The sequence below is a fragment of the Amycolatopsis sp. NPDC058340 genome (assembly GCF_042723975.1).
Classification (GTDB): domain Bacteria; phylum Actinomycetota; class Actinomycetes; order Mycobacteriales; family Pseudonocardiaceae; genus Amycolatopsis.
Genome location: NZ_JBHXIB010000031.1, coordinates 1 through 89,760, shown reverse-complemented (window position 1 = coordinate 89,760; position 89,760 = coordinate 1). Strand labels below are relative to the sequence as shown.

General features: G+C 66.7%; 63 protein-coding genes, 2 tRNA genes and 1 pseudogene. 37 read left to right on the top strand and 29 right to left on the bottom strand.

The window, feature by feature from the left end:
• Nucleotides 1-276 precede the first annotated feature (276 nt).
• Nucleotides 277-1,902 carry a citramalate synthase gene (cimA, locus tag ACFWIW_RS28275; protein WP_378371274.1) on the top strand — a complete coding sequence of 542 codons (1,626 nt, stop codon included), beginning with the start codon at nucleotides 277-279 and terminating at the stop codon, nucleotides 1,900-1,902.
• A 19-nt stretch (nucleotides 1,903-1,921) separates the two neighbouring features.
• The gene (locus ACFWIW_RS28270; RefSeq protein ID WP_037341952.1) at nucleotides 1,922-2,692 is read left to right on the top strand and encodes a fumarylacetoacetate hydrolase family protein; all 771 of its coding nucleotides are present in this window, start codon (nucleotides 1,922-1,924) and stop codon (nucleotides 2,690-2,692) included.
• Nucleotides 2,693-2,742: 50 nt separating this feature from the next.
• On the opposite strand, the gene ACFWIW_RS28265 is transcribed toward ACFWIW_RS28270, so the two are convergent.
• A complete protein-coding gene (locus ACFWIW_RS28265) occupies nucleotides 2,743-3,981 on the bottom strand; it encodes an FAD-dependent oxidoreductase (protein ID WP_378371273.1) in 1,239 nt (412 codons plus the stop codon).
• A 555-nt stretch (nucleotides 3,982-4,536) separates the two neighbouring features.
• Here ACFWIW_RS28265 and ACFWIW_RS28260 point away from each other — a divergent pair.
• The 3 genes from ACFWIW_RS28260 (at nucleotide 4,537) to ACFWIW_RS28250 (ending at nucleotide 5,597) form a co-directional block, all read left to right on the top strand.
• Nucleotides 4,537-5,271 (top strand): HAD family hydrolase, encoded by a 735-nt coding sequence (locus ACFWIW_RS28260; protein WP_378371278.1) that lies wholly within the window; start codon nucleotides 4,537-4,539, stop codon nucleotides 5,269-5,271.
• Between the two features lie 51 nt (nucleotides 5,272-5,322).
• A tRNA-Gln gene (locus ACFWIW_RS28255) sits at nucleotides 5,323-5,394 on the top strand.
• 130 nt (nucleotides 5,395-5,524) lie between these two features.
• A tRNA-Glu gene (locus tag ACFWIW_RS28250) sits at nucleotides 5,525-5,597 on the top strand.
• A gap of 719 nt (nucleotides 5,598-6,316) precedes the next feature.
• Here ACFWIW_RS28250 and ACFWIW_RS28245 read toward each other — a convergent pair.
• The gene (locus ACFWIW_RS28245; protein WP_378371272.1) at nucleotides 6,317-7,477 is read right to left on the bottom strand and encodes a recombinase family protein; all 1,161 of its coding nucleotides are present in this window, start codon (nucleotides 7,475-7,477) and stop codon (nucleotides 6,317-6,319) included.
• A gap of 677 nt (nucleotides 7,478-8,154) precedes the next feature.
• Between ACFWIW_RS28245 and ACFWIW_RS28240 the strand changes: the two genes are divergently transcribed.
• The 3 genes from ACFWIW_RS28240 to ACFWIW_RS28230 all read left to right on the top strand — a co-directional run bounded on the left by ACFWIW_RS28240 (nucleotide 8,155) and on the right by ACFWIW_RS28230 (nucleotide 10,864).
• A complete protein-coding gene (locus ACFWIW_RS28240) occupies nucleotides 8,155-8,733 on the top strand; it encodes a hypothetical protein (RefSeq protein ID WP_378371271.1) in 579 nt (192 codons plus the stop codon).
• Nucleotides 8,730-9,512 (top strand): hypothetical protein, encoded by a 783-nt coding sequence (locus ACFWIW_RS28235; RefSeq protein ID WP_378371270.1) that lies wholly within the window; start codon nucleotides 8,730-8,732, stop codon nucleotides 9,510-9,512. Before ACFWIW_RS28240 ends, ACFWIW_RS28235 begins: the two co-directional genes overlap by 4 nt.
• Before the next feature lie 272 nt (nucleotides 9,513-9,784).
• Nucleotides 9,785-10,864: an NlpC/P60 family protein gene (locus ACFWIW_RS28230; protein ID WP_378371269.1), complete on the top strand. Its 1,080-nt coding sequence runs from the start codon at nucleotides 9,785-9,787 to the stop codon at nucleotides 10,862-10,864.
• Here ACFWIW_RS28230 and ACFWIW_RS28225 read toward each other — a convergent pair.
• A complete protein-coding gene (locus tag ACFWIW_RS28225) occupies nucleotides 10,793-12,256 on the bottom strand; it encodes a hypothetical protein (protein ID WP_378371268.1) in 1,464 nt (487 codons plus the stop codon). The genes ACFWIW_RS28230 and ACFWIW_RS28225 overlap by 72 nt on opposite strands.
• A 139-nt stretch (nucleotides 12,257-12,395) precedes the next feature.
• On the opposite strand from ACFWIW_RS28225, the gene ACFWIW_RS28220 reads away from it, so the two are divergent.
• Both ACFWIW_RS28220 and ACFWIW_RS28215 read left to right on the top strand, forming a co-directional pair.
• Nucleotides 12,396-13,037 (top strand): hypothetical protein, encoded by a 642-nt coding sequence (locus ACFWIW_RS28220; protein ID WP_378371267.1) that lies wholly within the window; start codon nucleotides 12,396-12,398, stop codon nucleotides 13,035-13,037.
• A 102-nt stretch (nucleotides 13,038-13,139) separates the two neighbouring features.
• Nucleotides 13,140-13,949, top strand: a complete 810-nt coding sequence (locus ACFWIW_RS28215; RefSeq protein WP_378371266.1) for a hypothetical protein — start codon at nucleotides 13,140-13,142, stop codon at nucleotides 13,947-13,949.
• 265 nt (nucleotides 13,950-14,214) lie between these two features.
• Here ACFWIW_RS28215 and ACFWIW_RS28210 read toward each other — a convergent pair whose 3' ends face one another.
• Nucleotides 14,215-14,637, bottom strand: a complete 423-nt coding sequence (locus ACFWIW_RS28210; protein WP_378371265.1) for a hypothetical protein — start codon at nucleotides 14,635-14,637, stop codon at nucleotides 14,215-14,217.
• A gap of 363 nt (nucleotides 14,638-15,000) precedes the next feature.
• Between ACFWIW_RS28210 and ACFWIW_RS28205 the strand changes: the two genes are divergently transcribed.
• On the top strand, nucleotides 15,001-16,287 hold the full coding sequence (locus ACFWIW_RS28205; RefSeq protein WP_378371264.1) for a pentapeptide repeat-containing protein: 1,287 nt from the start codon (nucleotides 15,001-15,003) through the stop codon (nucleotides 16,285-16,287).
• 123 nt (nucleotides 16,288-16,410) lie between these two features.
• Nucleotides 16,411-17,082 carry a hypothetical protein gene (locus tag ACFWIW_RS28200; RefSeq protein ID WP_378371263.1) on the top strand — a complete coding sequence of 224 codons (672 nt, stop codon included), beginning with the start codon at nucleotides 16,411-16,413 and terminating at the stop codon, nucleotides 17,080-17,082.
• Between the two features lie 432 nt (nucleotides 17,083-17,514).
• On the opposite strand, the gene ACFWIW_RS28195 is transcribed toward ACFWIW_RS28200, so the two are convergent.
• Nucleotides 17,515-18,468, bottom strand: a complete 954-nt coding sequence (locus ACFWIW_RS28195) for a hypothetical protein (protein WP_378371262.1) — start codon at nucleotides 18,466-18,468, stop codon at nucleotides 17,515-17,517.
• 161 nt (nucleotides 18,469-18,629) lie between these two features.
• Here ACFWIW_RS28195 and ACFWIW_RS28190 point away from each other — a divergent pair, with 161 nt between their 5' ends.
• The 5 genes from ACFWIW_RS28190 (at nucleotide 18,630) to ACFWIW_RS28170 (ending at nucleotide 22,449) form a co-directional block, all read left to right on the top strand.
• Nucleotides 18,630-19,265, top strand: coding sequence for a hypothetical protein (locus ACFWIW_RS28190; protein ID WP_378371261.1), 636 nt, complete (start codon nucleotides 18,630-18,632; stop codon nucleotides 19,263-19,265).
• A 44-nt stretch (nucleotides 19,266-19,309) separates the two neighbouring features.
• A complete protein-coding gene (locus tag ACFWIW_RS28185) occupies nucleotides 19,310-20,851 on the top strand; it encodes a pentapeptide repeat-containing protein (protein ID WP_378371260.1) in 1,542 nt (513 codons plus the stop codon).
• Entirely contained in the window at nucleotides 20,809-21,201 is a 393-nt protein-coding gene (locus ACFWIW_RS28180; RefSeq protein ID WP_378371277.1) for a helix-turn-helix domain-containing protein, read from the top strand. Before ACFWIW_RS28185 ends, ACFWIW_RS28180 begins: the two co-directional genes overlap by 43 nt.
• A 99-nt stretch (nucleotides 21,202-21,300) precedes the next feature.
• The gene (locus ACFWIW_RS28175; protein WP_378371259.1) at nucleotides 21,301-21,399 is read left to right on the top strand and encodes a hypothetical protein; all 99 of its coding nucleotides are present in this window, start codon (nucleotides 21,301-21,303) and stop codon (nucleotides 21,397-21,399) included.
• Nucleotides 21,400-21,513: 114 nt separating this feature from the next.
• The gene (locus ACFWIW_RS28170; protein WP_378371258.1) at nucleotides 21,514-22,449 is read left to right on the top strand and encodes a phosphotransferase family protein; all 936 of its coding nucleotides are present in this window, start codon (nucleotides 21,514-21,516) and stop codon (nucleotides 22,447-22,449) included.
• 1,408 nt (nucleotides 22,450-23,857) lie between these two features.
• Here ACFWIW_RS28170 and ACFWIW_RS28165 read toward each other — a convergent pair.
• Together ACFWIW_RS28165 and ACFWIW_RS28160 are read right to left on the bottom strand one after the other, a co-directional pair.
• Nucleotides 23,858-24,490 (bottom strand): annotated as a pseudogene (locus ACFWIW_RS28165) (DUF2637 domain-containing protein).
• Nucleotides 24,491-24,980: 490 nt separating this feature from the next.
• Nucleotides 24,981-26,828 carry a DUF2079 domain-containing protein gene (locus ACFWIW_RS28160; protein WP_378371257.1) on the bottom strand — a complete coding sequence of 616 codons (1,848 nt, stop codon included), beginning with the start codon at nucleotides 26,826-26,828 and terminating at the stop codon, nucleotides 24,981-24,983.
• A 166-nt stretch (nucleotides 26,829-26,994) separates the two neighbouring features.
• On the opposite strand from ACFWIW_RS28160, the gene ACFWIW_RS28155 reads away from it, so the two are divergent.
• The gene (locus tag ACFWIW_RS28155) at nucleotides 26,995-33,186 is read left to right on the top strand and encodes a PA14 domain-containing protein (RefSeq protein ID WP_378371256.1); all 6,192 of its coding nucleotides are present in this window, start codon (nucleotides 26,995-26,997) and stop codon (nucleotides 33,184-33,186) included.
• Nucleotides 33,187-33,265: 79 nt separating this feature from the next.
• Nucleotides 33,266-33,436 (top strand): hypothetical protein, encoded by a 171-nt coding sequence (locus tag ACFWIW_RS28150; protein ID WP_378371255.1) that lies wholly within the window; start codon nucleotides 33,266-33,268, stop codon nucleotides 33,434-33,436.
• 295 nt (nucleotides 33,437-33,731) lie between these two features.
• Here the strand turns inward: ACFWIW_RS28150 and ACFWIW_RS28145 are convergent, their stop codons facing one another.
• Nucleotides 33,732-34,205: a Scr1 family TA system antitoxin-like transcriptional regulator gene (locus ACFWIW_RS28145; protein ID WP_378371276.1), complete on the bottom strand. Its 474-nt coding sequence runs from the start codon at nucleotides 34,203-34,205 to the stop codon at nucleotides 33,732-33,734.
• A 370-nt stretch (nucleotides 34,206-34,575) separates the two neighbouring features.
• Between ACFWIW_RS28145 and ACFWIW_RS28140 the strand changes: the two genes are divergently transcribed.
• Nucleotides 34,576-34,923, top strand: coding sequence for a hypothetical protein (locus ACFWIW_RS28140; RefSeq protein WP_378371254.1), 348 nt, complete (start codon nucleotides 34,576-34,578; stop codon nucleotides 34,921-34,923).
• A 1,984-nt stretch (nucleotides 34,924-36,907) separates the two neighbouring features.
• Here the strand turns inward: ACFWIW_RS28140 and ACFWIW_RS28135 are convergent.
• Nucleotides 36,908-37,669: a DUF2637 domain-containing protein gene (locus ACFWIW_RS28135; protein ID WP_378371253.1), complete on the bottom strand. Its 762-nt coding sequence runs from the start codon at nucleotides 37,667-37,669 to the stop codon at nucleotides 36,908-36,910.
• Nucleotides 37,670-39,203: 1,534 nt separating this feature from the next.
• Between ACFWIW_RS28135 and cas3 the strand changes: the two genes are divergently transcribed.
• From cas3 to ACFWIW_RS28095, 8 genes are all read left to right on the top strand, one after another.
• A complete protein-coding gene (cas3, locus tag ACFWIW_RS28130) occupies nucleotides 39,204-41,570 on the top strand; it encodes a CRISPR-associated helicase Cas3' (protein WP_378371252.1) in 2,367 nt (788 codons plus the stop codon).
• Nucleotides 41,567-41,887, top strand: a complete 321-nt coding sequence (locus ACFWIW_RS28125; RefSeq protein ID WP_378371251.1) for a hypothetical protein — start codon at nucleotides 41,567-41,569, stop codon at nucleotides 41,885-41,887. The genes cas3 and ACFWIW_RS28125 overlap by 4 nt, the downstream gene beginning before the upstream one ends.
• Nucleotides 41,884-43,470 carry a type I-E CRISPR-associated protein Cse1/CasA gene (gene casA / locus ACFWIW_RS28120; protein WP_378371250.1) on the top strand — a complete coding sequence of 529 codons (1,587 nt, stop codon included), beginning with the start codon at nucleotides 41,884-41,886 and terminating at the stop codon, nucleotides 43,468-43,470. The genes ACFWIW_RS28125 and casA overlap by 4 nt, the downstream gene beginning before the upstream one ends.
• Complete coding sequence (gene casB / locus ACFWIW_RS28115) at nucleotides 43,467-44,057, top strand: type I-E CRISPR-associated protein Cse2/CasB (RefSeq protein WP_378371249.1); 591 nt, start codon at nucleotides 43,467-43,469, stop codon at nucleotides 44,055-44,057. The genes casA and casB overlap by 4 nt, the downstream gene beginning before the upstream one ends.
• Nucleotides 44,058-44,073: 16 nt before the next feature.
• Nucleotides 44,074-45,204: a type I-E CRISPR-associated protein Cas7/Cse4/CasC gene (gene cas7e, locus ACFWIW_RS28110; protein ID WP_378371248.1), complete on the top strand. Its 1,131-nt coding sequence runs from the start codon at nucleotides 44,074-44,076 to the stop codon at nucleotides 45,202-45,204.
• Nucleotides 45,201-45,899, top strand: a complete 699-nt coding sequence (gene cas5e / locus ACFWIW_RS28105; protein ID WP_378371247.1) for a type I-E CRISPR-associated protein Cas5/CasD — start codon at nucleotides 45,201-45,203, stop codon at nucleotides 45,897-45,899. Before cas7e ends, cas5e begins: the two co-directional genes overlap by 4 nt.
• Complete coding sequence (gene cas6e / locus ACFWIW_RS28100) at nucleotides 45,890-46,540, top strand: type I-E CRISPR-associated protein Cas6/Cse3/CasE (RefSeq protein WP_378371246.1); 651 nt, start codon at nucleotides 45,890-45,892, stop codon at nucleotides 46,538-46,540. The genes cas5e and cas6e overlap by 10 nt, the downstream gene beginning before the upstream one ends.
• Before the next feature lie 1,021 nt (nucleotides 46,541-47,561).
• Nucleotides 47,562-48,479: an FRG domain-containing protein gene (locus ACFWIW_RS28095; RefSeq protein ID WP_378371245.1), complete on the top strand. Its 918-nt coding sequence runs from the start codon at nucleotides 47,562-47,564 to the stop codon at nucleotides 48,477-48,479.
• A gap of 944 nt (nucleotides 48,480-49,423) precedes the next feature.
• Here the strand turns inward: ACFWIW_RS28095 and ACFWIW_RS28090 are convergent.
• From ACFWIW_RS28090 to ACFWIW_RS28080, 3 genes are all read right to left on the bottom strand, one after another.
• Nucleotides 49,424-49,765: a hypothetical protein gene (locus ACFWIW_RS28090; RefSeq protein WP_378371244.1), complete on the bottom strand. Its 342-nt coding sequence runs from the start codon at nucleotides 49,763-49,765 to the stop codon at nucleotides 49,424-49,426.
• 113 nt (nucleotides 49,766-49,878) lie between these two features.
• The gene (locus ACFWIW_RS28085; protein ID WP_378371243.1) at nucleotides 49,879-50,919 is read right to left on the bottom strand and encodes a hypothetical protein; all 1,041 of its coding nucleotides are present in this window, start codon (nucleotides 50,917-50,919) and stop codon (nucleotides 49,879-49,881) included.
• 2,294 nt (nucleotides 50,920-53,213) lie between these two features.
• The gene (locus ACFWIW_RS28080; RefSeq protein WP_378371242.1) at nucleotides 53,214-53,735 is read right to left on the bottom strand and encodes a DUF2637 domain-containing protein; all 522 of its coding nucleotides are present in this window, start codon (nucleotides 53,733-53,735) and stop codon (nucleotides 53,214-53,216) included.
• Nucleotides 53,736-54,294: 559 nt separating this feature from the next.
• Between ACFWIW_RS28080 and ACFWIW_RS28075 the strand changes: the two genes are divergently transcribed.
• Both ACFWIW_RS28075 and ACFWIW_RS28070 read left to right on the top strand, forming a co-directional pair.
• Nucleotides 54,295-58,752, top strand: a complete 4,458-nt coding sequence (locus ACFWIW_RS28075) for a tetratricopeptide repeat protein (RefSeq protein ID WP_378371241.1) — start codon at nucleotides 54,295-54,297, stop codon at nucleotides 58,750-58,752.
• A 180-nt stretch (nucleotides 58,753-58,932) separates the two neighbouring features.
• Complete coding sequence (locus ACFWIW_RS28070) at nucleotides 58,933-59,535, top strand: dihydrofolate reductase family protein (protein WP_378371240.1); 603 nt, start codon at nucleotides 58,933-58,935, stop codon at nucleotides 59,533-59,535.
• A 291-nt stretch (nucleotides 59,536-59,826) separates the two neighbouring features.
• Here the strand turns inward: ACFWIW_RS28070 and ACFWIW_RS28065 are convergent, their stop codons facing one another.
• Complete coding sequence (locus ACFWIW_RS28065) at nucleotides 59,827-60,780, bottom strand: polysaccharide lyase family 1 protein (RefSeq protein WP_378371275.1); 954 nt, start codon at nucleotides 60,778-60,780, stop codon at nucleotides 59,827-59,829.
• Between the two features lie 281 nt (nucleotides 60,781-61,061).
• Between ACFWIW_RS28065 and ACFWIW_RS28060 the strand changes: the two genes are divergently transcribed.
• Nucleotides 61,062-62,858, top strand: coding sequence for a pectate lyase (locus ACFWIW_RS28060; RefSeq protein WP_378371239.1), 1,797 nt, complete (start codon nucleotides 61,062-61,064; stop codon nucleotides 62,856-62,858).
• Nucleotides 62,859-62,941: 83 nt separating this feature from the next.
• Nucleotides 62,942-63,799 carry an SAM-dependent methyltransferase gene (locus ACFWIW_RS28055; protein WP_378371238.1) on the top strand — a complete coding sequence of 286 codons (858 nt, stop codon included), beginning with the start codon at nucleotides 62,942-62,944 and terminating at the stop codon, nucleotides 63,797-63,799.
• 66 nt (nucleotides 63,800-63,865) lie between these two features.
• Here the strand turns inward: ACFWIW_RS28055 and ACFWIW_RS28050 are convergent, their stop codons facing one another.
• The 4 genes from ACFWIW_RS28050 to ACFWIW_RS28035 form a co-directional block, all read right to left on the bottom strand.
• Nucleotides 63,866-64,762 (bottom strand): aminoglycoside phosphotransferase family protein, encoded by an 897-nt coding sequence (locus ACFWIW_RS28050; protein WP_378371237.1) that lies wholly within the window; start codon nucleotides 64,760-64,762, stop codon nucleotides 63,866-63,868.
• A 251-nt stretch (nucleotides 64,763-65,013) separates the two neighbouring features.
• On the bottom strand, nucleotides 65,014-65,748 hold the full coding sequence (locus tag ACFWIW_RS28045; protein WP_378371236.1) for an SDR family oxidoreductase: 735 nt from the start codon (nucleotides 65,746-65,748) through the stop codon (nucleotides 65,014-65,016).
• Nucleotides 65,745-66,902 (bottom strand): NADH:flavin oxidoreductase, encoded by a 1,158-nt coding sequence (locus ACFWIW_RS28040; RefSeq protein ID WP_378371235.1) that lies wholly within the window; start codon nucleotides 66,900-66,902, stop codon nucleotides 65,745-65,747. Before ACFWIW_RS28040 ends, ACFWIW_RS28045 begins: the two co-directional genes overlap by 4 nt.
• A complete protein-coding gene (locus ACFWIW_RS28035) occupies nucleotides 66,899-67,471 on the bottom strand; it encodes a TetR/AcrR family transcriptional regulator (protein WP_378371234.1) in 573 nt (190 codons plus the stop codon). The genes ACFWIW_RS28040 and ACFWIW_RS28035 overlap by 4 nt, the downstream gene beginning before the upstream one ends.
• Before the next feature lie 186 nt (nucleotides 67,472-67,657).
• Between ACFWIW_RS28035 and ACFWIW_RS28030 the strand changes: the two genes are divergently transcribed.
• The gene (locus tag ACFWIW_RS28030; RefSeq protein WP_378371233.1) at nucleotides 67,658-70,033 is read left to right on the top strand and encodes an ABC transporter permease subunit; all 2,376 of its coding nucleotides are present in this window, start codon (nucleotides 67,658-67,660) and stop codon (nucleotides 70,031-70,033) included.
• A gap of 28 nt (nucleotides 70,034-70,061) precedes the next feature.
• Nucleotides 70,062-71,036 carry a glycine betaine ABC transporter substrate-binding protein gene (locus ACFWIW_RS28025; RefSeq protein WP_378371232.1) on the top strand — a complete coding sequence of 325 codons (975 nt, stop codon included), beginning with the start codon at nucleotides 70,062-70,064 and terminating at the stop codon, nucleotides 71,034-71,036.
• Nucleotides 71,037-71,158: 122 nt separating this feature from the next.
• Here the strand turns inward: ACFWIW_RS28025 and ACFWIW_RS28020 are convergent, their stop codons facing one another.
• From ACFWIW_RS28020 to ACFWIW_RS27995, 6 genes are all read right to left on the bottom strand, one after another.
• Nucleotides 71,159-71,962 (bottom strand): hypothetical protein, encoded by an 804-nt coding sequence (locus tag ACFWIW_RS28020; RefSeq protein ID WP_378371231.1) that lies wholly within the window; start codon nucleotides 71,960-71,962, stop codon nucleotides 71,159-71,161.
• 326 nt (nucleotides 71,963-72,288) lie between these two features.
• Nucleotides 72,289-73,899: an alpha/beta fold hydrolase gene (locus ACFWIW_RS28015; protein ID WP_378371230.1), complete on the bottom strand. Its 1,611-nt coding sequence runs from the start codon at nucleotides 73,897-73,899 to the stop codon at nucleotides 72,289-72,291.
• A gap of 35 nt (nucleotides 73,900-73,934) precedes the next feature.
• Entirely contained in the window at nucleotides 73,935-74,558 is a 624-nt protein-coding gene (locus tag ACFWIW_RS28010; protein ID WP_378371229.1) for a DUF1345 domain-containing protein, read from the bottom strand.
• A gap of 311 nt (nucleotides 74,559-74,869) precedes the next feature.
• Nucleotides 74,870-76,198 carry an MFS transporter gene (locus ACFWIW_RS28005; protein ID WP_378371228.1) on the bottom strand — a complete coding sequence of 443 codons (1,329 nt, stop codon included), beginning with the start codon at nucleotides 76,196-76,198 and terminating at the stop codon, nucleotides 74,870-74,872.
• 9 nt (nucleotides 76,199-76,207) lie between these two features.
• Nucleotides 76,208-78,373, bottom strand: a complete 2,166-nt coding sequence (locus ACFWIW_RS28000) for an acetate--CoA ligase family protein (RefSeq protein ID WP_378371227.1) — start codon at nucleotides 78,371-78,373, stop codon at nucleotides 76,208-76,210.
• Nucleotides 78,370-79,203, bottom strand: a complete 834-nt coding sequence (locus ACFWIW_RS27995; RefSeq protein WP_378371226.1) for an enoyl-CoA hydratase/isomerase family protein — start codon at nucleotides 79,201-79,203, stop codon at nucleotides 78,370-78,372. Before ACFWIW_RS27995 ends, ACFWIW_RS28000 begins: the two co-directional genes overlap by 4 nt.
• A gap of 66 nt (nucleotides 79,204-79,269) precedes the next feature.
• Between ACFWIW_RS27995 and ACFWIW_RS27990 the strand changes: the two genes are divergently transcribed.
• Nucleotides 79,270-79,962: a GntR family transcriptional regulator gene (locus ACFWIW_RS27990; RefSeq protein ID WP_378371225.1), complete on the top strand. Its 693-nt coding sequence runs from the start codon at nucleotides 79,270-79,272 to the stop codon at nucleotides 79,960-79,962.
• Between the two features lie 65 nt (nucleotides 79,963-80,027).
• Complete coding sequence (locus tag ACFWIW_RS27985; protein ID WP_378371224.1) at nucleotides 80,028-81,095, top strand: helix-turn-helix domain-containing protein; 1,068 nt, start codon at nucleotides 80,028-80,030, stop codon at nucleotides 81,093-81,095.
• Here the strand turns inward: ACFWIW_RS27985 and ACFWIW_RS27980 are convergent.
• The 6 genes from ACFWIW_RS27980 to ACFWIW_RS27955 all read right to left on the bottom strand — a co-directional run bounded on the left by ACFWIW_RS27980 (nucleotide 81,058) and on the right by ACFWIW_RS27955 (nucleotide 88,729).
• Nucleotides 81,058-85,101 (bottom strand): S8 family peptidase, encoded by a 4,044-nt coding sequence (locus ACFWIW_RS27980; protein WP_378371223.1) that lies wholly within the window; start codon nucleotides 85,099-85,101, stop codon nucleotides 81,058-81,060. The genes ACFWIW_RS27985 and ACFWIW_RS27980 overlap by 38 nt on opposite strands.
• A 208-nt stretch (nucleotides 85,102-85,309) precedes the next feature.
• Nucleotides 85,310-85,939, bottom strand: a complete 630-nt coding sequence (locus ACFWIW_RS27975) for a lamin tail domain-containing protein (protein WP_378371222.1) — start codon at nucleotides 85,937-85,939, stop codon at nucleotides 85,310-85,312.
• A 135-nt stretch (nucleotides 85,940-86,074) separates the two neighbouring features.
• Nucleotides 86,075-86,359, bottom strand: a complete 285-nt coding sequence (locus ACFWIW_RS27970) for a multiprotein-bridging factor 1 family protein (RefSeq protein ID WP_378371221.1) — start codon at nucleotides 86,357-86,359, stop codon at nucleotides 86,075-86,077.
• A gap of 32 nt (nucleotides 86,360-86,391) precedes the next feature.
• Nucleotides 86,392-86,892, bottom strand: a complete 501-nt coding sequence (locus ACFWIW_RS27965) for a lamin tail domain-containing protein (RefSeq protein ID WP_378371220.1) — start codon at nucleotides 86,890-86,892, stop codon at nucleotides 86,392-86,394.
• Nucleotides 86,893-86,992: 100 nt separating this feature from the next.
• Complete coding sequence (locus ACFWIW_RS27960) at nucleotides 86,993-87,697, bottom strand: response regulator transcription factor (RefSeq protein ID WP_378371219.1); 705 nt, start codon at nucleotides 87,695-87,697, stop codon at nucleotides 86,993-86,995.
• A gap of 507 nt (nucleotides 87,698-88,204) precedes the next feature.
• On the bottom strand, nucleotides 88,205-88,729 hold the full coding sequence (locus ACFWIW_RS27955; protein ID WP_378371218.1) for a cysteine dioxygenase: 525 nt from the start codon (nucleotides 88,727-88,729) through the stop codon (nucleotides 88,205-88,207).
• Nucleotides 88,730-88,824: 95 nt separating this feature from the next.
• On the opposite strand from ACFWIW_RS27955, the gene ACFWIW_RS27950 reads away from it, so the two are divergent.
• Nucleotides 88,825-89,691, top strand: a complete 867-nt coding sequence (locus tag ACFWIW_RS27950; RefSeq protein ID WP_378371217.1) for a LysR family transcriptional regulator — start codon at nucleotides 88,825-88,827, stop codon at nucleotides 89,689-89,691.
• The last annotated feature ends 69 nt before the right edge of the window (nucleotides 89,692-89,760 follow it).

Here is an 89,760-nt window from a genome sequence, read left to right as displayed (position 1 = left end):
TCTAGATCTTTCATCCCAGCCCCCGGTTCCCCCCCCCCCCCCACCCCACGCCGGCGGCACAGGGAGCGCGTCCCGGAGTGTGGAATCTTCCGCCCGGTTTGTGGACGCCCGCCGGAGCGTGTGCCATGATGCGTCCGTGACCTCCTGCACCATCATTATCGCCGAGCGCGCCGGATAACAGCTCCACAAGAGCCCCCGGCGCGCAACCTCTCGCACCCATGCGGGAGGTTTTTTTGTTGCCTGAACACGTTTTGCCACCACCACGAGGAGATTCCCGTGACCCGCAAGGAGCCCGCCGATACGCCACTCGGCGACGCCTTCCACCTGTACGACACGACGTTGCGCGACGGCGCGCAGCGTGAGGGGATCTCCTACTCCGTCACGGACAAGCTGGCGGTGGCGAGGCTGCTCGACGATCTCGGGGTCGGGTTCATCGAAGGCGGATGGCCGGGCGCGCTGCCCAAGGACACGGAATTCTTCGCCCGCGCCGCTTCGGGCGAACTGAAACTGCGCCACGCCGCGCTCGTCGCCTTCGGCGCGACTCGGAAGGCGGGCGCCAAGGCCGAGCAGGACCAGCAGGTGCGGGCCCTGCTCGATTCCCAGGCGCCGGTGGTCACCCTGGTGGCCAAATCGGATCTGCGGCACATCGAGCGCGCGCTGCGGGTCGACGTCGACGAGGCGTGCGAGATGGTGCGCGACACCGTCGCGTTCCTCGTCGGCGAAGGACGCCGCGTCTTCCTTGACGCGGAACACTTTTTCGACGGCTACGCGTTCTCCCCGGACACCGCCTTGAAGGTGCTCGACGCGGGAGTGAACGCGGGCGCCGACGTCGCCGTGCTGTGCGACACCAACGGCGGCCAGCTGCCGCTCGGCCTCGCGGAAACCGTCCGCGAGGTCAAGGAAAGGACCGGATTCCGGCTCGGAATCCATTGTCAGGACGACACTTCCTGCGCGGTGGCGAATTCCGTCGCCGCCGTGCAGGCCGGCGTGACGCACGTCCAGTGCACCGCCAACGGCTACGGCGAACGGGCGGGTAACGCCGATCTGTTCGCCGTGACCGGGAACTTGGTGACCAAGCTCGGAATGGAGGTGCTCCCGACCGGAGGCGCCGCCGAGCTCACCCGGGTCTCCCATGCCCTTGCCGAAATCGCGAACATCGCCCCCTACACCCACCAGGCTTACGTAGGGGCGTCGGCCTTCGCCCACAAGGCGGGACTGCACGCGAGCGCGATCAAGGTGGATCCGTTGCTGTACAACCACATCGATCCAGCTTCGGTCGGCAACGACATGCGGGTACTGGTCACCGAGATGGCCGGCAGGGCCAGCCTGGAGCTCAAGGGACGTGAGCTCGGGGTCGACCTTGCCGGCCAGCCCGAGGCGCTGACGAGCGCCGTGAAGAAGGTGAAACGCCTCGAATCCGAAGGCTGGTCCTTCGAAGCCGCGGACGCTTCGCTGGAACTGCTGCTGCGGCGGGAGGTCGACGGCCCGCAGAGCGACGTCCTCGACGAACCGCCGTTCGAACTCGAGTCGTACCGGGTCGTGCTGGACCACCGGTCCGACGGCGAGGTCGTCTCCGAGGCGACGGTGAAGGTGCGCGTCGCCGGGCAGCGGGTGATCGCGACGGCCGAGGGCAACGGGCCCGTGCACGCGCTCGACGCCGCCCTGCGCGAGGCGCTCAGCCCGCATCTGTCCTGGTTGGACAGTGTCGAGCTGGCCGACTACAAGGTGCGGATCCTGCCCGGCCATCCGGGCACCGACGCCGTCACCCGCGTGCTCGTCGAGACCAGCGACGGCGAGCGCGAGTGGACCACCGTCGGCGTGCACGGCAACATCGTCGAGGCGAGCTGGCTGGCGCTGTGCGACGCGCTCGTGCACAAGTCCCTCAGGGAGGGCCCGGCGTGAGGAGTCGTACAGTGGGGGAGTGCGTCTAGCCCGAATTGCTCATCCCGGTGGTGTCGCGTTCGCTTCGATCGAAGGGGACGGCGACGACGCCCAGGTACTGGAAATCGCCGAGCACCCCTTCGGCAACCCCAACTTCACCGGCAAGCGCTGGCCGCTCGCCGACGTCCGGCTGCTCGCGCCGATCCTGCCGTCGAAGGTGATCGCGGTCGGCCGGAACTACGCCAAGCACGCGGCCGAGTTCGGCAACGAGGTCCCGCAGGACCCGATGCTGTTCATCAAGCCGTCGACCACGGTGATCGGGCCGAACGTGCCGATCCGCCGCCCGCGCGGCGTCGGCCGCGTCGACTTCGAGGGCGAACTGGCGATCGTCATCGGCCAGCCGGTCAAGAACGTGCCCGCCGCCCGCGCGGCGAGCGCGATCCTCGGCTACACCGTGGCGAACGACGTCAGCGCGCGTGACCTGCAGAAGTCCGACGGCCAGTGGGGCAGGGCGAAGGGTTTCGACACCTTCTGCCCGCTGGGCCCGTGGATCGAGACCTCGCTCGACGCGGCCGATCTCGCGCTCAAGTCCGAGGTGGACGGTGTGCTCAAGCAGGACGGCCGGACGTCGGATCTGGTGCACAAGATCCCCGAGCTGGTCGAATTCGTGTCCGGCGTGATGACCCTGCTGCCCGGTGACGTCATCCTGACCGGCACACCCGAGGGCGTCGGCCCGATCGAGGACGGCCAGTCGGTCTCGATCACCATCGAAGGCATCGGCACCCTGACGAACCCGGTCCAGGACATCTAGCGCGCGATGAACGGGCCGGTCCTTTCGCAAGGACCGGCCCGTTCACGCGTTCAGCTCCCGGCCGGTTCCATCGCCCGCCGCGCGAAGGCCGGGGCGTGCTCGGGCCGCAGCCCCAGGCCCAGCAGCCGCGCGGGGATGTACGACAGCACCGGGAACCGGCCGAACAGCTTCACCATCACCGCGGGCGGGCCGTTGCGCTCGCCCGCCATCACCGGCCCCATGACGTTCTTGTGCAGCATCCGCTGCAGCCCCTGCACCAGCATCGTGGGCGCGAGACGGCGCTTGCGGACCTTCGCCAGCTCCGTCACCGACGGCCTGCCCCGGCGCAGCGGTTCGGCGAGCAGGGTGGCGGCCGCGACCGCGTCCTGCACCGCGAGGTTGATGCCGACCCCGCCGACCGGCGACATCGCGTGCGCCGCGTCACCGATGCACAGCAGCCCGTCGAGGTGCCACTTCCGCAGCAGGTTCATCTTGACGTCGAGGAACTTGACGTCGTCCGTCGTCTTCAGCTCGCCGACGCGGTCGGCCAGCTCGGGCAGGATCGCGGCCACGTTCTCCCGGAACGCCTCGATGCCCTGGTCGCGCAGGTCCTGGCCCTTGGGGCTGAGGTACGCGATCTGGAAGTAGCCCTTGCGGGGCAGCGGCACGGCGAAGCGGCGATCCCGCATCTTCGGCGTCAGCATGCCCTCGCGTTCGCCGTCCCGCCGCGAGATCCGGAACCACCACGCGTCGAACGGGATGGGGTAGTCCTTCGTCATCAGCCCGGCCTCGCGACGGGCCAGCGACCAGCGTCCGTCGGCGGCGATCACCAGGTCGGCGCGCAGTTCGCCGGTCTTCCCGTCGGCGTCGCGGTAGCGGACCCCGCTCACCCGGCCGTGTTCGAAGATCAGCCCGGTCATCTCGGTGCTCTGCCGCAGCGTGAACGTGGGCTCCTTCGCGCCGGCGTCGGCGAGCAGGTCCAGGAAGTCCCACTGCGGGACCATCGCGATGTACGGGTGTGCCACCTTCAGCCTGGTCAGGTCGGCGAGGCGCATCATCGTGCCGTCCTCGGCGGGGAAGCCGGCGTAGGCGATCTGGCTGTGCGGCAGGCTCAGGAATTTCTCGCTGAGGCCCAGCTCGTCCAGCAACGTCAACGTCGACGGGTGCACGGTGTCGCCGCGGAAGTCCCGCAGGAAGTCCTTGTGCTTCTCCAGCACGGTGACCTCGACCCCGGCCCTGGCCAGCAGCAATCCGGCGACCATGCCGGCGGGGCCACCGCCGACGACCACGCAGTTCGTACGTTCGTTCATCCGTCCCACCCCTTCGAACCGCTTATTCATCACTCGTTGAATAAGCTCAGGATGCACCCCTGCGACGAGCCCGTCAAGCGCCATCCGGGCGGATACGCTGTTCGGGGTATGGCGCAGGTCTCACCGGACCGTGTGAGGCCGGGCGGTGATCGAGGCGAATGTCCAAAAAGGACACGAGAGGCACGCGACCGTCCCGGAAGGACGGAAATCGCGGAAATGCCCTTGTGGACGGTCTCGCGACCGAAGCCGGGTAAGGATTTCGTTGTCATCACGGGGTGTACGCGCCGCGAATCGGATGGGGCGCCCCGTATCGACATTTCACCCGGCCGCCCGTGTTAGCCGTTGTCCGGTAACTAAAACACGTCATCTCACCAACTGGGAGTAGAGTGCCCGCGCCGGAACAGACCAGCCTTAATCACCTCATCGGCAGAGTCGCGATCGCGCTGAGTGCCCTAGCCTCACTTGGTGGATTTCGCTCTCGTGCCCCGGACCTCGTCACGAACCACGCCGGACGCTCCGGACGGAGCCCCGTGGGAGCCCCCGGAGTTACGGTTGGTGTGCCTCGACATCGATGACACCTTGATCGACTGCACGGCGGCGATCCGTCTCAGCCTGCGTGCCCTCACCGGCCAGAACGACCTTTGGCCGCTGTGGGATCTCATCACCGAAGAGCATGTCGCGCTGGTGGTCGCGGGCGAAATCGATTACGCGACCATGCATTACAAGCGTACGGAATGCTTCCTCGCCGAGATCGGCATTTTGGCCGACGAAGACCAGGTCAGCGGCTTCGAAAGACGTCGTCGTGAAATTCTCACCCGTTCGTGGCAATTGTTCGAAGATGTCCTCCCGTGCCTGGAATGGCTGCGGGCCGCCGGTGTTCTCGTCGCCGCGGTCACGAACGCCTCGGGCGCGCATCAACGCAAGAAGATCGCCGACCTCGGCCTCGCCCGGTTCTTCGATCACGTGGCCATCGCCGGTGAACTCGGAGTAGCCAAACCCGACCCGGCGATGTTCCACTCGGTCTGCCTCGGCCTCGGCTGCGACCCGGCGCAAGCCGTCCACGTCGGCGACAAACTCGACACCGACGCCATCGGCGCGCGCGACGCCGGCCTGGGAGCCGTCTGGCTCGACCGGGACGGCATCGCCGAGCGCGCCCCGGCGGGCGTGCACACCATCTCGGGCCTCGACGAGCTGCCTGAGCTGCTCGTTTCCGAGTTCGCGAAGCTCGGCGTGCCCGCTCAGCGCGCTACCGAGACCCCCGCTTTCACGGTGCGGAACGGCGTGCTCTAGTATTCTTTCTCGTGCGGCACCGAGCCGGTCAAGATCGGAACGGTACCTCACTGGGGTATGGTGTAATTGGCAGCACGACTGGTTCTGGTCCAGTTAGTCTAGGTTCGAGTCCTGGTACCCCAGCTGGAGAACTCTCCGGAGTGAACACAGAGTGACCCCCCTGTGAAGGAGGGAAACCCGGTCTGGTAAGTTTCTCCACAGCAACACAGCAGGTGAACAACTGAAAATCTCCTCCAAGAGGAGAGAGATCCTAGCCCCCGTCGTCTAGCGGCCTAGGACGCCGGCCTCTCACGCCGGTAGCGTGGGTTCGAATCCCATCGGGGGTACGTACAGCTACCACGCAAAAAGCGTCGATCATTCTGATCGGCGCTTTTTGCTATTTCGGTAGCCGACATGGCGTCTGTGATCCTTTCTCCTGCTTCCGCTATCGCGGTCACTTGATCTGCTGGCAGTTTAACCCCGATCGTCACGACGTCGCCGAGGTCGTTCAACTGCACGGTGAGTTGTGTCACCTCGAAGAGCGTCTGTAGGAGTGCCTGCGGAGCCCTGGCCAAGTTGACCCGCAAGTAAGGGACGGCGTCCAGAAGGCTCAGGTCCGAGGGTGTGGGTGGTGCTGGAGTCTCGATGTCTTGCACGTCCAGCTGAACCATCTCGGCTTGAACGGTGTTCTTGTTCGCCGCCAGTTCGTTGTGGCTCTGCCTCAGCGCCTTCGCGAAGTGGTCGTCAGGTGCGCCATCTTGTGATTGGCGGAGCAGTGCTTCTTGCTTGCGTTCGATGTCGGTGAGCTGTCGTTGGAGACGCTCGCGGTCTTCCGCGCGTGCCCGTGCTGCGGTGTCGTCCACAGTGGCCAGGTCGGCTTCCAGAATGGACGTACGGTCAGGTCCGAAGATCCGGTCGGCGAAAAAACGTCCGACCGCGTCTAGAAGTTCGTCTTCGCGAATCCGGACCGCGGTGGGCAGATCGGCGTGAGGGTCGGCGACGCCGCGGTTGTTCTTTCTGGGCCAGCACAGGTAGTACGTCGGCCGTCCCTTCCGGGAGTCGCCGATCATGCGGCGTCCGCAGCTGTGGACGACCCGCCGCGGAACAGGTACGTGCGGTTGGTCTGCGGGTGTTGATTGGTGGTCCCGTCGGCCCGTGAACCGCGTCGTGCCGTCCGACGGCCGGTGAGTTCGTCGAACATCCACTTGGGCACCAGCGGCTCGTGAACAGGCTTCGGTGACCAGACCCACTTGTACGGCTCGTTGACCTTGCCGCGTCGCGACTTCGTGGCTCGGCGGTTGAAGACCTGGTAGCCGGTGTACTTGGGGTTGGTCGTGATGCCGTGCACCGAGCTCTTGCCCCAGAAGCCGCGAGTGCGTGCCTTGCTGGGCGCGGTCGGTGGCGGGTAGCGCTCGAGATCGGCGTTCAGCAGGTCTGCGATGGTCTCGCAGCCGAGACCGTCGTAGTACCGCCAGTGGAAGATCTGCGTGACGGTCTCGGCGCGTCGGCCGTCCGGTTCGAGACGAGACTTGGTCTTCCCCTTGTCGGCCTTCGTCGGGTTGGGATGCGGAAGCACCTTGGCCTTGTAGCCGTGCGGTGGCTTGCCGATGTTCCAGCCGTCTCGGACGTGTGTGCAGAGCCCGCCCCAGGACTGCTCCAGGGTGTTGAGGACCTCATACTCGGCGATGGACTGGTTGATACGGCGCTGGAGGACGCGCTGCGCGCGGCTGCCGGACAACGTGATGGGCTCGTTCGACGCGAAGAGAGGCACATCCGCGCGCTCGAGTTCACGCTCGATGGACAGTCCCTCGAACGCCCGGCGCGCGACACGGGAAATCCCCTCGCAGATGACCACGTCGAACGCCCGGGTGTGCGCAGGTGCTTCCTTGAGCAGGTCGCTCACGCCACCCGCTCGAGGGATCGGGATGTCGAAGCGCTCGTAGTCTGTACCGCGGCCTCGGTTGTCCAGGGCGAGCCGGCCGGACTCGACATCGTAGAAGTGGGCCACGATCACCCATGAGTCGGGTATCGCGGCCTTGCAGTTGGCGAGCTGGCGCAGCATCGACTGTCGAGGGTCTTGCAGGTCCTCGGTGGATGTCCGGCCGAGGAAGGCCACGCGGACTTCGTCGCGGAGCAAGGCCGCGGGCATGCCCAGGGGTGATACGGCGTAGTCGGACAGCCCGGAAGGCCCGGAGACATAGCTGCCGGGCGCCGGAGGATCGTTCACTTGCTCGAAGGTCGTCATGTCGGCGGTTCGTCCTCGGGACTTGCTGGGCCGGACTGGTGCGCGGCCCACTGGAGTAGCTCGCTGATCGCGGCGTTGAGCCGCCTGCGAAGACGATCGCCCGGGACACCCGAAACCGTTGTGACGTAACCAGAATAGCGGCGATCGCCAGATTTGAGACGTTGATCGTAGCACCAGACGAGCCCGTCGCTGGGCCCATCAGGCGTCTCAGGAGCAACCGCACCGTCCCCAGAAATATTCATCCAGTCCATCCCGAACTGCCGAGACCTGCCTCAGCCAACGGCGAGACTTCGCCGCCGCGGAGAGACGGAACGACGAATCGAAAGAGATCGACCGAGACATGCACTTGTGGTCGTCCTTTGGATTCACCGATCGACCGGAGCTCGGATGTGCGCCGCACGGGGCGCCTATCGAGACTGGCCGAGACCTCGTCTCGTTCGGCTGGAAGAGCAGCGAGACCCAGCGGTGGCTCTCGTCTCGCGAGGTGGGGCGGAAGTCGTCCTCTCCGCTGGCGGTCCCTAGCGCGGAAGTGTTGAACGCACTCCGATCAGGTGAAAGTCGGCTTGCCCCAGAGCCGGGGCAAGGATCTGAGCCAGGGAAAGGGCGAGGGGTGGTTTCGAGCCTCGTGGCGATCTTGTCGCCGCTCGAAGGGGCCCACGATGTCCGCCACCTCCAGCCCGCTCACCGCGCTCCAACGCCAGCTCGCTGACCCGAAGTCGCGCTTGCGATTCGACACCGCCCTCAGTGCCTGGGCGGCGCAGGATCCAGCGTTGGCAGGCCTTGGTGCTCACGAGCGGCTTTCGGAAGTCCTCGCCAGCCGTGACTACGCGCGTCACGACGAAGTTCTGTACGCGTTGTTGCAGCGGTCCGCGCTCGCCGGAGCCGAAGGCGTCACCGCTGGGGAAGTCGTGCTGAACGCCATGTTGCCCGCGGTACCGAGCATCGTCGGACGCGTCATCCGGGCGAGCCGGGCGGCCATCGGCACGTTCGGAGCCCGCCGCGGCATAACCGGAGGCGGAGTCTCAGCGAACGAAGCCAACGCCGATGTCCAGGCCGCGACCATCGGTCACCTCTGGGAGCAGATTCGCCGCTACCCACTTCGACGACGACACCACGTCGCGGCCAACCTGGTCTTCGACACCGCGAGCTCGCCGGTTGTCCAAGCGAGTACGGCAAGTACAACGGGGTCGCCGACGGCGATCGCATGCTCGGGGCGTGGGAGTACGCCGTCGCGATGATCCTGTTCGCGATCCTCACCATCTGCCTGAACGCGATCCAGATCCTTGCCCCGTACTTTCTGCTCTTCGAAGGCCTTCTTCTCAGCCTAGCCCTGATCGCGGCCCTGATCCCGACACTGCAGCACCAGCTGGCCTACCGCATAAGTTCGATCGCCGGCACCGTCGCCAAGCTGCTGATGGGTATGTTCTTCATCGCCGTCATGACCGTGCTGCTGCGGTCGCTCATGCTCGCCGACCTCGGCCCTCAACTGGTCAAGTTCGCCGTCATCGACATCGTCGTGTTCTCCGGCTTCCTGTTCCGCAAGCGGCTCATGACGAACATTCAGCGGATCCGGTCCAGCGTCAATTCCGGTGTCCAGCGGCTCGGCAGGCCACGTAGCGGGCCGAAATCCATGCCCTTGCCCATCGTCGAGCCTGGGCCGCGCCGGATCAGCCGCACCATCAAGACCGGCGCCGGTGCCTTCACTGAGGCCATCGCCCCGGCGAACGACCTGAAGAACCGGCTGGTGACCGCGGGCAAGCTGGGCGGGAAGGCTGGCAGCAAGGCCGTCTCCTTCCCCCTGGGCGCCCCGGTGTCCTGGCCCGCCGCCGCTAACCGCGCACACACCGCCCTCACCGCTCGGGGCACCGCGGCTAAGGCCGCGCTCGGGCGCAAGGCGGGCGCCGCGAAGACCTACGCTGCCACGTACGCTGGAAACCTCGGTGCCGCCGCAAGGCCCCTTGGTGAATGTCGCGACCACCGCGGCGTCGGTTCTCGGCAGCCGCCGGTCAGCCAGTGAGTCGCCAGCTGCGACTCCGCCACCCTCCAGGATCTCGGCCACTCCCGAATTCACCGGCACCGACATCGCGGCGCCCGCTTCCGCTGGGAGAACGCCACGCGCCCAGAGCTCAGTCCCGGAACCAACTGCGCTGCCGCCGGGGATGTTGCCGATCACGCCGACGTGGTCGCAACGCTTGCGTACCCGGTTGAACGAGCACCGGTCATGAACCCGCTACTCGCCCTCCAACTCGCCGACCACGTCCGCAACGAGGTCCGCGAACATCTGAAACGATGGGCTGCCTCGCGCTCCTTCTTCTTTTCGGGCCGGTCATCGCCTGCGTGCTCGTCGCCGTCCTGATCATCGTCGTCATCGCCGGAGGAGCAGACGGGTCAAGCTCGGCGCCAGGACACGTGCCCGGCATCCCGGACGTCATGCTCACCGCCTACCAACAGGCGTCCCAGCGCGTCGCTGGCATCCGCCCCACTTGTGCCGGGATGCGCTGGTCGATCCTCGCAGGCATCGCCGAAGTCGAATCCCGTCACGCTTCAGGCCGGACGATCGCGCCCAACGGAGACATCAACCCACCGATCCTCGGCCCGCCCCTCGACGGCAGCGGCGTCGGAGGCAACCGCACTCCCATCCGAAATCCCGACGGAACCTTCGCACGCGCCGTCGGCCCGTTCCAGTTCCTCACGACCACCTGGGCCGGCGTCGCACAAGACGGCAACGACGACGGCACCCACAACCCGCACAACGCCTTCGACGCCGCCCTCGGCGCGGCGGCCTACCTCTGCGGAACCGGGCCTCGGAACTTAAAGGACCAGGCCCAGCTACGCGCCGCGCTCTTGCGGTACAACGGCAGCCAGACCTACGTCACTCAGGTCCTTGCCAACATCGAGCGCTACGACGCGGTCGAACTCCGGCCTGTCGTCAGCGCTTCCGGGGCAGCGAAGATCGTGATTGGCGCCGCGATGTCGCAGCTCGGTGTGCCGTACGCCTGGGGCGGTGGCACGGCTGCTGGGCCGAGCCGCGGGATCCGTGACGGCGGCGTCGCAGACCGGCACGGGGACTACAACAAGATCGGCTTCGACTGCAGCGGTCTGGTGCTCTTCGCCTACGCCAAGGTCGGTATCTCGTTGCCACACAACAGCAGGTCACAGTTCGCGTTAGGGGCGCGCGTGCCGAAAGAAGCGGGGCTCGGCGCTCTACGACCAGGTGATCTCGTGTTCTACAGCCCTGGGCTCATCCACCATGTGGGGATCTACGTCGGCGGCGGCAAGATGATCAATGCTCCTAACTCAGGTTCTTTGGTTCGGATCGACACCATCAATTTCGCCAGCTACGCCGGGGGAGTGAACATGTTGCGATAGGCGTGTTGGAGCAGTATCCCGCCCACCGCTGGTGAGGTTACGGCGAAGTGGAGTTGTCTGTGCGTACGGACGTGAGGCGAGGCGTCGTGCGCGTAAGAGCGCGGGTAGACCTGACAGTAGGATCGCAAGGGTCGCCAGAAGAATTCCGCCATAGACCCATCCAAACCTGGCGAGGTCGAGGGCCGAGTTTCCCTGGCCGACTTCATCAACATTCGCGCCCAGGTAGGACAGCACCAGAGTTAAAGGTACAGCGATGGCCGGCAGTGCCAGAAGGGGTCCTGACCACGACCGCCTTCTTTCAAGGTCAACGGACTTTTGGGCGCTATTGATAAAATCTCCTTCGGTGCGGACTATTTGCTCAAGTCTGGAGAGGATTCGAAGTGTGGCATGTAGTCGCTCCCTGATCTTGTTCGTGGCAATGATTGATTCATAGTACTCCTTGATTCGGGTGCCGGAAACGAGGAGTCGGCTTTCCAGTTGTGCTTCGACGTTCAGGCCGATCTCAATGTGTAGTTGCTGAATCTGTGAGTGCCTATCTGTCAGATTGCGCTGCAAGTCGGCCAGTGTTGAAGCCTCATGGCGAACGGCACCTGCGGCAAGTGTGGCGATGGCGGTGTCGAATATCTTGTTCACTCGTTCGGAGGCTGCGACTGCCTGGCAAAGTCCAGTAAGACAAGCATTCTCCATGTATTCCTGATGCCCTAATAGGACGGTTGCATGTGGTCCGTGTGCGCAGACGCTGTACGCTCTTCGGTTCATCTGGGGTGGAAAGTGGAGACCTTCGACGCCTGGTCTGGCGGGCGTGTCTGCTCGGTGAATGATCCGCTGTAATGCGTCAAGGTTATATTCAATATTCCCGGCAGTGGACGGCACGACGAGAATATGCTTCTCAAGAAGCTTGGATTCGGCGGTAGACCTGTCTGGGACGCAGAGGCGCTCGACGATCGCAGCAGTTCGTGCGTTGTTGATTTTGAAACGCCCTGAGGTGAGCCATCGAGCAACGGAAACTATGTCGGTAATGCTTCCGGAAAAGTCGACCATCAGAACGGCTATCGATTGAGCGCTCCGGGCGTCCCAAAGCTCCAATCTTGATGTAGTCACATTGACTTGTCGGGGAAACGTAAGTTGCCGAGCTTCGAAAAACTCTTGGTCAAGTAGGGAGGGTAGCTGCGAGGCGTGGGGTGTCACGTACTTGGTGTACTCACCGAAATCTCTGACTGCAGAAACTGGTTCGCCGGCTGTCTGCAAATTCCCAGGAGGAGTGTCAACAGCTCTGACGAGGTAGGCGCGATGGAGGGGTCTGTTGCTGGGGCCGATCAAGTCTTGGTCAAGTAATTCATGGTCTGTGGACAGCAGCGGAACACCGTTGATCGCCCAATGTGTCATGTTCAACGTGTACAGGCTGTCCTTGCCCGTTACAAGATGCTAATCGGTTCACCGAAGTAGACGACTTCGTCGAATCACGTCACCGCGCGGGTGTGTCGGGTGTTCCTGAAGGCCAGCGCAGAGTGAGATCAAGTTGCTTCGTGGCATGGCACTCGACCCCGCATCGAACGCGCCTAGTTGCGTACATGCCTCGAGCATGATGTTACACAATGAGCTTGCGATTGACCTTGCGGTCGACCCAGCGCTGGCGTGTTCTGTGTCTGCGAAGGCTTCCGCTGGTCAGGCCCTGTGGACAAGCCCAGTCGGAAATGCCGACTTGTTCCCCCATGGCCGTCAGGCCATCCAGGGAACCAGCGCGCCGAAGGCGCTCGATATTCACCACGTGCTCGCCGAGCCCGCGCTTTGGTGGGTGACCACGGCGGTGGTCGCGATCTTGATCGCGGTCTTCGTCCTCCACCGACACTTACGTTCCCGCCACCTCCGCTCCAGAGTCAGTTACGACCTCCTCCCGACCACCACGTTCGACCCGTCCCTCCAGGGCGTTCTGGCGTTCGCGCACCAGCTCGGCCGGGTGCGCCCGGTGCACGGCTGGGTGCCGAAGGCCGCGGTCGGCGTCCGGGTGCGGTTCAGCACCGACGAGGCGTTCGGGAAGCTGGCCATGAGCGTGGAAGGCCGGGAGTCGATCACCGGCGTGATCAGCAAGCTGACCTACCCGGAAGTCGAGATCCGGCGCGACTCGGGCGACCGAGGAGATACGTCCCCCCGACCACGGACGAGGGCGAAATGACCCCGGTGTGAACGGTGGAGCGCGATGAACTTGCGAGACCTCCGGGCACGCCGAGCTGGGGAGACTTCTCCTTCCGCCAGGAGAGCTGCACCGCAGGTGCACGTGGCACGCGCCGAGCTGGTTCTCGCGAGGCCAGCCCACCTCGCACTCAAGGCGCTCCCGCTTCGGCCCGACGACCCGCTGCAGGCGCTGGCGAACGCGCTGGGTGACGTCCGGCCGGACCTCGGCGAGAAGGTCGATGTCTGTCTCGACTTGATTCCGCTGACGCCCGCTAGGATCCGCCATCTTGCTCGTCAGACGGCCAAGCCGGAAGGGACGGTAGCGGGAGCGCTCGCCGAGGCCGCCGGCGAGATCGTTGGTGAGTTCGTGCCGACCGCACGCGGAGCCGGCCGGTCTGCCCCGCGACAGCAAGCGCCGATAGCGAACAAGTTCGCCACGGATGAGCCGGTCTTCGCGGTCCAGCTGCTGATCCGGTGCCGTTCGGAGATCTCCGGCCGTGCCGAAGCCCATCTGCGCAGCGTTATCGGCGCCTTCGACGTCTACCGTGGCGACAACTACTGGCGAGCTCGAGGGCCACGTGTCCTGGGTTGGCATTTCGGCGCGGACACCATCCTGATCCGCAGGTTCTTCGACCGGCGGTTCCGCGCCGGCTTGGCCAAGCCGCGCAGCCGGTCATACGTGACGGCCAGCGAGATCGCGGCGCTGTTGAAGCCGCCATCCGGACGTTGCCTGTCACCGGTGATCGCCCGCAGCCGGGGCTGGGTCATGCCCGCGCCCAGGGAGATCCCGCGGTTCGTCGGCCGCGGCGTTGCGGCGCTCGCCGCCGACTCCGGTGTGCTGGAGCGGACCGGGCGGGTAGAGACGACCGCTGACCTCGCTGCCCGGTACGGCTTCGCTGAGGGATACATGTAGGCGTAGGCCGGAGGCGGCTAGTGCGGTGCAACTGGTGCAGGCGAACGCCGCGCTCGGCGCGGATATCCCGAGCGTGATCCGGTCCCAGCTCACGCTCGGCCCTCCCACCTCTCGTTCCTCGACGAGCTAGCCCCTCTTCACGAGCACCGCGGTGAAACCGAACGGCAGCTCCTGGCAGGCCTTCTCATCGAGGGGCCAGCACAGTTGCGGAGGTCCTCCGGCGACTCCACCGTCTTCTCGCCGCGGCGACGTCTCGCACAACGAGTCAGATGCCTGCTGCGCCGACGAGTTCGTGCTCGGCGACGATGGTGGTGTGCGTCTTCGCATCGCGCATCGCCTGCGTGCGGTGGATCTCGTTGCTGAACGACACGGATCCGTCGTCGCCGTGGGCGAGCGCGATGGGCGGCAGGAACAGGTTGCGCAGAGCCTGAAACGTCCAGTCGTCGAGACGCTCGCGCTTCGCGGCGGCGAGCACACGTGCCTGGACATCGCCGGGATGGACTCCCGTTGTTTCGGCATCGGCCAGGAGTCGGAGTGCGACGCCGTTGACGATCTTCCAGTCGCCTCGGTCACCCGGGATCAACGCCCTTGGCGAGCTGAACGCCGTCTGGGTCGACGGAGTCCGAGTCCGCTTCCGGCCGTTCCGGCCGACCGGAGCGAGCCGGACGTGATCGAACAGGTCCCTCATCGCGAGGAGTTCGCCGGCTGCCGGAGCTGACTCGCAGGGCGATGTGGACCACCGCAGCCGTGATCGCGGTGCTGACCGCGGCCGCGGTGACCGTGCTGTGGTGGTCGGCGACCGCCGGACTCACCGGCCCCGACATCGTCAAAGCCCGGCTCGACGCGTTGAAGATCGGGTCAAGCATCGGTGTGGGCAGCGGGGGAGTGGTGGGGTGGTACCCGGCTCTCCCCGGCGGGCTGACAGCCTTCATGCCCATCTCGGCTCGGGCGCTCTCGGTGCGGCTGACGAACTACCTGCGCCGATCCGGAGCTGAGCGGTCGTCGAGATCCTGCCGAAACACTTCGACCGCTTTCTGCGACGACGAAGGTCATGACCGAGGAATCGCGGCCCCCAGCCGCCAGCCCGCCGCTGAGCCCGATGACGACGTCGTCGGAGCGGCGGCCGCCGGAGCTGCCCCGAGCGGCACGCCCGGAAACGCCGGCGCCACCGGGGGAGCCTCGGCCAGCGACGCGGCCGATCCCGGGCTGGGTGATCCCGGCTGGGATTCCGGTGATGTTGCTGGTCGCGGTTGGTGCGGTGTGGCTGATGCTCGGCATCGGGGTCGACGGCACGAAGCTGGAGGTGATCCGGACCGGCGGCACCCTGGGCGTCGGCCTCGGCGGCGTACTCGTCCTCTGGCTCGGCATCCGGCGCCAGCGCTCCACCGAACTCGACCTGCTCGCCAAGTACGAGGCACACGAGCTCGCCGAACGCACCGCCGCCAACACGCTCGCCCACCAGCAAGAAGTCGCCGCCGACGCCCGGGCCGACGCCGCGGCCCGTCGGATCACCGAGCTGTACACCAAGGCCGTCGAACAACTCGGTTCCGACAAGGCCCCGGTTCGGCTCGGCGGCCTCTACGCCCTCGAGCGCCTCGCCCAAGACAACGAAACCCAACGCCAGACCATCGTCAACGTCCTCTGCGCCTACCTCCGCATGCCCTTCGAACACCCCGAACCACCACCGGCCGACGCCGACGCCGAACATCGCGAGCAGCATCGCACCCTTGTTCAGGAACGCGAAGTCCGGCTCGCCGCCCAACGCATCCTGACCAGCCACCTCAAATCCGACCGCGGCGAAACCTACTGGGGCGAGCGCGACCTCGACCTCACCGGCGCACAACTCATCGACTTCGACCTGGGCCAGGCCCGCATCGGAAGCAGCACCTTTCGCCACGCCACCTTCACCGGCATCGCCGGGTTCTACCAGGCGACCTTCACCGGTCACACCCGCTTCGACATGGCGGCCTTCACCAGCAGCACCACATTCTTCAAAGCAACCTTCAGCCGCGCCTCTCAGTTCGACGGGGCCACCTTCACCGGCATCGCCGTGTTCGACGAGACGAACTTCGCCAGAAGAGCCTTTTTTCGCAGGGTCAACTTCGTCGAGGCCGCAACATTCAACGAGACAACTTTCGAAGACTTCGTCCTGTTCACCGATGCCGTGTTCGCCAGCGGAACCAAATTCAACGAAGCGGTCTTCAACGGCAACGCCACCTTCACCGGCGCGGCCTTCGCTCGCGACGCCGAGTTCAACGCGACAACCTTCGCAGGCGACGTCACCTTCGACGAAGCAACGCTTGACAGAGAACCTCTCGAACCACCAGGAAGACCATAATCACCGCTTACGCCGCCGGGGATCGAAACATCTGGACCGGCTTCGCGACGATGAAGGTCATGACCGACGCCCCCGGCCGCCGCCTCCAACCCACCACCGAGCCTGACGCCATCGGTGCGGCGGTTGCCGGAGCTGACCCGGACGGCGATGTGGACCACCGCGCTGGTGATCGTGGTGGTGGCGTTGTGGTGGCCGGCCACCGCCGGACTCACCGGCGCGGATCTCGTGAAGGCGCGGCTGGACACGCTGAAGGTCGGGGTTGAGCATCGGGTGTCGGCAGCGGGGGGAGTGGTCGCGCTCTACCTCGTCTGGCGCCGCCAGCACTCCACCGAAGCCGCACTCTCCCCGCAAGAGCGAACAGTCGACGACGCCCGCGCCGACGCCATCGAACGGCGGATCACCGAGCTGTGCCTCAATGCCGGCACCGGCTCGCCCAGCTGCACCCCGCGGAGAACCCCGGTCACCAGGACCGTACCGACCTCGTTGTCGAAGCGGCCCAGCCACTGCGGGGCACGCTCTTCACCTCGAACTCCCCGAAGCGGCGTACGAACGCGTGCTGGCGTCACGAGCCCCGCGCCGCGCGGATCGTCAGCGCTCCGGCTCGACGATCGCTCGGGCCAGCGTGACCGCGGCCCGGTCCATGTCCGAGACCCGGGCGAGGATCTTCGCTTCGTGCCAGCCGCGGCCTTCGTAGAGTGCGAGATTCCCACGGCGGCGGCGAGCACGTCGGCGACCGGGCTGATATCGACGGCGCGGGGAGGCACGCCGTCGACGGCCGCCTGCAGCTCGAAATGACCGTCGTTACGAATTCGGCGGGCGGCGTGCCGCAACAGGTCGGACAGGGCGTGCTCGGTCGCGGTCAGGCGTTCCATCCTGATCGGAAGGCCGCTGGGTTCACAGGGTCCCCCAGCGGCGGGCGAGTTCGTCGGTCGATTCAGGCCCGGACTCGACCAAGCCGAGTTCCTAGGCGAGGGCAAGGTGGTCGTCGAACCCAGGAGGGAGCCGAAGTGTGCGTGGACGTCGCCGCCGGGCCGGGCGACACCAACACGACAGCGAGCATGTGTGTCCAGGAGGTCATCGCGCTGCTCGAAGCTTTGGGTTCACAGGGCCTACGTCTTCAGCCGCAGACGATTTGCCTGATCTGGCGCAACTGCTTTTCGGCTTCGGAGTCACCGATCGTGCGGCCGATCTGCCCGCTCCCGCGCGGGAGCCATGTGATTCGCACTGTCACATCGGTAAGGAGTTGAGCAGCAGTTGAGAGTGCTCGCCGGCCCACTTCGCTGTGCCTTCATGAACCCCTTGCGCCATACCCTGCCCAAGGGGAAGGGCGGCGCGGCCGAGTGCGCCGACGAGACTGTCGATCAGACGGCGAACCTTGCCGAGTTTCGGCTCTGGGCCTGCGATTACGGCGAGGGTTTCCTCGGCCGCCTCCTGAATGTCCTCCCGGGCCTCGCCAATCAGCTCGGTTCGTCCCGGAAGCTGCGCGAGCAGCAGCTCCACGATCCGGGAGAGTTCCTCATAGCCTGCGGGGGCATTGTTGTGCTGGACCTGGGACACCGTGGCGCTGTTCCACGACTGCATGCCACCGGTGATCGAGCCGATGTACGTGTCCTGGCTGTTACGGACGGTGGTGCTCGACGGCACAGGACTCGTCCCGAGGTACGCGGCGACATCCCCGCCGTGGATTAGGCAGTCGCGGCCTCGTGGTGACAGCTTCGGACCATAGATCCCGTCGACGGCCTGATCACCGCTGAGAGCTGTGATCAGACCAACGGTGAAAAGGAACTCGGCCTGGTGCTCGACTTCGGTCTTGGTGAACGGATGCTGCTGGTAAACCACCTGGTCACTAGCAAGGAACCCCGACCAATCAACCCGCCTGGACTCCGTGTCCAACCAGCGGAGCATGCGGGTCCGCAGCTCGGCCGCCCGACGCGCGGGACGCTGCTCGATCAGCTGCTGCGCCCGATGACGGCCCTCACCAGTCAACCGGCAGTCCACGCGCGCTAGCTTCCTGTCGTTGACCACCAACTCTCGAGCGGCCAGAGACGCGACCACGTCGAACCGTTCCTGCCGGGCCAGCCCCAAACCGGTCAAGAACCGCTCAACATCACGATCGCCATCGATTGCCTCTTCCAAGAACATCAGCAGTGCCTCGCACTGCTCGTCAAACCGCGAAGCCATCCCAGTCTCCTTCACCACCCGTCCAGCGCGTGCACGCGTGATGCACAGCGACGAGAACACCGAGACTAAACAGCCACCCCGACACAACCCGCCCAGTTCGACACGCGTGTCGCCCGTCCAGCTGCCCGGAAACTGTCGTACCCATTCGTTAGCGTTCGCGGATGGCGTCTGACTTCGTGCCCGCATGGGTTCCCTACCAGCAAGACCGCCCCATCGACGACGCGGCCATTCTCGCGATCGCCTGGGCCGAAGACCAAGCCGCAGCACGCGGCCTCCAGCCGGTCCTGGTGACCGACGAAAAAGGCGGAACACACGGAGCATCGCATTTCGCGCCGCTCAGAGACGGTCGGCATGCCTCGCCCCGCGGCTCCGGAGTCACAGTACGACCAGGAGCGGTCATCGCACACGTTCCCGGCCGTCCCCAAACGCTCGAGCTCGCGACACGGCTGGCCCGCGGGAACGCCCTCGTACTCGTCGATCACCCTTCACCATGGCTGAAGGCAGGCTGGGCGGCCGTGCTGGGAGCGCAGAACCTCGACACCGGCCAGACGGAGCCGTCGTTGCCCCCGGCCTTGGTCGACCGGCTCAACGAGCTCGTGAGCTACGGCAACAACGGCTATGCCAGAGGCTTCGGCCGCGATCGCGCCCGCCAGATCCTGCAGGAGATGCACGCCGAGAACCAGCTTGACCGAGATGTCGTTCTCAGTGCCCTCAGCACCTTCGACACCAGCTCCCGAGCGCTCGACGCCATCGACAGCCTGATCGGCACCATCGTGCCGCGATCCGTGAAGTACTGACACGGCCCGAAACACCTCGACCGGCTTTCGCGACGATGATGGGCATGACCGACGACCCGCGGCCCCCGGCCGTCACCAACCCGCCACCGAGCCCGACGACCTCGTCGGTGCGACGGCTGCCGGAGCTGACCCGGACGGCGATGTGGACCACCGCGCTGGTGATCGCGGTGCTGACTGCGGCGGCGGTGGTGGCGTTGTGGTGGCCGGCCACCGCCGGGCTCACCGGCGCGGACCTGGTCAAAGCCCGTCTCGATGCGTTGAAGATCGGGTTGAGCATCGGCGTCGGCAGTGGCGGTGTCGTCGCCCTCTACCTCGCCTGGCGTCGGCAGCATTCCACCGAGGCCGATCTCGATAACCGCGAACGTGCCCTTGCTCACCAGCAAGACGTCGCCGCCAGCACCCAAGCCCACCAGGAGCGCGTCGCCGATGACGCCCGCGCCGACGCCGCGGCCCGTCGGATTACCGAGCTGTACACCAAGGCCGTCGAACAGCTCGGTTCCGACAAGGCCCCGGTCCGGCTCGGCGGCCTCTACGCCCTCGAGCGCCTCGCCCAAGATAACGAGGGCCAGCGCCAGACCATCGTCAACGTCCTCTGTGCCTACCTCCGCATGCCCTACCAGTTCCCCATGCCGCCACTCGACGAGACTGACGCCCAGCAACTCGAGCAGCACCGAACACAGATCCAAGAGCGCGAAGTACGGCTTACCGCTCAAGGCATCCTCAGCGATCACCTCAAACCTGACCGCGACATCGCCTACTGGGGACCACTCGACCTCAACCTCGCCGGTGCCCAACTCATCGACTTCGTACTGAACGACGCGCATATCGGAATCGGCAACTTTCACGAAACCACTTTCAACGGCCGTGCCGCGTTCGCCCATACGACTTTTGCCGCCGACTGCTACTTCACCGGAGCAAACTTCACCAGCAACATCGACTTCTCATGTGCGACTTTAGCTGCCAACAGCGACTTCGTGGCAGCCACCTTCAACGGTCACGCCAACTTCAACAAAATCGTCTTCACCAAAAAGGCATGGTTCCACCTAGCCTCGTTCAAACTTCCGGTCACCTTCAACAACGCTACCTTCAATGACCTTGCCAACTTCGTCGGAGTGACCTTCGCTAAACCTACTCAGTTCGAGGGAACAAAATTCTCAGGCCAGGCCCTGTTCAACGGAGACTTTTTCACCGAGAAAGCGACATTCGACGACAGCACCTTCGCCAAAGAAGCTACATTCTCCAGCGCAAATTTCCAATCCCGAGCCGACTTCCTTCGCGCGACCTTCCTCGAAGACGCCATATTCGCTCACACAACCTTCGCCAGCCACGCCGCATTCCACGACGCCACCTTCTCCAACCGCGCCACATTTACCGAAGCGACCTTCTCCGGCGACGCCGCCTTCGCCCGGGCAAACTTCGCCGGCTACATCGCCTTCACCGCCGCCACATTCGCCACCCCACCCATCTTCATCGGCGCAACCACCGGCCAAACCCCCGTTTTCGCCAGGGCGACACTGGTCGGGAAACCCTACGAAGCAACAAAATTCGCCACCAACGACTCCCCAGACCACAACCCGTCAGACTGAGAACGACGCCCAGGCCGCTCGCGCGACGCGCCGAGCAACCGGACCAGAACTGTCGGTGCGCCGCTGTATGTCCCGGACATGAGCAACGAACCCGCAACCGCGACGGAGCCCGCCCGCCGGCTCCGCGCGTACCGGTTCGCGCTCGACCCCACCACCCCCAGTTCGGCGCCTTCACCCAGCACGTCGGCACCGCCCGCTGGGCCTACAATCACGCCCTCGCCCAGAAATTCGACGCCCTCCAACGCCGCCAGCTGCAAATCGACGAACTCGTCACCCTCGGCTACTCCGAACACCAAGCCCGCACCGAAGCCGTCAAGATCCCGGCTACACCCAACATCCAGAAACGCTGATACCAGCTCAAAGGCGACGACACCACCAGCACACCCGGCATCTGTCCCTGGTGGCGCAACGTCAGCACCTTCACCGACCCGCGGCTCTGCGCCGCGATCGTGGATCGCTTGACCTTCGATGCCTCGATCATCGAAACGGGCATCGAGTCGTTCCGGCTGCGCACCACTAGACGCCGCCGCACCAACCGCGCCAGCTGACAACATCTGCCTGATCTTCGACCAGCCGTATGCCATGCCCACGGCCCGGCATACGAGCTCGTCGGCGGCGCCCGTGTCATCGTGGTCGCTCGATTTCAGGTGCGACACGGGGGTGTGATCACGGTGCACGGGCTGTCCGAGAAGGTCCAGCGCTGGGTGAGCGACGAGGTGGGAGGCGGCGCCCAAGTGGCCACAGCCACCGGCCTACTGCAGGGAGCCAATCCGTGGTTGTTGACGTTCGAACCGGGTGGCCGCGTCGAGGCGGCCGTGCTGCGACTCGGGGACCCCACTGATCTCGACCATTGCCAGCGGTTCGCCACCGAGGTCGCGGCACTGCACGTCGCCGGGGATCACCAGCTGCCCGCAGCCAGGCTGATCGCCTCCGATCTCGATGGTTCCGCAGCAGGCGCCCTGGCAGTGCTGACCACCGTCCTGCCCGGGCACAGCCGGATCCCGTCGGTCGCCTCCGCCGAGCGGCTCCAGGGCCTGGGAGCCACAGCCGCCGCTCTGCAGGCAGTTCCGTTGGCGCCCCGGGCTGCTCTGCCGCTGCGGACCCGCTCGATCGCGGACGTCGACTTCGCCGCCCAGCGCCGGGAAAAGGGCACCACCGCGCTGCTGACGGCTGCGGAAGAACGCCTGGAACAGCTGCCCGCGCCCGGCGGCCCGACAGTCTTCGTGCATGGTGACCTGTGGTTCGGGAACACGCTCTGGTCCGGTGACCGCTGCACCGGTCTGGTCGATTGGGACTGTGCCGGCGCTGGATCGCCGGGAATCGACCTTAGCGGTGCACGCTTCGACGCTGCTCTGATGTTCGGGCTACCCGCCGCCGAGCAGGTCCTGGAGGGGTGGCAGCGCGCAGCCGGCCGACGAGCCGAGCGGGTCGCCTACTGGGACGTCGTCGCGGCGTTAGGCACCCTGGCCGACATGGCCTTCTGCGTTCCGGCGCTCCACGACCAGGGCAGATCAGACCTCGACGCGGACCTTCTCGGACAACGGCGGGACGCATTCCTCAGCACAGCACTGAGCCGGCTCGACGCCGACGATCAGTAGCCAGTCCATCACTGGAGCATGCAGGTCGACCAGCAGAAACGCGCGAACGAGGTAGGGCCAAATCAGAGGGCCGACCCCGCCTCGACAACAGGAGGTGGGCCCAACAAGATGCCGACCGATCCTGCAACCCAGCTTCCGAGGCCAGATCAGAGTGCCGAACCGGGGCCGATTCGACTTGCCGAAATCAAAGGGCGACTCCGCTCATGCCGAACGCACCGGTGATCCATTCGGAAGCCATGTTCTGAAGTCGCACGAGCAGGCCTGGTTGTTTCGTGACGGAGTCAGGCGCGTAGGCCGAGGCTGCTCCGGGGATGCCTCAGTATCGCCGTTCCAAGGACGTTGTCGAGCTGTTCGACACCATTGCGGCGACCGCTGGAGCCGAACACCGCCGTGTCATGGCCACATCGTCACGCGTGTTGTGCTGATGGTGGAGTCAGATCCGCTTCAAGCCTTTGATCCGAGGGACCAGCCCCGCTCGGGCGGGGAGAACTACATGAAGACTCTCGACAGCCAGGTCAACGTGGGACCAGCCCCGCTCGCGCGGGGAGAACGACCGCGAAGAGGATCGACGAGCCTACGCCCGGGGACCAGCCCCGCTCGCGCGGGGAGAACGACCTTGAGAGCGTCCAAATAGGACTCGTGCAGGGAACCAGCCCCGCTCGCGCGGGGAGAACCAGCTGATGCTGCGCCCGGACGACGGGCCGCCGGGACCAGCCCCGCTCGCGCGGGGAGAACCCGGACAGCTCGACACGGAAGGAGTTCTCGCCCGGACCAGCCCCGCTCGCGCGGGGAGAACGTGCGGACGTCCACGAGGAGGCCGTTTGAACGCGGACCAGCCCTGCTCGCGCGGGGAGAACTGCTTGGCTCGAACCAGCCGCCGAACTACGGCAGGACCAGCCCGCTCGCGCGGGGAGAACGTCGGACAGTCCTGGTACCTCGACGGGCTCACGGGACCAGCCCCGCTCGCGCGGGGAGAACCGGCACACCGACGTTGATCGACAACTGGACGCCGGACCAGCCCCGCTCGCGCGGGGACGACCCCTGCGTGGCGAGACGTGAGCCTGGCCGACGGGGACCAACCCCGCTCGCGCGGGGACGACGCGCCCAATGGGGCGCGGATCAACGCTGTCCGCGGACCAACCCCGCTCGCGCGGGGACGACACTTACTGACCTGGTCCTTTGAAGATCATACTGCTGGTTTTGTTCAGTTTGGTTGTCGTAATGTCCTCAGCTGATCACGACGTTGGCTCGAATCTCAGAGCATCGATCCGGTGAGTTCTCGCTCCAGGGTGTCCGCTTGTGAACGTGGGTTCGTTGGTGTCGTCGTTTGGGGCGCCGACGGTGTTTCGTATGGCGGGTGCGGTTCGGAGTTGGCTGGGGTGGTATGCGGGAGTGTGCCTTCTTTGCGTCATTTTCGGAGGATGCGGCGGCCGTAGTTATGGGTTCCGGCGATGCGGTCGAGTTCGGCGCCGGTGGGTGTTCGGCCTTGGGTGTGCTCACGCTGGTAGTGGGTTCACATCAATTGTTCGGCGGTGGGCTTGACCGGCTGGTCTGTCGGGTTTGGCGTAGTAGGCCGAAGAGTGACTGGAGTTGGGGTGCGGGGTTCGGATTCCTTGTGAATGCGGTCGGAGGGTGAGGGCGTTGGCGGTTCGGTGCGGTGGCGTTTGAGTGCTCGGTTGAGGAGTTCGACGGCCAGCAGCAGGGCAAGCGGTGGGCATGCGGCGACGGCGACGCCGAAGGCGCTCGTCACCGGAGCCGAGGCGATGTTCGCACAGAGGGACAGCGCGATGCCGAAGACGAACGCTGCCCAGGCCGGCCACCGACTGGAGCCGTCGCGACCAGGCTTCCAGAGTTCGACCGTTGCGGTCGTGAGGAGGCCGTCGACGATGAGCGGCAAGATCGAGGCGGTCATCGTGTCGGCGCCGGATCGAAGGGCGAACTGGCGGCCGCGGATGTAGGAGGCGTAGGCCGCGCCAAGGGCGACCAAGGCGGTACAACCGCACTGAATCCAGAGGGCGAGGTCCCGGCGGACGCTGTTCATGACGCGGCTCCACCGCGGTCTCGGCGGAGCCGGTTGATCCTCAGGGTGGCGGAAAGTCGCAGCTCAGAGGGCTGAGACGACGCGTGGTTGCTGTACGTACCTCGTCGGACGGTCGCCCTGTGGCGGCGTCGCTACGCCGCTGATCACCCATCTCCGGAGCCGGACGTTGTCATCGGTCGTACACCGGGCTGGTCGCCTGCGCTTGAAGTGGAGATCCGGTCGTGGGAACGAGCGCGGCCAGGTCAGGGTGCCGGTGGTGGTCGACCGCGGAAGCAGTGATGGACGTGCGTTGCTTCGGTGGCGATTTGCTGTCTGTCAGCGGAAGTTGCGGCGTTTGTGGTTCCGCATCTACGTGCCGGCTCAAGTGTGGTGACGCTGGTTGAGTGGCTGATCGCTTGGCAATATCCACCAGGCCCGGCGGGCGCTGCTGCTGATCATCTGATCCGAGGAGGGCCCGAAGGTTGCGGGGAGCGCCACGCCGCTACCTCTTTCAGCGCGCGGGCTGGAGCCTATAGAGCTTGCCGCCTTGCACAGCAAGAACTGTGGTGATCGTCGTGTCAGGCGGCGCGACTGCTTGCCAGGCGCCTCCGTCAGGGGCGGCCGAGCCTGGCGTGACGCTCGCCGGGAGACCTGTAATGCCGCCGCCAATGATGGTGCCTGTGGTGTCGGAGATGAGGATGCAGTCAGGTGGCGTTCCATTGATGGTGGCCCAGCCAGTGACGAGAGTGTCACCGGTCGGGCTCGGGGTGCTGATCGCGCCGAAGGTGCCATTCGCTGTCTGTTTGCTGGGCAGGTCGGTGACGGTGGCGCTGTTGAGCTGGTCGCCGAGTTCGGGGCCGTGGCAGCCGAGGGTGAAGGAGTCGTTGAACGGATAAGCACCGAGTGCGCGGGCCGCTGAGGAAGCACCGCGCTGGATGTTGAGCGAGCCGAGTACCGACGGGGCGTCGACGCGTAGAGCGATGGCGGCGAGATTCAACGGTGCGTAGCTGCGCCTGACTTCGTCGGCTTTGGCTCCGCCGATGGCATGGGTAACAAGGCTGACGGTAATGACGATGGTGGCGACGTAGCGAAGCGGCCATTGTGGACGATGCATCGCGGCTAAGGTGAGCAACGCACTTGTGGCGAGGGCGGCGATGATGGCGTAGCGGCTGATGAGGCCGACGTTGCCGCCGGGTACTTGGTCGGTGGTCCGGCCTAGGGCAAGCATGCCTGCGAGTGCGATGGCGTAGGTCGCGATGCCGATCCAGCCCGCAGGCACTGTTGATGGCTGGGCATCGCCGATCCGGTTGGTCAGCGTTGTGCCGACGAGTAAAGAGAGCGCCGCGAGAGTTGCGGCGCCTGCGATCACGGCGACGATGGCGAGGTTGGCAGACCACAGACCACCGACCGCGGCGGCCACCACGGAAAGCCTGCCGTCAGGGTCGAACGCCTTGCTGGCCGAGGATTGCTGGCCAGAGGGTTTAGTGAGAAGCCAGACTCCGGCGACGACGATCCCAATCGCGGCTGGGGTGAAGACGAGTATCCGGGATTCCTTGCGTAGCCAGAAAATCAGGGCGAGAACAAGCCAGATCGGTAATGCGGCGCCGAAACTGAGGCAGCCGAATGCGGCGCCGACGATGGCTGCCCAGAGGTGCCCGCGGTGCGCACAGGCGATGGCGAGCGTGCAGAAGAATACTGCCGGTACCCAGCTGATGCCGTTCGTGCTCTGAAGCCACAACTCCGCGGCATGCGAGCTGAGCAGGAGCCACGAGAATCCGCCCGTCAAAACCGCTTTGGTGGCGGGGGAAAAGGTGGATGGCAGCATTGACCGCAGAAACAGGACGATGCCAGCCATGAGCAAGACGGTCAGAACGGTGAGGATCCGGTTATCGCCGCCGAACCACGCCGCATCCGCCCAAAACAGCAACGATGGCAACACAAACGGTTGTTCGAGGTGGTAAGTGAACACTTGGCTCACCAGCAGACCGCCATCGTCGTCGGTGATCTTCGCCAGAACGTGCCAGTAGTCAAGTAGCACGTGCATCCGCGGCGCTCTCAACGCGGTCAGCATGGCCAGACCGAACGGCACGATCGTGAACAGCCACAGCACGACGAGGCCGAGCCGGCTCCAGGTGCGTGGCGGCAGCCGGGGTGTGGGCTTCGCCAGCACAGCTTGCGCCTCGGAAAGGGGTGCGGTGGGGGAGTGCTGGTTCAACGATCTCCTGCCGAAACGAGTCTGGGCTCGTCCGCCGAACGGCGGTTGTTCGAGCGAGCGTAGCGTGCCTGTGGTCGACACTGGCAGCGCTTTGACCTGTGCTTTTACCGGATCAAGCGCCTGGTTGGCAATTGTGAGTTTCACCTCATGGAGTGGTGTAACGACTGTGTGTGGTCGCAGCGATGCACGGTTCGGCTGGGGGTTACCAGCCAACCGGTTTACGACGTGGTGCGTGGAATTCCCCGACTCCTCACTACGACGCGGCCGGACGGGTGCTGCGGCTTGCCCGCCGCATAGGGAGGGACTGCCTGTGTTTCTGCTGCGTCGCGCCGTCGAAAGAACCCGGTGGATCAGAGTCATCGTCTTCGTGCTGATCGCGGTGCTGGTAATCGGCAGTACCGAAGCGGTGTCGGCGCCACCCCAGGCTGCTGCGGCTCCCGCTCCCATCGACCCGCGTGATGTTCCCGTCCTGGGCTCACCTGCCGCGGCCCCAGAAGCACCACAGCCGCCGGCGACTGCGGATTTCGGAGGGCAGGCACGCCTGGACAATGGAGCAGGCAGCCATTTCGACCCGCAGCGCTCGAAAGCCGTGTCCCGGTCGACGTTCGTCACCGAGTACGAGAACCCTGACGGCACCCGGTCGGTGCGGCAGTCGAACCAGCCGCTGAACGTGCAGGACGCCGCCGGGAACTGGCAGCCGATCGAAACCACGTTGGCCACCGATCCCGCGACCAAGCGAGCCGATGCGGACCAGCATCCCTTGAGTCCGTCGTTGGCGACAAAGGCTAATGACAGTGCCGTCCTGCAGGTCGAAGCCGGTGGGCGCACCGCCAGCCTCGCGTTCGACAATGCCGCCGGATCGACGGCCGCGGTGAAGGGTGATTCGGTCACCTATCCTGAGGTCGCCGCGGGTACGGACCTGGAGTACGAGGTCACCCCGGGCGCGGTCAAGGAGACCATTAAGCTCAAGCGTCCGCCCGCCGATGGGCGCTCGTCGTGGAAGTTCAAGCTCAACACCGGCGGTCTGACGCCCAAGGTGGAGAAGAACGGCGCGGTCACGCTTGCCGACGAGGCCGGTGCGGTGAAGATCGTGATGCCGCCGATCGAGACGTGGGACTCGGCAGGGAATGGCGAAACCGCCCCCGGCATGACCGGCGGCACCTACTCCCTGGAGCAGGTCGGCGCCGACTGGTGGCTGACCGTCGCCGTCGATGCGGCCTGGCTCAGTGATCCGAAACGCGTCTACCCGGTGTATGTGGACCCGACTTTCACTTATGGGGTCAAGGAATCCCACTCGTACCGCTCGGACGGCACGAACTGTGATGCGTGCGGTCTTCGGATCGGCAACAGCCAGGCCAAGGGCGATACCTACAACCGCAGCGTCTTCAACGTGGATTACACGCCGCTGTTCGGCAAGACCGTTGTTGGTGCTCGCATGGACTTGACTCGTAACACCAGCGTGGTCGGTTCGCTGAAGACCTGGAACGCCAACCTGCACCACGCGTCCGCGTTCAATTACAACGGTGTCGGTGGCTACATGACCAGCGCGCTCGTCGGCGACGTCGGTAGCTTCGCTGGCGAAGGGCTGACTGGGTTCCTGCGCGATCGGGTCAACGCTCGCGACGGCAGCGTGTTCTTCATGATGACCGGCGCGGAGAACGCCGGCACCTGGACCTACAAGAACCTCAACGCGACCCTCACGGTCGACACCGGCTCCGCACCGCCCGCCTCGGTTCTGGCCGGGCCCGCTGACGGAACCGTGTCCACCTCGCTGACCCCGACCCTGTCGGTCAACCCGGTCACCGACCCCGACGGTGAGCCGGTCAAGTACTGCTTCCGTGTCGCCACGGGCGCGGACGCCAAGTCCGGCGTCGTGGTCGAGTCCGGCTGCCTTGCCACCCACACCTGGACCGTTCCCTCCGGGATCCTCCAGGACGGTGTCGCCTACACCTGGCAGGCCTTGACCTACAGCGGATCCACCACCACAACCCCGAATTGGGTCGGTCACTTCAAGGTTGACCAGCGGATCGGTGACCACGGGCCGTCTCCTGTGGACAGTGCCGGCCCCGTCAGCGTCAACTTGGCCAACGGCAACGTCACGACGTCGCAGGCGTCACCGACGTTCACCACGGTGGCCGGTACGGCCGGGGTGACGATGACCTACAACTCGCAGCAGAACGAGAACAAGGGTCTCAAGGCGTCCTATTTCGCCGACTTGTCCCACAACGGACTCATCAGCGATGCGCAGCAGCCGGCGCTGGTGCGCACCGAACCGCAGGTGAACGTCGACTGGGGCGTTGACTCTCCGTTCTCGCCGGCTCTGGCCGCCGACTGGTTCGTCACCCGCTGGGAAGGCTTCTTCCAGGCGCCGGTGGCGGGGACTTACCAGTTCGCCGGTGTGCACGACGACGGTGCCGTGGTGTGGATCAACGGTGCGAAGGTCTATGACGTCGGCGTTCCCAGCGATGTGAACTGGACTCAGTCCACGAACGTCACGCTGGCCGCGGGACAGCGTGTGCCGATCAAGGTAGAGAACGCCGAGGCCACCGGCGCGGCGAAGATGCGACTGTTCGTGCGCACGACGGACAACACCACTGTCGCTCCGCAGATCGTCCCGGCGGACTGGCTCTACACCAACGACCTGCCCACCCTCCCGCAGGGCTGGAACTTGTCTGCTGACCTCGACGGTGACGGTTCGAGCTACACCGAAGCCAAGGTCGCCGACCAGACCATCGTGCTCACCGACGCCAGCGGTGCCAAGCACACCTGGACGAAGAAGAGCACCGGCGGCTATACGGCCCCCGCGAACGAGGACGGCACCCTCGCTCTCGACACCGCTGGAAAGATCACGCTGAACGACGGCGGAGATGTCTTCGTCTTCCGCGCGGACGGCAAGCTGGAAAGCCAGACCAGCGTCAGTGATGGCCGCAAGCCCGCCACGCTGCAGTACATCTATGACGGGGCCCCGTCGCGGCTGCGGGAGATCAAGGACCCGGTGTCGCAGCGGTCGCAGATCTTGCACTACAACCGCACTGGCGATGACTGCTACGGCGGCGTCATCCCGCCCGCCGGCGCCGATGCTGCCGCACCGGCGCAGATGCTGTGCAGGATCAGCTACTGGGACGGCACCGAAACCCGTCTCTGGTACACCGGCGGCCGGTTGTCCCGGATCGAGGATCCGGGTTCGGAGGTCACCGATTACGGATACAACGCGGCCGGTCTGCTGACCTCCCTGCGGTCACCGCTGGTCAACGACTGGATCGCGGCCGACCCGTCGGGTCGCGCCGGAGCCACCGACGTCCGGTCCGAGATCACCTACGACACCACGTCGGGTAAACCCAAGGCCACGAGCGTTCTCGCTCCGGCCCCGTTCCCCGGCCAACCTCGTCCGCAGCGGGGATTCGTCTACGACCCGGCCGCCAGGACCACCAAGGTCACGGTCGCGGGTCTCAGCCCGGCGAGCGGGTTCTTCTCCAAGGTCACCTATGACGACGCTGACCGTCTTCTGTCGACGACTGACGCGACAGGGAAGGTCACCAGTCAGACCTGGAATCAGAAGGACCTCCAGCTGACCAAGACCGACGCCGATCAGCGTGTGACGACCACCGTGCACGACCACGCCGACCGTCCGGTAGACACCTACGGTCCCGCGCCGGCATCGTGCTTCACCGGTCAGGTCCCGACCGCGGCGTGTGCGAACACTGTCCCGCACAGCCGCACCGGATACGACGAGAACCTCTCTGGTCTCGCTGTCGCCTGGTACGACAACGACAAACTCACCGGTGCGCCCAAGGCCTACACCACTGGCCTCGGAGTCGCGGACGGGTCGTTCGTCAAGAACTGGAACAGCGACGTTCCCACGGCCGCAATTCCTGCGGATCACTTCTCTCTCCGAGCCACCGGGGAGATCGTGTTCCCGGCCGCGGGGAACTACACGCTGCGCGTCCTCGCCGATGACGGAGTCCGGGTATGGGTCGACGACCAGCTTGTGATCGATGACTGGCGCAACACCACCCCGGCATGGCGGCAAGGCGTCGTTCAAAGCGGCGGCGCCGGCCAGGTCAAGCGGATCCGAATCGACTACTACGAGTTCGATCTGACCGCGCAGCTCGAGCTGCACTGGACCACGCCGTCCGGCACACAGCAGGCCGTGCCCGGTACACAGTTGCGCCCCCGGTACGGGCTCGCCACCTCCACGACCACCTCGGAATCTGACGGTGTGCCGGACAAGGTCACCACCACCCGGCACAACGAGAACGGCCTCGACGCCGCCTACGGACTCCCCACCAGCAGCACCACCGGTACCGGCGCCACCCAGCTGAAGAGCAGCACGGCCTATGAGGCACCTGGCACCGGATATCTGCGCTCCACCACGAAAACCACGCCCACCAACGCCGTCAGCACCACCACCTACTACGGCGACACCGAAACCCGCGCAAATCCCTGCGTCGGCGGCAGCGCCGCGGTGAACCAGGGCGGGCTGGTGAAGTCCACCACCGGCCCCAACCCGGCGACCGGCGCGGCCCGGACAGAAGAACAGGTCTACGACGCGTCCGGCCGAGTGGTGGCGAAAGCCACCTCGGGCGACTGGATCTGCACGACCTACGACAGTCGCGACCGCCCGATCACCGAAAAGATCCCAGCCAACGCCGCGGAAGGCGAGCGAACGGTCACAACCAACTACGCCGTCGGTGGCGACCCGCTCACCACATCGGTCTCCGACGTCCACGGCACCGTTACGACACGATCAGACCTGCTCGGCCGCACGGTCTCCTACACCGATGTACACGGGACACGCACCGACTCGACCTACGACCTTGCCGGCCGTGCCCTCGAAGAGAAGGTGACCCCACCGGACTCGGCCGACCAGCCGCAGGTGACCACCACCACCTACGACGACGCCGGCCGAATCCTCACCACCAAACTCGGTAACACGGTCCTGGCGACCTCGACCTACGACGAGGCGGGCGAACCCGCGACCGTCACCTACGCCAACGGCGCCGCCCTGACCGGTATCGAGAAGAACAACGCAGGTCAGGCCACCGCGCTGACGTGGAAGACCAGTGACAACAAGACGGTGGTCTCGAAGGTGACGCGCACCCGCGCCGGGACGGTCATCGACGAATCACTCGGCGGCTTCGACGCTCGCCCGGACGGCCCGAACTACCTATACGACAGCGTTGGCCGCATGACGGAGGCCTACGTCCGAGGACACCATTACACCTACGACTTCACCTCGGCCGCTGGCGCGAACTGTCCGACCGGAACGCAGGCCAACGCCGGTCTCAACACCAACCGCGTCCGTCTGCTCGACCAGACAGCGGCCGGAACCGCTGAAACCGGATACTGCTACGACGCCGCCGACCGGCTGCTGGCAACCACAGGTGCCTCGGCGATTACCGCATTCGGGTACGACACCCACGGCAACACCACTCAGTTCACCAACGGTGCTTCCACCACCTACCTGGGCTGGGACTCCACCGATCGCAACCTGACCGCACGCATCACCGGACCTGACGCCGCGGACTTGTCCTACGTCCGCGACGCCACCGACCGGATCACCACGCGATCGGCCACCCGAGGGGACACCACCGCCCAGATCCTCTACTCGTACACAGCACCGGGAGACCAGTCCGACCTCACTCTCGGACCCGACAAGCGCGTCATCACCCGCACGGTCAGCCTGCCGGGCGGAGTCTTGTACAGCTTGCCTGCTGACACCGCCGCAGCGCCGACCTGGGATATCCCCAACGTCCGCGGCGACATCGTCCTGACCACGGACAACACCGGGAAACAGGTCGGTGACCTACGGGCCTACACCCCGTACGGCGAGCCGCTGAACGCAGCAGGTGCGGTCGACAACGACAACGTCCCGAACAACCAGCCCGGCGACATGGACAACGGCTGGCTCGGACAGCACCAGCGACTCTTCGAACACGCCGGCGCGCTCGCCCTGGTCCAGATGGGCGCGCGCCCCTACAGCCCGGTACTCGGACGGTTCCTGTCGGTCGACCCCGTCGAAGGCGGATCAGCCAACGACTACGACTACGTCATCGCCGATCCGATCAACAAAACGGACCTCAACGGGCAATGGTGGTCCTGGGTCAGCAAGGCAGCCAACTGGGTCAGCAACAACTGGCGCCCCATCGTCACAACCGTCGCCTGGGGAGCCGGGATCGTCGGCGCCATCGCCTGCGGTGTCAGCATCGTGTGCGGCGCGATTGTCGGCGCAGCGGTCGGCTTCGCCACCTACGCCGCCAATAACGCCTGGACCCCAAACTGGTCATGGGGCGGAGCCATCCGCGCGACTGTCATGGGTGCGGTGGGCGGCGCAGTCAGCCCAGGCCGGGCGCGTGTCGGCGCCAACATGGGCAAGATCTCCAGGCATGTGAAGACCAACCGCGGCAGGGTCGTGTACAAGAAGAAGTACTTCTACAAGGGCCGGCGCTGGGCAAAGTCCGCGCGCGGCTGGAAGAGGTGGACCCACTGGCGTCGCCGGTAGTATCCACCGAACAAGGAACACCGTGTCCCAAGATCGGATGATGTTCATGGCGAGGTTCCCACGAATCACAGCGCTACGCGTGCTGATCATCGCGGTTTGCATGGTGCTGGCGTTCCTCGTGTACAAGTACGTCGGCTTGAACGAGTGGGGCATCGGCCTGATGGCGGCACTCGCGATGCTGATCGGCTCGGCACTCGGCGCACGATGGCGTAGCGAAGACAGAAACCGTTCAACTTCGGCTGACGAGTAATCATCAAGGCGCCGGGAGTCCTTCGACTCCCGGCGCTTTCGGGTCCGAGCGGTAGCTCGGCGATCACCAGGCTCGCCATGCGCGGTAGCTGCACGAGCCGGGGATCAAGCGCGGACGGACGCAATCGAAGGTCGATACAGGATGGACCCGCTTCGGTGGCGACGCGGCCGTGCCTGGCTTTCGTCCGGGGCGATGTGGTCGCTGCGCGGAGGCGCGGTCGATTCTTGCCATGAAAGAAGGCCGTAGCTCGGCCGAGCGAGTTTCGGCGATATCGAGAACGACGCTACTTGATATCTTATAGTCGACTTTTTGAGTTGACCTTCTTGCTGGATTCCTTGTCGTCCAAGGCGGTCTCGCGGAGTTCGTTCAGCTTTCGCAGGTACGGTGTCATGTCTTCGGCATATTCCAGCACCAACATCGCGGTGGCGGTATGAACTGTGAGGACGGAGTTGTAGGCGTAGTCCTCGAAGAAGCCGAAGGCCGTTTGAACGTCTGCGTCGAAGCTATCCGACGGAATGATGTGCACGTGGCAATGTGGGACGGTCGAGGTGATCATCAACTGAAGGAGTTGTTCATCCAGGACGCTGCGCATGGTCGGGTCGTGAAGAGCGACTTCGTCGATGTAGAAGGTGGTTTCGAACCTCTCCGTAACTCCCTGGAGTGCTTGCTGCCGCGAGAGCCGTCCCTGCAAGGTTTCCTTGATGAGTGGGTCCTTGGGGTTCCGTTTTGTTGCAGCATCACTTCCGCGTACTGCTCGCTCTGCAGCAATGAAGGGATTCGCCGCGGTTCGTAGAACGTCATGCTCTTGGCGCTTGCGTGCAGGAGTCGAAGGTCGGGAGCAGATCGGGCATGTTCTCAGGGTGACGCTGGAGGTCGTAGCCATTGGCCGGAGACTCGGCCAGCTTCTTCGGGCGATCGAACTCGGCCGCTGTGGTCCTGGCTCGGGCGAGGTAGGTGACTATGTCCAGAATGGACCCTTCGCGTTGTCCGCTCTCAAGCCGAGAGACTTTCGGACCTCCCAGCCGTTTGAGCCGCAGATTTCAGACTGAGTCAGGTTGGCGTGTTCCTCACTTGCCGCGGCGCGGTACCGATCTCTCGGGTTCTGGCCGTGGACTCCTCGACGCGCCTGGATTGTGCGAGTGGTCAACCTCGCTGAGGTCGGCACGATCACCCTCGACGGTGCTGCGGAAGAAGTCGAGCCGGTCCTGTTGGCCATGGCCTGGGAACTGGCGACGTCAGCTTGGTCCGAGTCCATCGCCGTGACATTGGTCGGCGTCGGTCGCTCAACCGCTGCGCACCATCCTGCCCGCTTCCGCCACTTCGCGTCGGTGGACGAGGTCTCCAAGTCAGCCATGACACCAACGAGTGTGGTCCTGTCTGCTGAACCTTTCGACGTGGAGCAGCACGAGTGCCTTGCCGCGGTGGTCGCGGCGGGTACGTCGACCCCGGATGGCTGGAAACTCGATGTTCCGCGAAGTCCACGTTGATCGACGAACTCGGCATCGAAGTCGAGCTCCAGCGCCTTAACCCCGTTCAAGCGGAAGAACTGATCGCGACGCTCACTGCCGAGGCCCGAGGCTGTGCAGGTGCCCGCGAGCGACTACCCGAATGTTCCATTCGAACCGTCGCCGGTAAAGGGATCCGAGCTGAGACTTCTACGGCCGGTCGGGCTGCACAACGTCGACCCGACGAAAGTCGAGGGCAAGAAGATCAACCGGCTCACGGAACTCGCCGCGTTCCTGCTTCTCCACCCCGGCACGACCGCCGACGAAATCTCCCGGCAACTCGGAACGGACACCCGGCCGTGGTCACCAGCGACACGGCAGGGCTACATCTCCCGCCTGCGGACCTGGCTCGGCCACGACGAGAACGGCGACCTCTACCTCCCGAACGTCGCGGGGGACGGCGGCGGCTATCGCCTGTCGCAGTCGATGAACAGCGACTGGCATCGCTTCCGGCAACTCGCCGGCGCCGGTCCGAACCGTGACACCTCCGATCGGCGGGCTCGGCTCGAAGCGGCACTCGAGCTCGTCACCGGAATGGCCTTCAGCAACATCGGTCCTGGCCGATACGCCTGGAACTCGTGGCACCAGCGAGAAATGATCGACGTCATCGTCGATGTCGCCCACACCCTGGCCGACGCTCTGCCAACAGGCAGGCGATCTACCAGCGGCTCGCCGTGCGATCCTCCGTGGTCTTCTCGCCGAACTCCTCTATCGAGACCTCCTCCGTGTGGAGCACCGAGCAGGAAACCGCTCGCGCGGGGAGAACCCGGGGATTGGACCCGCGAGACCGACCAACACGGGACCAGCCCCGCTCGCGCGGGGAACCCTGGTTGCCGGGGGCGGCAGAACCCCCGCGTAGTGACCTGCCCTGCTCGCGCGGGGAGAACCGCTGCTGAAGTGGGGCAGCAGCACGACCGCGGGACCAGCCCCGCTCGTGCGGGGACGACGCTGCACCGGTGTCGCGGACCTCGATGCCGTAGGGACCAACCCCGCCTGCGCGGGGAGGACCGAAGTACGGCGCGGTTCTTGTCGCGGTATATGGGACCAATCCCGCCTGCGCGGGGGCGACGGTGAAAGCCTGGAGCAGACCGTTGACCGCATGGGACCAACCCCGCCTGCGCGAGGACGACCGATTCGTGCTGAGGCAGTGGCGCATTGTCATCGGACCACCCCGCCTGCGCGGGGACGACAACCAGACCGCCCGCGTCTCCCGCATCGGCAACGGACCAACCCCGCCTGCGCGGGGACGACCGGATCGGGACACCGGGCGAGCTGCCCGATGCCGGACCAACCCCGCCTGCGCGGGGACGACGCGCCGTCCGGGGACTGGACCACGACACAGTTGGGACCAACCCCGCCTGCGCGGGGACGACACTATTGACCTGGGTGTTTGAAGATCATACCGGCGAATTTTGTTCAGTCTGGCAGCTTCGTACCTGATCGGAATCCTCGATCAGGTCGTCCAGCTTGCGTGGGCTGGTGCTTCGTCAGGAACTTGGGGCGATTTAAAGGGCGAAATTGCACGTCGAACGAGGTCGTATGACCTCGACTGAGAGCATGAGCGGTCGCAAACGTCCCCGCTGGATCGACTGAGGTTGACTCGAAAAGACTCGTACCAGTTAACCGGAGGGTTCTTGGTTCGAGTCCGAGCGGGGTCGCAAAGCCCGTTCCTCCCGGCCTTTGCTCTTTTGCGTTAGGGAATCGGTCTGGCCGCTTGCGGCTTCCAAGGACCAACCCCGCTCGCGCGGGGACGACCCCAATACCTCGAACCCGCGCCGCCGTCTCCAGGGACCAACCCCGCTCGCGCGGGGACGACGGTTTCTGCTGCACGTAGGTGCACAGCGCGTTGGGACCAACCCGCGCTCGCGCGGGGACGACACTAACTGATCTGGACCTTTGAAGATCATACTGCTGGTTTTTGTTCAGTTTGGTAGTCCTCACGCTGATCATGGAGTCGGATCGAACCTTAGGAAGATGATTCGGCGAGTTCTCGTTCTGTGGTGTCGGTGTGCGGAAGTGGGTTCGGCGGTGCCGTCGTCTGAGGCCTCGACGGTGTTTCGCGTGTTCGACCGAGGCTCGAGGGCTGTGTGCGAAAGGCAGCCTTCGCTGCGCCATTTTCGGAGGATGCGGCGGCCGTAGTGTGGGTTCCGGCGACGCGGTCGAGTTCGGCGCCGGTGGGTGTTCGGCCTTGGGTGTGTTCGTGCTGGTAGTGGGCCCACATCAGTTGTTCGGCGGTGGGCCTGGATGACTGGTCCGACTGATCTGGTGTTGTCAGCGGAGGGGTGACCAGGGTTGGCGTGAGGAGACCGGGTTCCGTGTGAATGGGGTCGGCGGGTTCGGGGCGGTGGCGTTTGAGGGCGCGGTTGAGGAGCTCAACGGCCAGCAACAGGGCAAGCGGTGGGCAAGCGGTGACGGCGACACCGAAGGCGCTCATTATTGGAGCCGAGGCGATGTTCGCGCAGAGGGACAACGCGATGCCAAAGACGAACGCTGCCCAGGCCGGCCACCGGCTGGAGCCGTCGCGGCTGGGTTTCCAGAGTTCGACGGTTGCGGTGGTGAGGAGGCCGTCGACGATGAGCGGCCAGATGGAGGCGGTCATCGTGTCCGCGCCGAACCGGAGCGCGAACTGACGTCCGTGGACGTAGGAGGCGTAGGCCGCGCCGAGGGCGACCAGGGCGGTGCAACCGCATTGAACCCAGAGGGTGAGGTCGCGACGGGCGCGGTTCATGACGCGGCTCCGCGCTCTCGGCGAAGCCGGTTGACCCTCAGGGTGGCGGAAAGTCGCAGCTCAGAGGGCTGCGAGGGCGCGTGGTTGCTGTCCGTACCTCGTCGCGCGGGGAGAACGAAGGCCTGTTCCGGCTCGGCATCGTCGGCCCGGGACCAGTCCCGCTTGCGCGGGGAGAACCGAGTCCGGTGGGCCATTCGGCGCGGAACCAGGGGTCCAGCCCCGCTTGCGCGGGGACGACGAGTGGAACGACATCGAGGGCATCCTCGACGAGGGACCAGCCCCGCTTGCGCGGGGACGGCCGCTGGTACTCCAGCAGCTGTGGGTCGATGATCGGACCAGCCCCGCTCGCGTGGGACGACTACCCTAACTAAACATTCTGGTTCTGGACCCCGGGACCAACCCCCATTCGCGCGAGGACGACGCGTTCTGGTAGTGGGTGTCCACCTGCACGCCCGGACCAACTCCGCTCGCGCGGGGACGACCCGGTGGTTCCGAGGTGCGTGTCGGTGGCGGTGGGACCAACCCCGCTCGCGCGGGGACGACAAGGGCATCGACCTCATCAAGAGCGCGAACCAGGGACCAACCCCGCTCGCGCGAGGAAGACTGAGACTTGAATTCTCACTTGCACGGACCTAGAGGGCCAACTCCGCTCGCGCGGGGAGAACGACGCCTGGCTGGAAGGCAGCACGACCAAGTGGGGACCAGCCCCACTCACGCGGAGAACTGACACTCCGCAGTCTTCATGATTGCTCCCGCCGGTCCAGTCTCGCCTGAGCGGGGACGGCAACACTGCAACCGTTCGAATTCTCGCCGCGTCGGGATCAACCCCGTGTGCGCGGGGACGACCACGTGCACGGACCTGAAGCACGCCTGGCATTGCGGACCAATCCGGCTCGCGCGGGGAGGACAGCATGGAGGCGCTTGTCTTCCCGAACTCGTTGGGACCGGCCCCGCTCGCGCTGGAAGAACGACTCGACGAAGACGTACTACGACTTTCTGCGTGAACCAACCACGCCTGCGCAGGTACAAGATTATCGGAGCCGTTGTCGTAGAAACGACGGTGGGACCAACCTCGCCTGTGAGGATGAAAAGGCCGCCAGCGCAAGCGCTGCTGGGCTCAGGATCAACCTTGCTGGCTCGGCTTGCTGACACGGAGACAATGTTGGAGCAGGCCATTCGCAGTCCGATGAAGATACCAGCCGCGCTCGCGAAGGACGACGGCATGTGATTCTGCCCCGGCCCTTGCGTCCTGAATTGTCTTAAGGCTATCAAACTTGGCTACTGTTCTCCCTGATGCCTCGGGCAACCTCAACCCATCAATGTGAACTTCCTTCAGGTTTTCCTGGGTGGTAGTTAGCGGGGCTTCGGGCGAGATCGATTGTCCTTAATCTGAAGCAAGACTCAATCGAACGTGTTGAAAACGTATCTCGGGAGCGCGCCTTGCGCGTATTTCCCTTGAGGGAGGGGTGGATTCGCGGGCGGTCCGCGGGTGGCTAGAGTGGCCAGCCTCGTCGGGGGAACAAGGTAAAGGTTGGTGTGCAAGTTGGGGGAGTTGGGCGTGGCCGTGCCTGGATCGGTTGTGCCATGGGGAAAGTCTTCGGGGCGTGGCGGGTGCCATCCGCTGATTTGTCATTCGTTGGATACTGCCTCGGTTGCTCAGCGGTTGGTTGACGTCATGCTAGGTGTGGTCGTGCGAGCGCATCTCGCCGAGGTTTTTCCGGACCCTGCTCTGTCGCGTTCGTGGGTGCCGCTTTTCTGTGGGCTGCATGACATCGGGAAGTACACGCCCGACTTTCAGGTGTTGGTCTACGAGCTTGCGGTGAAACTCTTCGGGGAGCTGGCGATCGAAGATCTCGACATGGTCCGCAAGCCTGCTGGGATGGGGCGAAGGGTAGATGCCCCGCACGGGATCCTGACCGCGCTGCATGTCAGGGACATGCTGGAGTCTTGGGGCGCGGCCAAGAGCACGGCGCTGCGTGTCTCGGAGGTCTTGGGCGGGCATCACGGTCATTTCCCTGCCGGTGAGGCAGTTCGCCAGGCGCGTGGTGAGCGCAACGCGCATGGCGGAGAGCGGTGGGCGGCGTGGCGTACGGCGCTGGTTCTTGACGTGGTCAGGATCCGGGGTGTGCCGGAGCCCGGTCTTATTGAGTGGCGGGATTTGCGGTTGTCGTTGCCGGCGGCGATCGGTTTGGCGGCGCTGACGACTGTGAGCGACTGGGTTGCCTCGGACACCAGCAACTTCCGGGCCCTGGAGCCAGGCGTCGACCTGGACGCATATGCGGAGACGTGCGATGCGAAGGCTGACGAGGCGGTCGCACGGTTGGGGATGTCGCCGTGGTCGCCTTCGGCTCAGGCGGACTTCGAGACGCTGTTCCGGCGTGTCCCTCGGCCTGTTCAAGAGGTTGTCGAGCGGGTGACGTCGGAGTTGGCGGAGCCGGTTCTGCTGGTGGTCGAGGCGCCGACGGGGGAGGGGAAGTCGAAGGCGGCTCTGCAGGCTGCGACGTCGATGGTGAGACAGCTCGGGGTGTCGGGCTTCTATGTCGCGATGCCGACTCAGGCGACCAGCAATCAGATGCTGCTGGAGATCCAGTCCATGCTGCACGAGCTGGGCGATGAAACCCCGGTGAATCTGGTGCACGCCGGTGTCAAACCGGCGGACGTCGGTCGGGACGAGGGCGACGACGATTCTGCGGCGCAGTCGTGGTTTACGCGGAAGAGGAGTCTGCTGGCGCGGCTTGGTTGCGGGACAACCGATCAGGTGCTGAAGGGCGCGATCCGTTCCGGGCATGTATTCGTTCGTCTTGCCGCGTTGTCGAACAAGGTGGTCGTGTTCGACGAGGTGCACGCTTATGACGTCTATATGTCGACGTTGCTGGAGCGGCTGCTGATGTGGCTGGGCGCGCTCGGCACCCCTGTCATCCTGCTGTCGGCGACGCTCCCGGCCGGGCGAAGGCACGCGCTGATCGCGGCTTGGCAGGCTGGCCGCCGCGGATGCCCACCGCAGCAGATCCCCGCGGTGCCCTCGACGGTGTCCTGCCCGCGCGTCACAGTCGCCACGGCAACCCGTGCTACCGAGCATCCTGCGGAGGTCTCAGACCTCAACAAGGACCGCCGGATTCACTTGAGCCGTATCGACGACGAGGAGATCGTGGACTGGCTTCTCGAGCAGGCCATCCAGGACCGTTGTGTCGCGGTGATCCACAATCTCGTGCGGCGGGCGATCAAGACCCACGATGCCTTGGCCTCACGGATCAGTGAACTTCCTGAAGCCGAGCGGCCGCTGCTCATCGCGATCAACGGTACGCTTCCCGCAGGACAGCGCCGTGATGTCGAGCAGCAACTGAGGGGGTTTCTCGGAGAGGGCGGTGTCCGGCCGCGGCGGGCGATCGTGGTCGGTACGCAGGTGCTGGAGCAGAGTCTCGACCTCGATTTCGATACCATGCTCACGGATCTTGCTCCGATCGATTCGCTGATTCAGCGGGCCGGCCGGATCCACCGGCATCGACGTGACCAGTCGCGCGGACAGCTTCGCCTGGTCATCGCCGGGGTCACTGACAGCCTGGATGGGCCGCGGTTTCCGCCCTATCTGCGGAACGTGTACGCGCCGATCGTGTTGATGCGCACGTGGGTTCTGCTGAATGACCGGCAGCACATCGACTCGCCCTCCGAAGTGTCACACCTCGTCGACCAAGTCTACGGAGGCGAGGTCGAGTGCCCCCGTGGTTGGGCCGATGCCTGGCGAAAGGAAGTGGAGCATCTCCGCGCCCTGCGCCGCCGAGACAACGCGGCCGCCAGAACGCTGTATCTGCCCATGCCGCACGAGGTCGAGGATCTCGCCGAGCTCACTGAACGACCGAAAAGTACCAAGCAGACTCGAAAGCAGTCGGGGAAACGGCGATGACAGGAGACGAAGGCGACGTCGAACGGTCGGTCCGAGTTGTGCTGTTCCGCCGCGACTCGGCAGGTGCGATAAGTCCGATGTGGAGTGATGGATCAGAGGAGTTGTTGGATTCTGCTGCTGTCCTGGTCGCGCCGGAGAACGTTCCCCGGCAGGTGGTGCACGCCTTACTAGAGCGTGAGGTGCCATCTGAGTTCGCGGCTGATCCGTGGCTCAACAAGCACCGCACACTGATCTTCGACGACAACAGATGCGAGATCGGCGGCTACACGCTGGCTTACCACGACCAGTTCGGCGTCTACGCGATCGAGGAGACATGACGACCCCATTCGACCTGAGCTCCGAACCTTGGATCCCTGTGGTTCGCCTCGACGGCACGCGCGAGGACGTGGGCTTGCGTGATGTGTTGCTGCGGGCACACGAGATTCGCAGGATTGTGGGAGAGACACCGCCGATGACCGCTGCGCTGTACAGACTGGTCTTGGCGCTGTTGCACAAAGTTTACGGGCCTGCTAGCCGCGGCGATTGGGGTGAGTTGTGGTCGGCCAAGGCGTTCGACGAGGACCCGCTTGATCGCTATCTCGAGGCGCATGAGTTCGATCTGTTTCATCCTGAGGCGCCGTTCCTGCAATGCCCGGCACTGCCGGACGAGAAGGGCAGTACGGTTGCGAAGCTGATCCCGCACAAGTCCGTGGGGAACAACGCGACGTTGTTCGACCACACCGTCGTTTCGGATCGCGTGGAGGTGCCACCGGCCGCGGCCGCGCGGTGGCTGGTGACTGCCCAGGCGTTTGACCCGGGCGGGATGAAGACCCCTTACGAGAAGGATAAGTCTTCGGAACGCGCACCGTGCAGCAGCATTGGAGTCGTCCTCGTCGAGGGACGGAAGCTGAACGAAACTCTCCTGCTCAATGCGATCTCCTACGATCCTCAGGCTGAAAAGCCGCCGATGACCACCTTGGAAGATGCTCCTGCCTGGGAGCGTGGAGCGCCTCTCCCTACACCGGGCAGTCGTGATCCGCTGGGGTGGACCGACCTGCTGACATGGCCGTCCCGGCGCATCAGACTGCTTCCAGAAGTCGTTGGTGACGAGCAGGTCGTAACCAACGTGGTCCTCACACCTGGCGTGCGCCTGAAGGGAAGCCTGCCCGACCTGGAGTTCATGAGCGCGTTCCGTACACCCCGCGCGGCGAACGGGAAGATCCAGCCGGGTAGTCCGATGTTGCCGATCCGGCTCCATCCGGTTCGCGGGGCGTGGAGGCACAGTGTCGAGCTGCTGCTGCACGATCCGTGGGAAGAGGAGCGGACACGCCAGCGACCGCGTGCCCTGAAACAGATCGCCGCTCTCACCGAAGCCGGATACATCCCGGACGACACCGTCTACACGTTGCGTGTGTTCGGGCAGAAGCTCGATAAAAACGCATCCGTTGTGGAGGGGTATCTCGAGGAAGAGGTTCCCGCGCCGGTCGCGTTGATCCGAGCGACCGACAAGGAACTGGCCGGGCTGATCGGTACCGCGATCGAACTCGCCGACGAAGCCGGAGCGGCGCTGCGCGGGATGCAGCGTGAGTACCGCAAGGCCATGCGGGCCGAGCCGGACGTCACCCTCGACCTTGCCTACTGGCCGGCGCTGGCCCGGCCGTTCGAGGTGTTCCTGCGTGCGGTCAACACCGCTCGGCTGCGGGCCACGTCGGAACGGAACGCGGTCACGGCGTGGCGGCGAGCGGTTCTGCGGATCGCCGAGGACGCCGCGGAGATGTGGACGGCCGGTGTCGCGGCGTCCGATCGAAACCTCAGCATGCTCGGCAAGCAGCACGCGGTGTTCCGGAACCGGCTGTCCAAGATCGCCCGTGTCTTCGACGCCCGAGCCGCCAAGTACCTCACGAAAGATGAGACCGAGTGATCACATCCGTCGCTGAACGACGAGACACCTTCGTCAAGGCCCTCTACTCGCTGCATGCCGGAGCCAGTTCCGGCATCCCAAAACGGCAATCCGAGTGCCGCCAGGCGCTCGCCCGGCTGCGCCGCAGCTTGACAGGCCCGCGGCAGCAGACCGCCGCCTACGAGATCGTGTTCCGGCACGATCCACCCGAGTCCGAGCAGGAAGTCTGGCTTCTGGTCGCGGGCCTGTTCGCTACCCATCCGCAGCCTGCGAGGCGCGGTCACCGCTCGCTGGGCTCCTCGATGCGGGCACTGCGGGAGAAGCGTGGTGACGCCGCGGCTCGTCGCTTCGAGCAACTACTCGGCCGGGAACGCGACGTCCTACCACATCATTTGCGCCAGATCGTCCGGCTGCTGGCCAGTGACGACATCCCCGTCAACTATTCCTCGCTCCTCGACGACCTCGTCGTACTGATGGGAGACGGCTACCGCGACACTCCTGCCCACCGGATCCGGCTGCGCTGGGCCCGCGACTTCCACAGCCCTGACTACACAGCCACTACCGCTTCGACCGACGACACAACAACCTCCTCGCCTGCATCTGCCTGACCCTTCGGAGACTTTCGTGATCATCGAGCTTCATCTGCTGCAGTCCTTCCCGGTGAGCAACCTCAACCGCGACGACGTCGGTCAGCCCAAGACCGCGACCTTCGGGGGAAGCACCCGTGGCCGTATTTCCAGCCAGTGTCTGAAGCGGTCCGCGCGCCAGCTGTTCACCGAGCACGGTCTCGACGAAGCAGAGACCGGTGTCCGCACCAAACGCCTCCGCAACGATGCGGCCGATCTCCTTGTCGACCGAGGCCGGGACGCGGAGACGGCGCCCGGTGTTGTGACCGCCGGGCTCGAGCAACTCGGCTTCGGCGTGGACCAGGCCAAAGGCTTGACCGAGTATCTGCTGTTCGTCGGCCGGGCCGCGATCACCCATCTCGCCGACTTCTGCGACGCGAACTGGGACACGCTCCTGGCCGCTTCCGCTGGGAAGAACGGGAAGAAGCCGGCGAAGGCCAAGCCCAGCAAGGAAGCCGCAGTTGAGGCCAAGCGCATGCTCGACGCCACCCGGGTCGCCGATGTGGCGTTGTTCGGACGGATGATCGCCGACAACAAGGACTTCAACGTCGACGCGGCCTCCCAGGTCGCGCACGCCTTGTCCACCCACTCGGTGGCCACGGAGTTCGACTTCTACACCGCGGTCGACGACCTCAAGCCGGAGGCGGAATCCGGTGCCGACATGATCGGCACCGTTGACTTCAACTCCGCCTGCTACTACCGCTACGCCAACCTCGACCTCGACCGGCTCCGCGCTAATCTCGCCGGCGACGACCAGCTGGCCAACCGTGCCGCGGCCGCGTGGCTGGGCGCGTTCATCCACGCCGTCCCCAGCGGCAAACAGAACTCGATGGCCGCGCGCACCATGCCCAGCACACTCCTCGGCGTCGTCCGCGACACCGGCGCCTGGAACCTCGCCAACGCCTTCCTCAAGGCTGTCACCGACACCGACCTCATGGCCGGGTCCACCACCCGGCTCACCACACACTTCCAGCAGCTGCGTGGCTTCTACGGCGACAGCGGCATCCGCGCCGCGATCGCCGCCTCCGTGACCGGCGACATCCCCCACACCGACGACATCGACACCGCCGCCAGCATCGACCAGTTCACCAGCGGTGTCCTGACCGCAGCCGGTGCGGCGACCGCATGACCGCCACCCTGGCGTTGTGCTTCGACGCCCCCATGCAGTCCTGGGGCACCCGCTCCCGGGGCATCATTCGCGACACCGCCCGCGAACCCACGAAATCCGGCGTCGTCGGGCTCCTGGCCGCCGCCAGGGGAGTGGAACGCGACGACGAGGACACGATCGCGGAACTGGCCGCATTGCGCCTCGGTGTCCGCGTCGACCGCGAAGGACTCCTCGAACGGGACTACCAGACGGCGCAGAACGTCCCCACCACCCACGGATCCGGGCACCGTACCGTCGTCAGCGAGCGCTACTACCTCGCCGACGCACTCTTCCTTGTGCTTCTGGAGGGACCTGAGACTCGGCTCGCGCAGCTTCGGGACGCCATCAACATGCCGCAGTGGCCGTTGTGCTTCGGCCGGCGTGCCTTCGTCCCGGCTCGGCCGCTTGTCTGTTGCCTCCGCAACGAGCCCCTCGACCACGTCATCCGGACTCACCCGTGGCTCGCGCACCCCGAACGCGTGCATGAGCCGGACTTCGAAGTAGGCCTGCGGACCATCCTCGACGGCCCGCCAGACGCCGCCGGCGCCGAACTTCGGCACGACATCCCGATCTCCTTCGCCCACGACGACCGCCGCTTCGCCACACGCACCGTCGTCACCGGAGACACACCGTTCACCCCAGACATGATCACCACAGGAGTGCCCTCGTGTTCCTGAGCAAACTGACCGTCGACATCCGCTCACGCACCTTCCGCCGCGACTACGCCAACGTCCACGACATGCACCGCACCCTCATGTCCGTCTACCCCGACATCCCCTCCACCAACGACAAACGCCAAGGCCACGGCGTCCTCTGGCGACTCGACAGCAACCACGGCGGATTCACCCAGTACGTCCAAAGCCACACCGAACCCGACTGGACCAAACTCCCCGCCGGACACCTCACCACCCCACCCGAGGTCCGTCCGCTCAAACCCGTCCTCGACGCCCTCACACCAGGCCGCACACTCGCCTTCCGGCTCGTCGCCAACCCCACCAAATGCGACGGCAAAACCCGCAAACGCTTCCCACTGCGCCAACCCGCCGACCAGCTCAACTGGCTCATCCGAAAAGGCACGCAGCATGGCTTCGTCATCCCCGCCGCGGCCGACGGCCACCCCGACCTCGCGACAACACCGATGGCGACCATCGCCGGACGGAAGGCAGAGACCGGGAAGATCACCGTCGAACCCGTCCGGTACGACGGCCACCTCGTCATCACCGATCCCGCCGCGTTCAGCGACGCACTTGTCACCGGAATCGGGCGCGCCAAGGCCTACGGATGCGGACTCCTCAGCCTCGCACCCGCCCGGAGCTAGAGCAGAAGCGTTTCGACGAGGACTCCTCGACCGCGTCCTGGTAAGGCGGTCAACCCCGCCTATGCGGAGACAGCTACAAATGGACGATCAAGGACACCGGTTGGGCAGGGCCAACCCCGCTTTCGTGAAAGTTGAACGGGTCGCCGACGGTTTGTACTCCCGTTCGACCGAACGCTTCGGCGCGGGGAACTCGCGAGAGAGATACCCATGACCACCTGGCCTCAGCGGATCAACCCTGCTTGCACAGGGACAAACCCCTTCGTGTCGTGGTCTGAAGGCCGAGGTGAACTAGCTCTTTCGGCGTAACCGGCAGTGCGCGACGAGCACGATTGTCCACGCATCTGGGCCAACCCCGCTCGCGCGGGGACGACACTAATTGGCATGGCTCCTTGAAGCTCGTACTGCCGGTTGTGTTTAGCTGGGTTGTCGTCATGTCCTCATGCTGATTACGAGGTTGGATCGAACCCCAGGGTGCTGATCGGTGTTCGAGTGGGTATGGGGAGGATGCCGACCCGCTCAGTTGTGGCTCTGGGACCGTTTCCCGCTTGCGCTCGCGGGTTCGAGTTCGCTTGCGGAGCAGCTAACCGGGGCACGGACGCGAGTCCGCGGTGGCGGGCCAGCTCCGTTTGTATGGGGAGGCCGCTGCGTCGAGATGGATACTGCGCCCTCTGCTCGTCACCACCTGCCGCGACCGACGTTTCGGCGGGAGGCGTGAGGGGCCCGGTTTGCGTTGGGTTCTTCGGCCTGCTCACGCCCTTACGTGAACTTCGATCCTGGCTGTTCGCCGGCCCTTTGCCGCTCCGCCTCGGCTGCTTCCTAGGTTGAAGGAACCGACCGAGGCGGAGCGCGCCGTCGGTCAGCACCGTCTGCAGTCACTCGTCGCGATCCACGATGTCGACTGTCGAACACGTACCCGGCCGGCAGCCGGAGGGATCGAGAATGCGGAATCGGTATACGAACATGGGTACCGACTTCGACGAGCTTGTGGCTCAAGATAGCGAGCGACCCTAAAGTGTGATTCGTGAAGCCTCCAGCGTTCGACAACTGGCTTGCCCATGGATGGGGTATTCAAGTCGACACACCGCATCAGCTGTTCAGGATTATCAGCCATATCGCGCTGCTCGGTCAGGAGCGGACCTACGGTTGGAGGGGCCAAAACGACGCCTCTTGGGATCTCAGCGCCTCCTTGTTTCGCGAACTCGAGAACGAAGGTGGTGAGGTCACCGAGGGGAGGGTCCGAGAGCGTGAACTGCAGGTCCTCGAGGAGGCACGTCGATGGGGACTGGGGCGTGACCTCGGTCCTTCGGCCACCGACATGCATATGCTTGCGGTCTTGCAGCACCATGGGGTCCCGACGCGCTTGGTCGACGTGACTGCCAACCCGATGACTGCCCTTTGGTTCGCGACTGAACAGCACAAGCCGGACCAGTACGGAAAAGTGCGTCGAAGCGCCGGCGTGCTGTTCGCGTTCGACGTCACCAAAACGGAATGGTACGAGACGTTTCAGCACGGGGAGCAGAACCAAACGTGGGGCACGCTGGCGAACCCGCTGGGAGCCTCCTACGCGCAGGCGCTGGAGAGATCTGCGGAAGACAAGCAGATGTTCAGGGTCTTCCCAGCGCTCCCGGATGAGCGGATGAAGGCTCAAGAGGGTTTCTTCCTCGGTAGTGCGGTGCCGAAGCGGCACACTGCGCCTGGTGTCTTGGGCCTGAACCCGATCGGACCTGCGCCGGGAAACGAAAAGCTGGGTAAGCTCTTGACCACTGAAAAAGGGCCGGGGCGTCCTGCCAGCCTTCCCTTCTGTGCGATCGTCATTCCGGCCGCCGTCAAGGACAAGCTCAGGGATCCCCTCAAGCGCACGTACAACCGGCGCCGACGGGTATTGTTCCCCGACATCGACGGCTTCCGTGAAGGTCTCACCCGCAGGCAGCTCGACTAGGCCGTGCCCGGCTAGTATCCCTGTCATCTCGCCGGGACGCCGTGTTCACGTTCGAGGCCGGATAGCGCGGTGCGGACCAGCCCCGCTTGTGCGGAGACGGCTTCGCCTCGGGTCCCGTGAGCAAGCCCTTGGCCGGATCAGCCCCGCTTGTGCGGGAGCTTACGCAAGCCCCGGAACATGCACCCGTCGATTACAGGACCAACCCCACTTGGGCGGGGACGACTGTCGCAAAGTCGACCACGGGTCCGCATGATACTGACCAGCCCGCTCGCGCAGGAAGGACTCGGCGGGCCGTTCGGACTTGTTCGCCGTCGGGAGGCCAGCTCTGCTCTCGCGGAGAGGACCTGATCGCCTCCGCGCCGGACGCGTGATTAATGGACCAGCCCTGCTTGCGCGGGGACGACATCGCGTCCGGCGTCGGCGCCGCCTACGTCACAGGACCAATCCCACCTACGTGGGCCGTCGAGCAGTCCGCCGGCCGCGCACGCCAGCGGATCAATCCCGGCTGTGCGGGGACGACGACAACACGGACCTGACTGCCGGTGAGGCGATGGGACCAACCCCGCCTGCGCGGGGACGACTAGCCCAACGAGTTGGTGATGACGCCGACCTGGGGACCAACCCCACTTGCGCTGGGACCACGTCTCCAATCGGAATATCTTGTGAGGAAAGGACAGACCACCCCCCCCGGCGGGGGACGACATCGGACACGGCCGTGCAGCAAGCTGGCCGTCCGGATCAACCTCGCCTGCGCGGGGACGGCTGGATCGCGTGCACGTCCATGGTCTGCTCGAAGGGGCCAACCCCGCCTGCGAGCGGACGCTACTTCCTGACCTGGGTTTTGGAGATCATAGTAGTGGAAATTGAGATGTACGGCGAAGCCTGGGTTAGGGGCAATTGAGCACGGGCCGACAAGGTCGTTCATGTAGGCTACTTCGCAGCGGTTACGCGTTCGCTTGGGCAGGGGAAGCGGCTGCGAAGGCGTTCCATAGTGCGTTGAGCGGGTGGTCGTCGGCGCAGCGCTGGGCTTCGCTGGGGCGAGCGAAGATGCCGGTGACGATGTCGAGTTGGGGGTTGAAGTCGTCGGTAAGGATGAGTTTGCGGAGGTTGTTGCCGGGGAGGCGGCCTTCAGTAACGGCGTCGGCGACGCGGCCAGTGGTGAGCAGGCATCCGTACATGAGCTGGGTGTTGAGCAGGTTGAGGGTATCGACGTCGGCGACGACGTTGAGGGCGCCGCGGTAGTCGGGCCGTACCAACGGCTGTTCTAGCCTGGAAGCTGCGATCATCGTGGGTCGGCGTGTCGCGTGGGGTGCGACCTTGGCAGGCTCAAGTCGTCGCTGCGCGGGTGGCCGTAGTTGTCCAGACATGACGCACAGGTGGTTCTGGACCTTGATGTCACTCAACTGCGGGCTAGCCGGTCTTGCGCGCGGAACAGGTAGGTGTAGGCGCTGCCGGGGTCCGCTTGTCGTCGGAGGCCAAGGAAGGCGCTGGCGGCACCGAGCGCAGCACCGATGGGATTACCGGATGCAAGGGTGATTGCGCTTCCAGCGATGCCGAGCCCAAAGGAGGCAAGGGGTCGCCGCCAAGATTTCCGGGCGAGGCGCCGAAGCTCCTCTGCGGCGTCCGCAAGTGCCTCCCGACGGTCCGCGAATGCCTGCTCTCGAGCATTGTGGTCAAGTGATGCCAGATCCCGAACAAAATTGCGGAGATCACGGATGTAGGCGCGGTGTTCGGCACCGTGCTGACGGCGGAAATCAAGAACTTCGTCGAGAGCTACTGGTGTCAAGTCGAGAGTGACCTGCTCAAGGTCGAGCGCGATGCCATGTCCAACGGTCGGAAGCGTCGGCATGTCCAGCGTGTCGAGTAGAGCTTGGAGATGGCGTGCTCGTGCACTGACTGGCTGAAGTGCGTAGCCAGCAGCTTCAGCAGGGGTGCGCAGGAGTTGTGGGAGTACGACGAGCACGAAGGCACGTACGGCTGGGTGGAGCGGAATGGACACGCCGTCTTTGCTGTCACGGGCAAGTCCTCGGTCGCGAAGTTGCTCGAGGATGATCTCGGTCAAGCCAGCGTCAGCGGTGCCACCAAGCCGTGAATGAGACAGTTCTGCGAAGGCGGTGTCTCGGTCCAGATCGTCGAATGCGCCAGCGCTGATAAGCCTATCGAGCAGATCGGTGAGCGCCTCAGCAGTCGCTTGATCGACGAGGGTTTCTGGACTGAGGCGATGCAGTAGACCCATTTCGGCGAGCGGCTGGGCCAACGTCGGGTCGGTGAACAGTGGCCGTTCGTACATGTAGTCGGGCACGAGCAGCGCGATCCCGTCGAAGAACAACAGCAGGCTCTTGATCCATTCACCACGCCCAGGGCCCCAGTACGGTTCGTGGTGATACGCCACGTCGCGCAACCGGGGCTCAGTCCTGGTAGCCGATGTTGCTTCGGTCATCTCACCCACCTCCTCGGATCGACCTTCAGTCGTTCGTAATGCGGTTAGCGTTACCTTCGCTTACGTGAGCACACGTCGGGCCCGGCGGCTGCTGACCGGCTTAAGGACCGCCCCGCTCGTGCTGAGACGACGCCCGATTCGGGAGGAAGATGCCGTGCATCCGGGTAACAGCCCCGTTCGTGCGGGGACGACCATCGTGAGGCGTTGAACGGCAGGTGACGGCGGGACCAGCCCCGCTTGCGTGGGGGGCACAACTCCGCCGGATGGTTGTCTTGTCCGCGCCCGGGCCAACCCCGCTCACGCGGGGAGTGCAAGTACACCTACGCCGCGCTGCGGGACAATGAGGGACCAGCCCCTGCTTGTGCGGGGAGAGCCAACTGTTGTGCCCTTCCTGGGCGGTGGGGTTCGGGCCAGCACCGCTCGCGAGGGGAGAACGCGCCACCTCCGATGAGCGATTTGTTGATCATTGGACTAACCCCGCCTACGCGGGGACGACGACTCCGCCGTCGGCAAAGCCGGGTGGATGTCTGGACCAAACTCGCCCGCCCGGGGACGACTGGCCGTAATCGGTCAAGGTGAACCCGAGCCGGGGACCAACCTCGCTTGCGCGGGAACGACTTCGCCGAACGCTTCTTCGATGGAGGCACCGACGGACCAACCCCGCCTGCGCAGGGACGACCACCCGACAGATCGTGTCCGACCACTACAGCCATGGACCAACCCCGCCTGCGCGGGGACGACGGCACATACACCGACGCGATCGGCCGCGAGCTGGGAGCAGCCCCGCCTGCGCGGGAACGACCACGGCGGCACCGAACTGGCCCGCCTGCACCGCGGACCAACCCCGCCTGCGCGGGGACGACACTAATTGACCTGGGTGTTTGAAGGTCATGCCGGCGAATCTTGTTCAGTCTGGTCAGCTTCGTACCTGATCGCAATCCCTGAGCGGGAGGTCTGGCTGGCTGCTTCGCCAGGAACTAGGGGCGTTTAAGGGCGAAATTGCACGTCAAACGAGGTCGTCTGACGTCGACTGAGAGCATGAGCAATCGCAAACATCCCAGCTAGACCGACTGAGGTCGACTCGAAAGGACTCGTACCAGTTAACCGGAGGGGTTCTTGGATCGAGTCCGAGCGGGGAGTACAGGCTCAGACTGCCCGGCCTGGGCTGCTTCGTGTTTAGGAATCGGACTAGCCCCTCTCGCGTGCGACGACGGATCTACCAGCGCCGGGTCGACGCTGGCGAGGGACCAACCCCGGCCTACAAGGGGACGAAGCTACGTGCCCGGCGTGTGGTGAGGGCATAGTCGGACCAGCCCTGCTGACACGGGGACGACGAAACTGGGATCGCCCCGGCGGACAAGCTCCAGGGACCAACCCCGCACGTGCGGGGACGATCTGGTCGCGATCCTGGTCGAAATGCGAGCCGCCGGACCATCCCCGCTTGCGCGGGGATGGCGCCGAGATCTCGCCGACGACGAGCTTTCCGACGAGAGCAGCCCCGCCAGCGCGGGGACGGCCACCAGGGACTCAAGCCCTCGTGGTGGACTACGGACCAGCCCCGCCTGCGCGGGGAGAACCGGTGGGTTCGTGGCGCGAACTCCAGTTCGGCGGGATCAGCCCCGCTCGGGCGGGGACGACGTAGTCGAAATCGTGGGTCAGTTCCACCGTTACGGACCAACCCCGCTCGCGCGGGGATGGCGCAGCGGTTCCGTGGATCGCGGCGCCATAGTTGGGACCAACTCCGCTCGCGCGGGGACGACCCGTAGTTCAGCTGGTTGAGCGTCGGGTTCGCGGGACCAACCCCGCTCGCGCGGGACGACGCCGTCTCAACGGCGGCGTTGTACCCGTACTGCGGACCAACCCTGCTCGCGCGGGGACGACGACTACGAAGGTGACGTCGATCCGACGTACGTCGGACCAACCCCGCTCGCGCGGGGACGACACTTACTGACCTGGTCCTTTGAAGGTCATACTGCTGGTTTTGTTCAGTTTGGTTGTCGTAATGTCCTCAGCTGATCACGACGTTGGCTCGAATCTCAGAGCATCGATCCGGTGAGTTCTCGCTCCAGGGTCTCTGCTTGTGAACGTGGGTTCGTTGGTGTTGTCGTTTGGGACCCGGACGGTGTTTCGCGTGGCGGGTGCGGTTCGGGGTTGGCTGGGGTTGTGCGTGGGAGTGTGCCTTCTTTTCGCCATTTTCGGAGGATGCGGCGGCCGTAGTTATGGGTTCCGGCGATGCGGTCGAGTTCGGCGCCGGTGGGTGTTCGGCCTTGGGTGTGCTCACGCTGGTAGTGGGTTCACATCAGTTGTTCGGCGGTGGGTTTGGACGGCCGGTCCGTCGGGTCTGGTGTGGTCGGCCGAGAGACGACCGGAGTTGGCGTGAGAGATTCGGGTTCCGTGTGAATGCGGTCGGCGGGTGAGGGCATTGGTAGTTCGGTGCGGTGGCGTTTGAGTGCTCGGTTGAGGAGTTCGACGGCCAGCAGCAGGGCAAGGGGTGGGCAGGCGGTGACGGCGACGCCAAACGCGCTGGTCACGGGTGTGGAGGCGATGTTCGCGCAGAGCGATAGTGAGATGCCGAAGATGAACGCGGACCAGGCTGGCCACCGGCTGGAGCCGTCGCGACTGGGCTTCCAGAGTTCGACGGTGGCGGTGGTAAGGAGGCCATCGACGATGAGCGGCCAGATCGAGGCGGTCATCGTGTCCGCGCCGAACCGGAGCGCGAACTGCCGTCCGTGGACGTAGGAGGCGTAGGCCGCGCCGAGGGCAACCAAGGCGGTACAGCTGCACTGAATCCAGAGGGAGAGGCGGACGCTGTTCATGACGCGGCTCCACCGCGGTCTCGGCGGAGTCGGTTGATCCTCAGGGTGGCGGAAAGTCGCAGCTCAGAGGGCTGAGACGGCGCGTGGTTGCTGTACGTACCTCGTCGGGGGTACAACGCGAAAAGCGCCGATCATTTCGATCGGCGCTTTTGTCATTTCAGTGGCCGACATGGGTGTCCGTGATCCTTTCTCCTGCTTCCGCACTTTGCTCCGCGGGCAGTTCCACTGCACGGTGAGCTGTGTCACCCCGGCTTGAACAGTGTTCTCGCTCGCCGACGGCTCGTTGCAGCGCTGCCACGGCGCCGCCCGTGTCCCTGCGACGGGTCGTCCACAGTGGCCAGGTCGGCTAAAGGATCCGTGCCGCCGTGGGCGTAGCCGCCGGATCGTCCGTTCGAAGGCGAATCCGGAGAGGTCACTCGGTCGAACGTGGAGCCGGATGGTCCTGCCCGTTCGTGCGTGGAACGTCGCCCGCTCTGCCGTCCCATCGGTGTGGCCCCGGAGTTGATCACCACAGCAAGCTGTGTGTGCTCGAGTCCGCAGTCAGCACAGGGGGAAACGCATGGGGGTCCGTCCTGGACGCCGGTTGCTCGCCGCCGTCGTGGCGGTGACGACCGGGATCACGCTCGTCACCGCTCCTCCGGCGGTCGCCGAGGCATCCGTCGTGGACACCGCGAAACTGGCCGACGTCCTGCTCGCCGGTTACGTCCGCACCATCGACGACACGAAGACCTACACCAAGCATCTGGTGGCCAGCGCTGAGCTGCTCGACTGGCACGCCACCCATCCGGGCGCCGACCAGAAGACCTTGACCGATCACTTCGAACTGGTCCAGGGCGCTATCCACGACGCCCTGCCGGAGCGGACTTCGCTCACCGAGGACCACGAGATCGCGGGCGCGGCGCTGTCCGTGCTGCATACGGTGCCGGACGCGGCCGTGCGCGGTCCCGAGGTCGGCAAACTGCTGGCGGCGCTGATCGCACGCGACGTCGTACCGCCGACCGGGTCGGTCAAGGACCGGCTGGAGAGCGCGCTGCAGATCTCGTCGTGGCGGGCGGGCTTGGAGTCGGCTCAGGCCTCGGTGTGGTCCGGCGTCGGGAAGACCGCACGGAGCGATGCCAAGTTCACCGCGGCCTGGGACGACGGCGCGGGTAAGGACATCGGCATCAGCGCGAAGGCCTCCGCCGTGCAGTTGAGCAACACCACCGTGCTCCGGCATCACTTGAAGATCGAGCCGTTCCTGGAGGTGCAGACCAAGCCGGACAAGCTCCGGATCGTGACCGACGAGGCGATGGCCGACACCATCCGGAAGACGGTGGATCAGCGCAACCTCTGGTTCAACGAACTGAAGAACGCGAAGCCGGAACCGGGCAAGCCCAAGGAAGACCTGGAAGCCGAGCAAAAGGAACGCCAGAAGTGGATCGACGGTGCGAAGAGCGCTCTCGACGGCTACGCGTTCTTCCTCGGGGCGGTGGGTGACCCTGGTGCCGAACGGGACCTCAAGGCCTTCGCCAGCGGCGCGCTCCAGGTGGCCACCGCGGTCAACGAGTGCATCACCGCGTTCAAAGCCATCGACGCGGTGTTCTCCATGGCCACGGTCGCCTTCACCGGCAACGTGCTCAGCGCCGTCAGCACCCTGGTGGGCCTGTTCGCCTCGGCCGGGCCGAGTGTCGAGGAGCTGATCCTCAAGGAGATCGAGGCACTGCACAAGAAGCTCGACGAGCTCAAGGAGAACATGAACGAGCGCTTCGACGCCATCGACCGGCGGCTCAGCGCGATGTACACCGATATCGTCGGCCAGCTGGAACGGCTCACCGGTGACGTGACCACGGTGAAGAACAACCTGACGGACGTCGCCGGTCAGCTCACCCGGATCGAAGACCGCGTGGACAACGTCGGCGTCAACGTCACCGCGGCACTGGCCGGCCTGTACGCCAAGGACGCGTGGAAGCAGGCCGATTCGAAGATCGACTACCTGCGTTACCACCCCGGCGACGAGTTCACCTATGACATGTACAAGCAGGCGGAAGAGGAGTTCCACCCGGCCGGCGTCGACCTGCCGAAGTCCGAGGGTGCCTACGTGCCGTCCGAACGAACGTCCACTGAGGACGGTTCGGTTCTGCAGAACCTGCGTGACTTCGGGACATTCGGCGTGATCCGGTACCTGTCCCGGCTCATGACCCGCAAGGGATGGAATCGGGAAGTGCCCGAGGTCGGCCCGACCGGCAACCCCGAAATGTGGAAGATCGGCGCCACCGCGTACACCCTGCTTTCCGCGCAGAATCCGAACTGGGCCAACAAACCCGGCACGAATCCGCCGGGGCAGCCCGGGACCCGGTGGGAGCGGCCAGGGCATGTCATCGGCCAAGGCCGCGCGATCCTCGAAGCGGCCAAGACGTTCAACACTCCGAAGGCCGACGGCGGGGTCAATGCCTTGTTCGCCGGATTGCTGAACGAGTACGGAACCACGCTGAACGGCTTGATCGACGAGGCGCAGAACCGGGAACACGACGTCACCAAGGGTGCCTACAACCTCTGGGGTGGACCTGCCCAGGCCGCGCTCATCGAGCGCAGTGGCCTCGACGGCCTTCCCAAGGCGATGAAATGCGATTCGGGCAATCTCGACGAGTACATCGAGACACCGGACAAAATGAAGGGACGTATGCTCGGCCCGGCGCAGATGCTCGCCAGGAACGTGCACGTGACCCCGCCGCACTACAGCGTCTGCTGGTACTCGAGGTTCGTCGGCGAGCGCGTGGTGGAGCGCACCGATCTCTGCGAAGCCGACCCCAGGCCGGTGCCTTGCACGGAGAAGTGGACCTACGGCGATCTCGAGGTCACCTTCAGCCAGGGGCTGCAATGGTCCGACGCGCCTCCGCTGCCCAGCCGCTGGGGCACCGCCACGGTGAAGAAGGGGATGCAGCTCCAGTACTGCAAGGACATCCACAACGGGCCCGCCTACTGCACGAACCGGCCGAACCAGTTCGAGGAGGTCGTGAAGGGCTGGAAGACCGGTCTGCACCAAGCGTTCGACACGAATGTGCGGATCGGCGAGCGGCCGGAGACCGAGCAGGACGCCGCGAACCGGATGACCACGTTCCTGAACCAGAACAGGACCACCTACTACCTCGACAACGCGAAGTACCTCAAGACCGCCAATCGAGGCGCCGCGCTCAACATGCAGGCACGGCTGCTGCGCACCTACACCGAACTCGGCTTTCCGCAGTCGCTGCGATCGGACAAGGAGTTGCGCGGCCTGCTGTACGGCGCGTTCGGGATCTTCGCCAACGCCGCGGACGAAATCGTGCCTGATCAGCTGTCCCGGATCTACGAGACCGCCGCGTCGAATCTCGCGGGCGGCCTTCCGGCCTGGAAGCAGGAACTGCTGTCCGCTCGGGACAATCCCTGTGGCAAACCCGAGGGCATCCGGACCGATGACCCGCTGCTCGCCTGTCTCGCCGAGGACGGCCGAAGCCGGCTGGCGAAACTGAACGAGCGGTACACGGTCGCGTTCAAGGCCCGCAAGGAAGGCGCGGACGAGACGTTGCCGGACGTGCGGGATCAGGTGCGGAACCTGTGGCTGGTCACCAAGACGATCCATCCCACGGCCGACGTCGGCGGCCCGGTGGATCCCGTGCCGCCGAAGATCGCCGTCAACGCCGACTACGACGGAGACCGCAAGGAGGACACGGCGTTCTGGCGGCCCGAGGACGGCACGTGGACCGTGCGGCCCTCCACCGGCGGACCGGAGCGGACGACGAGCCTCGGGCGGCCCGGTGATCTGCCGGCACCCGCGGACTACGACGGCGACGGCAAGGCCGATCCCGCCGTCGTCCGGCCATCGGAGGGCCGGTTCTTGCGCAAGGCCTTGACCGGTGGCCCGGTCACCACGACGGAGTGGCCGAAACCCGGTTACGAGCCGAGGCCGGACGAACGGGCCGGGATGGTGACCCTCGCCGGACGGCTGGGCAGACTCGCGAACGAAGTGTCCAGGGCGGGCAAGGCCACCGACGCGGTGGTGGCGCAACGTCAGGTGGTGAACCTGTGGCGGTCGCTGGCGCGGTCCGGTGGCGCCTCGGACCTGGCACGTTCGCTCGTCGTCCTGGGCTCGTTCCTGACCAACACGCGTGAGCACGACGAAGCGATCGCCGTCACGAAGGACGCCATCGACCGCTTCCGCGCACTCGGGCAGAAAGCCGACCTCGCGTGGGCGTTGAACAACCTGGGCTACCGGAATTCGGCGGCGGGCAGGGCGTTGGACGCGGTGGTGGCGCAGCGGGAGAGCCGGGATCTGTACCGGGAGCTGGCCGCGGTGGATCCGGCGCAACGACGGGCATTGGCCTTGGCCCATGTCGTTCTGGGATCGTTCGCGCAGCAGGCCGGATTGCACGAGGAGGCGATCCAGGCGGCGCGTGACGGGGTCGCCGTCTACCGGCAACTCGGGGACAAGCCCGGCCTGGCGTGGGCGTTGAACAACCTGGGCTACCGGAATTCGGCGGCGGGCAGGGCGTTGGACGCGGTGGTGGCGCAGCGGGAGAGCCGGGATCTGTACCGGGAGCTGGCCTCGGCGGATCCGGCGCAACGACCGGCCTTGGCGACCGCGTACGTGATCCTGGGATCGTTCGCGCAGCAGGCGGGTCTGCACGAGGAGGCGATCCAGGCGGCGCGTGACGGGGTCGCCGTCTATCGGCAACTCGGTGACAAGCCCGGCCTGGCGTGGGCGTTGAACAACCTCGCGTACCGGTTCTCCGCAGCGGGGAAAGCCGCTGACGCGGCGGCGGCGCAGAGGGAAGTGCGAGACATCTATCAGGCACTTCTGGACGGTGGCGGTGCTTACCGGCCGCAACTGGCCGAAGCCGCGCTCCTGCTGGCGAGGTTCCTCATCGGCGCGGGCCGGAACGACGAGGCGAGGCAGCCCGCTCAACAGGCAGTCGACCTCTTCGAACAACTCGCCGCGGCCGACCCCGCGTACGCACCGCGTTTGAAGGAAGCGAAAGAGGTGCGAGCCAGTCTCGGCTAGTCACGCGTTCGTGCCTGACGGTCCGGGCCCTTTGAGTAGCGGCATACGTGTACCCGAGGTGGGCGGTATCCAGTGTGGTCGCGATCTTGTCGAGCACGGGAGAAGTGGACAGCGGCCGGTCGCGGTGCCAGTGTCGAGCGGTCGAGGAGCCTCGATTCAGTGCGCCAGAAGGGATTTCTCATGTCAAAGGTGGTGACGCAGGCGTCGGTGTCGCTGGACGGTTTCATCGCCGGTCCGGAGAACGGGGGGTTCGAATACCTTTTCGCGTGGTGCCGTGCCGGCGAGGTCGAGGTGCCCACCGCGTCGCCCGGCCGGTCGTACAAGGTCTCCGAGGCGTCCGCCGCCTATGTCCGCGACATGATCGAGGGTTACGGGGCGCTGGTGGTCGGGCGGAACCAGTTCGACGGTATGAACGGGTGGGGCGGGCAGCACCCCATGAACGTGCAGGTCTTCGTGGTCACTCATTCGGTGCCTGAAGGCTGGGCTCCCGAAAGCGCCGAGTTCGTCTTCGTGACCGAAGGTGGCGTCAAGGCCGCCATCGACCGGGCCAAGGCGGTCGCCGGGGACAAGAACGTCGGCGTGGGTCCGGGCGTGGTAGCCCGCGAAGCGCTGGAAGAACGGTTGCTCGACGAGATCCGCGTCGACCTCGTGCCGTTCATGCTCGGAGACGGAGTCCGTTTCGTGGACACGCTCGGCACCGCTCCGCTGGGATTCGGTGATCCCCAGGTCATCCAGGGGAAGAAGGTCACGCACCTCATCTATCCCGTGGAGACCGGCGGATAGCGGCTCCCCGAAGCCCGACGCCGCGAAACCCTGCTGGCGCGACATCGGCAGACCGCCTCCGCGCTGCTTCATGTGGCCCGCGTGACAGGTATTCGGTAGCGTCCGCGCGGTCCGGACCCGATGATCATGGAGGCGAGAGATGACGAACCCGGAACAGGACGCCGAAGAATCACGCACACTGATCATCTCCACGGATGAAGCGGGCCACGAAGAGATCTACGAAGAGGACGTCGTCGTCCGGGAATGACGAGATGCCGCCCCGGCGCCTGCGGGCTCCGGGGCGGCGGCCGGTCAGGGCCGGATCTTGCCCGCTCCCGCTCCGGCGGTCACACTGCTTTTCACCGTGCTCGCGGATTCGAGGCTGTAGGAGTACGGAATCCTGGCCACCGTTCCGCTCGCCTCAGGTGAACCGGATCCGGTGAAGAGGTTCCCGCGTTGCACCAGGGTGCCCGCCGGTGAACCCGCGTAGCCGACCAGCGTCGGTTCGTCGACGTTGTCGAAGTGGTTGTTCTCGACGAGAACGCCACCGTTGCAGGTGGACGCGACACCGTACTCGTTGTCCCGATAGTAGTTGTTGAAAACGTGCACCGGATTGGCGAATCGCACGCGCGGATGCCGTGTCCCCGAGCCGTCGAAGTAATTGTGGTGATAGGTCACCCGCAATTTGCCGGTATCCTGGCTTCCGTTGTCGTCACTGTGTCCGAGCAGCATCGATTTGTCGTGCCCGTGCACGCGGTTCCAGGACACCGTGATGTAGTCCGAAGCGCGCTTGATGTCGACGGCGCCGTCGTATCCGTTGGTGAACGTGTTGTGGTCGACGACCACGTTGGTCGAAGCCTTTTCGATGTTGATCGCGTCGTCGTCCCAGTCCCGGAAGGACAGGTTCTGGATCACCACGTTCTTGGATCCGCTCAAGGTCAGGCCGCAGCCGTCGATCGTCGCGCCGGCATTGCCCAGAATGGATTTGTTGGATCCCACCTTGAGCATGCCGGAGCAGGAAATGGTGCCGGAGACCCGCACCACCGCCGCGGTGGTTCCGCTGATCGCGGAGCTCAGCGCGGATGCCGAGGTCACCGTGATCGGCGACGCGCCGCCGCCGCCGGTGGTGCCCCCGTTCTGGCTCGCCCAGCCGATCGGTGCCGCCTGCGCGGAGATTTCCGCATTCGCGCCTGTGGTCACCATGGTCGTCGAAGTGAGCACGGTCAAAGTCAGAATCGAAATTAATCGAGAAGGACGCATATTCATCACGCCGCCTCCTTGCGGTCGATGAAGAAAACAGAATGTCCTAAAAGGATTGATTCGGATCCGATGGCGAAGCGCCGAGAACAGGAGACCAACGAACCGGCGTCACGTCAACCCTCGATCGCCGATTCCCGGTTCACACTGATGAATCGTGAGGTCGGCCGCACCGTGATTCGCCGATATTGCTCCAGGCGGACGATCCGGGCTTGACGGGAGCGCTCCCAGCTATCACGATGCGTTTACAAGTGTGGACGACGTTCAGATATGTGAATCGAGTAGCGATCATGAGCCTTACGCGCCGCAGCTTCGGACTCCTCGCCACCGCTGTGCCGGTGGCCGTCCTCGTGGGTGGACACCAGACCGTTCAGGCCGCCGTGCCGGGAATCCCGGCGGCCATGCGCCGGGCCGCGGCGTTCTTCGACGAACAGCTCTCCTATCGCGGCGCCTATGTCTGGAGCTATCTGCCCGATCTGTCCCAGACCTGGGGTGAGATGGCGGCCAACCGCACCATGTGCTGGGTGCAGCCGCCGGGAACGCCGTCGATCGGGCACAGCCTGCTGGACGCCTACCACGCCACCGGTGACGAATCCTTCTACCGCGCCGCCTCTCGTACCGGCCTCGCCTTGGCGGCCGCCCAGCTGCCGGTCGGCGGCTGGAACTACGTGCACGACTTCGCGGGTACGAAGTCGCTGCGCGGGTGGTACGACACCGTCGGCGCGAACGGCTGGCGGCTGGAGGAGTTCCAGCACTATTACGGCAACGCGACCTTCGACGACGCGGGCACGTCCTCCGCCGCCCAGCTCATCCTGCGCCTCTACCTGGAACGCGGCGATCACCGATTCGGCGCGGCCCTCGATCGTGCCCTGCGCTTCGTGGTGAGGGCGCAGATCCGCGGAGGGATCGCCGACGGCGGCTGGCCACAGCGTTTCCCCCGGTTCGAAGGGGCCGTGAAGGACACGCCGTGGCCCGAGGTGCGGCCGCCGTGGCTACCCGCCGGCATCCGGCACGGTATGGAGGACGGTGACTACACCGGCCACGTCACCTTCAACGACGACGTCCTCGGCGAGAACATCAAGTTCCTGCTGATGTGCATGTCCACTTTGGACAAGCCGGGGCTGGCCGGGCCGATCCGGCGCGCGATGGACTGCCTGCGCCGCCTGCAGCAGCCGGGGCCGCAGGCGGGCTGGGCGTTGCAGCACCTGGCCAGGGCCTCGGGCGGCAGGCCGGCGGGTGCCCCGGCGGGTGCGCGATCCTATGAACCCCGCGCACTGGCCACGCACACCACGCAGACCAATGTGCAGCAGCTGTTCCACTACTTCCGGCTCACCGGCGATCGAGTGTTCCTCGACCGTGTCCCCGAAGCCATCGCGTGGCTGGACAGCTGCCCGCTCACCGCGCGGCAGCACGCCGAGAACCCGTTGCTGGCCGGGCGGACCCATCCCACCTTCGTGGATCTGGAGACCAACCGGGCGCGGTTCGTCCACCGCTTCGGCTCGAACGTCCGCAACGGCGCCTACTACACCGACAACGACCACCGCGCGACGCTGAGCCATTATTCAGGCGGCCGCGTGATCGACACCGCGGCCCTGCGCGCCACCTACGAGCAACTGCGGGCGCTCACCCCCGCGCAGGTCGCCGACCTGAAGGCGCGCTCGCCGCTCAGCGGCGTCGCGGTCCCGCTCCCTCGCTACTTCACCCCGCGCGAGCCTCAGCTCGGCGACCTCTTTCTCGGCGCGCCGTCACAGCTGCCGGTCGTGTCGGACGCGGAGGCGAAGGCACTGGCCGACGGGCTGGGCGGCAACGACTACTGGCTGACCCCGGCGGACGCGATCACCAACCCGTATCGCGGTCCTTCGCCTGCCACGCCTTACGCCGGAAAGGCGTATATGAGCAAGCACGTGGGCGACCTGTACGACACCTCGCCCTACGATCCGCTCACCCCGCCCGAGGAGCCGCCGTACCGGCCGAAGGAGCGGCCGCCGGTGATCAGCACCGGCACCTATGTGGCCAACATGGGCAAGCTGATCTCCTGGGCCGCGGCCGGTGCCGACGGAGCGTCACGGACCAACGAGCCGAGATGACCTTCGGTCGGTGGTTGCGTACAGTGGGTGAATCGCTGACGTAATGGTCTGTCTTTGCCGGCGTTCGGTTGTGAGGGTGGGAAATGCCGTCGTTCGAGTCCGGGTACACCGCGCCGAGTTCGGTTCCGGTCGGGGTGGACCCGACCCGGGCGAGCATCGCCCGTGTGTACGACGCCGCGCTGGGCGGCAAGGACAACTACGAGATCGACCGTGAGGTGCTGCGGCAGGTCGCGACCAAGGCGCCCGAAGTCCGGGATCTGGCGTGGTCCAACCGCAATTTCCTGACCAGGGCCGTGCGCTTCCTCGCCCAGCAAGGGAAGATCACCCAGTTCCTCGACTGCGGTTCGGGACTGCCGACGGCGGAGAACACCCACCAGATCGCCCAGCGGGTCAACGCCGGCACGCAGGTGGTGTACGTCGACAACGATCCCGTGGTGCTCGCCCATGGCCGGGCCATCCTCGAGAACAACCCGAACACGCACTTCGTCGCCGAGGACATTTTCCAGCCCGGGCGGCTCCTGGCCAACGAGGTGGTTCGTGAGCACCTCGACTTCTCGCGTCCGCTGGCCTTGTTGCAGGTGGGCACCCTGCATCACTACACCGCCGACAACGGCGCGGACCTGATGCGCGAGTACATCGACGCGCTGCCCAGCGGCTCGTTCGTCGTCATCGCGCACTTCTTCGATCCGGAGAAGCCCGGGTTGAGCGAGCTCGCCCGGAAGATGGAAGAGCTGTTCATGCACAGCCCGATGGGCTCGGGCCGGTTCCGCACGGCAAGCGAGATTTCGAGTTTCGTCGAGGGACTGGAGATCATGCCCTCCGGTCCTGGCAAGGAACCTGGCCTGGAGCTGTGCGATCACTGGTGGCCGGACGGGCCGAAACTCACCCCGCTCAACGAGGTCGAGCAGTGCATCGCCGGGGTCGTCGCCCGCAAACCCTAGTGTCGCGGCCTGAGTGATCGGTGAGCTTGTTGTCCGTCATGGATCTGACGTTCGACGAAGCGTGTATCAAACGCCCTTCAGGACGCGATCGAGTGCCGCGCGGCCCAGAGACCCCCAGTGCGGCTTGCCGCCGGGGAGGCCACGATCCCCGTTCTGCCCCATCAGCATCAGGAAGAGGCTCTTCATAGCGGCCAGCCCGCGGGCGCGCCGGATCGCCGCCTCGTCCGCTCGCGCGTACGTGTCGAAGAACCGTGAAGCCGTGCCCGCGGGTAGCAGCACCCATGCGGCGGCGAGGTCCCACGCCGGATCGCCGGCGAACATGTCACCGAAGTCGACGATGCCCGAGAGCGTTCCGTCCGAGACGAGGACGTTCGCGGGATGGAGGTCGCCGTGCACCCACACCGGCGGGCCCGCCCACGCGGGGGCCGCGACGGCGTCGTGCCAGACGGCCCGGACGTCGTCAGCGATGTCGTCAGGGGCGACGGCCTGGAGGAAGTTCTCGAAGCCCTCCGTGCAGTTCCCGGGATGGGCCCCGCGGTCTGTGGCGATCGGTGCCCCGGCGGGCGCCTCCACGTGGAGCGCCTGGAGGAAGACCGCCAGCGTGTCGGCCGCGTGGGTGCCGCGGCTGATCGTGCCGTGGTCAAGCGGCTCGCCGGGAACCCACGTCATCACGGTCCAGTGCTTGGGGAAGCGCTCCGACGGTTCGCCGAACCGCACCGGGGTCGGCACCGGGAGCGGTAGGCGCGGGGCCAGCACAGGCAGCCATCGCCGCTCCTTGAACTGGAGCTCAGGGGTGGGGTCCATCCGTTGCATGCGCACGACCAACTCGTCCCCGAGACGCCACATCCGGTTGCCCCAGCCGCCCGCCACCTCGCGGATGGCCAGCCCCGCGAGGTCCGGATGCTGCTCCCGCAACAGCTCACGGACCAGGCCCGCGGTGGTCTCGATCTCGGGGTCGGTCATACGACGTCACAGTACCGAGGCGGGCTCGACCGCCGCACCCGCGCAAGCCGAGACGCCCGCGAACTGGTGCAGGCCGGTGAGTTCTCGCCGGCCTTCGACACGATGTGTTCGCGGATCCACGAAGACGAGCTCGAGATTTCACCGGGGTATCACGAACGTCTCGTTCGATGGTCCGGCGAACTCGGGTCCGTCGATCTTGTCCAGGATCTGCGGCTTCAGGTGAAGTGACGGAGCTTCGCCCGAGGAGCCGTTCAGAAGTCGCCCGGCCGCATCAGCGCGTCCGACCCGCCGTCGATCATGAACTGGGCCCCGTGGACGTACCCGGCCCGCGGCCCGAGCAGGTAGACGATCAGTGCGGCCACCTCGTCCGGCCTGCCGTGCCGCCGGATCGGCGCCTGATAGTTCCGGATCGCGTCGCCGTAGCGGGGATCGGCCAGTCCGCCATCCAGCAGCGGCGTGTCGACCGCGCCGGGGGCCACGGTGTTCAGCCGGACCCCGGCGGCGCCCCATTCGGTCACCCGGCTGCGCACGGCCACCGTCAACGCGTTCTTCGACCACGCGTACGCGAGCTGTCCCCGGTACTCACCGGCGGCCGCCAGCGCGGCGGCCTCGGTGCCTTGCCTGATCGGGTTGTCCGCCCACCGCACCATCGTCGAGGCCGACGACGACACGGCCACCGCCGCGGTGCGCAGCGCGGGAAACAGCCCGTCCAGCAACGTGACCGCACCCCGGTAGTTCACCTCGATGATGCGTGCCGGATCCGGCGTATGCGGTCCCAGACCGGCACACAGCACGAGCCCATCGAGCGCGCCCTCGCACCGGTCCAGCACCCCGTCGATGGCGCGCTGCCGTCCATCGGGAGTGCTCAGATCCGCGCACACCTCCGCGTCCCGCAGGTCCACGCCGGTCACGTCGTGCCCCTCCGCTCGCAGTGCCGACACCACAGCGGCACCGATTCCCGAGGCGGAACCCGTCACGGCGATCATCGAGCCTCCAGTACGCAGTGCGTCCCGCGGTAGATCGTCGGCACGCACTTGTTGCAGTGCACGCACAACGAGCGGGCACCGGACCGCAGCCGCAGTGGCAGATCGGGTTCGCGCAGCAGCGCCCGCGCCATCGCGACGAACGCGAAGCCCTCCGCCATCGCCTGCTCCATCGTCTCCAGCCGCGTGATGCCGCCGAGCAGGATCAGCGGCAGGTCCAGCGCCGCGCGGAACTGGCGTGCCCGGTCCAGCAGGTACGCCTCCTGGAACGGGTAATCGCGCAGGAAGGCGCCGCCGGCCGCCCGGACGCCCCAGCGCAACGGCCGCGGGAACTGCGCGGAGAACTCCTTCACCGGCGCGTCCCCGGTGAACAGGTACATCGGGTTCAGCAGCGAACTGCCCGCCGTCAGCTCCAGCGCGTCGACGGACCCGTCCGCCTCCAGCCACCGCGCGACCCGCACGCTCTCGTCCAGCCAGAACCCGCCCGGTACCCCGTCGTCCATGTTGAGCTTCGCGGTCACCGCGATCCGGTCGCCGACCACGTCCCGGACCGCCCGCGCGATCTCCAGCGCCAGCCTGGCCCGGTTCTCGAGCGATCCGCCGTAGGAGTCCCGCCTGCGGTTCAACCGGGGACTGAGGAACGAACTGACCAGATAGTTGTGTCCGAAGTGGATTTCGACCGCGTCGAAGCCGGCTTCGATCGCCACTCGCGCCGCTGTGGCGTGTGCGCGCACGATCCGATCCAGATCGTGCTCCGAGGCCGCCCGCGTCATCCGCATCCCCAGCGGATTCGGGAACCGCCCCGGCGCCAGCGCGGGCGACCGGTTCGACGCCGCGTTCGCGACCGGCCCCGCGTGCCCGATCTGCGCGCTCACCGCCGCCCCCTCGGCGTGCACGGCGTCGGTGAGCCGGCGCAACCCGGGCACCGCCTCCTCGCGCATCCAGATCTGGTGCCGGTCGGTGCGGCCCTCCGGGGACACCGCGCAGTAAGCGACCGTCGTCATCCCCACGCCACCGCGGGCCACCCGCCGGTGGAACTCGATCAGCCGATCGGTGACCACGGCGTCCGGGGTCGCTCCCTCGAAGGTCGCGGCTTTGACGATGCGGTTGCGCAGCCGCACCGGGCCCAGCCGCGCGGGCGCGAAGACGTCGGTCATGACCCCGCCAAACCCGCGGCGAGGAACGCGCGCAGCGTCCCGGCCGGCACCTCACCCGGCATCTCGTCGGCGAAGAACTGCAGCACCAGGCCGAAGGCGAGCAGCCACCGGTGTGCGGCGTCCGCCTTCGACAGCTCCGGCCGCGCGTCCCGCAGCAGCTCGATCCACGGCCCCAGCGCGAACCAGCTCGAAGTCCAAGCCTGCTCCCGCCGCCCCCGCACGAACCGCGCCAGCAGCCGCAGCCGCAAGCGCCCGACCGGGTCCGCGGCCAGCCCGGCCAGGGGTGTCACGACGAGATCGACCAGTTCCGCCACCGTGGGCACCCAGCCGTCCCGCCGCCGCTCCGTGACCTCGTCGAGCCGCCGCTGCCACACCGGCGCGAGCCGGGCCTCCAGCAGCGCGGCGATCAAGGCGTCCTTCGACCCGAAGTGGTAGTGCACGGCCGCCGGATTCATCCCGGCCGCGCTGTTGATCGCGCGGACGGACACCGCGTCGTAGCCGGATTCCAGCAACAGTCGCTCGGCGACGGTCAGCAATCGTTCCCGCGTGGTGGCGTCGGTGCTGGGCATTCGTGCAGCACACCATATTTCCATCACCGAATCAATCACTGATTGAACTGTGGACAGGGACCCCGTGGGCATGTTGGGCTGTGGTCGGCGATTTTCTGTCCTGCGACGTCGAGGAGCGGCGCCCTGAGCCTGTGGGAGTACCTCCGGGAGAACTGGATCGACGTCGTCAACGACGCGATCCTGCACGTGGATCTCACCCTGGCGGCGATGGCACTGGCCGTGCTGGTCGGAATGACGATCGGCCTGCTCACCTACCGGCGGCGGTGGCTCGGCGCGATGGCGACCACGACGACGGCGGCGTTCCTGACCGTCCCGTCGATCGCGCTGCTCGGTATCCTGATCGGCCCGTTCGGGCTGGGGCTGACGAATGTCCTGTGCGCGCTGGTGCTCTACGCGCTTCTGCCGATCACACGCAACACGATCGTCGGGCTGCGTGGCGTCGACCCGGCCGTGGTGGACGCGGCGCGTGGCATGGGATTCGGCCGCGTGCGGCTGCTGTTCCGCGTGCGCCTGCCGCTCGCCTGGCCGGTGATCCTTTCCGGCATCCGGGTCTCGACGCAGATCACGATCGGCATCGCGGCCATCGGCGCGTACGTCAAGGGCCCCGGCCTCGGCAACCAGATCTTCGACGGGCTCGGCCGGTTCGGCTCGGTCAACTCGCTGAACCAGGTGCTCACCGGAACGTTCGGGATCATGGTGCTGGCGCTGCTGTTCGACCTGGCCTTCGTGGTGGTCGGCAAGCTGACCACCCGGCGACGGCCCCGTGCCCGCCGGGTGGCGGCTCCGGCGACGACGGGGGAAGCCGCCGGAATGGGCGGCGAGACGATCGAGCTGCGGGACGTCAGCAAGCACTATCCCGGACGAGCGGTCCCGGCGGTCGAACGCCTGACGATGCGGATCCCCGCGGGGGAGATCGTCGTGCTGACCGGCCCGTCGGGGTGCGGCAAGACGACGACCATGCGGATGATCAACCGGCTCGTCGAGCCCACCGCGGGCGTCGTCACGATCGGCGGCACCGACGTGTCGGCGCTCGACCTCGACGAACACCGCCGCAACACCGGCTACGTCATCCAGCAGATCGGGCTCTTCCCGCACCTGCGGGTGGACGCCAACATCGGCGTGGTGCCGCGGCTGCTCGGCTGGACCCGGCGACGCGTCGCCGGCCGGGTGCGCGAGCTGCTCGACGTCGTCGGCCTGACCCGTGAGCACGGCGACCGGTACCCGCGTGAGCTTTCCGGCGGTCAGCAGCAGCGTGTCGGGGTGGCGCGGGCGATGGCCGCGGACCCGCCGGTCATGCTGATGGACGAACCGTTCGGCTCCACCGACCCGATCACCCGTGCCCGGCTGCAGGACGAATTCCTTCGCCTGCAACGGGAAGTGCGTAAGACGATCGTGTTCGTCACGCACGACTTCGACGAGGCGCTGAAGGTCGGAGACCGGATCGCCGTACTGCGGCCGCGGTCGGTGATCGCGCAATACGACACACCACAGGCGATCCTCGCCGCGCCGGCGGACGATTACGTCGCGAGCTTCGTCGGCCCGAAGCGGAACCTGAAGCGGCTCGCGCTGATCCGGGTGGGTGACCTGGAACTCAGGACGGCGACCGGGCCGGACGGGTTGCCGCCGGTCCGGCCCGACGCCACCCTGCGAGACGTGCTGGACGTGATGGTGCGGACCGGCAGCACCGAGGTCGTGGTGACCGAGGACGGCACCGCGCAGCCGCTGGGGGTATGCGATGTGCCCGGTCTCGTCGAGGCGCTGAGGCCGACCGGCGAGGCGCCCGCGACCCCGGAGGTGGCGGAGGCGCCGAGCACGGACACCACCGTGCCCGCGCGGCCCCGGCGGCGACGGCTCGGGCTGCTGGTGCGACCGGTGCTGCTGGTCTTCGCCTTGCTGGCGCTCTACTTGATCGTCCGCGCGCATCCGATCGACTCGATCGAACAGCGTTTCCTCAACGCCGGCGAGATCTTCACCGAACTGGGCGCGCACCTGCGGCTCACCGCGATCTCGACGGCGTGCACCATCGCCATCGCCCTCCCGCTCGGCATCCTGCTCACCCGCGCCGGCGCCCGCTGGGCCAGGCCGATCGGGCTGGGACTGGGCAACCTCGGCCAGGCGATCCCGTCGATCGGGCTCGTCGTGCTGCTCGCGCTCTGGATGGGCACGGGCACCGCGACCGCGGTGACGGCGCTCGTCGTCTACGCGACCTTGCCGGTGCTGCGCAACACGATCGTCGGGCTCGACGGCGTCGACCCGACCCTCGTCGACGCCGCGCGCGGCATGGGCATGGGCAAAGCGGCCATCCTGTGGCGGATCGAACTGCCGCTGGCGGTCCCGGTGATCCTCGCCGGGATCCGGACCGCGCTGGTGCTGACCGTCGCGAGCGCGACGCTCGCGACCTTCATCGACGGCGGCGGCCTCGGCGGCGGGCTTGTCGCCGGGATCGGGCTGTACCGCCCGGTCCTGAGCTTGACCTTCGGCATCATCGTCGCCGTATTGGCGCTCTTCGTCGACTGGCTGGGGCTGGTCGCCGAGGAGATCCTGCACCCGCGCGGCCTGTAGCTCGACCGACCTCAAGGAGGACCAACCCATGCGGATGCTCCAGCGCACGACCGCCGCGGTGCTCACGCTCGTCGTGGCGGCGGCGCTCTCGGCGGGCTGCACGATCGGCAAGGACGAGACCGGTGCCAAGGTGGGCGCGGGATCCATCCAGAAGATCGACGCCCTGAACGGCGCCCAGATCCGCGTCAGCTCCAAGGAATTCGACGAGCAGCTGTTGCTCGGCCAGATCGCCATCGTGGCACTGCAAGCGGCCGGGGCGAACCCGCAGGACAAGACCAACATCACCGGTTCGAGCAACGTCCGCCAGGCGCTCACCAGCGGCGCGGTCGACCTGTACTGGGAATACACCGGCACCGCCTGGATCAGCTACCTCAACCAGACCAAGCCGATCAGCGACCCGCAGGCGCAGTACGACGCGGTCAAACAGGCCGACACCGCCAACGGTGTCACCTGGTGGGCACGTTCGCCGGCCAACGACACCTACGCCATCGCCGGCAACCCGGCGACGTTGGCCCGGACCGGCGTCAAGACGCTGTCCGACTACGCGGCCCTGGTGAAGCGAGACCCGGCCGCGGCCTCGACCTGTATGGGACCGGAGTTCAAGAGCCGGGACGACGGATTCCCCGGGCTGGCGAAGACCTACGGGTTCACCCTGCCCGACGCGCACGTGCACCTGCTCAACGACGCCGTCGTCTACCCGAGCGTCGGCAAGGGGGAGCCGTGCGGCTTCGGCTCGGTCGCCTCCACCGACGGGCGCGTGGCCGGGCAGAAGCTCACCGTGCTCGAGGACGACAAGCACTTCTTCCCGACGTACAACCCCGCGATCACGATCGCCACCCCGCTCGCCCAGAAGTATCCGCAACTGGAGCAGGTCTTCACGCCGATCGCCGCGAAGCTCGACACCGCGACGCTCACGGACCTGAACAAGAAGGTCAGCGTCGACGGCCAGAAGCCGGCCACGGTCGCCCGCGACTGGCTCAAGTCGGCGGGGTTCATCAGCTGACCATTCGCGGAGTGAGGCAACCGTGGCAGGTTCCGGGCCGGGCCGCCGCGTCGGGGTCGTGAGTGAAAAAGAGGGTTAGAACGACCATTGCCACTCACGACCCCCGTGAGTGCCTTTCGAAGTCAGCGCGCGGCCACCGGAAGACCCCGGTCGTCGCAAGGGAGGCGGCCCGGTCCGTAGGTCTTCGTGAAGTCCTCCGTGATGTCGTTCTCGGTCTTTTCCATTTGGGTGGGCTCGATTCTGACCAGGCCGCCGAAAGGTGTGTCGATATCCTTCACGAGGACCAGGGAAGCGGCGAACAGCGCGCTGAGCAACACCACGGCGAGTATGTGGAATCCGGCGTTGCGCTTCGGCAGTGAGTACGCGTAGGCCGCGATGGTGAGCGCGAGGGCCAGCGCCATGAACCAGAACACGATGTCGGGAATCGACGGGTCGGCTTCGGCGATTCGCGTGGACCGGGCCACCGAGCGGTCGGTGTCGGCCTGAACCAGGATCTCGAAGACGCCGTCACGTTCGGGGATCTGCTTGAACGTGTCACGGAAGCCCGAGGACCACACGCTGGGCTCCTTCGCCGACTGTCCGTCGGCCAGCGCTTTCCACTCGAATTCGTGCACGGCGCGCGTATAGCAGACCGCGCCGGCCTGCAATTCCCGGCGGAAAGGCTCGGGAAGATACTCGGCGGTCTCGAAGAAATGATCGACCACCTCGGCTTCGGCGGACGCGCCGTCCTCGGCCTCCCCATAGGATTCCGCGGCCACCACGATCACGAAGGCGAGCATCAGTACCGCGAATGTCTCGAGTGGACTGATCAGGTCGGTGACGGACGGCGACTCGCCGTCGTCGGCCGACTTGCGCGCCCGGATGAGGCGGTTGGTCACCAGGCCGCCGAGCAGGGCGATCCCGATGATCAGTGTGGTCACGAGCATGACCACGCTCCCGGGTGGTGAATTCCGGCGTGTGGCGGTCGTGGTTCACCAGCCGAGCGGAATGCGATGACGGTCGAGCGCCGCACTGTCATTCGTCCTCCAGTCGGTGTTTATCAGCTCCAATACTTCTCACGTCGCGCCGTGACCGCAGTCGCTTGTTCGGGTGGGTTTTTTCGTTCGACCGTGATCAACGCGGCCTCGCGGGAATCAGGCCTTTTCGATGAGGGCGGCGGTGCCGAGGCCCCGGCCGCCGCCGAATTCGTTCGTGCGCAAGGACGTTCTTCTCGTTCGGTGGCCGCGTTGAAAGGCCCGGCGGTACCGGTCGGTCAGCGGGCCGGGTGGGGCAGGACGGCGTGGAGGAGCTGTTCGGCGATGCTGCCGAGGTCGGTGATCAGGTCCTCGATGCCTGGTTTCGGGTCGGTGGGGATCGCGGCGGGCGGGTTGGCGCTGTCGCAGTCGGTGCGCCGCGGCGGGAGTTTTCCGTCGATGAGGTAGGCGTTGACCTTGTCGTCGACGCAGGGATTGCGGTTGACCGGGATGTCGGGGTCGCCGCCGCCTGCGGCGTACTGGCCGTGCTGGCCATCGCCGCGCACCGCGATCAGCGAGCTGCCGAGGGTTTTGGCCATGGCCTGGCCGTTGACCATCGGGGTCTGGGTGTCGCCTTCGGCGGCGAGGACGAGTCCCTTCGGGTACCGCGCCTCGCCGATCGACGGCAGCGGTTCACGATCGTCTTGGTGGAAGAAGCAGTTGTTCGGCGCCATCTGTGGCACGGTGCCGCCGAACGGGGTCTCGGCGCGTACACGGCGCATGTCGCGGTAGTAGTCGTTCAGGTGGGTCGGCCAGTCCCAGTCGCACAGGATGGTCCGGTAGACCCCGTTCTCGGTTTTGGCCTGTTCGGTCAGCCTGGTGGCCGCCGCGGCCGCGCGCCGGTTGCTTTCGGCCAGTACGGGGTCGCCGGCGGGGAGCGGGAGTTCGGCCTGCACCTTCTGAAGGTTTTTCGCCAGTGACGCCCACACCTGCCGGAAGCGGGTGAACTGGCCGATCATCATGTCGAGCTGGGTCTGGTTCTCGATCCCGCCGACCGGCCCGGCGGCCAGCCGGTCGGCGATCTTGTCGACGGCGGCGCGGATCTTCTTCGGGGTGTCGCCGAGGTGGAATGTCGAGTCGCGTCGTGCGGTCCACGCCGCCCAGTGGTCGAAGTTGGCTTTCGTGGTGTCGACGACGTCGTAGGCCTGGTCGTGCCAGGTGGTGCCGGGGTCGAGGGAGGAGTCGAGCACGCTGCGGTCGAGGCGTTGCGGGAACAGTTGTCCGTAGACCGCGCCCAGCCAGGTTCCGTAGGACACCCCGAGGTAGTTGATCTTCTCTTCGCCGAGTGCCGCGCGGACGCGGTCCAGATCGCGGGCGGTGTTCGGGGTGGTCACGTGGTGGCGGAACGTGCCGCCGCCACGCACGCAGCCTTCTTCCCACTGCTTTTCGTATTCGGCGACGTGCGGGAATTCGGCGTCGGCCGGACGCGTCGACGACCACGGATCGGGGGTGGCCGGTACCTCGCAGTTCAGGGGGGTCGAGCCGCCAAGGCCGCGGACGTCGATACCGATGATGTCGTACACCGCGGCCAAGGGTGTGTCGAGGTAGTTGTACAACAGGTCGCGGCCGGTCCCGCCGGGGCCGCCGGGGTTGGTGAACAGCACCCCGCGGCGGTGCTGGGGGTCGGTGGCCTTGGAGCGGCTGATCGCGATGGAGATCTGCTCGCCGTCGGGATGGGAGTAGTCCATCGGTACCGTGACCGTGGCGCAGTCGAACCGTTGCAGGATTTCTTCGGTGCAGGGCGACCAGGCCACCGCGGGCGCGCCGTTCGCCACTCCGGTGACGGCGATCGTGAGCGCGCCGGTCATCGCGGCCACGCTCACCACCGCGACGAGTTTCCTCCGGACCATTTCTTTCCTTCCCCTTCGTTTCGATCGGACGAACGTTATTTGCCGCTGATCACCCCGACCGCGATACCGACGATCGCGGTGTTGTAGAGGAACGCCAGCACGCTGTGGGTGAGGACCCGCAGCCGGATCGCGGTTCCCCGGGTCTCCACATCGGACACCGCGAACGAGGTGCCGAGTGTGAACGAGAAGTACGCGAACTCCACCAGCGTCGGCCGCTCGGTGCCGGGAAAGACCAGAACCTTCTCCGGCAGCGCGTTGTAGTAGTCCCGCGCGTAGCGTTCGGCGTACCCGAAGTGCAGGATCGCCCACGCGAAGACCACCGCGGGAGTGCCGACGAGCTTGGCCACAACGGCTTCCAGCTCGCCGGCTCCGTCCAGCACGATCATCAGGCCGGCCGAGATGCCGACAAGGCTGGTGAACAAGGTGAACAGCAGACCGCTGCGCCGCCCGAGGGTGGAGCGCAGCCACGCGGTGTCGGCCGGGTCGCTCGCCCGTTTCGCCCTGGACAGCCGCCTCATCCGCATCACGAGATAGACGAGCGCGACCAGATCCCACAGCGCCAGATAGACGCCGCTGTCGAAGACGACGACGGCCACACCCAACAGCACCAGCGCTATCTCGATGACGCGTGAGACGACCAAGAGACCAGTACGGAGCATGTACCCACTTCCTCGGAAAAGGATCCGGCACCGGATGGCGAGGAGCGGACGAAAATCGTTCATGAAATGGGGTTCGTCACTCAGCCTGTCGCAACGTAGCAGACGGGAAAATCCGCGACCACTGACTGTCCACTGTGGAATTCGGAGAACAGGTCGATCCTTGTTCACGCAGGTGAAAAAAATCGGTGCCGGTGCGAACCGTGGTGACAAGACAAGGTTCACGGGGTAAGTCGGATCACTCTTTGGAGTGGTTTCACCCCGCCTGCCGAGGATGTCGTCCCGGAGTTCGCGGCCAGATTAAGCGCGGCGTTTCAGGAGGACATCGGCGCGGTCGTGGTGGTTCCTGGCCTGCTCCGCGTGGTGGCCGGGCCCGCCTTGTTCTTCAGCGTGAGCGCGGCGATCAGGGAGAGCGCCGCCGCGGTGGTGATGTAGACGGCCGGGACGATGCCGCTCCCGGTGGCCTGCACGAGGGCTTGGAGGATCAAGGGGGTGGAGCCGCCCATGAGGGAGATGATGACGCTGATGCCGATCGAGACACCGGTGTAGCGGACGGCGGTCGGGAACAGTTCGGCCGCGGCGACGCCTTGCACGGCCAGCATCGGTGACAGGAGGACGGCGACGATCACCAAGGCGGTGAGGGCCGAGGTGAAGCTGCCGCTCCCGGCGAGGCGGAACACCGGGATGGTCAGCACGGTGACCGCGAGCGCGCCGCCGACGAGGAAGGGCTTGCGGCCGTAGGTGTCGGAGAGCCGGGCCCAGATCGGCACGAGGACGGCGGCGACGGTCAAGCCGATCAGCATCGCGGTGAACATCTGCCGCGAGGTCAGCCCGGCGGTTTTGACCAGGTAGGACGGGAAGAAGCCGACCAGCATGTAGGTGGTCGTGGTGAGTCCGACGGTCAGGCCGCAGACTTTCAGCAGCGCTCGCCAATGCAGGCGCAGCAGGTCGCCCAGCGGGCTGCGAGTGGTCCGGCCCGCCCGTCCCGCGCTGGTGAACTCGGGTGATTCCGCCAGTTTCGTGCGCATGTACAGGCCGACGAGGCCCAGCGGCAGGGCGAGGAGGAACGGGATGCGCCAGCCCCATCCGTTGAGCGCCGCCGGGGTGAGGACGCTGCTCAGAAGGGTCCCGATGAGCGCGGCGAACACCTGGGCGACGAGCTGGGTGAAACCATTCCAGCCCGAGTAGAAGCCTCGGCGTCCGGGTGGCGCGTACTCGGCCAGCGCCGTGACGGCTCCACCCATTTCCGCGCCGGCGAAGAAGCCTTGGGCCAGGCGCATCACGAGCAGCAGCGCGGGGGCGAGCAGGCCGAAGGTCTTGTCGCCGGGGATCACGCCGATGAGGGCGGTGGCGATCGACATGCCGATGATGGAGATCGACAGGGCGCCCCGTCGCCCGGCGCGGTCGCCGTAGCGGCCGAACAGGATGGCGCCGATCGGGCGGCTGACGAACGCGATCCCGAACAGCATGAAGGTCGAGACGAGCGCCGTTCCCTCGGATGTCCCGGAGAAGAACGTCGCGGAGATGCTCACCGCGAAGTAACCGTAGAGGCCGAATTCGAACCACTCGATGAAGTTGCCGATCGCGATCGCGGTGACGACCCGTGATCGTTTGGTGTCGATGTCGTGCGCAGTCGAGGACATCGGTGCCTCCTAGTCGAGGACGATTCTGGCATCCGCGACGAGGCCGCCGGGATGGCTGTGGGTGACGATGATCGGATTGAGATCGACGTCGACGATGCGGTCGGCGAGGTCGGTGGTGAGCCGGCCCAGCCGGCACAGGGTCGTGGCGAGGCCGCCGACATCCGAGGTGGGGCCGCCGCGGAATCCGTCCAGGATCTTCGCGCCGGTCATCCGGGTGATCGCCTCGTGAGCGGTGGCTTGGTCGAGCGGGGCGGTCAGGACGCTGGGGTGGCCGAGCAGTTCGACCAGGGTGCCGCCGAGCCCGACGGCGACCGTGGCGCCGAGCCCGGGTTCGACGCGGCTGCCCATGAACAGCTCGACGCCGTGGTCGAGGTGGGGAGCGACCAGGACGCCGGTGACCCGGGCGTCCGGACGGGCACTCCGGACGTTGTCGTTGATGCGGCGGTAGGCGGCGCGCAGTTCGGCCGGGGAAGCGATGCCGAGAACGACGCCGCCGATGTCGCTCTTGTGCGCGATGTCCGGCGAAACCACCTTCGCGACAACGGGGAACTCGAGGTCGAGTGTGTCGAGCTCGGCCTCCGCCGAGATGTGGCCGGTGGGCAGGATGGGCAGGCCGTAGGCGGCGAGGATCCGTTCGGTCTCGGCGGGGGTGAGCAGCCCGTGCCGGTCGCGGAGCCGATCGAGGAGCGCCGCGGCGTCCACGGCCGGGCCCGAGGTCGCCGGCGGCGTCCACGGGCGGTTCGCCCCGCGATGCCACCGGGTGAGTGCGCGCACCGCGCACAACGCGGGCCGCAGGCCGCTGAGCACGGGGACGGAGCCGGCGGGCGACCGGTGCCGGGAATCCGGTTCGACGTTCTCTGGCGGGACCGGGAATTCGGCGGCGATGACGACCGGTTCCGCGACGTCCGCGGCCGCGTCGGCGACGGCGCGTGCCCAGCTCCGTTCCAACGCGTTCGAGTGGCCGCTGCCGCTGAGGCTTTGCTGGACCAGCACCAGTCCGACACCGGGATCCGACGCCAGGATCCGCACGCAGTCGGCGAGGTTCTCGGTGCCCGGTTTCCCGGAGCGGAAACCGGCGCCGACGTCGACCGGGTTGTGGGCACTGGTTTCCGCGGGCAGGGCCAACGCGGTGTCGAGCCGGTGGACGGTCTCGGGCGCCAGCGAAGCGATGGGCATCCCGAGGCGTTCGGCGAGATCGACGACGACCGAGAGTTTCCCGCCCGAGATCCCGGCGACCGCGACTCCGGGACCCGTCGGGCGTTGTCCGCCGAGGACCGTGAGCGCCCGGACCGTCTCGCGCAGTTCTTCGAAGTCGTCGACCGCGATGACGTTGAGGTCGTCGAACAGGGCACGATAGGCGGCCCCGGTGCCCACCATCGCCCCGGTGTGGCTGCCCGCGGCGGCGGCGCCCTTTTCCGATGTTCCGGCTTTGAGGGCGACGATGGGTTTGCCGAGGGCGTTGGCGCGGCGCGCGAGGGTACGGAACTTGTCCGGACGGCGCAGGGCCTCGACGAACATGGCGACGACGGTGACCTCGGGGTCCTCGACGAGGTGTTCGAGCATGTCCTCGGCGGTGGTGACGGCCTCGTTGCCGGTCGAGACGATGCTGTGCAGGCCGACGGCCTGGCCCAGCTGCATCATGCTGACCGAGACGGAACCGCTGCCGGACAGCACGGCCAGCCCGCCCCGGGGGATTCCGGGCGGGATGTCGGCGCCGTAGAGGGCGACCGGCCCGCGCGAGTGGTACATCCCGAGACAGTTCGGGCCGATCAGCGCGGCCCCCGTCTCCTCGCACAGTGCCCGCAGCTCGGCTTGCAGGCCGTGGCCTTCGGCGCCGGTCTCGCCGAATCCGCCGGAGTGCACGACGAACGATCGGACGCCGGCGGTGATGCCGTCGTCCACCGCGCCCAGTACCTGCCGTGCGGGGGTGTTGATCAGGCATACGTCCGGCTTTTCGGGCAGCGCCCCCAGATCGGGGTAGCACGGCAGGCCGAAGATCGAGTCGTGGCGGGGGTTGACGAAATAGGTGGTGCCGGTGAACCCGAGGTGGGCGTTGTTACGGGAGAGCCGCTGCGCGAAGTTCAACGGACCCGGCCGGGGCGACGCCCCCACCACCGCGATCCGGCGGGGCGCCGTGAACGATTCCCACTGCGCGCCGTCGATGCCGCCCTTCACCGCGTCACGCTCGGCTGAGCTTCCGGCGCCGCGCTGTCCTTGGCGCGTGACCAGGCCATCGCCGCGCGCAGCCCCTGTGTCTCGCGGATCTCGCGGAATCGGGCGCGGTCCGCCGTTTCCGTCAGCTTGCTGACGATGAAGTCGCTGGAGAGCATGCTTTCGACGACACCCATTCCCTGCATCTCCAGTACCCGGCTCATGATCGTCTTGGTGTGGCGGAAGGTCTCGGCCGGAACGCGGCTCAGCCGTCGCGCGAAGGCCATCGCGCGGTCGTCGAGTTCCTCCGCGGGTACGACCTCGTTGACCAGGCCCAGGCGTTCGGCGTCGGCCGCACCGAAGGTCTCGCCGAGCAGTTGGATCTCCTTCGCCTTGCGCAGCGGCACGAAGTACAGCAAGCGCGGATGAGCCACGAGAGAGAACCGGACCTCCGGCTCGCCGAAGACCGTGTCCTCGGCGGCGACGATGAAGTCGCAGTAGTTCGCCAGCTCGAACCCGCCGCCAAGGCAATAGCCCCGTACGGCCGCCACGATCGGCTTCGGCGAGTCGCCGATCGCCGCCATCGCCGCGCGCTGCCGGGTCATGCCTTCCCACTGCGCCCATACCGGCTCCCGCGCCGCCATGTCGTCGGAGGCGCCCAGATCGAACCCCGCGCAGAAGTGCTCGCCTGCCCCGGTCAGCACGATCGCGCGGACCTCGGGATCGGCGTACGCGGCGTCCAGCGCGGCGAACAGCTCCGCGTAGACGGCCGGATCGAGGACGTTGAGCCGATCCGGGCGGTTGAGACTGAGATGGGCCACCTGGTCACGCCGGGTGACGAGAACTCGCGTCATGGTCACGCTCCTCTGATCGATACTTTTGATTTTTGATCAAAAATCATGTGCGGTACGGTAGGCGACATGACCCGTGCCGCACAAGACCCGCTCGACACGACCCGGGTCGAGGTCCAATCAGTGGAGGAAGCGGTGGTCAACGCCCTCCGCGACGACATCGTGCAGCTCCGGCTGACGCCGGGGACGCGGCTGCGGATGGCGGCGATCGCCGACCGGGCCGGGGTCAGCCTCACCCCCGCCCGCCAGGCTCTGCGCCGGCTGGAGGCCGAGGGGCTGGTCGTCTCGCATCCTCGGCTCGGCAGCCGCGTCGCGCCGCTGACCGAAGAGGACGGCGAAGTCGTGATGACGGTCTGCGGGGCACTGGAGCGTCGCCTGATCGAGATCGGCGTCCCGAAGCTCACCGACGAGGACCTCGACGAGATCACCCGCCTGTCACACGCGCGCGAGGACGCCGTCCGTGCCGCGGACGAGGAGGGGTTGGTCGAGTCGTCCTTCCAGCTGCGCGATCTCGTCTACCGGCGGGCTGATCGGGCCCACCTCTACGAGGAAGCCATGGCGTGGCGGCGGCGCCAGCAGCGTTACCTCCGCTACGCGCGGCACGTCGTCACCGGCAGCGGGATCGAATTCGGCCGTGAGTTCGCGGCGTTCACCGAAGCCTGCCTCGCTCGCGACGCCGAAGCGGCCCAGACCGCGTTGCGGCACATCGAGCGGCGCTTCCACGAATGGCTGCGCGGCATGCTCGCCACCGCGCACGACTGACCACAATGGACGGTCCGCGCGCGACGCGGTGTCTTTTGCCCGCCTGATTCCGGCGGTATGGTCGGGTGAAGGCGACCGCGGCTGCGGCGGGAGACGATTTGCTGGACATCATCGGTCTGAGTGAAACCGACGTCGAGGTCTACGATGCTTTCGCCGGCACCGGTTCGCTGACCGTCGCCGAAATCCGGCAACGCACCGGGATACCGCACCAACGGCTGCTCCGGGTGCTGCGCGCGCTGGCCGGAAAAGGTCTGCTCGTCAGGCTTCCCGGCCCGGCGGAGGCGTATTCGGCGGTGCGGCCGGAGGTCGCGCTGGAGGCGATGCTCCGGTCGAAGGAGCGGGAACTCGCGAGCGCGCGGCTGGTCGCCGACCGGTTGCGCGAGCGGTACCGGGCGACGTCCGGTGAACGCCCGGTCGATCTCGTCGAGGTGATCCACGGGGAAGCGCTCATCGCGGACCGGGCCGATCAGTTGCTGCGCTCGGCCGAGCGGGAGGTCGCCTTCGTCGACAAACCGCCTTACGCGCGAACGCCGAGTGTGCTGCACCCCGCCGAACGTGATCTCCTCGGCCGGGGCGTGCGCTTTCGCGGCGTCTACGAGCGCAGTGCGCTGGAACTGCACGACCTGTCGTCCGACATCGAGGCGGGCCTCGCCCTCGGCGAGGAGGCCCGTGTGGTCACCACCGCGCCGCTCAAGATGATCGTGGTCGACCAGCGCGTCGGACTGGTGCCGCTGCGTTCCGATCTCCCCGAGGTCGGCGCGGCACTGGTGATCCACCCGTGCGCTCTGCTCGACGCGCTCGCCGCGGTCTTCGCCTTCCTTTGGCAGAGCGGGCTTCCGCTGCGCCTGCCCGGCTCGGCCGAACCGGCGGACGCCGCGCCCCCCGACGACGCCCGCCTGCTCGCCTTGCTGACCACGGGACTGCCGGACCGGAGCATCGCCAAACAGCTCGGCATGAGCTACCGGACCTTCCAGCGACGCCTCCGCGACCTCATGACCGCGCTCGGCGCGACCACCCGGTTCCAGGCCGGGCTCCAGGTCGCCACCCGGGGTTGGGTCACTTTGCCGTCGGCCCGGCCCACGCTCGACGACGACGTCAGCGAGCGCGCGGATTCGCCTTCGCCACGTCCGTGAGCGCGTAGGCCCGCTGGACGGTCTGCGTCACGGTGTTGCCGGAGCCGTCCCGTGCTTCCGAGCGCAGCCAGACGAACCCGTCGGTCGCCGCGAGCCGCGGGTGGTCCACCGTCACCGACCACAGCCCGTTCCCGGACGGCCGGACGGCCGCCACCGCCCAGCCGCGCCCGCCGTCCGTCGAAGCCGAGACCCGCAGCCGCGTCACCGGCCCGCCGCCCCGCGCGCCGCTGTGCGAGCCGGCGAACACGTCGAAGGTGAACGGGCGCCCGGCAGGCGCGCGGCCGCCGGGATCCAGCGGCAGCCGGTGGTCCAGCTGGATGAGCGGCTGGAAGGAACACGACCTGCCCGAACCGTGGCAGGAGAACCCGAGCGGTGCCGCGGCGTCGGACCTGGCCGAGGCGAACGTCCACGACGTATCGGTCCTCGGGGCGTGCTGGAACAGCGCCCCGCTCGGGACGCCGACCTGTGCCTGGCCTGGCATCACGTCGGTCACGTCCAGCCGGTAGGTGGCGGGGGTCGGCGCGAGCCGGAACTCCGGGATGAGCGCGAGCGGATCGTCCGCGTTGGATCGCGGGATCTCGGTCCCGTCCCGGTACAGCCGCGCCGTGGTCGCCGCGAAGTACCGCGCGTTCTCGTAGGGATTCGAGTAATGCCCGCCCGGACCGGCCGTGCCGTCCATCCACTGCAGCCCGGGGACGAACAAGTCGGGATCCGTGCCGCCACGGCACATCGAGCACAGCACCGCCCAGCCGGTGGCCGTCGCCGGGTAGCGGGCCGGATGGTCGGCTGGCAGTTCCACCGCGCCGCCGCGCAGTGGTGCGCGGAACCAGTACTCGTCCGGCCTCGACCGCTCGCCCGGGCGGTAGATGTTCTGCGCGTTCATGCTCAGCGCGGCGCGACGGCCCGCGGCGTCGTCGCCGGACAGGGTGACGACCCGTTTCCAGACCAGCCGATCGTCCGCCGGGCCGGTGTATTCGGTCCACGCGCCCGGAACCGGGATCTTCGTGCCCTGCACCGCCTGTGTCTTCCACCGGCCGGTCGGGAAGGCGTACCAGTTCTTCTGCCCGGTCAGCCCCGGTTTTTCGGCCTGGTAACCGGTTTTCGTGGCGACCAGGGTCTTCTGGTCGACCCGCCGGACGAGCTCCTTCGGCACCCCGTTGGCGTCGAGGTAGCTGAGGTTGTACATCACGTCCGGGGCCGCGCGCACCAGCAGGCGCACCGAGACCGCACCGGCGGTCCGCAGCTTTTCTCCTTCGTCCCAGCCGAGGGACAAGGCAGGCACCACCGCGCTGCTGAGCCCCGGAACGCTCAGCGAACCCGGCACGCCGACGTAAGCGATCATCGCCGCCCCACCCGCGGCGGACACCGCTCGTGCCGCGTTCGCGATACCGGCGGAGACCGTCCCCACCGGGTCCGGTGCCCCGTCCTGGACCGGGATCCGCACCAGGACGGCCTTTCCGCGTACGTCGAGGCCGGTGAGATCACCCGCGCCGCCGAACACGACCGGCAGCGTTCGTTCACCGGGCGCCTTCGCCGTCAGCGTCGGCACGTCGTACGCGGGGTTCAGCACGGCCGAGCCGCCGCCGACGACTCGCAGCTCGGCCGCGGTCTGGGCCAGCGTCGCGCTGTCCTGCAACGAAATCGCCCCCACCGAGGTGGCCGCCGCCGGTGTCACGCGCACTTCCCAGCCCGCGCCCGAGGCCAGTCCGGCTTCGCCGATGTAGCCGTTGACGCCCGCTCCGGCGGGGATCACGCGCCGCAGCATCACCGTGCGGTCCCGCAGGTCGGTGGGCGTGGGTGTGATCAGCCCCGCCGGGACGGCGCTCGCCGCGTTCAGCGCGATCTCCGCCGGGGCCGTGACGGCGACCTGCGTCGCGCTCATCGCCGACCAGCGGCGCACCGTCAGCCCGCGTTCCATCACCCAGCCGAGTGCCGAATAGCGTCCGGCGGGCACGAGCACCCTGCCGACCCCGTCGACCAGGCCGATCTGCTGGCTGACCTGGTCGAGGAACGGGTCGTTGCGGTTGCCTGCACCGGCCGCGTCGTCGATCAGCTGAGCCGACGCGGCCCGCGCGGGCCCGCCCGCCGAATCCCGTACCCGGATCGTCACCGGGAACAGCTCGGCCGCGTTGTAGGTGCTCACGGGCGTCCGCACCGCGTTGGTCCCGTCCGCGGTCGTGGCCACCACGGCGCCGCCGTAGACACCCGCCGTTCCTTCGTCCGGGTTCACGGCGAGGTCGACGGTGGCGCTCGACTTCGGCGGGATCGACAGCTCCGTCTTCGCCAGGCGCATCCCGGTCCCCGGTGCGGCGCTTCCGTCCCATGGCCGCACGGTCAGTTTCAGGTTCAGCAGCAGCGGCTGGTCCCCGGCGTTGGTGTAGGACAGCTGCCGGACGACCTGCGCCGACGCGCCGGCCGTCCGCTCGTTACGGCCGAAGCTCGCGACGGCGGTGCCGGTCGCCTTCTGCGACACGGCCCGCGCGACGTCGAGAAGCCCGGCGCCCTGTTCGAACCAGCGAAGGCCGACGTCCTCGGCCGTGGTGACGAGCGTGTTCTTCAGCGCCTGCCAGGTCAGCCCCGGTCGTTGCTGCAGCAGGATCGCCGCGGCGCCCGCGACGTGCGGAGTGGCCATGGAAGTACCCGACGCGGCGGTGTACGAGCCGTCCACCGGTTCGCCCAGTGTCGTGTCCGCGGCCCGGGCGGCGACGATCCCGACGCCGGGCGCGGTGATCTCCGGTTTGACCGAGGCGTCCCGCAACCGCGGGCCGCGGCTGCTGAACCAGGCGATCTCGTCGTCACGGTCGACCGCCCCGACGGTGAGCGCGGACGTCGCCGCGCCCGGGGTCGTCACGGTCCGGTCGCCCGGTCCGGAGTTCCCGGCCGCGACCACGAACAGCGTGCCGGACTTCGCCGAAAGCGAGTCGATCTGCTCGCTCATCGGGTCGGCCCCGTCGCTGACGCCGGCGCCGAGACTGAGGTTCACGACTTTCGCGCCCTGCGCGACGGCCCAGTCGATCCCGGCCATGACCTGTGCGGTGTCACCCTCGCCGGAGGCGTCGAAAACCTTGGCCACCACCAGCTTCGCGTCCGGCGCCACGCCCTTGTACCGGCCGCCCGATGCCGCGCCGGTGCCGGCGACGATCGACGCGACGTGGGTGCCGTGGCCGTGACGGTCCACGACGTCGCCTTCCCCGCTGAAATCCGCGGAGGCGACCGTCTTGCCCGCCAGGTCGGGATGGTTCTCGTCGATCCCGGTGTCCACCACCGCGACCGTGGTCCCCTTCCCGGTCCACCCGCCGCTCCACGCCGGCGGCGCACCGACCCGCGCGGTGCTCCTGTCCAGCGTCACCCGGACCTTCCTGTCCAGCCGGACCTGCGAAATCCCTTGGTTCAGCACGGGTTTCCCGCCCGGATCGAACGCGACGACGGAACGCCAGAACTCGGCCGTCCCCGCCTTCTCGACCTGTACTCCCACCCCGTTCGCCGTGACCAGCGGGGTGAGCCGCTGGGTCCGCGGAAGCGTCTTCGCCTTCTCGCTCAAAGTCCGTGCGGACAGCCCCGGCCGGGCCCCGTAGCGCACGATGACGGGGATCGTTGCGCTCGCCGCGTCGTCACGCCGGTCTTCGACGAGCGCGGTGACGTTGAACAGTTCCGGGCTCAGCAATCCCTTGCCGACGAAGGGAAGCGCGTCCGACGGGTACACCATCAGCCCTTCGGCCGTGCTCGTGATCTGGAACGCCGGGCTCGGCCGGTCCGGCCGCACCGCCGGTTCGACCTGCGCGGTGCCGTGCCCGGCGCCGTCCCGTTCGTAGGTCACCACGTCGCCGGTGAGCAACGTGACGCGATGGACGTCCGGCCGCCCGGTGACGGGAGCGGGGCCGGACACGGCGGCGGTCGCGGCGGTCGCGATCACCGGCAGGGGGGTGAGGGCGACCAGCGCGGAGGCCGCCAGGATCGCCACCGGGTGCCAGGGGTGTCTCGTCAGATGAGGGGAACGGGGGAACATCGAGCCTCACGCTCCTCGGATAGTGAGAAGCGGCCGTGGGCACGGCCGCCGCGAAGATGGAGTTTCCCGAGGATGAGGCAGGAGTTCGGAGATGAACACAATTCTCGCTGGCGGTATGTCGCCGTTGGCGAGATACCGCCATGGAAGGGCCCGGACCGCCGGTGGGCGGCCCGGGCCCGGGCGAGAGACGGGTCCGGTCCTGTGGGACTTACAGACCCGGGGTGCGCAGCTGGAGCGAGAAGTCCTGCCGGTTGTTGTCGGTGTCGGTGCTCAGGATGTTGCGGGTGTTCGCCGCGTTGAGCTGATCGGTGACGGCGTTCTCGGGGATCGCGGCCTGGCCTTCGCGCGGGGTCACGACCGCGTTGCTGAAGGCGACACCGTCGATCTTCGCGCTCGCCATGTTCTGCAACGAGAGCCCACCGGCGGTCGGGATGCCCTCGGCGCCGGTCAGCGTGAAGGGGATGACGTAGGTCTGGTCGACGATGGTGCCGGAGAAGTTCTGCCCGACCAGCACCGCGTACTGGCCCGCGTTGCCCTTCGGCTGCAGGATCGTGCCCGCCGGCATGACGATCGTGTCGGTCACGACGTTCGACGGCGAGTAGATCCGGATCACGTAGCCGCTCACGTCCTGCGGCTGGTTCGAGACGTTGCGCAGTTCGATGAACTCGTCGAGCAGACCGTTCACGCCGCGGGTCGAAACCTCGTTGATGACCACGGTGGACGAGACGAGCGGGGCCGCCTCGGTGCCCTCGCCCTCGCCTGCCGCGTTCGCGACACCACCGGCCATACCCATCGCCAGCATCGCGAATACCGCCGAAGCACCCAGAATTCGTCGCACGGGAAATTCCTTTCAGCCTGGTTTCCGTTGGATTCGTCCCGCCGGCCCGGAATTCTTTCCGCCGGTGCCGGCATGGATAATCATCCGAGAATCGGGGTGACGGCGGAAAGGGGCCAGTTTTCCGGTACTTTCCCGTCAGCCGATAATCGTCCGGCGCCGCCTTCTCGCGACCGCGGCGGCGAGTTCGAGCTCCCGGCTCGGCGTGTCGAGCACATCGCCGAGCCATTGCCGCCAGTACGGGCCGGGAATGCGTTTTCCTCGCTCCCAGCGGGAAATCTCCTCCCTGGTCACGCTGTCGTTGCCGGACCGGGTGTGCAACTTCGCGACCAGGTCACCCTGTGACCAGCCTTTCGCGATTCGTTGTCCGGTGAGCAATTCGCACAGCGGGGTCGCGTCCCCGCTTTCGCTGTCCGCGGTCACGACCGCACCTTTCTCGTACTGGCGGAGTGGGCTCAACCGGCTGGTCGTACGCAGCCGAAGTCGGCCTTGTTGTCGTCGGTGTCGCGGCTGACGGCGTCCCTCGCCTGGGCGAGGCCGGGACAGGGGACGGCGGCCTTGTTCTCGCGGCAGGGCGACGACGGCGCCCATCCGACGCTGTCGACCCTGGCCCCGCGCCGGTCCAGCAGCATCTCGCCGTCCCCGACGATCGCCTCGACGACCAGCTGGTGCACGGTCCCGCCGAAACCCTGTGCGGCGATGAGGAAATGGTCGCCGGCGGGGATCTCGCTCCCGGCGGGCATGGTGGCCAGCTCGACGGGCGCGGCACCGCCGGTGCACGCCCGCACGGACCAGCCGCCGATGTCGAGGGTGGTGGCGCCGGTGTTGCGCAGATCGATGTAGCCCGCCGGGCCGCCGAGCACCTCGTGGATCTTGGCCGACGAAGCCCGGCCGGTGTCCGGGGCCGGGGTTCCGGCGAGCGCGAGGAGCAGGAACAGGGAACCTGGCTTCGTCATGACAGCAACGCTAGGAAAACGGTCCCGGTGCCACAGGATACGGCGGGTACCGAACCTCGGCCGGTCCCGGTACTCCCGGTACATCGCTCACCCGGGCGGTCTAGCGCCGGTACCCGGCCAGCCCGTCCGCGGTGTGCGACTCGCTCTCGCGATCGGTCGTCCCCAGCCGCGGCAGCGGGTTGCCGCCCGGCCGGAACCGCAGGGCCCGGAACAGGTCGCGCCTGCTGCCGAAGCCCAGCTTCTGCAGGATCCGGCTGACGTAGTTCTTCACGGTCTGCGTCGCGAGGTGCAGTTCTTCGGCGATCTCGTCGTTCGACCACCGGTAGAGGATCAGCGCGAGGACCTCCTCCTCCCGTCTGGTCATCGCGCTCGCGTAGTGCACGGCCTCGGTGACCGGCGGCGGGGTTCCGCCGGCCTGCACGCACACCCGCTGCCCGGCGAGGGTGGAGCGCACCGCCGACATCACCTGGCCGCCGCTGGCCGACTTGTGCACGAAGCTGTCCGCGCCCGCGTTCAGCGCCATGGCGATGGCCGATGGCGACGAATCACCGGCGAAGACCAGGACGGTCGCACGTTCGAACTGTTCCTTCACGAACCGGCAGATCGCGGTCCCGGCGGGTTCACCCCAGATCGACAGCTCGGTGATGACCATGTCGGGATGGCGTTTTTCACACTGCCACAACGCTTCCGGCTCGCTCGCGGCTTCGGCCACCGCCCCCACCCCCGCCGAATCCCGCAACAGCCTGCCGAGCGCGTATCTGATGAGGGGCTGATCGTCTACAACGAGCGTGGTGACGCGGTTCATGGTTCCCCTTGGGGTATCGACGGGCGCCCGGTGTGGCCCGGGCCGTGCGGCCGGCCGGGGTCCGGCGGCGCTCGCATTCGCCGATAACAGGTTCGCTCGCTCGGGCGATCCGTCGAACCGACCGTCGCGGCGACGTCGGTACTCATTCTTCGCCGAATCCTCTTTCGTCGCGGTCCGGCATTGATCTTCCCGCTTATCCGCGCCGCTGAGGACCAGCAATCGGGTGACACGGGCGAAAAGCCGCCACGCGGGGCGCCGGATTTGGGCCGGACGGCGGAACGGGGATACAGATTCCGAACGCGCCGCACCGGACACGTGGAAAGCCGAACCCGTTGTGTCGTGGGTCACCCGTGGAGAAGGATGATCCGACGGGTCCGGCTCCCGGCGCTCACTTTCCGTCCATTGTGGTTTTCCGCGCGAGGTGATCGTCCACTGTGGATTTCTTCGGCCCGTCAGTGGCAGGCCATCCGGGCGCAATAGGCGGAATGGACCCACCGATTGCGCCTTTTACCGCGCGGCGGCGCGCATCCGGTAATTGCGGCGAACGCTGGTTCCCTTGCTGAGGTCGGCGCCGTACACGTGCAGGGTGATGGCGATGGTGTCGCCGGCGTTGTGCACCTGGTGGATGTCGTCGGGCGGCGCGACGCCGCTCACCGACCCCGCCGGGCGTTGCCGCTGGGCCGTCCGGACCAGCCGGTCGCCGTCGATGTCGAAGATGGTCTCGGTCTCGGTTCCTTGCAGGACAAGGAAAGTGCACCACACCAGGTGATCGTGGATCTCGGTGAGCTGGCCGGGCCGCCAGACCAGCGCGACGATCGAAAAGGCGGACTCGGCGTGCAGTGTGGTGCGGGTGTATCCCTCGGGGGAGCCGGCGCGTTCCGCCGCGGTGAGCAGCTGTGGAGTCGGCCGGAGTTCGGTGAGAACGGTCGCCGCGGCCTGCGCGGTGACCAAGGGGCCGGACGGTTTCCCGGTGCATTGGCGCAGACGATTTATCAGCTCCGGGAGACCGGGTCTGAGGGTGCTGACGGTCATTTTTGTTCTCCCTTCTCGTCGCTTCTCATCGTGGCCCGCTGTCCGAACGGCGTCCAATGACGAGGTTCTTTCCTTTGTATGGATATTCTTTATCCATGCTGAACCTGGTCCAGCTCATGGTGCTCGCGGCGGTCGCCCGGCACGGTTCGATGACCGCGGCGGCGAAGGAACTGCACTACACGCAGCCGGCGGTGAGCCACCATCTCGCGAGGTTGGAGGCCTCGACGGGCGCGAAGCTGGTCCAGCGGATCGGCCGCGGCATCCGGCTCACCCCCGAAGGGGAACTGCTCGCCGCCCGCGCGGCCGAGATCGTCGGCCGGGTCGAAGGCGCCGAGGCCGAGCTGGCGGCGCAGGTGGGACTGCGCGCCGGGCGGGTCCGGATGGCGGGGTTCCAGTCGATCCTGAGCACCATCGTCCCCGGCGCGGCCGCCGCGCTGGCCCGTGCCCATCCCGGGCTCGAACTGGGGCTGGTGGACGAACATCCGGGCGAGGCGCTGCGCATGCTGCGGGAGGGGCGGATCGACGTCGCCCTGATCTTCCGGTACGCGGACACGCCGCGTGAGGAGCGGGGGCTCCGGCTCGTGCATCTTCTGGAGGATCCGATCTATCTGCTCACCAGTGAGCCGGGGCAGACCATCGCCGATCATCGTGACTCGACCTGGATCGGTGGCTGCGCCCGATGCCAGGACGAACTCGTCACGATCTGCGGGCGGGCCGGGTTCACCCCGCGTATCTCGATGGTGAGCGACGACATCGTCGTCATGCAGGCACTGGTCGCGGCCCGGATGGGCGTCACCACGCTGCCCCGGCTGGCGCTGCGCGCGCACCGGATGCCCGGTGTCCACGCCACCGAGCTGGCCGAAGACCCCCGCCAGATCTACGCCGTCACCTACGGAGACCCGCCCGACCCGCCCGCCGCGGCGGCACTCATCGACGCGCTTCAGGCCAGCGTCCGGGCTTAGGGTGGTAAGTCCGTGAAGGCCTCCTTGAGGGACCCAGGGTCCCTCAAGGAGGCCTTCACGGACATCTAC

What these genes read in the sequence shown, in the direction of transcription:
- ACFWIW_RS27955 (WP_378371218.1), bottom strand. Translation starts at nt 88,729, where the DNA reads ATGACCGTCAGCACCCTCAGACCCGGTCTCCCGGAGCTGATAAATCGT.
- ACFWIW_RS28045 (WP_378371236.1), bottom strand. Translation starts at nt 65,748, where the DNA reads ATGATCGCCGTGACGGGTTCCGCCTCGGGAATCGGTGCCGCTGTGGTG.
- ACFWIW_RS28060 (WP_378371239.1), top strand. Translation starts at nt 61,062, where the DNA reads ATGAGCCTTACGCGCCGCAGCTTCGGACTCCTCGCCACCGCTGTGCCG.
- ACFWIW_RS28065 (WP_378371275.1), bottom strand. Translation starts at nt 60,780, where the DNA reads ATGAATATGCGTCCTTCTCGATTAATTTCGATTCTGACTTTGACCGTG.
- ACFWIW_RS28240 (WP_378371271.1), top strand. Translation starts at nt 8,155, where the DNA reads ATGTCCGCCACCTCCAGCCCGCTCACCGCGCTCCAACGCCAGCTCGCT.
- ACFWIW_RS28020 (WP_378371231.1), bottom strand. Translation starts at nt 71,962, where the DNA reads ATGCTCGTGACCACACTGATCATCGGGATCGCCCTGCTCGGCGGCCTG.
- ACFWIW_RS28050 (WP_378371237.1), bottom strand. Translation starts at nt 64,762, where the DNA reads ATGACCGACCCCGAGATCGAGACCACCGCGGGCCTGGTCCGTGAGCTG.
- casA (WP_378371250.1), top strand. Translation starts at nt 41,884, where the DNA reads ATGACGACCCCATTCGACCTGAGCTCCGAACCTTGGATCCCTGTGGTT.
- ACFWIW_RS28125 (WP_378371251.1), top strand. Translation starts at nt 41,567, where the DNA reads ATGACAGGAGACGAAGGCGACGTCGAACGGTCGGTCCGAGTTGTGCTG.
- ACFWIW_RS28040 (WP_378371235.1), bottom strand. Translation starts at nt 66,902, where the DNA reads ATGACCGACGTCTTCGCGCCCGCGCGGCTGGGCCCGGTGCGGCTGCGC.
- ACFWIW_RS27995 (WP_378371226.1), bottom strand. Translation starts at nt 79,203, where the DNA reads ATGACGCGAGTTCTCGTCACCCGGCGTGACCAGGTGGCCCATCTCAGT.
- ACFWIW_RS28080 (WP_378371242.1), bottom strand. Translation starts at nt 53,735, where the DNA reads ATGAACAGCGTCCGCCTCTCCCTCTGGATTCAGTGCAGCTGTACCGCC.
- ACFWIW_RS28005 (WP_378371228.1), bottom strand. Translation starts at nt 76,198, where the DNA reads ATGTCCTCGACTGCGCACGACATCGACACCAAACGATCACGGGTCGTC.
- ACFWIW_RS28220 (WP_378371267.1), top strand. Translation starts at nt 12,396, where the DNA reads ATGGCACTCGACCCCGCATCGAACGCGCCTAGTTGCGTACATGCCTCG.
- ACFWIW_RS27980 (WP_378371223.1), bottom strand. Translation starts at nt 85,101, where the DNA reads ATGTTCCCCCGTTCCCCTCATCTGACGAGACACCCCTGGCACCCGGTG.
- ACFWIW_RS28090 (WP_378371244.1), bottom strand. Translation starts at nt 49,765, where the DNA reads ATGATCGCAGCTTCCAGGCTAGAACAGCCGTTGGTACGGCCCGACTAC.
- ACFWIW_RS28230 (WP_378371269.1), top strand. Translation starts at nt 9,785, where the DNA reads ATGGGCTGCCTCGCGCTCCTTCTTCTTTTCGGGCCGGTCATCGCCTGC.
- ACFWIW_RS28185 (WP_378371260.1), top strand. Translation starts at nt 19,310, where the DNA reads ATGACCGACGACCCGCGGCCCCCGGCCGTCACCAACCCGCCACCGAGC.
- ACFWIW_RS27960 (WP_378371219.1), bottom strand. Translation starts at nt 87,697, where the DNA reads ATGAACCGCGTCACCACGCTCGTTGTAGACGATCAGCCCCTCATCAGA.
- ACFWIW_RS28085 (WP_378371243.1), bottom strand. Translation starts at nt 50,919, where the DNA reads ATGACCGAAGCAACATCGGCTACCAGGACTGAGCCCCGGTTGCGCGAC.
- ACFWIW_RS27965 (WP_378371220.1), bottom strand. Translation starts at nt 86,892, where the DNA reads ATGACGAAGCCAGGTTCCCTGTTCCTGCTCCTCGCGCTCGCCGGAACC.
- ACFWIW_RS28010 (WP_378371229.1), bottom strand. Translation starts at nt 74,558, where the DNA reads ATGCTCCGTACTGGTCTCTTGGTCGTCTCACGCGTCATCGAGATAGCG.
- ACFWIW_RS28025 (WP_378371232.1), top strand. Translation starts at nt 70,062, where the DNA reads ATGCGGATGCTCCAGCGCACGACCGCCGCGGTGCTCACGCTCGTCGTG.
- ACFWIW_RS27990 (WP_378371225.1), top strand. Translation starts at nt 79,270, where the DNA reads ATGACCCGTGCCGCACAAGACCCGCTCGACACGACCCGGGTCGAGGTC.
- ACFWIW_RS28055 (WP_378371238.1), top strand. Translation starts at nt 62,942, where the DNA reads ATGCCGTCGTTCGAGTCCGGGTACACCGCGCCGAGTTCGGTTCCGGTC.
- ACFWIW_RS28070 (WP_378371240.1), top strand. Translation starts at nt 58,933, where the DNA reads ATGTCAAAGGTGGTGACGCAGGCGTCGGTGTCGCTGGACGGTTTCATC.
- ACFWIW_RS28075 (WP_378371241.1), top strand. Translation starts at nt 54,295, where the DNA reads ATGGGGGTCCGTCCTGGACGCCGGTTGCTCGCCGCCGTCGTGGCGGTG.
- ACFWIW_RS28235 (WP_378371270.1), top strand. Translation starts at nt 8,730, where the DNA reads ATGATCCTGTTCGCGATCCTCACCATCTGCCTGAACGCGATCCAGATC.
- ACFWIW_RS28015 (WP_378371230.1), bottom strand. Translation starts at nt 73,899, where the DNA reads ATGGTCCGGAGGAAACTCGTCGCGGTGGTGAGCGTGGCCGCGATGACC.
- ACFWIW_RS28205 (WP_378371264.1), top strand. Translation starts at nt 15,001, where the DNA reads ATGACCGAGGAATCGCGGCCCCCAGCCGCCAGCCCGCCGCTGAGCCCG.
- cas5e (WP_378371247.1), top strand. Translation starts at nt 45,201, where the DNA reads ATGACCGCCACCCTGGCGTTGTGCTTCGACGCCCCCATGCAGTCCTGG.
- ACFWIW_RS27950 (WP_378371217.1), top strand. Translation starts at nt 88,825, where the DNA reads ATGCTGAACCTGGTCCAGCTCATGGTGCTCGCGGCGGTCGCCCGGCAC.
- ACFWIW_RS28035 (WP_378371234.1), bottom strand. Translation starts at nt 67,471, where the DNA reads ATGCCCAGCACCGACGCCACCACGCGGGAACGATTGCTGACCGTCGCC.
- ACFWIW_RS28190 (WP_378371261.1), top strand. Translation starts at nt 18,630, where the DNA reads ATGGCGTCTGACTTCGTGCCCGCATGGGTTCCCTACCAGCAAGACCGC.
- ACFWIW_RS28195 (WP_378371262.1), bottom strand. Translation starts at nt 18,468, where the DNA reads ATGGCTTCGCGGTTTGACGAGCAGTGCGAGGCACTGCTGATGTTCTTG.
- ACFWIW_RS28210 (WP_378371265.1), bottom strand. Translation starts at nt 14,637, where the DNA reads ATGAGGGACCTGTTCGATCACGTCCGGCTCGCTCCGGTCGGCCGGAAC.
- ACFWIW_RS28135 (WP_378371253.1), bottom strand. Translation starts at nt 37,669, where the DNA reads ATGAACCGCGCCCGTCGCGACCTCACCCTCTGGGTTCAATGCGGTTGC.
- ACFWIW_RS28265 (WP_378371273.1), bottom strand. Translation starts at nt 3,981, where the DNA reads ATGAACGAACGTACGAACTGCGTGGTCGTCGGCGGTGGCCCCGCCGGC.